Origin of the sequence: uncultured Roseobacter sp., from assembly GCF_947495025.1 — a bacterium.
In the GTDB taxonomy this organism is placed as follows: Bacteria; Pseudomonadota; Alphaproteobacteria; order Rhodobacterales; family Rhodobacteraceae; genus Roseobacter.
In genome coordinates this window covers 394,977-506,512 of record NZ_CANLXG010000002.1, presented here as the reverse complement: position 1 = coordinate 506,512, position 111,536 = coordinate 394,977, and the positions used below count along the sequence as shown (strand labels likewise).

The window sequence follows — 111,536 nt, the reverse complement described above, 5'->3', positions numbered from 1 at the left end:
TCGCCCTTTGCCGAGCAGGTCGCCTTGACCAGGCCTGCGCCGGATGCCCCCTCGACCATGATGTTGTGCATGTCTTCCTGCATCTGCGCCATCTTGGTCTGCATTTCCTGGGCTTTTTTCATCATGCCGGCCATGTCGCCGAGCCCGCCTAGTCCTTTGAACATTGCATCGTCCTTTTTGATGTCGCGTTATCTGCAGTATATGCGGTCGTCGCCGCATCGAACAAGTGAGTCAGTCGTCCTCGAAAGGGTCCCATTCGTCCTCGACCTCCGGCAAGGCCTCACTTACGGCCTCTGCCGCAATCTGCTCCTGCGTCCGGATGCTGGTTATCGAGGCACCCGGAAACTGTGCGAGTACGGCCTGCATCAGCGGGTGTTCGCGCGCCTGCGCGCGCAGTGCCAGGTCGCCCGCATCACGGATTTCCGCGATTGTTTCTGCATTGGCGTCCCCGACAATCGTGACCGCCCAGCGGTTTCCGGTCCAGTGCTGCAGGCGCTGGCCCAGGCGCTGTGCCAGATCGCGGGGCGCACTGTCGGTCGGCGTGAATTCAATCCGTCCCGGCTGGTATGCGCCAAGACGCAGGCAGTTTTCGACCTCAACAAGCAGTTTTACATCGCGGTTGGCGCGAATGAGTTCGACAACATGGCTGAATGTGGGAAAGCGTGCCAGCGCGGCATCTGCGTCCGGAGCGCGGGCCGTTACCGTACCATTGCTGCTGCCGGTGCTGTGCCGCGCTCCGGCGACAGCCGGAGCGCCCCCGCCCGCGGCCCGCGCGCCTGTGCTCTGCACGGGGCTCCCGCCGGGGCCACCCGACGACGCCGGCGGGGGTGTCGCTCCCTGCAGCCTGCGTACCAGCTCTTCGGGTGAGGGCAGGTCGGCCACATGTGTCAGCCGGATGATCGCCATCTCTGCCGCCATCATTGCGTTTGGCGCGCTCCCCACCTCGTCGAGGGCTTTGAGCAGCATCTGCCAGAGGCGCGTCAGCACCCGCATCGGCAGGGCCCCGGCCATGGTCAGTCCGCGCGATCTTTCATCCGGTGAAACCGTCGGGTCCTCGGCCGCCTCCGGAGTGATTTTCACGACGGAAACCCAGTGCGTGATCTCTGCCAGATCGCGCAGCACTGCCATCGGATCAGCGCCTTCGGCATATTGCGCCGAGAGTTCGGTCAGGGCGCCGGCGGCATCGCCTCTGAGAATGAGGTCAAAGAGGTCCAGGACCCGGCCGCGGTCGGCAAGCCCCAGCATGGAACGCACCTGGTCTGCCGAGGTCTCACCCGCCCCGTGGCTGATCGCCTGGTCCAGCAGGGATGTTGCATCCCTGGCCGATCCTTCCGCCGCCCGCGCGATCAGCGCCAGCGCATCATCGGTGATTTCCGCCTGTTCTGAGCCTGCGATTTTCCGCATCAGGGCGATCATGACCTCGGGTTCTATCCGGCGCAGGTCAAAGCGCTGGCAGCGCGACAGCACGGTTACGGGCACTTTGCGGATTTCTGTGGTCGCAAAGATGAATTTGACGTGTGCCGGCGGCTCTTCCAGTGTCTTGAGCAACGCGTTGAAAGCACCGGTCGACAGCATGTGAACTTCGTCGATGATGTACACTTTGTAGCGGGCAGACGCCGCCCGGTAATGCACCGAGTCGATGATTTCGCGGATATTCGCAACGCCGGTATTAGAGGCAGCATCCATCTCCATGACGTCGACATGGCGGCCTTCCATAATCGCCACGCAGTGCTCACAGGTTCCGCAGGGTTCGGTCGTCGGCCCGCCGGTGCCATCTGTTCCGATGCAGTTCATCCCTTTGGCGATAATCCGGGCGGTGGTCGTTTTGCCCGTTCCCCGGATTCCTGTCATGACAAAGGCCTGCGCGATCCGGTCTGCCTCAAAGGCATTTCGCAGGGTCCGGACCATCGCGTCCTGACCCACCAGATCCGCAAAGGTCTCGGGCCGGTACTTGCGCGCGAGGACCTGGTATTCGGGTTTGGTTTCGTCGGACATTCGGGCCCCTGTCGGCAAGATTCGCAGAACCCGGACAGCGTAAGTGCTGAGGGGCCGGACGTAAACACGGCTGGCACCACCGGAAATGGCGGAACCGACGAAACTGTTGTGTCCGGAGCCCGCTGGCGTACACAATGGCCGCACGTGTGGGAGGTGTGAGTATGCGTTTAAAAGGAATCCGATCCAGCAGAAACGTCAGAGTGCGCAGCGGCGCGCGGGGATCTGGCCGGCGTGGCAGGGCCGGCGGCCTGGGTGTATTCGGCATTCTTGCTGTGCTGGCGCTGGGATATTTTACGGGCATTGATGTGTCGCCCCTGCTGACGGGGGAGCCGATGCCTGCAGAACAGAGCCGCGACGTTTCCCAGGAGGATGAGGCAACTGTCATTTTTGCATCAAAGGTGCTTACAACGACCGAAGACGTCTGGACCCGTATTTTTGCCGAACAGGCGGGCCGGCAGTACATGCCGCCACAGCTGGTCATTTTTTCCGGGGTCACACAAAGCGGGTGTGGCGGCGCTTCGGGTGCGACCGGCCCGTTTTACTGCCCTGCCGACCGGATGGCCTATCTTGATACACAGTTTTTCCGGCAGCTGGAGCAGCAGCTCGGAGCAGGCGGAGATTTCGCAGCCGCTTATGTGATAGCGCACGAAGTTGCCCATCACGTCCAGAACGAGCTGGGTATCCTCGGCCAGGTCAGTCAGATGCGTGCGTCTGCTTCAACCGAACAGGCAAATGCGCTGACTGTCCGTCTGGAACTTCAGGCCGATTGTCTGTCCGGCGTCTGGGCACGTTCGGTTCAGGGACTGATGGAACGCGGTGACCTCGCCGAAGCTCTGAACGCAGCCCGAATGATCGGTGACGACCACCTGCAACGTCAGGCGGGGCGCGTACCACAACCGCATACCTTCACGCACGGCACATCGGATCAGCGCGCGCGCTGGTTTGAACGGGGCTTTGACAGTGGGCTGATGGCAGAGTGCGATACATTCTCAGCACGCAGTCTGTAAGACATACCGGCAGTGCATCGTTGCTGCGTGAGGTGGTGAGAGGCTGGACAACGACCCAAGCGGGGCTCGTTACGGCTGCTTCCTTCCGGACCTGACCGGGTTGGCGAGGCGCTTACCCGCGCCAACCTCTCGCGGCTGATATAGGCAAAGACCCCGCAGTCTGCAAGGCCGTGCGTCACAGATGCAGCCGCACGCGTGCGAAGCCGTCAGCACTGGTTCCGCAGCTCTCCGGGGCATAGGCAGAAATCTCATCCAGATGCTGCAGAGCATCTGGTGCAGTCAGAAGGATCGCGGCGCAACCTCCGGGCGTCCGGAATTTCCACGGAACAGTATCGCGCACTTCGTGACAGTCCGGTGATCTGAGGTATTCCACGAGGCCTTCATCCATGGGTGCATGTCCGCGGAAAGCGATATCCTCGTCCGCAAAAGGTTTGAGCGCACCACCACCACCGGTCCTGTGATCCGTCGTTGCGACCAGAAATTCCTGGTCCGGGTCCAGCGGGCGCCCCTGCCAGGTCACGTTCAGGATCCTGCCAGCCTCGCCGGGCCTGCGCTGACCGGATGGGTCATAAGCGGGTGGCCGCGACGGATCTATCTCGTATTCCAGCCCATAAATGGAATCAAAGCGAAACCCCGGAATATTGACGTCCACCAGTGGCTGGTCAGGCCGGTCCGGTTCCAGCGTGCTGAAAATCAGTGCGGAACGTTCCAGCCAGTCGATCAGACGCGCCCCGTTGGTCCGGACGGCCCATATCTGGTTGGCGTAAGGGGTGAGTCCGGCGATGTGCCGCCGCATAATCGGACCGCTGGACAGACTGATAAAATTTCCTGGTCCGTCAAATCCCCCGGTCGCGGCTGTGGAGCCAACAGAAAGCAACGGGAGCTCGGCAAGTTCGGTTCCCTGCACAGCGGTTGCAATCACATGTCGCTTGGTGGCCGCAATGAGCGCGGGCACCGGACTCGGGCAGGCCAGGGCGAAGTAGCTGTGCATCGGTCCGGCGAGTTCCCCCACGTGCTCATTCAGGTGCAGGCGGGTCGCATTATGCGCCGGGGTTACCAGAGCCGCGATTTCCGGATCAGGGGCGTCCACCGGCTCCGGATGCAGCAGGGCGCTGTCTGAAGACGCAACCGACCACCGGCCCGCTTCGGGGTCACGTTCCAGCGTCAGGCGGATGCGTCCGAGACAGGACGCTGACGCGCCCGGCATGATAACCGGCGTGTCACCTATCCTGCCGTTTTCGGCATCGACGCCGGCAACACCTGCATGATCCCTGCCGGGAAACGTCAGGTGTGTGTGCCCGCCGATCACAGCATCAACACCGGGCATCTGCGCGACCTGTGCCAGCTCGTTCTGTGGGGATCTGCCTTCATCGTAGAGCGGAATACCCATATGGGCGAGTACGATTACAACATCTGCCCCGGCACGGCGCAGTGCGGCGACTTCCAGGGCCAGGGCCGGCAAAGGGGGTGTAATCTCGGCGTGATCTGACAGGTGATGACGGTTCCAGTTCATCGTTTGCGCCGGTACAGCGGACGTAACACCGATATTTACGACGCGGACATTACCGTCAGAGCATCGCAGCTCACGTTCCAGCACAGCAGATCTTCGGAGCATCGGAAGCGCCGCACAGATCGTATTTGCCCCCAGAACGGGCATGCTGAACCCCTCCAGACCCCGTCGCAGCGCTGGTAATCCGTGATCAAAGTCGTGATTGCCCAGACCTGCGGCATCATAGGCCAGAGCATTCATGCATGCGGCCATCGGGTTATCTGTCGACTCGGGATGCCGGGCGAAATAGCCGGCGAGCGGCGTTCCCTGAAGCGTGTCGCCATTGTCAAACAAAAGGCATGTGCTGTTTTCTGCATCCGCGCCTGCCCGTTCCCGCCGGATGACACGGGCCAGCCTGGCAAGGCTGTGGCCGCTGCCCGGAGTGTCACGCGCATAATCGAAATCGGTCAGTTGCATGTGCAGATCGCTGGTCGCGAGCACTGTTATCCGGGCTGTGTACGGAGCGGCCGGAGAAGATTGGCGATTGGGTATTGCAGATGCCTCCGGGTGCATTTCAGAAAAACAACCATTGCGTGAGCACTTGCAAACCAGATCATGCGTGGGTTGGAATGTCCAGCTTCCGGAATCATTTTCCTTTTGAATTTTGTCCGCAAAACCGTGCATGTAGCGGCTCTGAACTGAACCGGGGTCTGAATATGCGTATAGCTGAAACTGTAACTTTTGGCGGATCGGGCCTCGACCGTGCGGGCGAAATCCGGGATGACCGGGAAGCACTGGACACTCTGGCGTCAGATCCGGCGGCCCGCGCAATCGTCTTCTGGCGGGGCAAACCTCTGCTCAACATGGAAAAGCCTGCGTTTCTGTTGCGGTTGCCGATGGATCACATGGTGCTCGAACTTGCCGGGGATGCGCCTGTTTTCCTCGGGCGCGAGGACGGAGCAGCGCGGTTCGCTTTTGACATATCCGCCTGGGAGCCGGACGGGCTTGAGCCGGATCAGCTGGGTGGTTTTCTCGATCCGACCGAACAACGGCACCCGGACCTGCCGGCAGAGGCGGCCTTCGCCGAACTGCGCCGTGTTATGACATGGCTCACGCCGCGCGACGCCGAACTGGCGGCCACGGGCAAGGCGATACTGGGCTGGCACGAAACCCACCGGTTCTGCGCCAGATGCGGTGATCGTTCAGAAGTGGCGCAGGGAGGATGGCAACGGCGGTGCACTGGTTGCCGTGCGGCGCATTTCCCACGCACAGACCCCGTCGTCATCATGCTGATCACCCGCGGAAACTCTGTCCTCATGGGGCGGTCACCGGGCTGGCCGGAAGGAATGTATTCGTTGCTTGCGGGCTTTGTGGAACCGGGAGAAACGCTCGAGGCTGCCGTGCGCCGCGAAGTCTTTGAGGAAACAGGTGTACATGTCGGGCAGGTCGGTTACCTGGCCAGCCAGCCCTGGCCGTTTCCGGCCTCTCTGATGTTCGGATGTGCCGGAGAAGCAACAAGCGAGCAGATTACCGTCGACCCGATGGAAATTGAAGATGCCATTTGGGTCAGCCGCGAGGAGATGACACAGGCTTTTGCAGGCGAGCATCCGTTCATGCTGCCCGCCCGAAAGGGGGCGATTGCGCACTTTCTGCTGGAGAACTGGCTTGCGGACAGGCTGGATTGACGGGAAACTGGAACCCGGAACCAGTCCGGAGCGAGATCGATGAAGTTTTCGACGCAGGAAGATATTGCGATGCCGGCCGATGCCGTGTTTGACGCGCTCTGCGATTTCGAAAGTTTTGAGAGGGCGGCCGAAAAGCGGGGCGCAGTTGTCCGGCGGACCGACGCACTTTCCGGTCCCGAAACGGGCATGACATGGCAGGCAGAATTCACGCTGCGCGGTAAGCCGCGCGAAGTGAGTCTGCAACTGACCGAACTGCGGCGACCCGAAGACATAGTGCTGGATATCTCATCGCCCGGGCTCGATGGGGAGGTTACCTTTGAGCTGTCGGGTCTGACACCCGGGAAAACGCGTCTGACGGCGGGTATCGAACTGCGTCCGCGCACGCTGGCCGCACGTCTGCTCGTGCAGTCACTGAAGCTGACCAGGACCTCTCTTATGGAAAAATATCAGGCACGGGTGGCCGAACATGTGCGTGGCATGGAAAGCCGGTTTGCCACCGGGCAGACGGGCTGATCCCGGCGCCGAATGTCAGGTCCGCACATTCTCGGCCGGGTAGACACCCAGTATCTCCACCATATTGGTGAAGTAATCGAGTTCTTCCATGGCGCGGCGGACGGCCGGATCATCCGGATGCCCGTCGATGTCGGCATAGAACTGGGTCGCAGTAAACGATCCGCCGACCATGTAGCTTTCCAGTTTGGTCATGTTGATCCCGTTTGTCGCAAAACCACCCATCGCCTTGTAGAGTGCTGCCGGTATGTTGCGCACCTGAAAGACAAAGCTGGTGATCATCCCGTGCGACCCGCGCCTGGAATAGTCCGCGTCTGGCGACATGAGCAGGAACCGTGTGGTATTGTTACCCTCGTCTTCGATATGCCGTGCCAGTACGTCGAGGCCATAGATCTCGCCAGCCAGTTCGCTGGCAAGCGCGGCAACCGTCGGATCACCCGCTTCTGCAACCTCTCTGGCTGAGCCGGCGGTGTCCGCGCCGGTGATACGGCTGATACTGTTTTCGGTCAGAAAGTTGCGGCACTGACCAAGCAGCACAGTGTGGCTCTTTGCGCTGCGGACATCTTCCAGCCTGGTGCCGGGCAGTGCCAGCAGGTTGATCCGCACGCGCACAAAGGCCTCCTCGATGATATGCAGACCAGAGCTGGGCAGCAGTGAATGGATATCTGCGACGCGCCCGTAGGTTGAGTTTTCCACCGGCAGCATGGCGAGTTCGGCCTCGCCCCGGCGCACGGCCTCGATAGCATCTTCAAATGTGCGGCAGGGCACGGGGGTCATGTCCGGCCGGGCCGCGCGGCAGGCCTCGTGACTGTAGGCCCCCGGCTCCCCCTGAAAGGCTATCCGGGCTGTGGCATCGGCGGTCATCGGGTCGTCCTTGAACAAAATCTTCTGAAAGTGGTCGTTTGGTCGCGGTAACTACACCTTGCCACGGGGAAGGGGAAGCAATAGATACCGCGTCAAACATAAGCAATGGATCTGAATGCAATGCTCGACACAATGACCTTTACCAAAGCGGCCGGCGGCATCTGCGGTGCGCTTCTTGTGTTCCTTCTGGGCAAATGGGCCGCTGAGGAACTGTATCACGTCGATGCCCACGGCGAAGCGGCCTATGTCATCGAAGTGGAAAGCGGTGAAGACGTTGCCGAGGTCGAAGAAGTGGACTTCGCGACCGTTCTGGCATCCGCCAGCGTCGAGGATGGCGCAAAGGTCTTCCGCAAATGCTCTGCCTGCCACAAGCTGGAAGACGGCGCGAACGGAACGGGTCCGCACCTTTATGGCGTTGTTGGTCGTGACAAGGGCGCAGTTGACGGGTTCGCTTACTCTGACACGCTGGCATCCATGGACGGCGACTGGTCGGCTGAAAATCTGAGTGGCTTCCTGGAGCGTCCCTCGTCCTACGCACCTGGCACATCCATGAGCTTTGCCGGCCTGAAGAAGGTCGAAGACCGGGCCGATGTGATCGCGTATCTGGACAGCCTGGACGACTGATTTTAACGCTCTGTTAACCAAAGTGGCCGCTTGCTGTACTGCAGGCGGCCTTTTTTGTTGGCGCCAGGGGCTTCTGGCCGGCGGATCACATTTTCGCAACTTGTATCTTGGCCTGCAGTCCCTTTAGCTTACATCTGAGCAGATGAGCCGGAGAACCCGGCCAGAAACAGGAGGAATTTCCGTATGAATGCCGCCCGGAGCCGAGCCAGATCCGTATGTTCGCCCGCCGACACACTGACGACCGGCCTCGGCATCCTGACCCTCGTATGCGCACTTCTGTACGCCGGCATTGCAAAAGCTCAGGACAATATGATCGTCAGTCACGGCTACTCTTTTTATGGCGATCTGACTTATCCGGCTGACTACACCCATTTCAGTTATGTCAATCCCGATGCGCCCAAGGGCGGAGAAATCGCGCTCAGCGTGGTCGGAACATTCGACTCCATGCACCCCTATACCCGCAAGGGCCGCGCAGGCGCGCTGTCATCAATAATGTATGAGAGCCTGCTGGGTGACGGAACGGGCAACGCCTCGGCACCAGCGGATGTCTACGGCGAATCCTACTGCCTGCTCTGCGAAAGGGTGGAGTATCCGGAAAGCAAGGACTGGGTTATTTTCCATATGCGCAAAGAGGCCCGTTTCTCGGATGGCTCTCCGGTAACCGCACATGACATTGCTTTCAGCCACAACCTGTTGCTCGATGAAGGCCTCAAATCCTATGCGGATGCTGTGCGTCAGCGTATCCCAAAGGTCGAGGTTATCGACGACCACACGATCAAGTTTTTCTTCACCGAAGGCATTTCCCGGCGCAGTCTGATTGATCAGGTCGGCTTTGTGCCGGCGTGGTCAAAGAAGTGGTACGAGGAGACCGGATATGGTCTGGACGAAAGCCGTCTTGACGTCTCGCCAGGTTCCGGCCCCTACATGATCGACAGCGTCGATGTAAACCGGCGTATCGTCTACAAACGCAACCCCGACTACTGGGGGCGTGACCTCGCATTCAACGTTGGCCGCAACAACTTCGACATCATCCGCATCGAATATTTCGGAGACGATACCGCCGCTTTTGAAGCCTTCAAGGCCGGCGAATACACCTTCCGCTCGGAAGGCGACTCCAAAAAATGGGCCACCGGGTACGACTTTCCCAAACAGCGGGAAGGCCTCGTTGTGACCAGCGAGTTGCCCAACGGGTCGCCGCCAACACCTTCGGGCATCGTTTTCAATCTTGGTCGCGACAACCTCAAGGACCGCCGGGTGCGCCAGGCCATCGCGCTGGCCTTCAATTTCGAATGGACAAACGAGAGCCTGCAGTATGGCCTGTTCCGGCAGCGTGCCTCGTTCACGCAGGACACCCCGCTGATGGCAACCGGACTGCCTGAAGGGCCGGAACTGGCGTTTCTGGAGTCGCTCGGCGATCCGGTGCCGGCGCAGATGCTGACCGAACCGGTCATCGAGCCGCATACGTCCAGGGCCGAACGCCTGCTTGACCGGCGCAATGCGCGTCAGGCCATGCGTATGCTCGATGACGCGGGCTGGGGCGTCGGTGATGATGGCATCCGCCGCAACGCAGATGGCAACAAGCTGACGCTGAACTTTCTTTTTAACAGTGCCACGTCGCCAACGCTGAGCGCGGTGATGGAGAATTTTGTCGCCAACGTAAAAACGCTCGGCATCGACATCACCTTCGAGAAGGTCGATGCAGCGCAGTATACCACGCGGGAGCGCGACAGGGACTATGATCTGGTATTTGATTCCTATGGTGCGTTTCTCGGGACCGGAACCGGCCTGATGCAGCGCTATGGGTCCGAGGCCGCACAGTTCAGCCTGTTTAACCCGGCGGGTCTGGCCAGCCCGCTCGTTGACGAGATCATTAACCGGTCTCTGAATGCGACCACGCGCGAGGAAGAACAGGCCAGCCTGATGGCGCTGGACCGGGCGCTGCGGTACGAATTCATCATGATTCCAGTGTGGTATAATCCCAGCCACTGGGTTGCCTATTACGACCAGTATGAACATCCCGAGGAGATCCCCGCCTATTCGCTCGGTACGCTGGATTTCTGGTGGTACAACCAGGAAAAAGCAGACGCCCTGCGCGCTGCCGGGGCGCTGAGGTAAGCCCATGGGCGCCTATATTGTCAGAAGACTTCTGCTGATCATCCCGACGCTGCTGGGGATCATGCTGATCAACTTCGCGCTGGTGCAGTTTGTCCCCGGCGGGCCAGTTGAACAGGCTATCGCCCGTATCCAGGGCGGCGGTGATGTGTTCGAAGGGTTCTCGGGTACCAACAACGACGCAGGTGCTGCTGATCTGAGCAGTAACGACTCGCAGTATATCGGTGCCCGTGGCCTCCCGCCGGAATTCATCGCCGAACTCGAGGCCGAGTTCGGTTTCGACAAGCCACCTGTCGAGCGGTTTCTGAACATGATCTGGAACTACATGCGCTTTGATTTCGGTGAGAGCTACTTCAGGTCCATATCCGTCATAGACCTGATCAAGGAAAAGCTGCCTGTTTCCATTACCCTAGGTCTGTGGTCGACGCTGATTGCCTATCTGGTGTCCATTCCGCTGGGTATCCGAAAGGCTGTCCGCGACGGGTCGCGGTTCGACACATGGACGTCCGGTGCCATTATTGCGGCCTATGCGATCCCAGGCTTTCTGTTTGCGATTCTTCTGCTGGTTCTCTTTGCGGGTGGTTCCTACTGGCAGATATTCCCGCTTCGGGGGTTGACCAGCGACAATTTTGACGAGTTGTCCACACTGGGCAAGGTTGCGGACTATTTCTGGCACATCACACTGCCGGTTCTTGCCTCGACCATTTCCGCCTTTGCGACACTGACCCTGCTGACCAAAAACAGTTTTCTCGACGAGATAAAAAAGCACTATGTAATGACGGCCAGGGCCAAGGGCCTGTCGGAATCGCGTGTGCTCTATGGCCACGTGTTCCGCAATGCGATGCTGATTGTCATTGCAGGTTTCCCGGCCGTATTCATCGGAGTTTTCTTTGGAGGATCTCTGATAATCGAGACGATTTTCAGCCTCGACGGCCTGGGGCGGCTTGGTTTTGAAGCCGCCGTAGCGCGCGATTACCCGATTGTTTTCGGCACCCTTTTCATTTTTGGCCTTATCGGCCTGATCGTCGGGATCCTGTCCGATCTGATGTACGTGCTGGTGGATCCGCGCATCGACTTCGAGCGGAGAGAAGGCTGATGGCTCTGTCTCCGCTGAACCAGCGTCGCTGGCGCAACTTCAGGCGAAACAGGCGCGCATACTGGTCCCTGTGGATATTCAGTATCCTGTTTGGCCTGTCGCTCTTTGCTGAGTTTATTGCCTATGACAAGCCGATCCTCGTGCAGTACCGCGGGGACTACTACACGCCGATATGGAACTTCTATCCCGAGACTGCCTTTGGTGGCGATTTCCAGACGGAGGCTGTCTACCGGGATCCGGAAGTAAAATGCCTGATCGCGACAGGCGGTCTGGATCTTTGTTTTGATGATCCCGAAGGATATCTTGAAGATGCAGAAGACGGTGTGATCGAAGGCGAGTCGATTGAAAAAGGCTGGGCGATATGGCCGTTGATCCCCTATTCCTATGACACGGCGGTTGACCGTCCGGGTGCGGCGCCGCTGCCGCCGAATGGCGAGAACCTTCTGGGGACCGATGGCACCAAACGTGATGTGCTGGCACGGGTAATCCATGGGTTCCGTCTGTCTATCTTTTTCACCCTCGTGGTGACGGGGCTGTCCAGTCTGATCGGAATCATAGCAGGCGCGGTCCAGGGCTTTTTCGGTGGCAAAACTGACCTGATCTTTCAGCGGATCATCGAAATCTGGTCCTCGACGCCTTCGCTTTATGTGATCATTATTATGTTCGCTATTCTGGGGCGAAGTTTCTGGCTGCTGGTCTTCCTGCTGGTGCTGTTCAGCTGGACATCTCTGGTTGGCGTGGTGCGTGCCGAGTTCCTGCGCGCGCGCAATCTTGAGTATGTGCGCGCTGCCCGTGCACTGGGCGTGTCCAACGTGACCATCATGTTCCGCCATATGCTGCCGAATGCGATGGTGGCAATGCTGACGATGCTGCCCTTTATCATTACTGGTACGATCTCGACGCTGGCCATTCTTGATTTCCTCGGTTTCGGGCTGCCGTCCTCGGCGCCCTCGCTGGGCGAGCTGACCCTGCAGGCCAAGCAGAACCTGCAGGCACCCTGGCTTGCGTTCACCGCCTTTTTCACCTTTGCGATCATGCTGTCGCTGCTGGTGTTCATCTTCGAAGGTATCCGTGATGCCTTTGATCCGCGAAAGACCTTTTCATGAGCGCGCTGCTTGAAGTCAGAAACCTGCGCGTCGGGTTCCGCCAGGATGGACGTGTCACTGAGGCCGTCAAAGGCGTGAGCTTTGCAGTCGAACGCGGGGAAACTGTTGCGCTGGTGGGCGAGTCCGGGTCCGGCAAATCGGTATCGGCGCTTTCCACAGTTTCGCTGCTGGGCGAGAGTGCGGAGGTCTCCGGTTCTGTCACATACGACGGACAGCAGATGATCGGTGCTGATGAGGCATTGCTGCGCAAGGTGCGGGGCAATGATATCAGCTTTATTTTCCAGGAGCCGATGACCTCGCTCAACCCGCTGCACACAATCGAAAAGCAGCTGGGCGAGAGCATTGCACTGCATCAGGGGCTGGCCGGTGCCGAGGCAAGGGCGCGCATTCTGGAGCTGCTGGAGCAGGTCGGTATCCAGGACGCGGAAACGCGCCTGTCAAGCTATCCGCACCAGCTGTCCGGAGGCCAGCGCCAGCGCGTCATGATTGCCATGGCGCTGGCAAATGGCCCGGATGTTCTGATTGCGGACGAACCGACAACGGCTCTGGATGTAACCATTCAGGCGCAGATTCTGGATCTGCTGAAAGACCTCAAGGACCGCCTTGGAATGGGTTTGCTGTTTATCACCCATGACCTTGGTATTGTGCGCCGGATCGCAGACAGGGTCTGCGTTATGCAGCATGGCGAAATCGTCGAAGCGGGCCCCACGGCAGAGATTTTCGCAGCGCCCGCACATCCCTATACCATCAAGCTCCTGAGTGCAGAACCTTCGGGAAAACCGGAACCTGTGCCCGAGAATGCCGAGGTAATTGCACAGACCGAAAACCTGAAAATATGGTTCCCGATCCAGCAGGGTCTGCTGCGCCGCACTGTCGGCCATGTCAAAGCGGTAAACGACGCGAACCTGACCGTGCGGGCGGGTGAGACCATCGGGATCGTCGGGGAAAGCGGGTCGGGCAAGACCACGGCGGCCCTGGCCATTATGCGGCTTATTTCATCTGAAGGTGGCATCACCTTTATGGGGCGTGATGTGCGAAAATGGTCAACGCGCGAGTTGCGCAGTCTGCGAAAAGATATGCAGATTGTATTCCAGGATCCGTTCGGTTCGCTCAGCCCGCGTATGACATGCGCGCAGATTATTTCAGAGGGCCTGTCGATCCACAAAGTAGATCCTGACCGTGCTCCGCGCGAGCTGGTGCATGAGGTCATGAACGAGGTGGGCCTCGATCCTGCGACCATGGACCGGTATCCGCATGAGTTTTCCGGTGGTCAGCGCCAGCGCATCGCGATTGCCCGCGCGATGGTATTGCGCCCGCGCCTGCTGGTGCTGGATGAGCCGACGTCAGCACTGGATATGACCGTTCAGGTCCAGATTGTTGACCTGTTGCGTGGGTTGCAGAAAAAATACGGGCTCGCCTACATCTTTATCAGTCACGACCTCAAGGTCGTGCGCGCCATGTCCCATCAGGTCATGGTGATGAAGCGTGGCGATGTCATAGAAGCCGGGCCGGTCGACCGGATATTCGACGCGCCCGAAGACACCTATACGCGGACCCTTCTGCAGGCCGCAACCTGACGTTCAGATCGCCGATGCATGGGCCTGCTCGGACATATCATACGCGTCGAAATAACGCGCGATGATCCGCGTCAGCGGACGCGCATCCTCCGCAATCCTCAGACCCGCGTCCGTCAGGCGAACCGTATCTCCAAATTGTCCGGCCGCTCCCGACAACAGATCGTCCGCCAGCGAGACAGCATCCGGGAACTGCGTATGCAGGTCTTCTCTGAGCACCTCGAAATCACACATGATGGCCTCGATGATGCGGGATCTCAGGTGGTCTTCAGCGGTGAACTGATGGCCCCTCACGGTGCTGAAACGGCCTTCCCTGATCTCTCTGGTATGCGCCGAGGTTCCGGGGTCGTTCTGCGTGTATCCCTGCGGAAAACGTGAAATAGACGACGCGCCAAGCCCGACGAGTGTTTCGGATGCCTCATCGGTATAGCCCTGGAAATTGCGCCGTAACCGGCCGGACTTTGCGGCGATCGCCAGCCCGTCGCCCGGAAGCGCGAAATGATCTATTCCGATCTGTTCGTAGCCGTCCCACTCGAAAAGCTGGCGGGCGGTTTCAAACAGAGCGAGACGTTCTTCGGGTTGCGGAAGGGCGTCCGAGGGGATCAATGACTGGCGGCGTGCCATCCATGGCACATGCGCGTACCCATAGAGAGCAACACGGTCAGGGCTGAGCGTCAGCAGTTTCTGCACGGTGGCTGCAATGCGTCCGCAGTCCTGGTGCGGCAGCCCGAAAAGAATATCGGCATTGAGTGACCGGATGCCCGCAGCGCGGAGCATGTCTGCGGCATCCCGTGTGGCCTCAAACCCCTGAATGCGTCCGATCGTGTTCTGAACCTCGTCATCAAAGTCCTGCACGCCGACTGAAGCCCGGTTCATTCCGGCTGCGGCAAGAGCGTCCACACGCGGCTGATCAATCTCATTCGGATCAACTTCTACTGAGAACTCGGCGCCCTGTGCCAGCGGCAGAACGTCCGCGATTCGACCTGCCAGCTCTGAAATCATGCCTGGTTGCAGCAGTGTCGGTGTACCACCGCCCCAGTGCATGCGACCGAGTGTAACACCCTCCGGCAGGCGACGAGCCAGCAGCTCCAGTTCTGCCTTCAGCGTCTCAAGATACGCAGCGACCGGACTGTCGGTTTTCGTGCCCTGGGTCCGACAGGCGCAAAACCAGCATAACCTTCGGCAAAACGGGATATGCAGATAGAGAGAAATGGATGAGCCTGGCCGGATCGCAGAGATCCAGTCGCCCATCTGCGACGGTCCCACGGCATCCGAAAACCGGGGTGCGGTGGGGTAGCTGGTATAGCGGGGAACTTTCGTATCGAAGAGTCCGAGCTTTGCTAATCTGGAGATCGTGTGCATACTGCACCCATAGGGTGTATTGTGTCAGTTCGCCTTGACACAGATCAAAAACAGGAAGCTTTGAATGACGCGGACGCTTGCGCCAGACCTCAAGGATTGCAATGACTGTCCCATCCGGCACAGGGCCGTTTGCGCGCGGTGTGAAACCGACGAGTTGCGTAAGCTGGAAGAGATCAAGAACTACCGCAGTTTTTCAGCTGGTCAGACCATTATGTGGGCCGGAGACCGCATGGATTTTGTGGCTTCGGTCGTGTCAGGCGTCGCCACGCTGACCCAGACAATGGAGGACGGAAGGCGGCAGATGGTTGGTCTTTTGCTGCCGTCTGATTTTGTCGGCAGACCACAGCGTGAAACGGCAAGCTATACCGTCACGGCGGCGAGCGATGTGGTGATGTGCTGCTTCCGGCGCAAACCGTTCGAGCAGCTGATAGCCTCGACACCTCACATCGCGCATCGCCTGCTTGAAATGACGCTGGACGAACTGGATGCGGCCCGCGAGTGGATGCTGGTGCTGGGGCGTAAGACCGCCCGCGAAAAAATTGCCAGCCTTCTGGCGATTATCGCGCGGCGGATTGCCGAACTGGACGAAGCGGCAGATACCGGTGCGATCTCTTTTGATCTGATGCTGACGCGCGAGGCGATGTCAGATTATCTGGGCCTTACCCTTGAGACGGTGAGCCGGCAGATGTCCGCTCTGAAGAAGGACGGCATTATTGTTCTCGATGGCAAACGGCACATCATTGTGCCTGACATGAGCCGCCTGCTGGAAGAAGCCGGCGACGACAGCGATGGCGGCCTGCCCGTCTGATACGGGCAGAGGATCTTTGTTCAGTGCATCATCAGGACCGGGACTTTCGCATTTTCCAGCATGTTGCGGGTGGCGCCGCCGAGAATGGCCTCACGGAACCTGGAATGCCCGTATCCCCCCATCACGAGCAGTCCGGCGCCGGTTTCCTGAACATGTCTGGCCAGTCTTTCACTGACACTGCCGCCACTGCCTGACATTACCTGGATGTCACAGTGAACGCCATGTCGTGACAGAAAAGTTGCAAGCGCGCCGCCGGGATCAGACCGGTCGCTGCCGTGTGGCGGCGGGTCAATGATGGCGATATGCACACTGGCCGCAGTCTGAAGCACCGGCAACGCGGCACGGACTGCGCGCAGGGCCTCCGGGCTTTCGTTCCAGCCTATGACCACGCTCTCCGGCGCCGGATCGGGGGTCATGCCTGCGGGGACAACAAGGGTCGGACAACGTGCTTCTATCAGCAACGCCTCCAGCACCGCACTGTCTTCGGGCTGCACACTGTCACCATAAGGCAGAGGCAGTACGGCCATATCCGCGAAACGGCCCGCAGATACAACCGCCCGGCCTGCATCATTGCCCATCGAAACGGCATCAGATGCATCCCAGCGCGCGTCCGAGCGCTCCAGTTCCGCCACTGCTGCGACACGGATTGCCTCGGCCTTTTCATGCGCATTTTCTATGGCAGCCTGCATGACCGTCGCATTGGCGCCGAGCTCGTAATACGAGGCATGAGACCTGTCCAGTCCAAGACAGATGACTTCGAGATGCGCGTCGTAACCCTGTGCCAGCGTGATTGCCGGCCCGAGAGCTGACGCGTCCATATCGGGCGCCGTAAGAACCGTCAGAAGTGTTTTGAAAGCCATTGCCGCATCCTTTCTGTTTTCCCGGAGCATTGCGTGATGCGAAACGCCCGGGTGCGCCAAGCGTAGCACCGGAATTCACACCACTTCTTGATGCAGATCAAAGCGCTGATGCGCGCCTGCGGGCAGTAAGGTGACACGATAAGTTACAGCGGACTCGCCCCGGCGGCATGTCTGCTGCGCCAGACGGAAGGGAACCGGATAAATGGAAACCGGAACAAACGATTACGTAAAGCTGATCGTGCTGGGACTCGTGACGCTGTTCGCAATGATTGCGGCCAGCTATGCGCGGGACCTGGCATACCAGCTGCACATGGTAATATTCATGATTGTGGGGGCGGGACTGTTCCTTGTGACCCTGCGTGGTATTGACGAGCCAAAAGCTGCAGTTCCTCAGAACGAATACTTTGATTCAGTGGTGCGGGCCGGGGTCATCGCAACCGCCTTCTGGGGCGTTGTTGGCTTTCTGGTTGGCGTTGTCATCGCGTTTCAGCTCGCATTTCCGGCCCTGAACTTTGAGTGGGCCCAGGGATATGCCAACTTCGGACGGCTGCGCCCGCTGCATACGTCGGCGGTGATTTTTGCTTTTGGTGGTAACGCGCTTATCGCGACCTCATTTTTTGTTGTGCAGCGTACGTCGGCTGCGCGCCTGTGGGGCGGAAATCTCGGGTGGTTCGTCTTCTGGGGTTATCAGCTTTTTATCGTCCTGGCTGCCACCGGCTATCTGCTGGGCGGCACGCAATCCAAGGAATACGCCGAGCCTGAGTGGTACGTGGATATCTGGCTGACCATCGTCTGGGTCGCTTATCTGGCCTGTTTCCTCGGCACCATCGTCAGGCGCCGCGAGCCACACATCTATGTGGCCAACTGGTTCTACCTTGCCTTTATTGTCACCGTTGCGATGCTGCACATCATGAACAACCTGTCGATCCCGGTTTCTGTCTGGGGATCAAAGTCGGTGCAGGTCTTCTCGGGTGTTCAGGATGCCATGGTGCAGTGGTGGTACGGCCACAACGCGGTGGGTTTCTTCCTGACGGCCGGCTTTCTGGGTATGATGTACTACTTTGTGCCCAAGCAGGCTGAACGCCCTGTCTTTTCCTATAAGCTCTCGATCATCCACTTCTGGGCACTGATCTTCCTGTACATCTGGGCGGGGCCACACCACCTGCACTATACCGCCCTGCCTGACTGGGCCTCGACGCTTGGTATGGTCTTCTCGATCATCCTGTGGATGCCCAGCTGGGGTGGCATGATCAATGGTCTGATGACGCTTCAGGGTGCCTGGGACAAGCTGCGCACCGATCCGGTGCTGCGGATGATGGTCACCAGCCTTGCATTCTACGGCATGTCCACCTTTGAGGGGCCGATGATGTCGATACGTGCGGTGAACTCGCTGTCGCACTATACCGACTGGACAATCGGACACGTGCACTCCGGCGCTCTGGGCTGGAACGGACTGGTCACCTTTGGCGCGCTTTACTATCTGGTACCGGTCCTGTGGAAGCGCGAACGTCTTTACAGCCTCGGGCTGGTCAGCTGGCACTTCTGGCTCGCGACGATCGGTATCGTGCTCTATGCGGCATCCATGTGGGTGACCGGCATCATGGAGGGCCTGATGTGGCGCGAGGTGGATGCCAACGGGTTCCTCGTAAACAGCTTTGCCGACACCGTAAGTGCCAAGTTCCCGATGTATGTGGTGCGTGGTCTGGGCGGGGTTCTGTTCCTCTCGGGTGCTATCATCATGTGCTATAACCTCTGGATGACTGTAAGGGCGGCGCCTGCCAAAGACGCCCTGCCCACAGCCGTCCCCGCTGAATAAGGAGGGAGCTGACATGTCGATCCTTACCAAACACAAGTTCATCGAAACCAACGCCACACTGCTACTGGTGCTCAGCTTTCTGGTGGTATCTGTCGGGGGACTGGTTCAGATCGTGCCGCTCTTTTACCTGGAGAACACCATCGAGAAGGTCGAGGGCATGCGCCCCTATTCTCCGCTGGAGCTGACAGGGCGTGACATCTACATCCGCGAAGGGTGCTATGTCTGCCACAGTCAGATGATCCGCCCGATGCGGGACGAGGTCGAACGCTATGGTCACTACTCTCTGGCGGCAGAGTCCATGTATGACCACCCGTTCCAGTGGGGGTCCAAACGCACGGGTCCTGATCTGGCGCGTGTTGGCGGTCGTTATTCCGACGACTGGCACCTTGTGCACCTGCGCAACCCGCAGTCCGTCGTGCCGGAATCGATCATGCCGAAATACGCGTTTCTCGAGGAAACACTGATCGAGCCTGAACACATCGAGGAGTTGCTGGCCACCCATGCACTTGTGGGCGTGCCATATACCGACGAGATGATCGAAACCGCCGCGGCAGACTTCCGCGCTCAGGCCGACCCGGACAGCGATTACGACGATATGCTCGAACGCTACCCGGGCGCTCAGGTGCGGAACTTTGACGGGCAGCCCGGTATTTCAGAGGCGGATGCGATGATCGCCTATCTGCAGATGCTGGGCACACTGGTCGACTTCTCGACATTCACCCCTGACGCCAGCCGCTGAGGAGACTCACTATGGAAACCTATTCACTCCTGCGCGAATTCGCGGACAGCTGGATGCTTCTGCTCCTCTTCACTGTGTTTGTGGGCATGGCCTTCTGGGTGTTCCGCCCGGGCAGCCGCCCGCTGCACCGTGACACCGCAAACATGATTTTCCGAAACGACGAACGACCCGCTCCGGCTGAGGAGGCAGACAAATGACCAAAGTACCCCCGAAACAAGAGGGCGATCCCGATACCACCGGCCACAGCTGGGACGGCATTGAGGAGTTTGACAACCCGATGCCGCGCTGGTGGCTGTGGACCTTCTATGTCACCATCATCTGGGGCATCGGCTATACCATTGCCTATCCTGCCTGGCCGCTGGTGTCCTCGGCGACGGCAGGCATGCTGGGCTACACCACCCGCGGCGAGGTCGCCGCGGAGATTGCCGCAGTTGAAGAAGCCAACGGCCCGATCAATGCGCGTCTTGCAGCCGCTGAACTGACGGAAGTTGCCGCCGACACTGACCTGAACAGCTACGCGGTATCGGCCGGTGCAGCCGTCTACCGGACGTGGTGCACACAGTGCCACGGATCTGGTGCCGCCGGTGCCGTGGGCTATCCGAACCTGCTGGACAATGACTGGCTGTGGGGCGGGGACATTGAAAACATTCACGCAACAATTGCTCATGGTATCCGCAACGAAGAAGACGATGATGCGCGGTATTCCGAAATGCCGGCATTTGGGGACATCCTCGAGCCGGAAGAGATCGCGCAGGTCGTCAACCATGTTATGGTGCTTTCAGGGGGCACGCCGGATGATCCGGCAGCGGCGGCAGCGGGCGCAGAGGTATATGCCGATAACTGTGCTTCATGTCATGGTGACGAGGGACTGGGGAACCGCGACCTCGGAGCACCTAACCTTGCTGACGCGATCTGGCTTTATGGCGGCGACTACGACACGCTGACAGAGACTGTGACCTGGAGTCGCTATGGCGTTATGCCACCCTGGACGCAGCGCCTTTCTGAGGCAGAGATACGGGCAGTCGCACTTTATGTGCATCAGCTCGGCGGCGGTGAGTAAGCCAACCCGACGGGCCCAGATCTGACAAGGACAGCCTAAGTGACCGATCAAGTCCCTCCTCCCGGCCTTTACGCGGCGCGCGAACCGATCTTTCCGCGCCGCGTTTCCGGCAGTTTCCGTAATCTCAAGTGGGTGATCATGGCGGTCACCCTTGGCATCTATTACCTGGTGCCCTGGATCAGATGGGACCGGGGGCCTGAACTGCCGGATCAGGCTGTGCTGCTGGATCTCGCCAACAGGCGGTTTTACTTTTTCTGGATCGAGATCTGGAGCCACGAGTTCTATTTCGTCGCAGGTCTCCTCATCATGGCCGGTCTCGGCCTATTTCTGTTCACTTCCGCGCTGGGCCGTGTCTGGTGCGGTTACGCCTGCCCTCAGACCGTCTGGACTGACCTCTTTATCCTTGTGGAGCGCTGGGTCGAGGGGGACAGGAATGCCCGCCTGCGCCTGCACCGGCAGGAAAAAATGGATTTCCGCAAGCTGCGGCTGCGGCTGACCAAATGGACACTCTGGCTTGTCATCGCGATGGCTACCGGCGGTGCATGGGTCTTTTACTTTGCGGATGCGCCAACGCTTTTTGTTGACCTGTTTACCGGGCAGGCTGCAGCGGTCGCCTATATCACCGTTGCCATTCTGACGGCGACGACGTTCGGCTTTGGAGGCTTTGCGCGGGAACAGATCTGCATTTATGCGTGTCCGTGGCCGCGTATTCAGGGTGCCATGATGGACGAGGATACCCTGACCGTCGCGTATCGCGAATGGCGGGGTGAGCCGCGCAAACACAGTGAGGCCGCGAAAACAGAGCCGATGGGTGATTGTATCGACTGCATGGCCTGCGTGAACGTCTGCCCGATGGGCATCGACATCCGCGACGGGCAGCAGATGGAGTGCATCACCTGTGCGCTGTGCATTGACGCCTGCGACGATGTGATGGAGCGGATAGGCAAGCCCCGGGGGCTGATCGACTATCTGGCGCTGTCCGACGAGACAGCAGAGCGGGGCGGGGCTGCACCACGCCCGATCTGGAAGCACGTGTTTCGTCCGCGTACGATTCTTTATACGGCGCTCTGGAGTGCCGTTGGTATCGCGCTGGTCATAGCCCTTTTTGTGCGGGCCGATATTGAAATGACGGTTGCCGCTGTGCGGAACCCGACATTCGTCACGCTCTCTGACGGCTCCATCCGCAACACCTACGAAATCCGCCTGCGCAACAAGAACAATGATGACCGGTTGTTCCGCCTGAGCGTAATTGGTGATCCGGCCGTACGGATCGACCTCGAAGGCACACCCTACGGCTCGATCGAGGTTCCTGCGGACACCTCTTTGCTGCAGCGGGTCTATGTGATTGCGCCGCCGGGTTCCGCTCCTGCGCAGGCAGAACGGTCGGATCTGCGGTTCTGGGTCGAAGACCTGACCAACGGGGACCGGGCCTACAAAGACAACAGCTTCATCGGAACAGGAGAACAGCAATGACCAGAGAACTAAAAGGTCGTCACGTTGCGATGATATTCGGCGTGGCGTTTTCGGTTATCATTGCGGTGAACCTGACACTCGCCTTCAGTGCAGTAAAAACCTTTCCGGGACTTGAGGTGAAGAATTCCTATGTGGCCAGCCAGCAGTTCGATGAGAACCGCACAGCACAGCAGGCACTGGGCTGGACGGTCCGTGCAAGCGCCCTTGGGGACAAGGTGACCCTTTCCATAACTGACAACACCGGCAAGCCCGTTGAAGTCAGTTCGCTGGATGCGACGCTGGGACGTGCCACCCATGTGCGTGACGATCAGCGCCCGGATTTCGTATTCGATGGCGACGCCTACGTTGCTGCTGCTGCGCTCGCGCCTGGCAACTGGAATATCCGGATGGTCGCCCGGAATGCAGACGGCACCGAATTTCGCCAGCGTGTCATTCTGCAGGTGGAGGACGACCGTTCATGACACTGGCAGAGCAGTCCTCCGCGATGGGGTGCCCGGGGTGTGTTGCCGCCCCGGCTCCGTCACAGGACACGCGTCTTTGTGATGCGACGCTTGCGCTGTCTCTGCCGACAATTCACTGCCAGGCCTGTATTGCGACGGTTGAACAGGCGCTGGAAAAGTATCCGGGCGTTCTACACGCGCGGGTCAATCTGACGCGAAAGCAGGCTATGATTGACGCCGCCGGCGATGTCACCGCGGCAGAGCTTGCCGCTGTTGTGCGTGCGGCGGGGTTCGATGCCTGGGAACTTGATCCTGATGCTCTGCAGGAAACGCGCACGGGCAACCTCGGGCGCGATCTGCTGATGCGGATGGCTGTTGCCGGGTTTGCTGCGATGAATGTCATGCTGCTGTCGGTTGCGGTCTGGTCGGGAGCCACGGATGCCACCCGGGGTCTGTTTCACTGGATTTCTGCCGCTATCACCCTGCCGGCACTCGCCTTTTCGGCGCAGCCATTCTTTCGCAATGCATGGAGCGCGCTGCGGGCCCGACGGCTCAATATGGATGTTCCTATCAGTCTGGCGATAGCCCTGGCCGTGGCAACCTCTCTCTGGGAGACCTCGTTGTCCGGCAAGCACGCCTATTTCGATGCAGCTCTTACTCTGACGTTCTTTCTGCTGGCCGGGCGGTGGCTTGAGGCGCGGGCGCGGTCTGCGGCACGCTCGGCTGCCGAAGAACTGACAGCCCTTGAAGTTCCACGTGCGTGGAAAGTGATCGCAGACGAGCCGACCGAGGTGCCGGTTTCAGAATTGCGCGCCGGTGATGCCGTGCTGGTCAGACCCGGTTCCCGCGCGCCCGTAGACGGCGTTGTTATCAGGGGCACTTCCGAGGTCGACAGGTCCGCTCTCACCGGTGAAACCCTGCCTGAGATGCGCCGGACAGGAGACGCGGTCAGCGCGGGAGAGGTGAATCTCACAGGTCCGCTGGTACTGAAGGCAACGGCCGTAGGAACCGACACGTCGCTGCACCGGCTTGCTGCGCTTGTGGCTGTCGCGGAGAGTGGCCGGTCGCGGTATACTTCGCTGGCGGACAAGGCTGCCACGCTGTACGCGCCGGGCGTGCACATTCTGGCCGCACTGTCATTTTTCGGATGGTTGTTGTGGGCCGGCGACATGCGTGTCGCCGCGAATATTGCCGCGGCTGTACTGATCATTACCTGCCCCTGTGCCCTGGGTCTGGCAGTGCCGGCTGTAACCACCGCCGCCTCGGGGCGGTTGTTCGGACGTGGTCTGCTGATCAAGAACGCCACGGCGCTGGAACGTCTGGCGCAGGTGGATACCGTGGTCTTCGATAAAACCGGGACACTTACTGAAGGAAACCCACAACTGACCAACTGGCACGACTTGACCGCAGATCAGCAGGCAATGGCGGCTATGCTTGCGCAAGGCTCGGCGCACCCATTGTCGCAGGCTGTCGCATCCGCCGCGCGGGAGGCTGGCCTCGAAGTGCCGCTTGCCGATGTCCGTGAAGTGCCAGGTTACGGCACTGAACTGGTACAGGGTGGCGAGGTTATGCGCCTCGGGCGGCCCGACTGGCTCGGTGCGGATGCACGGGGGGATCAGCTTGCCGCTGCGTTTCAGGCCGGAAGTCAAAAACCCGTTGTCCTCACGTTCTCGGACTCCCTGCGGCCGGGCGCCGAAGCTCTGGTGCAACAGCTCGTGACGATGGGAAAAGAAGTGATCCTTTTGTCCGGAGACCGGGCCGCTGCCGTTCGCAGCATCGCCGGCAGACTTGGAATTAGCCGGTGGGAAGCCGCTGTTCTGCCGGATCAGAAAGCTGACTTTGTGCAGAAACTGCAGGAAGACGGGCGCAATGTGCTGATGGTCGGCGATGGCCTGAACGATACTGCGGCTCTGGCGTCCGCGCATGTGTCAATCAGCCCGGCACAGGCTCTGGATGCGGCGCGGGCCGCGTCTGATATTGTTCTGCTGGGCAGGGATCTGACGCCGGTTGGCGAGGCGCTGGCTACAGCAATGTGCGCAACAAAACGTATCCGGGAGAACTTCCGGATTGCGACGGTCTATAATATCGTGGCTGTGCCGCTGGCCGTGGCCGGGCTGGCGACTCCTCTGATCGCGGCGCTGGCTATGTCGCTGTCGTCGCTCACGGTTTCGGCAAACGCGCTCAGGATTTCAGGAAAGAGCAGATGAACGTCCTTGCCTATCTCATTCCGGTATCACTTCTGCTCGGGGGCCTGGGGCTTGCCGCTTTCGTCTTTACACTGAAGAGCCGCCAGTATGATGACCCCGAGGGTGACAGCCGCCGCATCCTGAACGACGTCTGGGATACGCGGCCGCGCCCGGATGACGTCAGGACGGACCGACCGTCTGACAACTGATATTGCGTGCCGCGAGCCGTCGACAGGCCAGATCCGCGCTCTCTTCGGTCATCCCCAGAAAGTTCGCATCAAAACCCGTGGGACGTTTCACGACCTTGCGCAGCGTGCCGTCAAGAGTGGCCATCTCGGCCAGCGCTGTTGTGACCAGCGCCCGTTCCGCATTGTAGCGGGAGGTATACTGACCAACATTCACGCCCCACTGATGCCCGCCGGACGTGGAAAGGCGGGTGACAACTTCGGGCTCGGCGATAACTGCGACGGTAGCTTCCTGCTGGGTGCCCGTGCCTGCGGCAACCGCCGATCCGGGGCGCAGTACAGGCCGCGCAGAAACAAAGGTGCCCGCAGGCACTGCTTCCTCAGACGGTTTTTCGATCGCGGCGGCTGCCTGAGCTGCTATCAGCGCGGTTGTGGTGTCCGTGTTCAGAAGACCAGCAGTGCTGGCCGCGGCGGCGGCGGGCACAGGCGTGGCAGGAGCTGTATCCTCAGTGAGCGCCGCGACAATGGCTTTGTCCGTACGTGTGACGATCAGAGGTGTTGCAACCGCAGCAGCCGGGCGCAGAGCGGGCCGCAGGCTGGACGCGAGAACAGTGCTCGGACGCTGAGGCTTCGCGCGGTAAACCGGCAGAGAAGGCTTTTTCAGACGGGCACGGCTGGGTGCGCGTTTGAACCCCATATCCAGCAGTTCGGCAACCCGCGCATTGCGTGCGCTCGTCGATGTGCCTCCGAAAACTGTGGCGATGATACGTTCCTGCCCCCGTTCTGCAGAAGCCACCAGATTAAAGCCGGCTGCGCGGGTGTAGCCCGTCTTGATGCCGTCGGCACCGCGGTAGGCAGAAAGAAGGCGACGGTTTGTGTTGGCGACATTGCGCACGCCTGCGTTCGTCGATTTGCGCGAGAAAAGGTTGTAGTACTCAGGGTAGTCGTAGAGCATATGGCGTCCCATGATCGACATATCCCGTGCCGTCGACATATGGCCTTTTTCCGTCAGCCCGTGCGCATTCTTGAAGGTTGTGCGGGTCATGCCGAGAGCCTTGGCAGTACGGTTCATCCGGCGGGCAAATGCGGCTTCGGACCCTTCGAGCGCTTCGCCGATGGCAGTTGCGGCATCATTGGCGGATTTGACCGCAGCGGCCCGGATCAGATAGCGAAAGGCAATGCGCTGGCCTGATTTAAGACCCAGTTTCGAGGGCGGTTCGGACGCTGCGAAGCGCGAGATCCGGACCTTTGTATCAAGCGAGATCTCGCCGCGTTCCACCGCCTCGAAAGCGATATAGAGCGTCATCATTTTTGTCAGAGATGCGGGATGAAGCCGCGTGTCTGCGTTTCTGGAGTGCAGCACCTCGCCGGTGCGCGCGTCCATCACCATTGCGGCGTAGGGCGCCGCGGCGGCGCTGAGCGGGAGGATGACCAGCATCCACAGAGCTGCAAATACAAATAGCCCGTAACGGGCCGGCCACATGCGCCGAACCTTCATGATCACTGCCTTTTCTGCCTCATGCCGTCGATTGTTCGACTGGCTCTTTTTATGTGAGAGAGGCTAACACAGGTTTTGGTCTCAATAAAGTTATTGTTTTAAGGGAATTGCGTTAAGTTTCGGTGAAACAACGAATTGGGTAACCATATTAACCTTATTGCCTCCGAAACGGGCAATAATCACTGCAGGCCGGTTAACAGGTCGCCGAGGCCGCTGAGGTCGGGCAGGCTTCGGAACCGCTGGTGTGCCACTGGCGTTTCTGCGTGTTCGAGCTCCCAGGTGACATGGTAGGGAATGTGAACACCGTATCCGCCCGCGTGTATCATGGGCAGAACATCGGACCGGACAGAGTTTCCGACCATCACACCACAGGTTGCGCTGTGTCCGTGGCGGTCAAAAATATCGTGATACACAGCGGTGGTTTTGTCCGATACGATCTCCACAGCATCAAACAGATCGCCAAGCCCGGACTGAGCCAGTTTTCGTTCCTGGTCAAGAAGATCACCCTTTGTGATCAACACAATGCGGTAGTCACGCGCCGCCTGTTCGACGGCATCTCTGGCGTGCGGCAGCAGGTCGACCGGATGCGCAAGCATTTCGCGGCCAGCCCGCAGGATCTGTTCTATCACCTGCCCGGAAACGCGCCTGTCCGTGACATCAAGCGCGGTCTCGATCATCGACAGGGTAAAGCCCTTCACACCAAAGCCGTAGTGCCCGAGGTTGCGTTTTTCCGCCGCCACGAGCCTGGCCATCAGGGTGTCTTTTTCGGTGTATTCCGACAGCAGGTCGGCAAAGTGCGCCTGGGTCATCTGAAAGTAGCGCTCGTTGTGCCAGAGCGTATCGTCGGCATCAAAGCCTACCGTGGTCACTTTATGCGCCATACCGACCCCTTTCCTAAATGCGAAGACAGGTTATATAGACCCAACTGAGACTCACCGCACGCAAAGCCTGTCAGGAGCAGCAATGCACCGAGAAGCGATTATGATGTCAGACAGTCCGGATGATGAGGGGGATTCCTCTGTCCTGACCGCAACCCGACCTAAAACAAAGCGCCCGCCGCTTTACAAGGTTCTGTTGCTGAATGACGACTTCACGCCGATGGAGTTTGTCGTGCATGTGCTTGAGCGGTTCTTTGGCCTTAATCACGCACAGGCCTTTGAAATCATGCTGACCGTTCACAAAAAAGGTGTGGCCGTAGTCGGCGTTTTCAGCCACGAGATCGCGGAAACCAAGGTAGCCCAGGTGATGGATTTTGCCCGCAGGCACCAGCATCCGCTGCAATGTACCATGGAAAAAGAAGAATAGGCACATGATTGATGCCCGACTGCCGCTCGCGTTTGAGGGGGGTGGCTCTGTTCTGCCGGAAGGCGGACGCGTCGCTGTGTTCAGGCCTCCTGTCGACGCGGCTCTGCCGGATCTGGCAGGGTTCAGCACAGAAATTATCGAAGGATTCCGACCTGCGCATGACGCGTGGACAGCACGTGGCTACGCCTGCGCAGTGATGCCGCATGGCCAGTACGACGGAGCCATCGTGTGCCTGCCGCGCGCCAAAGCTGAGGCCAGAGCCATGATCGCGGATGCCGTTCGGATGACCAGAGGGCCGGTGCTGGTGGACGGCCAGAAAACCGATGGTATCGACAGCATGCTGCGCGCGGTACGAAACCGGACAGCGGTGGACGGCCCGTTTGTACGCGCCCACGGCAAGCTCTTTGTGATCCCGGACGCTGTAGCGGATGACTTTGCCGACTGGCAGGCGGGACCGGCGCTTACAGAAGGAGGTTTCTGGACCGCACCGGGCGTCTTTTCTTCCGATGCTGTTGATCCCGCGTCTGCGTTGCTGGCGCAGGCACTGCCGGCAAAGCTCGGTCGGACTGTTGCGGATCTGGGAGCCGGGTGGGGGTACCTGTCGGCGCATGTGCTGACGCGGGACACCGTAGAGCGGATCCATCTCGTAGAGGCAGGCCATATGGCCCTGGAGTGCGCCCGCCATAATGTGACAGACGACCGCGCAGTATTCCACTGGGCCGACGCGACGACCTGGCAAGCACCCGGCGCCTGTGACACGGTCGTGATGAACCCGCCTTTCCATACAGGGCGCGACGCAGATCCCGCACTGGGACAGGCGTTTGTCGCGGCTGCCGCAAGGCTTCTTGCGCCTCAGGGGCTTTTGTGGATGGTTGCAAACCGGCATCTGCCCTATGAAGCGACCTTGCAGAAGTACTTTGTAAAGGTGACGGAAACCGGGGGAGACAACCGGTTCAAACTGTTTCAGGCCATGCGTCCGGTCAGACGCCGCAAATAACAGCTTCCAGAGGGCGCATTACGCGCCAGAAAGGAAAAGATGTCATTCTCAGTCAAAGGAAAGACCGCAATCGTCACCGGTGCGGCGAACGGCATCGGGCTGGCCATAGCGCGCCAGTTTGCGGACCGGGGCGCCAATGTGATGTGTGCCGACATGGATGAAAAGAGGCTGGCAGATGAATGGGGCGAGCAAAAAGATGATGCGACCCTGCGGTATTTTGCCGGTGACCTGCGCCAGCGGCTGACGATTGCCAACCTCGTTTCGGCGACAATCGATGCATTTGACAGGGTGGATATTCTTGTCAATGCGTCCCGGCAGGTCATGCCAACCAATGCGCTGGATGTCGAGGATAACTCCGTCGAGGTGCTGCTGGAGCAAAATCTGATGACGGCGCTTCAGCTGACCCAGCAGGTGGCCAAGCGAATGATGAAGCAGGGGGCGGATCAGCCCGAAGGGCAACTGGGTTCCATTGTAAATCTCAGCTCTATTGTCTCACGGCATACGCGGCCCGAGCTGATGGGGTATTCCATCGCATCCGCCGCACTGGAGCAGATGACCCGTTCAATGGCGCTCGCTCTGGCACCTGAGCGTATTCGTGTAAATGCGGTGGCATTTGGTTCTGTGATGAGTGCGTCGCTGCAGTCTTCGGTTGTCGAGAACAGCGACTGGCGCGAAGACATACGCACCCACACTCCTATGGGCCGCATCGCTGGTCCGACCGAGCTGGCGGATGCTGTACAGTTTCTGGCCGCCGAAAGCTCCGGATTTATGACGGGCGAGATAATTACTGTTGATGGCGGCCGCAGCCTGCTGGATGTGGTGGCAGCCCCGGCGCACTGATATTTCTTTCTTTTCGTTCCGGACAAATCCGCGTTAGATAACTGTCAGAGAAAACTGACACATCAGGCGGACCATGACCGATACATTTGATACTGAGAAACAGCGGGCCTCTGCCTGGTTCCGGACCCTTCGCGACGACATTGTAAGTGCCTTTGAGGACCTTGAGCGCGACCACAGCGAAGGACCACTGGCTGACGCTGCTCCGGGTATGTTTGAAGTATCAGAAACCACACGCACCAGCGATGACGGGTCAGATGCCGGCGGGGGCCTGATGAGCGTGATGCGCGGCGGCCGTGTTTTTGAGAAAGTCGGCGTCAATATCTCCACTGTATACGGTACGCTCGGAGAGCGCGCCCAGATGGCCATGGCAGCGCGCAAGGGTATTCCGGGCATGAAAGATGATCCGCGCTTCTGGGCCAGTGGTATCAGTCTGGTGGCACATATGCAGAACCCGCATGCGCCTGCGGTTCACATGAATACCCGGATGTTCTGGACACCGCACGCATGGTGGTTCGGTGGCGGCTCGGATCTCAACCCGTGCATCGAATACGAAGAAGACACGCGCCATTTCCACCAGACCCAGGAAAAGCACCTCGCGCCGCATGGCGATGACCTTTATCCCAGACTGAAAGAGTGGGCTGACGAATATTTTTTCGTGCCGCACCGTGGCCGGGCCCGGGGCGTTGGCGGGATTTTCATGGATGATCACTGCACCGGTGACTGGGCGGCGGATTTCGCACTGACACAGGATATCGGGCGGGCGTTCCTGCCAGCCTACCTGCCGCTTGTGCGTAAACGCCGCGTCATGCCCTGGTCTGATGCGGACAAGGATGCCCAGCTGGTGCACAGGGGCCTTTATGCCGAATACAACCTTGTCTATGACCGCGGTACAAAGTTCGGTCTCGAGACGGGCCATGACGCGAATGCTGTGCTGATGAGTCTGCCGCCGCTGGCAAAATGGGTCTGACCTGACACACAGGCCTGACGCGCATCAGTGCCAGTCGAAAAAGCCGTCGCCGGCCTTTGACAGCAGTTCGCGTGCCAGATCCCGGCCCATATCCGCACCATCCGCCACGGGTCCGTTCCGGCTTCCGGCAATGGCATCGCTGCCGTCCGGGCGTAACACTTCTCCGCGCAGATGAAGGTTGCCGCCGGTCAGTTCGGCCAGTCCGGCAATGGGTGTTTCACACGACCCGTCCAGCGTGAGCAGAAAGCTCCGCTCTGCGGCCAGTCGCTGACCTGTCTCTGTATGGTGGATCGCAGCCAGCAAACCGGCGGTATTTTCATCTGCAATGCGCCGTTCGATTCCGATGGCACCCTGAGCCACCGCGGGCAGCATGTCGTCTGTTGCGACAGGGGTTGCCGGTACGTCATCCATATTCAGCCGGTTCAGACCAGCAGCAGCCAGAAAGGTGCATTCTGCCACGCCATCGGCGAGTTTTTTCAGTCGGGTCTGAACATTGCCGCGGAACTCTACGACTTTGAGGTCGGGACGGCGATGAAGCAGCTGTGCCCGGCGGCGCAGACTGGAAGTGCCGACAACCGCGCCGGGCGCAAGCTCGGCGATACCTGACAGTTGCGGCGAAACAAATGCGTCCCGCACGTCTTCACGCGGCAGGTAGGTGTCGAGCGTCAGGCCGTCCGGCTGCACGGTCGGCATGTCTTTCATCGAGTGCACGGCGATGTCGATTTTGCCGGCGAGCAGGTCTTCTTCAATCTCGCGGGTAAACAGACCTTTACCGCCGATTTCTTTCAGCGGGCGGTCCTGGATCGCGTCGCCCGTTACCTTGATGACGACAATTTCAAAGGCGTCTTCGGGCAGGTCAAAGGCGCGCATCAGTCTTTCGCGGGTCTCATAGGCCTGGGCCAGAGCCAGCGGTGAGCCGCGGGTGCCGATTTTGAGCGGGGAGTCGGGGGTGGGAAGGTGCACTGTCATGGGTTTATCTTTTAGATGTGTCAACTTAAACTGACAACTGGAATGATCAAGAATCTCAGGCTAGAAGCAGGACGTGCGCTATGAAAGACGGAAATCAGACGATGAGCCAGACCAAAACCATCCTGCGCGCCCTCGCGGGTGAAACGCTGCCGACACCGCCGATCTGGATGATGCGTCAGGCTGGCCGGTACCTGCCGGAATATCGCGCAACACGTGCGCAGGCCGGTGATTTCCTGTCACTGTGTTATAACTCGGAACTCGCCGCCGAGGTCACACTGCAGCCGATCCGGCGTTATGGGTTCGATGCCGCCATTCTGTTTGCCGACATTCTGCTGCTGCCCCAGGCACTGGGCGCGGATCTGTGGTTTGTTACCGGCGAGGGGCCGCGTCTGTCGACCGTGACCACACAGGCCGACTTTGACAGGCTCGGGCCAGTCAGCGATATTCACGAAACACTTAATCCGATTTATGAGACAGTGCGCATTCTGCGGCGTGAGTTGCCGGCCGAAACAACGCTCATCGGTTTTGCAGGCGCGCCCTGGACCGTGGCGACCTACATGATTGCCGGCCGTGGTACCCCGGATCAGGGCCCTGCCCATGCGCTGAAGGACGAGAACCGCGCCCTATTCGAAGCGCTGCTTGACCGGATCACAGAGGGTACAATTGATTATCTCTCGGCACAGATCGAAGCCGGCGCCGAAGTCGTCAAGATATTTGACAGCTGGGCGGGATCACTCAAAGGCGATGACTTCCGGAAATACGCGCTGGAACCCGCACGACGGATTACCGCGGCGCTCAAAGCCAGCTATCCGCATATCCCGGTGATCGGCTTCCCACGCGAGGCAGGTGATCAGTACATCGGGTTTGCAAAAGCCACAGGTGTGGACTGTGTGGCGCTTGATAACTCGGTTGATGCCGGATGGGCTGCCGGCCATGTCCAGGTTGACGGATGCGTACAGGGTAATCTTGCGTCCAGCCATATGGTGACCGGTGGGCAGGCACTGGTGGATGAGGCGCGTGCAATCGTACGGGCATTCTCCGGTGGACCCCACATCTTTAATCTGGGGCACGGGATCACACCGGATGCAGACCCCGACAATGTCCAGCGGATGATTGACGCCGTTCGCGGGCTTTAATCTCCGATTGTGGCTTGACGGCGCAGGCCGGCTGGCATAGGTCACGCGCCGATGGCGTTATAGCTCAGTTGGTTAGAGCGAACGACTCATAATCGTTAGGTCGGTGGTTCAAGTCCACCTAACGCCACCACTTCTTCACCCGCATACCCCTGACCGGTAAGGCAGATGCGTCCCGCCGCTGGCGCGACCGGCATTTAGTTACAAACACAGGTGACATCCCCTGACTTCTGCAATAGCAATTTGTGTGGGATAAAAGGGTCTGAGACCGTCGCAAGTACGGGCCGATCCGGTTTCAGGGAGGAAACACATGAAAATCTCACGGAAATCATTTCTGAATATGGCCGCTGCCGCGACGGTCGCGCTTGGTTTTGGTGCCGGCCCGTCAGCCGCTCAGGAAGTCACCCTGTCGCTGCACCAGTTCCTGCCGCCGCAGGCGAACGTGCCAAAACTGGTTCTGGATGTCTGGGCGGACAATGTTGAAGAGGCCAGCGAAGGCCGTATCAAGATTGACCGCTATCCCTCGATGCAGCTGGGTGGCAAACCGCCAGAGCTGATGGACCAGGCCATTGACGGCGTTGCCGATATCGTCTGGACGGTGGTGGGCTATACGCCTGGTCGCTACCCAAGCACCGAGGTTTTCGAGCTGCCTTTCATGATGACAAACGCCCGGGCCGCGTCACGCGCCTATTGGGAAATGTTTGAAAAACATATGAAAGATACCGAATTCAGGGATGTGCATATCCTTGGCACATGGGTGCACGGGCCCGGCCTTATCCATGCCAACAAAGAGATCCGCTCGCCCGAAGATATGGAAGGCATGAAAATCCGCGGTGGCTCGCGTCTCGCGAATGCGCTGCTGGAAAAAGTCGGCGCGACGCCGGTTGGGATGCCGGTTCCGGCAGTACCCGAAGGTCTGTCCAAGGGCGTGATCGACGGAACAACAATTCCCTGGGAAGTGACCGCAGCGCTGAAAATCCCGGAGCTGGTTGAGAACCATACGGAATTCACCGGCAACGCGCTGTACGTCCTGACTTTCGTGCTGGCGATGAACAAAGACCGCTACGACAGCCTGCCGGATGATCTGAAAAAAGTCATTGATGACAATTCCGGTCTCGAGTTCTCGGTTTTTGCGGGCGGCACACAGGCCGACAGCGACGGCCCGGCACGCGCGGCAGCTGAAGCACGCGGTAACAACATCGTTACGCTGAATGCCGAAGAAACCGAAGCCTGGAAAACTGTGGCGCAGCCGATCTATGACGAATGGGTTGCGGACATGAATGAAAAGGGCATCGACGGTCAGGCGCTGATCGACGAAGCACGCATGCTGATCGACAAATATACTGAGTGATCAGATATGACTTTGCCCGCGGTGCCACCAGGTACCGCGGGTTTTTCGTACCCAGTCAGGATCTTTTTGAATGCACCAGGCCATAAAGCTTCTTGCACGCTCGACGGCCGTGATCGGTGGGCTGGTCCTGACGGGTCTTGTGATCATGACGACGCTGTCCATCGTAGGCCGTTCGGTCAACAAATGGCTGCATGCGGACTGGGTCGAAAACACGATGGGCGGGGTCGCACAGGCACTGCTGGATCTGGGCATCGGTGAGGTCAACGGCAGTTACGAAATGCTCGAGGCCGGGGTTGCCTTTGCAATCTTCTCTTTTTTCCCGGTTTGCCAGCTCTACAGCGGTCACGCGACAGTAGACATCTTTACCTCCCGGTTGCCGGGGCCGGTTGGCCGGCTCATTGCCGCTTTCTGGGAGGTTGTTCTGGCGGCAGCGCTGATCCTCATCTGTGTGCAGCTTTTTGGCGGCGTGCAGCGCTATCTGCGCAACGGCGAGACAACGCTCTTTCTGCAGTTTCCGGTCTGGTGGGCCTACTCGGCCAGTTTCGCAGCTTCGGTGGTGACCTGCATTGTGGCGGTTTATTGCGCGGCAATGCGCGTCGGGGAAAGCATCACCGGCCGCGCCTTACTTCCGGTCCGCTGAGCGCTATGAGTACACTTCTCGACTTGCTGCCTTTCGCCGGTATGAGCAGGCTGGAACTGGGTTTCTGGTCTTTTGCGGTGCTGCTGGGCATGATTTTCATGCGCGCCCCGATCGGGCTGGCGATGCTGCTCTGTGGGTTTGGCGGCTGGTACTATGCCATGAACGGCAACCCGACACCGCTGCTGGCCAAGCTCAAGTCCGAGACATACACCACATTTTCCAGCTATTCGCTGACCATCATTCCGATGTTCCTTCTGATGGGGCAGTTCGCAACGCTGTCCGGGATGTCGTCTGCCCTGTTCCGCGCCGCAGAGAACTTTCTGGGCCACCGCCGCGGTGGGGTCGCCATGGCGTCGGTCGGGGCCTGTGCAGGCTTTGGTGCAATCTGCGGGTCATCGCTGGCGACGGCGGCGACCATGTCCCGCGTCGCGCTGCCGGAACTTAAACGGTACGGGTATTCCGGCGGGTTTTCGACGGCGACACTTGCCGCGGGTGGTACGCTCGGGATCCTGATCCCACCTTCGGTCATTCTGGTGATCTATGCGATCATCACCGAGCAGAACATAGCAAAACTGTTCCTTGCGGCCTTTGTGCCGGGCATCCTTGCAGCCCTTGGCTATATGCTCACGATCTCGGTTTACGTGCGCCTCTACCCGGATTCTGCCGGCACCAGAGAGCCGGTGCCGATGAGTGAACGCTGGAAGGCGCTCGGGGCTACATGGCCGGTTCTGGTGATCTTTGCTGTCGTTGTCGGGGGTATTTATCTGGGCGTCTTCACACCGACCGAGGGTTCAGCCATCGGCGCGATGGGCACCGGCCTTGTTGCGTTGCTGTCAGGCAGCCTGAACTGGAGCGTGTTCCGCGACAGTCTTCTCGGGACGGCCAGGACGACCGCAATGATCTTTTTCATTGTGCTGGGGGCCAGCTTTTACAACGGGTTTCTGGCGCTGTCCGGTGTGCCGCAGTTTATGGCTGACTGGGTGCTGACCCAGGGTTTCTCTCCCTGGCTGGTGCTGTCGATCATCCTGCTATTCTATCTTGTTTTTGGCTGCCTGATGGACAGCCTTTCGATGATCCTGCTGACCATCCCGATATTCTTTCCCGTGATTTCCGCGATGGATTTTGGCATGTCGCCCGAACATGTGGCGATCTGGTTCGGTATACTGGTTCTGATTGTCGTCGAGGTGGGGCTGATCACACCACCGGTAGGCATGAACCTTTTCATCATCAACGCGATGGACCGGGAGACACCCATGACCGAGACATACAAGGCCGTAATGTTCTTTGTGGGGTCTGACATCGTGCGGGTCGTGATCCTCGTGATGTTCCCGGCGATTACCCTGTTCCTGCTGCCTGGCTGAAAGGCTTCAGCTGTATTTCTGTTACGGCCCGAAACATGCACTAAACTGCGCTCTGCCTCCTAAACGCTTGCAGCACAGCGGCGCAGGTGCACGATAGAGCATCAGGGATCACTGAGTCTTGGGAGGGAACTGTGACCAGCATTGCCGGAAATGCCGCCAGCTATTTTGTCGACCGTCACCGCAGTGAGGGGCGCGGTGACAAGGTGGCCTACCGCCAGGCCGGTACCGGGCGGACACTGACCTACGGGGGGCTGGAGACGGGTGCGGGGCAGGTCGCGGGCGCACTACAGCGTGCTGGCATCCGGCGCGAGGAACGTGCCGCGATGATTGTTCTGGATACACTTGAGTTTCCACAGCTCTTCTTTGGTGCGCTGAAATGCGGGGTCGTACCCGTCCCGGTGAATACACTGCTCGCGGCCCCGGTGTATCAGTCAATCCTCGCCGACAGCAGAGCCACCATTCTGTTCGTTTCTGCCGCTTTGTGGGACACCGTTGCGCCTGCGCTCGACGCGAATCCATGGCTGCGGGAAATCGTTGTGCTCGGCGACAGCGCACCGGCAAACACCATAACATACAGCGACTTTGTCGATGGTGCGCCGATCTGCGAAACTCTGGCGGCCTCTCCGGACGAAGTGGCCTTCTGGCTGTATTCGTCCGGGTCTACCGGCGCGCCCAAGGGCGTGCAGCATGTGCATGCCTCGATGCAGGCAACCGCAGAGACCTACGGCGCGCATGTGCTGGGCCTGAAAGAGACCGACACTGTATTGTCTGCAGCAAAGCTTTTCTTTGCCTACGGGCTCGGGAATGCCATGACTTTTCCCCTTGCGGTGGGTGCGACAAGCGTGCTTTTTTCCGGTCGTCCTGCGCCAGCGGACATGCTCGCCGCCATGGCCGCGGAGAAGCCCACGGTCTTCTGCGGCGTGCCAACCTTATACGCGGCGATGGTCGCTGGCATGGACAGCGCGGGTGCGCCGGACGCGCCGCTTCGCAGAGCAATCTCAGCGGGCGAGGCGTTACCCGAAGACGTCGGTGTGCGGTGGGAGGCGCACACCGGCGTTGCTGTTCTCGACGGGGTCGGGTCGACAGAGATGCTGCATATTTTCCTGAGCAACCGCAGTGATGATGTCTGCTACGGCACATCAGGCACAGCCGTGCCGGGTTACGATCTGCGTCTCGTGGATGAAGCCGGTGCTGACGTGCCTCATGGCGAAGTCGGCGAACTGCTCGTCAGAGGCGCCTCAGCCGCTGCTGGGTACTGGAACCAGCGCAGTAAGTCCCGCGACACTTTTCTCGGAGAATGGACCCGGACGGGCGACAAATACATCCAACGCACGGATGGCCGCCATGTCTACTGCGGGCGCACGGACGATATGTTCAAGGTGTCCGGCATCTGGGTTTCGCCGTTTGAAGTGGAGCAGGCGCTGGCCAGCCACCCCTCCGTGCTCGAAGCCGCCGTTGTGCCAATGCGTGATGCGGACGGGCTGGAAAAGCCGCGTGCCTATGTTGTGCTGCAGGGTGCGCCGGAAACAGACCTCGAGGCGGTCCTAAAGGAGCATGTGAAGAACCGGATCGGCAAGTGGAAGTACCCCAGGCGCGTGGACGTAGTGGACGATCTGCCAAAAACAGCCACGGGAAAAATTCAGCGTTTCCGTCTGCGTGAATAGGCCGTGTAATGCCCGACTGGTCAGACGCCCCGGGCTGCCGGGTCAGGATAAATGACAAATCGCTTGAGTATGCCTGCTTTGGCCCGCCTCCCGCGCAGGCCCCCACGCTGGTTCTGTTGCATGAGGGGCTGGGATCTGTCGGGCTGTGGCGCGATTTTCCGCAGGCCGTCAGCAACGCAACCGGAATGGGCGTCCTGGTCTGGTCCAGAGCTGGCTACGGGCGCTCTGATACAATCACGCTGCCACGCAACAGGGACTACATGACCGAAGAGGCGACGGCAGGGCTCGGTCCGTTGCTGGACGCTTTTGATATCCGTCAGGCGGTGCTGCTCGGGCATTCTGACGGAGCCAGCATCAGCGTGATCTATGCAGGTTCTGTCAGTGATATGCGGGTGCGCGGGCTTGTTCTTCTGGCGCCCCACTTCTTTGTCGAACGGGTGGGGCTTGATGCGATCCGCACTGCAGGCGAGGCGTTTACCACGGGTGATCTGCGTCAGCGGCTTGCGCGGCATCACGACGACCCCGAGGCGGCCTTTATGGGCTGGCATGACGTCTGGACGAGCTCTGAGTATCGCAACTGGGACATCTGTGATTGCATTGATCACCTGCGCGTACCGGTTCTGGCCGTGCAGTGCAGGGATGATCCGTATGGCACGCTGGCCCAGATACACGAGGTCGAAACGCGCATGTATGCACCGGTTGAAACACTGATCCTCGAAGGGTGCGGGCATTCCCCATATCTGGAGGCGCAGGCAGCGTGCCTTGAAGCTGTCCGGGATTTCTGCGGACGGCTGAACCGTCTGGAGGCAGTGCGTGTCGCAACGGGATGACGCCACCGGTGAAATACCTTTGCCGCCGCACGTTTACATTCCGGGCAAAACCTCCAGACATCCTGACGACTGGTTTGACAGCATCAAGGCATCGGTTGACCCGGGAATTCCGGCGGAGAAACTGCATATGACGCAGGCGTTCATTGCCGGTCGCGTGTATTTCGAAGCGGGCTATTTCTGGGAATGCCACGAAGTTCTCGAAGCCGTCTGGATGCAGGCACCGGACCCCGGCCCGGAGCGCGATTTCATTCAGGCAATGATCCAGCTGGCCAATGCGCGGCTGAAGCTGCTGATGGGGCGGCCACGCGCCACTCTGCGCCTGTGCGAAATGGTCGAGGCACGGATGAGCGGATATGCGGTGGATCAGGTGATTCTGGGTATCAGAACAAAGGTGCTGATTGCCGGAGCAGATCAGACAAAGATGGAAGCAATGCGGCATTATAATTCATATATTTGACGAGATTTCGCAGCCATGTTGATGATTATGGACGGCAAATAGAATTATAGTTCATTATCCTGCCATGATGTCTGCAGATCGGGGAGAGCAGAGTGAACGGCAGAATAGACTTTCAGGTGGACCCCGAAAACATGCGCCACTGGCGTGTCGATATTGACGGACCTGTTGCAACTCTGTGGATGGACGTGGATGAGCAGGGAGGTCTTTTCGAGGGTTACGAGCTGAAGCTCAACTCCTATGATCTGGGCGTGGACATCGAGCTTGCCGATGTCATCCAGCGTATGCGCTTTGAGCATCCTGAAGTGCGGGTTGTCGTGATGCGGTCTGCCAGGGAAAAAGTATTCTGTGCAGGTGCCAACATCCGGATGCTGGGTGGCGCCAGCCATGCACACAAGGTGAATTTCTGTAAGTTCACAAATGAAACGCGCAACACGCTCGAAGCCGCGCTACGGGACAGCAACCAGAACTATATCTGCGCTGTCCGCGGGTCGTGTGCCGGTGGGGGGTATGAGCTTGCGCTGGCGTGCAATCACATCATGCTGACCGATGACAGTACCTCGGCAGTGGCATTGCCCGAGGTGCCGTTGCTGGCGGTGCTGCCCGGTACAGGCGGTCTGACCCGCGTCACTGACAAGCGTAAGGTCCGGCGCGACCGCGCGGATGTTTTCTGCTCGCTCGAAGAGGGTATCCGCGGTCGCAGAGCTGCTGAATGGGGACTGGTTGATGAGGTCTTCCCGAATGCCTCCTTTGACGAGCGGGTATCCGAACGGGCGCTGGCTATGGCGTCAGAAGCCGGCGGTGCAGATGAGAAGGGCATCAGTCTTACGCCGCTTCAGCGGACGTTTGCTGAGGGCGGGATCAGCTATTCGACCGTGTCGGTCGCCATGGATCGTCCGGGTCGGCGCGCAGTTGTTACCATCAGCGGTCCGGATCAGGAGGAGCCCGCCACGATGGCGGATTTTACAGCGCTTGGTGCTTCGGCCTGGATGCTGCGCTGTGCGCGGGAACTTGATGACGCGATCCTGCATCTGCGTGCGAACGAGGATGAACTGGGTCTGATCGAGTTCCAGACTGTCGGATCGCCGGAGCGCGTTATTGCACATGAGGCGTTGCTGCTGGAAAACCCGGATCACTGGCTGGCGCGCGAGGTGCTTGGCCTGTGGAAGCGGGTCCTGAAACGCGTTGACATGACGTCGCGCAGCCTGGCTGCGATTGTCGAGCATGGTTCCTGTTTCGCCGGCGTACTGGCCGAGCTGCTCTGGGCCACCGACCGGAGCTACATGATGCTTGATGAATTCGAGGATGATGACCGCGCGTCGGCTGGTGTGGTGCTGTCGCCTGCCAACTTTGGTCAGTATCCGATGGGCAATGATCTGACGCGGCTGCAGACACGCTTTCTGGGCACCCCGGAACAGACAGATGTGTTGCGTCAGAGGGTGGGCGAAAAGCTTGCTGCGGATGATGCCGAGGCACTCGGCCTCGTGACGTTTGCCTATGACGACATCGACTGGGAAGACGAAGTGCGCCTGTTCCGCGAAGAGCGCATCAGTTTCTCACCCGACGCCATGACGGGTATGGAGGCCAACCTGCGGTTTGCCGGGCCTGAGACGATGGAAACGCGTATATTCGGGCGCCTGACAGCCTGGCAGAACTGGATCTTCCAGCGGCCGAATGCTGTCGGCCCCGAGGGTGCTCTGCAACGGTACGGAACAGGCCTGCGCGGGCAGTACAATATGCAGCGTGTCTGACATTCTTTTGCAACGGACAGTGCTGAAAAGGACAACGGGAGAGGTAAATGACAGATCTGATAAATGTGAGCTATGACAGCCGGATACCCAATAATGTCGGGCTGAGTTCTGACCGCAAAGTACTGAAAGCGCTGGAAAAGTGGCATCCGGGCTATATCAGCTGGTGGAACGACCTGATCCCCCAGAATTTCCAGGAGAGCATGGTTTACCTGCGTACGGCCGTATCGGTTGACCCGAAAGGCTGGGCAAAGTTCGACTATGTCAAAATGCCAGACTATCGCTGGGGCATTCTGCTGGCGCCCGCGGTGGAGGATCGCAAAATCCCGATGGGCGAGCACTGTGGCGAGCCGGCATGGCAGGAAGTGCCGGGCGAGTACCGGAACATGCTCAAGCGCCTGATCGTCATCCAGGGCGACACCGAACCGGGCTCGGTTGAGCAACAGCGGTTTCTTGGCCTCACGGCACCATCTCTCTACGACATGCGTAACCTTTTCCAGGTTAACGTGGAGGAGGGCCGACACCTCTGGGCGATGGTTTATCTGCTTCAGAAATACTTTGGCCGCGACGGCCGCGAAGAGGCGGACGACATGCTCGTCCGGTCATCCGGCTCGGATGAGGCACCGCGGATGCTGGGCGCGTTCAACGAGGAAACGCCTGACTGGCTGTCGTTTTTCATGTTCACTTACTTCACCGACCGTGACGGCAAAATGCAGCTGGAAAGTCTGGCGCAGTCCGGATTTGACCCACTCAGCCGGACATGCCGGTTCATGCTGACCGAAGAGGCACACCATATGTTCGTGGGTGAAACCGGCGTCGGGCGCACCATTCAGGCGACGCTCGAGGCAATGAACGCCAATGGTATTGCTGACCCTTACGACATCGACCGGATCCGCGATCTGGGCGTCATTGACCTGCCTACAATTCAGAAGAAACTGAACCTGCACTACACGCTCAGTCTGGACCTCTTCGGGCAGGAGGTTTCGACCAACGCAGCCAACGCATTCAATGCAGGCATCAAGGGCCGGTATATGGAAATGCGGATCGACGATGATCATCAGCTGCAGAACGACACCTATCCGGTGACTTCAGTTGTCGATGGCCAGATCGTGACCGAGGATGTTCCGGCACTGACGGCCATTAACATGCGCCTGCGCGACGACTACGTGCGAGATGCAGCAGGCGGGGTCGGGCGCTGGAACAAAGCCATTGCGCGCGCAGGTGTCGAGTTTGAACTGAAGCTGCCGCACGAAGGCTTTCACCGGCAGATCGGAGTGTTCTCGTCGGTTGCTGTTGATCCCGATGGCAATATCATCTCTGGCGATGAGTGGCAGAAACGCAGGCACGAATGGCTGCCCACAAAAGATGACGGTGACTTTATCCAGTCCCTGATGGTCCCGTGTTTTGAACCCGGGAAGTATGCCTCGTGGATCGCAGCCCCGAAGGTTGGCATCGACAACAAGCCCGGAGATTTTGAGTACGTGAAGCTGCACATGGCTTGATCTGAATCAACGCATCACCGGCGCGGGCCAGGAATACTGGCCGGCGTCACGAAAGTGACCCCATACAACAGGAGGAAACGGACCTATGCAGACCCGGAAAGCGACGAAACCTGACGTACCGGCAAACAATTGCCTCGGCTGTGCAACGTGCAAAGGCATGTGTCGCGACATCTTTGATCTCTTTTCGCTGCCGGAAGTCATCCTGCACAGGTCCGCCGCCGTTCCATGAACCAACCCGTCAAACAACATCTGATTGACCCCGAAATCTGCATTCGCTGCTATACGTGCGAAATGACCTGCCCGATCGGTGCGATCGAGCATGACGACAACAATGTGGTTGTTGACCCGGACAAGTGTAACTTCTGTATGGACTGCATTCCCGTATGCCCGACGGGATCAATCGACGAGTGGCGTGTAGTCAGCACGCCCTACAGTCTGGAGCAGCAGTACGCATTCGAAGAACTGCCCGAGCAGGACGATATCGCAGCTGAGGATGACACACCGGATGCAGACGCCGAAGCCCATGATCGGGTGATTGCTGAACTTCTGGCGGACGCTCACAGCGGTGCCGGGGGCAGGGCAACGGCACCACGCTCGGCGTCAAAGCCCACCATCAATATGTACAATCCTTCTGCGCCCGCCTGTATGACAGTGCAGGGCAACTACCGCCTGACCGATCCGGAGGGTGACAATGACGTCCGTCACATCATTCTGGACCATGGCAGCCTGCCCTTTCCGGTGCTTGAAGGACAGAGCATCGGGATTATCGCTCCTGGCACCGACGCCGATGGCAAACCTCATCTGCCCCGCCTTTATTCCGTGTCGAGCCCACGGGACGGCGAGCGACCGGGTTTTGGAAACATTTCACTGACGGTTAAACGCGAGGCCGCAGGGGTCTGTTCGAATTATGTCTGCGATCTGAACAAAGGGGATGAGATCGAGGTGACCGGACCATTCGGGTCAACCTTTCTGATGCCGGGCGATCCGGAGATGCATCTGCTGATGATCTGTACGGGCACCGGTTCGGCACCTTTTCGCGGTTTCACCATGCGGCGTCAGCGCGAGACACCAGACACCAGGGCCGGTCTGTCGCTCTTTTTCGGGGCCCGCAGCGCGCGGGACCTGCCTTATTTCGGGCCTTTGCAGAAGGTGCCGGATACATTCATGCACAAGTCTTTTGCCTTCAGCCGCCCGGAGACCGGCGATGGGCATTATGTGCAGGACCTTCTGCGACAGGAACAGGAGCGGGTTGTCCGACTGCTCGCCTCGGATAAAACCTGCATCTACATCTGCGGCCGCAGAGACATGGAACAGGGCGTTGATGCGGCTCTGAGTGATCTTGCTGCCACAGCCGGTCTCGACTGGTCGGAACTGCGGGACGAAATGCGCAATGATGGCAGGTATCATGTCGAAACCTACTGATCCCACACCACGCGGGACGCTTGTCCGCGTGCCGGGCGCGCCTGAGCCGCACGCGCAGGATAACGCGGCACGGCTGATGGCGCGTGTCGCCGCGCGTGTCCGCGACCTGCGCAAGGCACAGCGGATGCCGCGCCGCGTTTTGTCCGAAATGTCCGGAGTGTCTCCACGCTATCTTGCGCAGCTCGAAGCCGGTGAGGGTAATATCTCCATCGCATTGTTACAGCGTGTCGCGGATGCGCTTGGCGCGACGGCCGAAAGCCTTCTGGCGGCCGAAGAAACGACCAGCGCAGATGTGCAGGATGTGGTTTCACTTTATCGACAGGCGCCCGCTGCTGTGCGCGAAGAAGTGCGCCGGCTTCTGTCGACCGGTAATCCGGGCGCGCTGCGCCGCGGTCGCATTTGTCTTGTGGGGCTGCGTGGTGCAGGCAAGTCCACCCTTGGCAGACTTGCCGCCGAGACCCTGTCGCTCCCGTTTGTGGAGCTGACATCAGAAATTGAGACGTTCACCGGGATGCCAATGTCAGAGATACTGGCACTTTACGGGCAGGAAGGATACCGCAGGCTTGAAACCGAGGCTGTGGTGCGGGTTCTGGAAAAGCACGACCGGATGATCCTCGCCGTTGCCGGTGGGGTCGTTGCAGGAGAGCAGGCATATACGCTCCTGCTGGAAAGATTTCACACGGTCTGGCTGCGCACCTCTCCTGCCGAGCACATGCAGCGTGTCCGCGCTCAGGGCGATCTGAGACCGATGGAGGGCAACCCCGGGGCAATGGCGCAGTTGCGGGCTCTGCTGGATGCGCGAACGCCACACTATGAGCGAGCCGAGGCACAGGTGAACACATCAAACCGGACTGTGCCGGCATCCCTGAATGACCTGCTGGCGGTCTTTGCGTCCAATAATTTTCTGAATTCCCCTAAGTCGTGACTGCGGAGGGACTGTGTGAGGCACGGGCCGCCGACCTTATGCGCGATGCCCTTCGGGCGGTGGCCGAAGAGCTGCTTCTGGCGCACACCAACCCGTGGGAACTGGACGAGGCCATGGTCAGTTTTGGCTTTGGGCCGGGGGTCTGCGAAGCACAGGATGACGAAGGGCTGATCGCCTGCCAGATGCGCCGCGACAGCTTTCCGCCCCTGAAGGACCAGCGGCCGGTTTCACTGCTTGACCGCATGGTGTCCGAAGGACGGCAGGGGCGGGCCGCGTCGGTTGGCTGGTACAGGTATCCGGGGGGCGGTGGCCTTGTGATCGACCCGCTGGTGGAGGACCTGCTGTGCGAAGAGGCACGGTTTGCCGGGATTGAACGCGTCGACCTGAACCCGCAGGACATCATTGGCTGCCTGATACGCGGACTGGTCAATGTGCTGGCCTGCCGGGCGCCTGTGGATGATCCGGAAACCGCGCGCCGGCTCAACAGCGCATCTTTGTCAGCCATCGGATACCCGGGTGCAACAGGGGGCCTGTTCGCGACTGCCGATCAGACAGGGGTAGCCTCTGTCTGCGATGCGCTGAAACGGGCAGACGATCAGAACAACACGATATGGCAGCCGGCGCCTGCGCTGGTGACCATGGCAGCGCGCGGCGTCCGGTTTATGCCAGGCTGATCAGAATCATTGTCCCGAGACCCCAGAGGGTCATCTGATAGTGTGTGTTCTGCGCGCCTTCGTGACAGAACCAGTAATAAAAGTGATTGCCTGCCACGAGGAATCCGCCCCAGACGGCGGTAAAGGCTGTGGCACCCAGCAGGGCAAGGCTCTTTCCGGTATCAGGCTCTGCAGTGCCGGCAAGGCTCATCAACAGCCCCACAACGCCAATCCACAGCAGCCCACAGGCGACCGCTTCGGCAACGACGACGGCACGAAAGGCCAGCCTCTGCAGCCTGCGGTCTGTTATGGCCCGATGGGCCACGATCGCGAACTGTTCAGGGTATTCATGCTGCATACGCGTCATGCTCAGAACTTCGGCGGTGTAGGTCTCATTCAGAGCCGGGTGCAGCAGGTTATCGCGCAGCCCGAGAGTCAGCCATGACGCGACAAGCCCGGTCGCAACCAACTGGGCCAGTATCAGTGTCGTTTCCATATCGGCTCCTTTTCCGCGGTGTTGCCGTTGCGCACAAAAAAGGGCCGCGCAGTGCGCGGCCCTGTCTCTGCATGTATCAGATCATGTCCAGGCAATCTGCTCCGGACGGATCTCAAAGGAAATATGGTGCTCGCCACCGACCAGACCCTCGCGGGTGTGGTTGTAGAGAGAACGCCAGTATGGCTGGAGTGTCACGCCTTCGTCCTGAACAATGGCCTGACCCTTCATCATCAGTGCGCGGCGCGCCTCAACATCCGGGGTGGCCAGTGCTTCTGACAGAATGCCGTCGAACTCTTCGTTTGCCCAGCCGAACTCGTTCCAGGCTTCACCCGAACGGTAGGCAAGGGCCCAGACCTGCACGCCCAGAGGGCGGTGGTTCCAGTTGGTCGAGGAGAACGGATACTTGGACCAGTCGTTCCAGAAAGTCGAACCGGGCAGAATTGTCCTTTTGACTTTGATGCCGGCGTCGCGCAGCTGAGCTGCAACAGCATCGGTTGTATCCTTGCGCCACGCGTCGTCGATAGAGATGAGCTCGTGCTCAAAGTCGCCCATGCCAGCCTCTTCCATCAGGGCTTTGGCTGCGGCAGGGTCAACCTTGCGCTCGGGCAATGCCGCATACTCGGGGTGCATCGGGCCGACATGGTGGTTTTCTGCCACCTCGCCGCGACCGGCATAGCCAAGTTCCAGCAGAACCGCATTGTCGACAGCCATAGAAATCGCCTGACGCACACGCTTGTCCGCGTAGGGCTGCATGCCATCGACTTCGGCCAGCTGGTTCGGCCGGATCACGATAGTCGCCGCCGTGACAACAGAGTTGTTCTGCCAGCCGTCCAGCGTGTCGAAGATGTCGATGAAGTCACCTTCGATGGAGTATGTCATGTCGATCTCTTCGGCCTCGGCCGCAGCAACAAAGGCCGACGGGTCGGTGCCATAGTCGATGTATTCGACACGGTCCATATAGGCGCCGTTGCCTTCATTCCACCACGTGTGGTTCTCGTTACGAACCAGCACACCCTTGACGCCGACTTCCATGGATTCAGGCAGATAAGGGCCGGTGCCGACCGGATTGCTCAGCGCCGTTTCCGGCGTGTAGGAGGCCGGCACGATGGCCGCCGGATAATCCGCCATGCCAGGGATGAGCGAGATGTCGGGGGCCGGCAGGTTCAGGCGAACGGTGTGGCTGTCGACAACTTCAATCGCGCCGTCGATTGCTTTTTCAGTATCAGCGTCGATCAGCGTCGCAAAACGGCCAGCCATCGAGTTACCCTCAACAGCCTTGTCGCACCAGCCGGCGATGTTGCGGGCGACGTCCTCGGCAGTGAAATCGCTGCCGTCGTTCCACTTCACGCCCTTACGAACGTTCAGGGTGTAGACCGTCGCGTCGTCACTGATTTCCCAGCTTTCCAGCAGTTTGCCGGTAAAGGTGCCGTCGTTTTCATAGTGAACGAGGTATTCCAGCCATCCGCGGCTGAAGTTTGCAATCTGGCTCCAGTCATAGGTGCGCGGATCCTTGAGCGCGCGGACTTCCTGCTGGATGCGGACTGTGCCGCCCATCTTGTGACCTGCCGCCTGTGCGGGGGCAGCCATGCCGATCATCGAATAGGCGGTCGCCGCGGTTGCGCCGAAGGCACTGGCCAGGGCCAGAAATTCGCGGCGGTTCACAGCGTCGTCGCCAACCTTCGATGCAGAGTCCACGATGGACTGCGGCAACGGCTTACCGGTGCGGGTGAAAAATGTCATGTTCTTCCTCTCTGTTGTGCGCAGCGGCTGGCTGCGCGGGTGCCGGATATTTTCCCGGTCTGGTGATGCAGTTTTTCTGCTGTTGAGCGGCCCCTTCCGGGGAACGCGGTGAGTTTCAAACACTCAGGTGTCTGGCGTCAACCCCATCTTCTGCAGCGGTTTTGTGCCGGCCCGGTCGGGCGGAGCCGAATGTCCCCCACCGTCTCGGCCGTTTTTTGCATCTCTGGTTGGCCAGGTGCTTTTCACCGGGCTCGAATAACCGGCTGACCGGGCGATTTTGTTGGCCCAATGACGCAATTCAGGCCGTCAGTGTCGCTGGCAGACCTTGATCAGTGCAGGCTCATCTGCATGGGCAAGGATGACCTTTCAGTGCTCAGAACCGGGCAGGACCGCAGAGTCTGAGACGGTAAAAAATCCGGGTGGTGTAAAAAATTCTGAAATCCACCGGGAAACTATTGCACAGATTTGACCAAAACCGAATCTGGTGCTTGTGCCGGACAGAGAACAGGCGGATCAATGGCTGGGACACTGAACACGTTTTCGCGGCATTGCGACAGGCCAGAAAAATGAGAGAGAAGCTGTGAAATCTTTGCAACCCGCCAGTATTGCGCCACCCGTGGCCCGTTATTCGCATGGCGTCGAAATACCGCCAGGGTGCCGGTGGGTCCGCACCGCTGGCCAGCTGGGGATTGCTGGTGATGGCAGTGTCCCGGCTGATGCGCTGGGTCAGGCCGGGATCTGTTTCGCAAACATTTCGGCGATACTGGCGGAAGCAGGGATGACGGCTCATAACGTCTGCCATGTCACTGCCTATGTCACCGACCGGGATCATATGGCAGGTTACATGCAGGCACGCGACAGTTTCCTGTCCGGTGCTCCTGTGCTTCCCACGTCAACTCTGCTCATCGTTTCCGGCTTTACCCGGCCGGAATTTCTGGTCGAGGTCGAGGTCTGGGCCGCGGGTTAGCACCAGTGCAGGTGGTCAGCTCCGGGGATAATCGCCCCGCACAAGGCGGCGCACACTCCAGCCCCGGGTGCCCGCGAAAAAGACTAAGGAAATAATGATTGCTTCCCAGCCACCGGGGCCATGTGGCAATCCGCGCCACAAAAGCGCACCCGCAGTCAACGCCAGCCCGGCGACGGCGAAACAGGCACGGAATATGAGATCACCGCGTGAAGGGCCAAAACGGTTGGTGCTCTGGGATGGTCTGTTGTCGTGCGACGCCATCGTATCTTTGCCGGTTCAGTCGTTCTGATCCCGGTCCTTGTTCTTGTTCTTTTTTGCGGCCTGCATCCGGCGAAACAGGAAAAACAGTGCAACAAAAACGACGATCCAGAACAGCAGGTCAATCATTGCATCTGACATATTGGTCTTTCCTTTGTGCGTCCGGGCCTGGCCTGTCCCGATATCTAGCCGGCGGGCGCCGTTTCACAAGTTTTTACTGCGCTCTGATCCCGGAAGTCTCTTTGCAATATGGCGCCCCGGTCCTTAAAAGTTGTAAGTGCAACAAACCGGGATCGTCCCATGCCCTCTGACAGTACCTTCGACCTTCAGGCTTTCCTGCCATATCTGCTGACCCAGGCGGCAGAACGCAGCAGTCTGGAGTTCCATCAGGTTTACAAGGACCGCTATGGTCTGTTGCGGACGGAATGGCGGGTGCTGTTTCACCTTGGTCTTTACGGGTCAATGACGGCCGGTGCTATCGGAACAGCCGCGCAAACGCATAAAACCAAGATCAGCCGGGCCGTGCACCGGCTTGCCGAAAAACGGTACATCACCCGAAACAGGGACGAAAAAGACCGGCGGGTCGAACATCTTGATCTCACGCCGCGCGGCCGGTCCGTGTTCAATGAACTGCGTGGTATCGCGGCCGATTACGATGATGCACTGAACGCGCAGTTGTCGCCGCAGGAACTGGAGGTTCTGCGCACCGCGCTCAGAAAGCTGGGCGGCAGCGACGGCGGTCCCTTTACCTGAACGGCAATTCAGGTCACCCATGACGCATGACTGACCAGATCAAAGGACTTCTGATTACGCTCGCCGGTGTTCTTCTGGTCGTACCGGACGCACTGTTTGTGCGTCTCATCACAGCCGAACCGCTCACGATTGCGTTCTGGCGGTTGTTTCTGGCCGGTGGCGTAAGTGGTCTGGGCATTTTGCTGTGGCGCGGCACGACACCTTTCAGAGCTGTGCTGAATACAGGTGCCTGCGGTGTCATCTACATGGTCGGGATCGGCGGCAGTGGTGTGCTTTTCGTGCTGGCAGTCAGCCTGACGTCGGTGGCCAATGTTGTCTTTATCATTGCGGCCCTCCCGGTGTTCGCGGCCCTCTTCAGCCGGGTTTTTCTGGCCGAGCCGATCCGTCCTGCGATGGTAATGACCATCCTTTCGGTCGCGGCTGGCCTTGGGATTATTGCTGCCGGATCCGGAGAGAACGAAAACGCTGCCCTTTCGGGTGATCTGCTTGCGCTGTGCGTTGCGGCCCTCTTTGCTGCGGGTCTGACGGCGGCGCGGCGCGTGCGTCACGTCTCAATGGTGCCTGGCGCCGCCATGGGCTATGTCGTTGCCGCGATGCTGATCCTGCCGTTTACGGCCCCGTTATCAGTGCCTGCAGGTCAGGTGCCGCTGGTGCTGGCCCACGGGATTTTCATTCTGGGCAGTTCGGTTCTGCTGGCGATCGGTCCGCGTTTCATTTCATCGCCCGAGGTCGGCCTTCTGGTTCTTCTGGAGAGCGTTCTGGCACCCCTGCTGGTCTGGGCTGTGGTCAATGAGCACCCGGGTCAGTGGACACTGGTCGGTGGCGCGGTCGTTGTGGGCGCGCTGTCTGTTTCTAATTTCCGGATGCTGATGCGCCGGCAGATCAGAAGTCGACAGTAACGCCCGGCAGATTCAGAGCCTTGACAAGATCACGCAGTTCCTGCCGCGCGGCCACGTTCGAAATGTTCAGCTGTTTGACGCCGATATCCTTGAGGTCCAGCAGTGTCAGCCCGCGTGGGAAAAGCTCGCGGAACACGACCCGCTCAGAAAAACCGGGGGCAATACGAAAACCGATCCGCTTGCTCAGATTATTGATCGCACGTTCCATTTTTTCTTTGTTGACCATGCGCTGTGCGCCCATCCGGTTCCGGACTACGATCCAGTCAATCGGGGTCAGACCGGCCTGTGCCCGCAGTTGTCGTGCGTTCCAGACCATTTCGGAATAGACCGACGGGCCAAGGATTTCCTCACCCGTCGCATCCGTCCGCGCAAGCAGATCAAAGTCGACGAAACTGTCATTCAGCGGCGTGATCAGTGTATCCGCCAGGCTGTGCGCTACCTGGCTGAGGCGTGTGTGCGAGCCGGGACAGTCAATCAGGATAAAATCGTTGTTGGGTTCAAGATCGGCCACCGCGGCGGAAAGCCGGTGGTCATAGATGTTTTCCCCCGGTTTCAGAGCTGACGTAGAGATTTCCGGAAGGTCATGCACGTGCGCACTGGCCAGAGACAGCCCCGCCTTTTTCAGAAATGCGGCGCGGTTTTCTGAATAACGCCCGAAAGTGCGCTGCCGCAGGTCCAGATCAAGTGCGCTGACTTTGTGCCCCATCCTCGCGAGGGCTGTTGCCACATGCATGGAAACGGTTGATTTTCCCGCGCCACCCTTTTCGTTTCCGACGACGATGATATGCGCCATATGCCCGATCCTTTGTCCCGTCGCTTTGTGCGGCCGTTGTGAGCGCGGACTATAAGTTGGACGCCTGGGTTTGGGAAGCGGTCGTGGCGCTGAATTCGTCTCTGATATGCGGGAAAACAGCCGCCGCGGCTTCCCCGTCACAGGTTCGCTGGTGGCACGTGCCGCGCCAGGCGGTTTTTGCCGTGACGTGACACAGCGTGCAGCAATGCGTACTCTGTCGGGGGACCGCGGCAGGTACTGGCTTTGTGCAGGTGCAGATGCTGACCGGCGCGATTTTGCGGTAGGCTGAAGACATGCTGAAGTTCGGTAAAGAAACAACAAAGCTGCTCGAAACTGCCTATCAGGGAGGCGATGCGAGCCGTCGCAGACGTAAAGCCTTTGACGCTCTTCACCTTTGCGAGGGTGATACGGTGGTTGATATCGGTTGTGGCAACGGACTGCTGACCGAACAGATCGCGCGTGCCGTCGGGAAAACGGGACACGTGATCGGGGTTGATCCCAGCGCAGATATGCGCGCGCTGGCCCAGGCACGCTCTGCTGAATACCCGTCGGTGAAGATTTGCGACGGGCGCGCCGATGCGCTGCCGCTCAAGGATGGCGCGGCCGGCAAGGCCGTCGCTGTTCAGGTGCTTGAATATCTGTCGGACATTCCATCAGCAGTGCGCGAAGTGCACAGGGTTCTTTGCCCCGGTGGCAGGTTTGTTGCGGTCGATACCGGGTGCGCCACCCTGGACTGGTTCTCGGAAAACGAAGAGCGTATGCAACGTGTCCAGGCGGCCTGGGATCATCACTATGCCGAGGCGCGCGTTGCCGCCCGGTGGCCCGAACTCATGCGGTACGGAGGTTTTGCCGCAGCAGAAATTGAGCCTTTCACTTTCTGCGACGTGACGATGCGGCCGGATGGCATCGCATTTATGCTGATGCACCTGATGTCACGCTATGCTTCTGAAAACGGTCATATGCCCGCGCATGAGACACAGGCGTGGTTCGATGAACAGGTGGATCTCGCTCGCCGGGGGCGGTTCTTCTTTTCACTGACGTACTTCAGAATGAGCGCCGTCAGGATTTAGGCAGTTACAAAGGCAATTGTCCGTCATGCGTTGTCTTGGCAGGGCCACATGTGATGCTTGCGGCCCGGCTCCGCGCATTGCCGGTTCGTTGTGCGGTTTTATTGCCCCGGTGGCGGCAGATAGAGCCGGTGTGAAAACCGGGCTCTGAGTGATGCGGTTATCGGAAGGCTGCTGGACGGCCCCTGCTGCGAGAGCGGTGGCCCGGGCCCCGTGCAAGTGTTTCTGGCTGCGTTGCACAGAGGGGATGATTGCACCGTGACCGGCGTTTGCCAGACATCTGTTGCAGGCCGCAGATATCTTCGTCCGCGGGTGTTTCCACGCGCTCCAGAAACGGGGGGCATTTGCGGCTGACGGGTCGCCGGAAAGCGGTCAGCGCAAACAAAAAGGGCCGTCCCGGAAGACGGCCCCTTGATCTGTAAAGCGGTAAAGGGTTCAGAAACCCAGACCTGCGTATTTGTTCTTGAACTTGGAAACGCGACCGCCGGTGTCCATCAGACGCGACGAACCACCTGTCCACGCGGGGTGCACAGACGGGTCAATGTCCAGCGAAAGCTGGTCGCCTTCGGCGCCCCATGTGGATTTCATCTGTACCACGGTGCCATCGGTCATTTTGACGTCGATGATGTGATAATCTGGGTGTGTATCTGCTTTCATCGGTCAGATCCTTATGCGCTGGCGCCCGGGCGGGGCTTGTAGTTGCTGTTCTCGGCGATACGCGCGGACTTACCGCGGCGGCTGCGCAGATAGTACAGTTTCGCGCGGCGAACACGGCCACGGCGGACAACTGTAATGCTGTCGATGTTTGTCGAGTGCAGGGGGAACACGCGTTCCACGCCTTCACCGAAGGAAATCTTGCGCACGGTGAACGAGCCGGCGATGCCGTGGCCGTTGTTGCGCGCGATGCAGACGCCTTCGTAGTTCTGCACACGGGTACGTGTGCCTTCGGTAACTTTAAAACCGACGCGGACGGTGTCACCGGCGCGGAAATCGGGAATGTCTTTTCCCAGAGCGGCGATCTGTTCCGCTTCAAGCTGTGCAATCAGATCCATCTGATCGTCTCCTATACTGCTCGTGGTTGGTCCACGAAGTTTTGCGCGTTTCAGAGCTTCCGGTCTGTAATCGGGTCGGCATGCTGCGCCCGCCGGGAGAATTCAAACATCATTCCTTGGTTCACGTTTCCCATAAGAAAACGGACCGGAGCCGCACAGGCGATTCCGGTCTCGCGCGTTCTAGGAGGAAATCAGTTCAGGATCAAGCCCGCAGCAGGCGATAAGCGCAGGTAATCCGTCACAGGTCAGCCCGCGCCGGCAAAGCGGTTGGGCAGTGCGTTGCGCAGAACAGAGGTGGAGATGGAGCTTTCGCAATAAAGCTGCGCCATGAGGTCAGCGCCCGGGTCCTGTTGGGGTGCGGGTTTTTTCGCCACACGGGGTGCTGGTTTGGCGGGTTTGCTCCGTACGATCCGTTCGCGCCTGTGGCCCGGGTCGAAGCGGGAGTACTTTTCAGTGGGTCCGGTGGTTTGCATTTCCTGTCCGGCGATTGCATTGAGCAGCTTCAGCATCGATCCTCTCCCGTCGTCTTTCGCGACTTACTATTGAGGTTGAATCTGTCAGGTTTTTGTCAAATTGTCTGTATTTCGTGGCTGAATATGGGCGTCGTGACCGTATGTGTTGCCAATGAGAGTCATTTTCCGGGATTGTTGCGCTTTTTGGCCCAGAGATCAGGGCGTCTGACCTTTGTAAGCGACTCGGACTGGTTGCGCCGCCACTTTTCAATCTCGGCATGGTTGCCGGAGAGAAGGACGGGCGGGATATCGCGCCCTTCCCAGCTGGCCGGTTTCGTGTATTGCGGGTGTTCCAGCAGACCGTTCGAGTGGCTTTCATCCACGGTGCTTTCTGCATTTCCAAGCACCCCGGGCAGCAGCCTTACGGTGGCGTCCAGCATCGCCTGAGCCGCCAGTTCGCCGCCGGTCATTACGAAATCGCCCAACGACACCTCAGTGACGTCAAAGTGCTCGAGCACACGTTCATCAACGCCTTCAAAACGCCCGCACAGAACCGTCACCCCGTCGCAGCGCGCAAGATCCCCCGCCATTGACTGGTCAAAGCGTCTGCCGCGCGGAGACATATAAAGAACCGGCCACCTGCCGCGGGCATTTGACTGCGCTGCCTGCAGTGCGGGGCCGACCACGTCGGCCCGCAGAACCATCCCGGCACCGCCACCTGCGGGGGTGTCATCGACATTGCGATGTCTGCCGATGCCAAAGTCCCGCAGGTCATGGGTGTGCAGCTGCCATTTGCCTTCCTGCAGCGCCCGACCGGTCAGCGACTGTCCCAGCACGCCTGGAAATGCGTCAGGGAACAGCGTAACGACCCGAGCCTGCCATACACCGGCAAGCTCCTCGCCGCCGTCCATCAGCGACCGTGGTGTCAGCGTTGGCCGGATGGTTTTACGTCCGTGGCTGCGCGGCGTGTCAGGCATCAGAAAAGCCCGTCGGGCGGATCGGCGACAATGCGGCCTGCGCCGAGATCGACGGTGGGCACTGCGGCAATCGTAAAGGGCAGCAGAACAGTCTCAGACGATCCGGGCCGCTGGATTTCCAGCAGATCGCCGGCACCGTGGTCCTGCACCAGTTTTACTGTTCCAAGCAATACGCCACCTGTGTCAAAAACTTCGATACCGATAAGGTCGGCGTGGTAATATTCGTCATCCGGCAATGATGGCAGCTGGTCACGCTGCGCATAGAGACGTTCGCCCTTCAGCGCGTCAGCCTCTTCTTTGGAAGAGACTTCAGCGATGCGTGCAGCAAAGCCGTTTTTGATGGGCCGCACCAGCGCCAGATGAAAACTGCGCGCGCCATCTTCTGAGGTCAGCGGGCGGTATGTCTCGATATCTTCGGGTACGGCGCAGAAGCTTTTGACGCGCAGCTCGCCGCGCACGCCATAAGCGCCGCCGATGGCGCCGACACAGATTTTGTCGTCACTCATTCGTCCACTCCAATGCAGATGCCTTCTGACACAGCACCGCCCCGGTCCAGACAGGTATCCGACTGCCGGGCACGTTCATACATAATACCTGCGAAAAACGTCAGAAGCACCAGGATCAGGGTGCGGACCGGTCGGAACATGTCAGGCCTGCGGGGCTGGTGGGGGTAGGCCCGCCCGCAGCGCGCGGGCGGTGCCATTGTTTTCGGTGCGCCCTCCCGGAAAGGAGGGCCGCAACACCTGCTTATTCCGCAGTTTCTTCTGCAGGAGCTTCTTCTTCGGCGGGCGCAGCGGCTTCCGCAGCTTTCGCGGCTTTCTCTTCCGCACGCTCCTGAGCTTTCTTACCCGGTGTGCCCTTGTTGGGGTTGTTGCGCACGGACTTTTCTTTCAGGCCGGCTGCTTCCAGCATACGGGCCACACGGTCTGTGGGCTGTGCACCCTCTGCCAGCCAGTGCTGAACGCGCTCGACGTCCATTTTCACGCGCTCTTCGCTGTCTTTGGGCAGCAGCGGGTTATAGGTGCCCAGCTTTTCGATAAAGCGACCGTCGCGCGGCATGCGGCTGTCTGCTGCAACGATACGGTAGAAAGGGCGCTTTTTGGAGCCGCCGCGGGCGAGACGAATTTTCATAGCCATGGTCTGTTTTCCTCTTGGTGTTTTTTAGATGAGGCCGGAGCCTCTCAGGATTGGGGTTGTCGCACCGAAGGTGCGCTTGAAGTTGTCGCACCGAAGGTGCGCTTGAAGTTGTCGCACCGAAGGTGCGCTTGAAGTTGTCGCACCAAAGGTGCGCTTGAAGTTGTCGCACCAAAGGTGCGCTAGTTCTGGTGTTTACGATGGTGCTGAATCACTTCAGCGATGATGAAGTTCAGAAACTTCCTGGCGAATTCAGGATCCAGATCGGCCTGGTTCGCCAAATCTTCGAGCCGCTCGATCTGGGCCGCTTCGCGCGACGGATCTGACGGGGGAAGGTCGTGTTCGGCTTTGAGTTTCCCCACAGCCTGAGTGTGTTTGAACCGCTCGCCCAGCGTATAGACGAGGATCGCGTCCAGCCGGTCGATGCTGCTGCGGTGCTCTTTCAGCACTTCTGCGGCGCGGGTTACTGCGTCGGTCATTTCCGGCCTCCTGTAACGCACCGGCAGGAACGAGGCCCTGCATCGGTATCACGTGGGTATTGTGCCGGCTCATGGCGCACGGGGGTATAAGGATCAGTCAAGAGCCCATCCTTTCGGTCTGAACAGCGGATCAGCGTAGTGGCCAATCTCCATTTCGATACCGTGCGCCAGCTGCGAGTTGCGCAGCGCCTCAGGGGCCGGATGCCGGTAGACAGCGTCGTTCCCGTCGATGGTAGCAGCCGCAGGATCTTTCTTTGCTCCCAGACGCTCGGCCAGGCGGATACTGTCGAGGTTTTTAGGGTCGATGTAGCTGACCGCCGTTATCCAGCCGCAGATGTCGTAAAGGTATCCGCGTACTGCGTGGGTCGCCTCGAGCGCATACCCCTTGCCCGCCATCTCGGGCCAGATAACCCAGGCGATTTCGGCCTCGGGCCATTGCGCAGGCTTCCAGCCGCCCGCCATACCATAGGTTCTGTCGGTCTGTTTGTCGTGGATCATCCACATGCCATAGCCGCGGATCTGCCAGTGGCCGATTTCAGCGGCATAGAGCATCCACGCCTCATAGGCGTTCAGGGGCCCGCCCATGAAACGCGCACGGTAGCTGGTGAAAGTCGCCTTGAAATCGGGATAATCCTGGGGTTCCGGGCCGCGAAGGATCAGGCGTCTGGTTTCCAGTACGGGGATGAGTGCACCGGTCATGCCATGTGCCCTCCGCGGTGATAACGCCAGACGCGGGCGTCTCCCTGCATTCCCTCTGGCACAGCGCCGAGGCGCCGGGCAGTTGCCTGAGAACGGATGTTTGCGGGATCAATATAGCTGACCAGCGTGTTCCAGCCGAGTGTCTCGAAAGCGTGCGTGCGGGCGGCGTCCGCTGCCTCTGTCGCCAGCCCGTTGCCTTCTGCTTCGGCTGTCAGGACAAAGCCAAGTTCCGGTTCCATGTCACCAGGCTCGAACCCAAGCAGGACAAAACCGGCGATGGCGCCCTGATGGCCGATTGTCCAGATACCGTGGCCATGCAGCAGCCAGGTTGATGTCATCTGCGCGAAATCTGCCCAGGCGTCCTCACGCGACAACGGTCCCCCGAGGTGTTTACCGCGTTCGCTGCAGGCGATTTCTGCGTAGACCTCGAAATCTGTCACGCGGGGCGCGCGCAGGATCAGCCGCGTGGTGCGCAGGGTCGGCAGTTTTTCCTGCAGGCCGAGGGCAAAGAGCGCCGCCGCACCCGGGCGTGGTGTTTCGCAGGCAAATGTCATTTCAGCACCTCCGGGCGGGGGTGGCGGTAGACCAGAACGTCCTTTTCCGGGTTCGGGATGGTGGCACCGGTATCAAGCGCTGCACCCAGCCGTTCGGCGAGGCGCACCGAGGCATTGTTGCCCCTGTCGATGTAGCTGACGATCGTGTCCCAGCCCAGCACGGTCCACGCGTGATCAAGGCAGGCGCGGGCGGCCTCGCGCGCGATGCCCTGGCCTTCGCTGGTGGCATCGAAGAGGACCCAGCCTACTTCTTTTTCCGGCCAGCCGTGCGGATACCAGTGACCGACGATCCCGAGCGGTGCGTCAGAGCCCCGGCGTGTCACGGTGAACATGCCAAAGCCACGCATGACCCAGTGGCCGATTTCGGTGCCGAAGAAGTTCCAGGCCTGGCGCGGCGTCATCGGCCCGCCCACAAAGCGGGCGCGGTCCGTCTGATAAAACGCCATGAAAGCATCGGCGTCCGCAGGGGCGGGCGCGCGCAGCACAAGGCGTTCGGTTTCCAGCACCGGGGTATCAAACCAGGGCGTGTTCATGTGGTCACCGGCGACGGATGTGTCCAGATTTCGGCGTCAGGCTCATGAGGCGGAGCGGTGCCATCCGTTGTTGCGCCAAGCCGTTCTGCCACGCGCTGTGACCGGCGGTTGTCGCGGTGGATGTAGCTGACCAGTTTTTGCAGGCCCAGAGTATCGTGTGCCCAGGCCCGCACGGCTTTTGCCGCTTCGGTGGCGTAGCCTTTGCCTTCGGCACCGTCAAACAGGTGCCAGGCCAGCTCTTCCTGTGGCCATTGCGCGTGCCGGAGCAATCCCGCTCGCCCTACTGCGGTGGCGTTTTTATCTTTCAGGGTCAGCGTGAAAAAGCCGAAACCGTGCCATTGCCAGTGGCCGATGCCCGTCATGAAGGCAAACCATGCCTCGGCCACAGTGGCCTGCTCGCCCTGCGCCTTCATGCGCGGGCTGGCGGTCAGAAATGCCGTGAACGGGGCAAGATCCGACTTTTCCGGTCCGCGCAGGACCAGCCGCTCTGTCTCCAGACGCGGGGCATATGTCAGCGCTGTGCTCACTTCTTTTTGCCAAATCCTGAAAGACCGGGGGGCAGAGGCATGCCGCCACCACCCATACCACCCAGGCCGCCGGGCAGCCTGCCGCCCATCTGCTTTGCGGCGGCTTCCAGCGCTTTGGGGTCCATGCCGGCGGCCATGTCCTCGGGCGAGGGGCCGCCTTTGCCGAACATGCCCTTCATGGCCTGCTTCAGCATGCCGCCTTTGCCCATTTTGCCCATCTTCTTCATCATGTCGCCCATCTGGCGCTGCATCTTGAGCAGCTTGTTCAGCTCGGAGACTTCCATACCCGCACCCTTGGCGATGCGTTTTTTGCGGCTGGCCTGAAGGATCTGCGGGTTCGCGCGTTCTTTCTTGGTCATGGACTGAATGAGCGCGATCTGACGTTTGATGATGCTGTCGTCGATACCGGCGTCCTCGACCTGTTTGGCCATTTTTCCCATGCCGGGCATCATGCCCATCATGCCCTGCATGCCGCCCATCTTCTGCATCTGCTCCAGCTGCATGCGCAGGTCATTCATGGTGAAGTGGCCCTTCATCATGCGTTTGACCATTTTCTCGGACTGTTCCAGTTCGAGCGTTTCCTGGGCCTTTTCCACCAGAGCGACGATATCGCCCATGCCGAGAATACGACCGGCGATCCGGTCCGGCTCAAAGGTCTCAATGGCGTCCATTTTCTCGCCCAGACCCACAAAGCGGATGGGCTTGCCCGTGACAGCACGCATCGAGAGCGCGGCACCGCCGCGTCCGTCGCCATCCATCCGGGTCAGGACGACGCCGGAGACGCCGATCTTGTCGTCGAATTCGGTGGCCACATTCACCGCGTCCTGGCCGGTCAGGCCATCCACCACCAGCAGGGTTTCGCGTGGGTTGGCCACATCGCGCACGGCAGCGGCCTGGGCGATCAGTTCCTGGTCGATGTGCAGACGGCCCGCCGTATCGAGCATATAGACGTCATAACCACCAAGGCCCGCCTGGGTCTTCGCGCGTTTCGCGATGGCGACCGGGTCCTCGCCCTTGACGATGGGCAGGGTGTCGACACCAATCTGCGTGCCCAGGATCGCCAACTGTTCCATCGCGGCAGGTCGGTTCACGTCAAGCGACGCCATCAGCACGCGCTTGCCTTCTTTTTCCTTCAGCCGCCTGGCGAGTTTTGCGGTCGTTGTGGTTTTGCCGGAACCCTGCAGGCCGACCATCAGAATAGGTGCGGGCGGGTTGTCGATTTTCAGCGCGCCGGGGTCTTCTGAGCCTTTGAGCACGTCCACCAGGGTGTCGTGCACAATTTTGACGACCTGCTGGCCCGGGGTGATCGATTTGGTGACGGCCTGACCGGTGGCCTTTTCCTGGACGGCTTTGACGAAATCGCGGGCAACGGGCAGCGATACGTCCGCCTCGAGCAGGGCCACGCGGACCTCACGCAGGGCGGTGCTGACATCCTCGTCGGACAAAGCACCCTGTTTGGTGAGACGGTCAAAGACGCCACCGAGGCGTTCGGACAGATTTTCAAACATGGGCCGCGGCCCCTTTCGTTGTCGGTTGCGGGATGTTCCTGATGTAGGAACGCCGCGGTAAATGCACAAATGCCCCCGCCCACGGTTCAGTCGTGGGGCCAAAGCCAACGGACTTTGCCCCCACGGGCGAAACTCGCTGGTGGGGGGCGATCCCGGATGATCCGGGACCGGAAGTCTGACGCTTCCGGAATTGTTGCGGTCGTTTAAGCCTGCTGGCGCGCGGAGTCAAGCCAGGCGTTAATACGGTCAACGGCTTTTTCGGCCTGTGGGCCGCTGCGGTAACTTCGGGTCAGCCCCACTCGGTTGTCTGGGTGATCCTTGCCAAGCACGAGCGCGATGCGATGACCGTCGGGATCGTCGTGACCGCCCTTGTATGTCTGTACCATCGCCCGGGTTATCTGCCCGATGGGATGGCTTTGCGCGTGATATCCGGACCGGCGTTTTCGCCGCAGCGTGCAGGCGCCTTCGCGCCGGTCAAAGATCACCTGCACCCGTTCGGTCGCAAGCCACAGCGCCGGACAAAGCAAACCAAGCGTGACCAGGGCGGCAAAAACCGCAGATCCACGGTCGCCGCCCGCCCAGGCGTCCATCGAAACCCAACCGATAAACAGCACAAAGGCCACAAGACACAGCGTCAGACGCCAGGGCCGGTATTCCAACACAAGCAGATGCGGGGTATCCGTCACGATTTTCATGTTGCCCGTATGGCCGGAAATTATGGCGATTTCCGGGAACGCGCACGAAAAGGGCGCACGACCCGCGTGCGCCCGGCGTTTAAGCGGCAGTTGGTTCAGGCAGCAAGGCTCTGGATTTTTTCTTCTGCTGCGGCGATGGCGGCACCGGCGTCGGCCATCTGGCGATCAGCGGCAATGATTTCGACGTCGGTGATGCCGATAAAGCCCATGATGTGACGTATGTAGCCGGAAGCAAAGTCGATATCAGAACCGACCGGCGTGCCGCCTGTGGCCAGAGCGATCACCGCGCGTTTGCCTTCGAGCAGACCGACGGGACCGTTTTCGGTATACTTAAAAGTGACACCGGCCCGGGCGATCTGGTCAATCCACGCCTTGAGCGCGGCGGGCACACCAAAGTTGTAAACCGGCACACCGATGACGAGGACATCGGCGGCGTTGATTTCGGCCACGAGCCTGTCAGACAGAGCCAGGGCCTGTTTCTGGTCATCAGTACGCTGATCAGCCGGGGTAAAGTTGGCATTCACCCAGGTCTCGTCGATCTGGGGAATTGCCTCGCTGAGGTCACGTCGTGTGACTGTACCGCCCAGACGACCGGAGATTTTCGACGTCAGCTGACGTGTGGTCGAACCGTTCAGGCGGGCAGAGGCATCGATCTGAAGAATTTTCTGTGTCATGTCGGGTGTCCTTGCTGGAGATATGTTGTCTTTCTGCCCTCCAATATGGTCAAAACAAATTTGCACGCAATGCATCAATTCAAACACAAGATGTGCATTTTTGAACATTTCGGGTAAATCTGACGCGATCCTCCGTTCACAATCACAGGGGCGCGGCCCTGATTCCAAAAGATTCTTGCAATTCCGCACATCTTTCCCGAATTCTGGCCCGGACACAGATACAGACGGGCGGGGATACGCGGGTGGACAACTGGGACGAGATCAGAACCGCTTTTCAGGTGGCGCGCATGGGGACTGTCAGCGGTGCTGCAGATGTGCTGGGTGTACACCATGCCACGGTCATCCGGCACATTGATGCGCTCGAAGGCCGGCTGGGTGTAAAACTCTTCCAGCGCCATGCCCGCGGGTATACTGCGACAGAGGCGGGTCAGGACCTTTTGCGCGTCGCTCAGGCGACCGACGATCAGTTCAGTCAGCTTGCCGGCCGTATAAAGGGCCGGGGCAACGATGTGTCCGGTGAACTGGTGGTGACCTCGCTCATCAGCATCGCGCCGCGCATGGCGCCCTTGCTGGCCGAATTCCAGCGGGGGCATCCGGACGTCGTTGTGCGATACCTTACCGGCGCGCGGCTTTTCCGGCTTGAATATGGCGAGGCACATGTCGCGATCCGCGCAGGTACAGTGCCAGATCAGCCGGACAATGTGGTCCAGCCTTTCCACGAACAGAAAATGGGGCTCTATGCCAGTCGCGGATATATCGAAACCCATGGCAGGCCTGACGGCGTCGACAGTTTCGGACGCCATCGTTTCGTGGCGCAGGACGCAGACGACAGCAGAGCGCCTTTTGAACGCTGGCTGCGTCAGAATGCACCGGCCTCTGCGCTGACGTTCCGCAGCACAGACACACGCGCGATGGAAGCTGCGATCAAGGCAGGTGCGGGTATCGGGTTTATGCCGGTATACGATGCAGAGCAGGACGAGAACCTCGTCGAAGTACACCCGCGTGAAGACGGCTGGGCAGGGCCGCTCTGGCTTGTCACGCATGTCGATCTGCACCGGACGACCAAGGTTCAGGCCTTTCTGACGTTTCTCAAAGAACAGTCACGGGACTGGAAAGTATGACACCTTGACGCCCGCGCTGCGCGGCCATGCCGCCATGCTGGCTTTCTCTGCTCTGGTGGCGGGATCGTTTTCGCTCGGCGCGCAGGCGGCAAATGATATCGAGCCCGCTGCGCTGAACGCGGTGCGCTTTGTCATCGCAGCCATGGTGATCGGCGCGGCGCTACTGGCCACGCGGGGTATGCCCGAGGGCGGGTTTCGGGCGCCCTGGCGGTATGTGGTGCTGGGCGCGTTGCTGGCAGTTTACTTTGTGCTGATGTTCGAGGGGCTGAAGACCGCGCCGCCGGTAAGCGCGGCGGCTGTCTTTACGCTGACGCCGGTCGTGGCCGGCTTCTTTGGCTGGCTGCTGCTGCGGCAGGTCACCACCGCGCGCATGGCGCTGGCGCTGAGCATCGGCGCGGTTGGCGCGCTCTGGGTCATTTTCCGTGCGGATTTCGCGGCTTTCCGGGCGTTTGAGGTGGGGCGGGGCGAGCTGACATATTTCGCAGGCTGCGTGAGTCATGCCTTCTACACACCAATGGTGCGGCGGCTGAACCGCGGTGAGTCCCCGGTGGTCTCGACATTCGGCACCTTACTGGCAGGCGCGCTGCTGTTGCTGGTCTGGGGATGGTCTGATCTGCGTGCGACGCCTTGGGCGGATCTGCCGGGTATCGTCTGGGTGACCATTCTCTATACGGCTGTCTTCGCCTCGGCGGCGACCTTTGTTCTGTTGCAGTATGCCAGCCTGCGCCTGCCAAGCGCCAAGGTAATGGCCTATACCTATCTTACACCGTCCTGGGTGATCATCTGGGAAGTGGCGCAGGGCAAGAGCCCGCCGCCGCCGCTGGTGGCCGCCGGTGTGGCACTGACTGTGCTGGCGCTGCTGCTGTTGCTGCGCGACGAGCACGGCCAGGCCTAGCCGGACTTAAGCTCGGTTTTCAGAAAGCGCTCAAAGGCATCGAGGTTCACGGGCTCAAACTGCCCGAACCCCTGCATCCAGACTGAAGCCGCGCGCATTGCGTCCGGGTCCAGTTTGCACCATTTCACCCGGCCGCGTTTTTCCTGGGTGATGAGGCCGGCATTGGTCAGGACCACAAGATGCTTTGAGATGGCCGCCAGCGACATCTCAAACGGCTCTGCCACATCCGTGACCGCCATGTCATCCTCGAGCAGCATTGTCAGAATTTCCCGCCGTGTCGGGTCCGCCAGCGCTGCAAATACCTGATCAATCGTGCCTGCCATGCCCCGTCATACCCGTCGGGCGCCTGACAGAAAAGAGCCGTTACCCTCGGGGATGAAAGGTGGATTGCGACGGAAACCTGTGACGGGAAGCCGCCAGATCAGCCGCGTCGAGCCCGATATCACGGGCCAGATGGTCGCTGAGTGGGGGTAGCGCGTCATAGCGTCCGCGTGCCGGGATGACCCGCCTGATCGCGGTAATAATGCGCGACACCAGCGCAACCCGACTGGCTCCGGCGCGCAGGGATGGGTCGCGCCGGGGCGCGTTTGTGTGCAATAAAGTCATGATTGGCCTGCTTTCTACGGTGTAAATATTCTATAAAGGGCCGGATGCGTCGCCACAAACGCCGATCCTTGACAAGATATGTGCAGAAAAGTCACGTATAGGCATGTCCAGGACGCTCCCTCCCCTGAATGCCTTGCGCGCTTTCGATGCTGCCGGGCGGCATCAGAGCTTCAGCCGTGCGGCTGATGAAATGAATGTCAGCCACTCTGCCGTGAGCCGTCATGTGCGCGGACTGGAAGCGCGGCTGGGTGTTCAGCTTTTTCGCGACTTACCACGCGGCGTGGAGCTGACGGCGGCCGGGCAGGATTATCTTGAACGCATCCTGCCCGCTCTGGATGCTATTTCGGAGGCGACAGAGGACCTGTCTGCCGTGCCGCGGGGCCGTGTGACCGTGAACAGCGAACCGCTCTTTGCCGAGCGCTTCATTCTGCCCCGCCTCGCGGGATTTCAGACAACCTTTCCCGACATAGAAGTGCGGCTGGAATCCTCGCCCATGCTGGCGGATGTCGATCGGTATGAGGCTGACCTGGCCATCAGATTTGCCCACACCGGGCGCCTCGACGTGCCGGCGGATCTTCTCAGCTCGGCACCGATCTATCCGCATGCCTCGCCTGCGTTTCTGGAACGGCACAGGATTGATCGCCCTGAGGACATGCTGGGCCTGCCGATGCTCCGTGACCGGTCCAACAACATCTGGAACGACTGGTTTGCCGCTGCCGGGATCAACGCGCCGCAGCTGCCACAAGGTGGCTGGCGGCTCAGGTCGCCCCTTGCCTATGAAGCGGGGCTGAACGGTCTGGGCCTCTATATGGGTTCGACCGAATGTGTGTCGCATGACCAGGCCCTGGGTCGTTTCGTGCGCTGCTTTGAGACAGGCATTCGCGACGGCGCGTTCTATATCGTTTATGGAGCACAGGCCAGACGCCGGACGGCCGTCAAACAGTTCGGTGCCTGGCTTCTGGACGAGACACAGGCGTTCCGTGACGGCTCTGAAGGTGATCAAGATCAACCGATTGGTTGAATAACGGGTTTCGTGCGGAATCTCTGAAACGACCCCTGCGACAGGGTGACCCGCCGTTCCGGAAGCGGTGGAAAATGATTAAATTACAACGCGATAAGTGCAAACTGCCCCTGGGTTGATGCCTGTTGACTCTGCAGATGCCGCGCAATAGCAAAGCGGCAGTTCCACAAAGGGGCATTTTGCGTGTCAGAACCCGGGCCAGATCAGCAACTCAAAGAGCTGGAAGCACGGATTAAGGCAGCGAAGAAGGCGCAGGAGCCGGGTGCCCGTGTGGACGAACATTATTCTCAGGCGCAGCTCGCCTGGCGGATGGTGATAGAGCTTGTTGCCGGTCTCGGGATCGGCTTTGGCATCGGATACGGGCTGGACAGCCTGTTCGGGACGCTCCCGATTTTCCTGGTGCTGTTTACAATGCTGGGTCTCGCGGCGGGCATCAAAACGATGCTCCGGTCGGCGCAGGAGATCCAGGAGAAGAAACTGGCCGAAGAGGCCGAGACGAAAGACGAGGGAGCCTGAGATGGCGGAAAAGGCAGAGACAGGCGGTCTGGTATTCCACCCCATGGACCAGTTCATCGTGAAGCCGCTCTTCGGCAGCGACGTCACATGGTATACGCCGACAAATACGGCGCTCTGGATGGGTTTTTCAGTCATCGCGATCATCGTTCTGCTTGTACTGGGGAGCTCGAAGCGGGCAGTTGTTCCATCGCGCTCTCAGTCGGTTGCGGAACTGGCCTATGGCTTTATCTACAAGATGGTCGAGGACATCTGCGGCAAAGAGGGGCTGAAGTTCTTCCCCTATATTATGACGCTGTTCATGTTCATTGTCTGCGCGAACTTCCTTGGCCTCATCCCCACATCCTTCACGCCGACGTCGCATTTTGCGGTGACTGTCGTGCTGGCGCTGGCGGTGTTTATCACCGTAACCATCGTGGGTTTCGTGAAAAACGGCGCGGGTTTCCTGAGCCTGTTCTGGGTCGCATCGGCACCGCTGCCCCTGCGCCCTGTGCTGGCAATAATCGAACTGATCTCGTACTTTGTGCGCCCGGTCAGCCATTCCATCCGTCTTGCCGGTAACGTCATGGCAGGCCACGCGGTGATCAAGGTGTTCGCGGGCTTCGCGGCACTTACAGCTGTCAGCCCCGTCGCCATTCTCGGCATCACAGCAATGTACGGTCTGGAGGTCCTCGTGTCCTTCATTCAGGCCTACGTTTTCACCATTCTGACGTGTGTCTATCTCAAAGACGCTCTTCATCCGCATCACTGATTTCGGACGGCACGTCCGTTCACATCTTCAACTTCCAATCGTAAGGAGAATTCACATGGAAGGCGAACTCGCACACATCGGCGCAGGTCTGGCAGCAATCGGTTCCGGGGCAGCAGCCATCGGTGTTGGTAACGTGGCAGGCAACTACCTGGCAGGCGCACTGCGCAACCCATCCGCTGCTGCAAGCCAGACAGCAACACTCTTCATCGGCATCGCGTTCGCCGAGGCTCTGGGCATCTTCGCCTTCCTCGTCGCCCTGCTGCTGATGTTTGCCGTCTGAGAACTTAAGAGACGACATTCCTTACGGTCGGGCGGCGCGCTTCAGGTGCGCTGCCCGATGTAACGGCCGTTTCTTCAGGAGACCAACATGGCAACCGAAACAACAGGCGCTGAGGCCGCTGCCGCACCCGGCATGCCGCAACTCGATTTCTCCACCTGGGGGAACCAGATCTTCTGGCTGGTGCTGACCCTTGTGGTGATCTATTTCGTGTTGTCCCGCGTGGCCCTTCCCCGCATTGCGGCCGTTCTGGCCGAGCGTCAGGGCACGATTACAAACGACATTGCCGCTGCCGAAGACCTGAAGGCGAAAGCCCAGGAAGCAGAAGCGGCCTATGACAAGGCGCTGGTGGATGCGCGTGCCGAAGCGCACCGCATTGTTGCCGAAGCCAAAGCAGAAATTCAGTCTGATCTCGACGCGGCGATCGCCAAAGCGGATGAGCAGATTGCAGCCCGCAGCGCCGAATCCGAAAAGGCGATCGCTGAAATCCGTGCAGGCGCATTGGATGCAGTGAAAGAAGTAGCGGCAGATACCGCCGGCGAGCTGGTTACAGCGCTGGGCGGCAAGGCCGACGGCAAGGCCATCAGCGCTGCTGTCGGCGCAAGGCTGAAAGGATAAGAGCATGCGGATTATCACCAGCCTGACAACACTGGGGTTCGCCCTTGCGGTCGCAACACCGGCGCTCGCTGCCGGCGACAAACCGTTCTTCTCCCTCAAGAACACCGACTTTGTTGTACTTCTGGGTCTGATCGTTTTTGTCGGCATTCTGGTTTACTTCAAAGTACCCGGCATGATCGGCAAAATGCTGGACAGCCGTGCAGACGGTATCCGGTCCGAGCTGGACGAGGCGCGTGCCCTGCGTGAAGAAGCGCAGAGCCTGCTGGCCAGCTACGAGCGCAAGCAGCGCGAAGTGCAGGAACAGGCAGACCGTATCGTCGAAGCTGCCAAGGAAGATGCGCGGGTCGCAGCAGAACAGGCCCGGGCCGATCTGGCGGTGTCCCTGGAGCGTCGCATGGCTGCAGCAGAAGAGCAGATCGCCACGGCGCAGTCTTCGGCCATCAAGGATGTGCGCGATCAGTCGGTCACTGTTGCTGTGGCCGTGGCCCGCGAGGTGATTGCCAAACAGATGACGGCGAGTGAAGCGAACAGCCTGATCGACGGCGCGATTTCCGAGGTGGAGGCGCGGCTGCACTGATCTGCAGCACAGTGTCAGAGTTTCAGGGGACCCCGGCCATTGTGCCGGGGTTTTCCTTTGCCGGACTCAGGTGCGGCTTACTGTTTCGGCGCTCTTTTTTCCGGTCTCATGATCAAGCCGCTGGCGGGCGACTTCTTCCAGCGCATCCGAACGGTGCTGATCCCGCAGTGCCTTTTCAACAAATGAAAGATGCGTCTCAACTGCTGTCCGGGCGCGCGACGGGTCGCGTTCCTGAAGCGCATCATTAATCGCGGCGTGTTGTTCGAGGAGAAGCTCCCGCGTTGTCTGTTGACGGAACATGACCTGACGATTGTAGAAAACACCTTCGCGCAGCAGCTCATACATGGACCGCATCATGTGCAGCATCACAACGTTGTGGCTCGCCTCAATGATCGCCATGTGAAATTTCGCGTCAAGTCGGGCCTCTTCTTCTGCGTCCCGACCGGTGTGTGCGGCACGCATTTTCTCAAAAACAGTCTGCACGACCTGCAGATCAGTCTGTGATCCGACCCGCGCGGCACGCTCGGCTGCCAGACCTTCCATGTCGCGCCGGAACGAGAGGTAGTCAAAAACAGCGGCTTCGTGGCGCGAAAAAAGCTGCACCAGCGCAGGCGAAAACGCCGACCCCAGCACGTCAGCAACATAAATACCCGCCCCGGCGCGGGTGCTCAGCAAACCCTGTTCCTGAAGAACACTGACCGCGTCGCGCAGGCTCGGGCGCGACACCCCAAGCCGCTCGGCCAGTTCCCGTTCTGCTGGCAGCCGTTCGCCAGGGCGCAGGATACCCCGCAGGATCAGCAGTTCTATTTGTCGCACTACGGCAGTCGACAGCTTTTCGGATTGTACGGGACGAAAAGGCATAACTTCTCCTGATTGGTCATTTTATATGACCAAAATCAGAGCCCGGCAATTGGTTTCAGGGATCACCCCAGCAGCGCGGCTTCGGCCACCTCAAAGGCAAGCAACAGAGCGGACACCGCGACCGCTGCGCCCGCCAGCCGGACCTGGAATGGCTGAATACGCAGTGCCAGCAGTGCTGCCGCCGCGGCGATCAGTGTCTGGGTTGCGCCAAAGCCTGCAATATAGCCTGCGAGTCCGACAGGTGGGACGGAACCTGCACCAGCGATAAGGGTCGCGCTGAACACCGCGCCCTGCAGAAGACCGAAACCAGCGAAAACAGCAGCGATCGTCGCCCGCGACGGCCGGCGCGCTGACGCGATGAGACAGCCCGTGCCCAGCACCGCGATGCCGGTCAGCACTGCCTGCAGGGGAAATGCGTCACGCAGAATCGAGATGCTGAAGCAGGCGAAAATCAAGGCGATGAGCCAGGCGGCTATTCCGGTGATCATGCGCCCGGCCAGAGCCGCAGCGGCACCGATCACAAGAACAAACCCAAGGTGCAGAGGATCCGGTACAGGATGGCTGATCCCCAGCAGAACACCCCGGTTGAATTCTGCCGCCGAAATCATCGTTGCGGTAGTTCCGGCGAGTGCAGGCGTGGCAGCAGAAAGGAAAAGAACAGGTAGCAGGGCGCGCATGAAACAGTCCGGTGGCAGGCAGAAATGATATGGGACGCAGGATCGCCGGGTTTGTCAATCGGCAGAGGTGTCAGAGCGCCCATTTCGTCAATATCTTGTGGATAAGTGCCTGTGGTGCGCATCCTGTGGTGTCTTTCGGTTGACAGTGACGGTTGCCAGACCACAGTCTTGAGGCTCCACAGGAATCACACCGGGACGCTGGTTTGCGCTTTTCCAAACTCAGACTGACAGGCTTCAAAAGCTTTGTTGATCCGACCGACCTGATCATCGCCGATGGTCTGACCGGGGTTGTCGGCCCGAACGGCTGTGGCAAATCCAACCTGCTGGAAGCATTGCGCTGGGTGATGGGCGAGAACCGTCCCACTGCGATGCGGGGCGGTGGCATGGAAGACGTGATCTTTGCCGGTGCAGCGACCCGTCCCGCCAGGAATTTCGCCGAGGTCGGGCTGCACATTGATAACTCTGAGCGGCTGGCGCCTGCGGGCTTCAACGATTCAGATACGCTGGAGATTGTGCGCCGTATCACGCGGGATGTTGGCAGCGCCTATAAGGTCGGACCGAAAGATGTGCGCGCCCGTGACGTGCAGATGCTTTTCGCGGATGCCTCAACCGGCGCGCACAGCCCTGCGCTGGTGCGGCAGGGACAGATTGCTGAGCTGATCAATGCGCGCCCCAAAAACCGCCGCCGTATCCTGGAGGAAGCGGCCGGGATCAGTGGGCTGTATCAGCGTCGCCACGAGGCCGAGCTGAAGCTCAAAGGGGCAGAGACGAACCTTGCGCGCGTGGACGATGTGATCGAGCAGCTGGCCGCGCAGCTCGGGCAGCTGGCGCGTCAGGCACGGCAGGCGGCCCGTTACCGGGAAATCGGTAATGAACTGCGCCGGGCTGAGGGCATGCTGCTGTACCGGCGCTGGCGCGAGGCGGATGACGCCCGTTCCGCAGCTGAGGACGCCCTGCGTGCGCAGGTGACAGCGGCCGCCCGGGCAGAGGCATCGGTTCGCGAGGCCGCAAAGGCGCGCGAAACCGCAGAGGCGGCATTGCCACCGTTGCGCGAAGAAGAAGCCATCGCTGCCGCCGTTCTGCAGAGGCTGGCCGTGCAGCGTGATACCCTGAGCGACCAGGAAGCCCGCGCAGAAGCGCAGATCGAGACACTGACCGGACGTATTGCCCAGCTGGCGCGTGACATTGAACGCGAGGGTGGCCTCAATCGCGATGCGGGCGAGACCATAGAGCGGCTGGAATGGGAAGCCACCGAGCTTGCAAAGGCCGCTGAGGGTCATGAAGAGCGCCTGTCAGAGGCATCCGAAGTCGCACGGGAAGCGGCAGCGGTGCTGCAGACACGCGAAGGCGAGATGTCCCAGCAAACCGAAGATATGGCCCGTCTGGCCGCGCGCCATCAGTCCGCGCAGCGTCTCCTGGAGGACAGCCGCAAAACCGAAAGCCGCGCGGGCTCTGAAGCGGCACGTGCCCGTGAGGCCGTCGCAAACAGCGAAGCGGCGCTGGAAAAAGCCGGGGCGGATTTTGCAGCAGCGCAGACGGCTGAGGCGCAGGCTGTCAAAACTGCCGCGGACGCGGATAAGGCATTGCAGGAGGCCGAAGAGGCCAGGGCCGAGACTCAGGCCCGGGAAGCGGATGCCCGTGCGCATCGTTCTGAGGCCGAGGGTGAGGCCAACGCATTGCGGGCTGAGGCGGGCGCTCTGGCCAAGCTGGTGGCGCGGGATACCGCCGAGGGTGGTCAGATCCTTGACCAGCTGCAGGTCAGAAGCGGATACGAAAAGGCTCTCGGCGCTGCGCTGGCAGATGATCTGCGGGCGCCGGAGGTGTCGGCCGATGGCCCGTCCGGCTGGGCGGTTCTGCCTGCCTATGAACGTCATCAGCCGCTGCCGCCAGGCGTTCAGCCGTTGTCTCTTTTTGTTACCGTGCCCGGGGTGCTGGCGCGGCGGATGAGCCAGATCGGGCTGGTAGATGCCGATGACGGATCACGTCTGCAGAAAGACCTGGCGCCGGGCCAGAGACTGGTCTCCGCCGATGGCGATCTCTGGCGCTGGGACGGATACCGTGCCTGGGCCGAGGATGCGCCGTCGGCCGCAGCGCTGCGTCTGCAGCAGCTGAACCGACTGGAAGAGCTCAAGCAGGGTCTTGAGGTTGCCACGCAGAAGGCCGAAGGCGCACTGGCGGCGCATGAACTGCTGACGCGGCAACTGGGCGAGTTGTCCCGGGCCGATCAGATGGCGCGCGAGGCCCGCCGGTCGGCCGACCGTCTGGTGGCCGAGGCCGGGCGGGCGCTGAGCAAGGCCGAGGCAGATCGCAATCTGGCGCAGGGCCGGCTGGAATCGCTGGGTCTCGCGGTGACGCGCCACGAGGAAGAAGCGATGGCCGCCCGCACGCGTCTACGCGAGGCCGAGCGCGCGCTCGAAGAGCTGGGGGATCTCACAGAAGCACGCGAACAGGTCGAAGCTGTGCGTGTTGCTGTCGAAGCTGCGCGGATCACGATGATGTCGCGCCGCTCTGCACATGACGAATTGCGCCGTGAAGGCGAGGCACGGACCCGCCGCGCACAGGAAGTTACAAAAGAGATCAGCGGCTGGCGTCACCGCCTGGAAACGGCCGAAAAGCGCAGTGCCGAGCTGGTTGAGCGCAAGGGGCAGGCCGAAGCAGAGCTGAAGGAAGCCAGTGCGGCACCTGCAGAGCTTGCGGCAAAGCGCGACGAGCTGTCAGAGGCGATCAACACAGCGGAAGCGCGCAGGGCAGAAAGCAGCGATCGGCTTTCTGCAGCCGAAGGTGCGCTGCGAGAGGCAACAATGGCTGAGCGCGATGCGGAGCGACTGGCCTCAGAAGCGCGCGAGGCGCGTGCCCGCGCAGAGGCCCGCAGTGATGCCGCCCGCGAAACGGTTGCTGCAGCTGCCGAGAGAATTGCCGACGAAGCCCAGGTGACGCCCAGCCAGTTGCTGACTCAGCTGGAGACGACCCCTGATGAGATGCCCGATGCCCATGCGCTTGAAGCGGATGTGAACCGTCTCAAGCGTCAGCGCGACGCGCTGGGGGCCGTCAATCTGCGCGCCGAGGAGGACGCAAAAGAGGTTCAGGTCGAGCACGACACGCTGACCAGTGAGAAGGCTGACCTCGAAGAGGCGATCCGCACCCTGCGCGGCGGAATTGCGAGCCTCAACAAAGAGGGGCGCGAGCGCCTGCTGACCGCCTTTGAACAGGTGAACACCAATTTCTCGATGCTGTTCACGCATCTGTTCGGCGGCGGCGAGGCAAACCTGGTGATGGTGGAGAGCGAAGATCCGCTGGAGGCGGGTCTGGAGATCATGTGCCAGCCACCGGGCAAGAAGCTCTCAACGCTCAGTCTGTTGTCGGGCGGAGAGCAGACCCTGACCGCCATGGCGCTGATCTTTGCGGTGTTCCTGGCGAACCCCGCGCCGATCTGTGTGCTCGACGAGGTGGACGCACCGCTGGACGATGCGAACGTGACGCGGTTCTGTGATCTGCTCGACGAAATGTGCCGGCAGACAGACACCCGTTTCCTGATCATCACACACCACGCGGTGACAATGGCGCGTATGGACCGGCTCTTTGGTGTGACAATGGCCGAACAGGGCGTGAGCCAGCTGGTATCGGTGGACCTGAAAAAGGCCGAAACGCTGGTCGCCTGATCTGCGCCCGGGCGATGGCCCGTTACCGTTCACTGAAATGTGTCTGCCGAACGGGTCGGTCTGTGCCAGTCTGGGCACATGAAATACGCTGTCTGCCTGCCTTTGTTTATTGTTCTGGCTTTGCCGGTCGCTGCGCAGGACTGGGCACTGCGCAGTTCGGACCGGGCCCTGGATGCAACAGAAACGCGCGCGCTGACCGAAGGGCAAACTCTGACGTTTTTTGATGACGGGCAGTCAAAATACTCCGCTGGGGGGGCGTATTCATATACCTATGCCAGTGGTCAGACGGCCTATGGAGCGTATCGCATACAGCCCGACGGAACTGTCTGTATTACGTTTCGTAACGGTTTTGGGCGATGTGACAGATATGTTGAGAGCGCAGGCCGCATTGTTCTTCTGACGGAAAAGGGCGAGCGCTATCCTGTCCGGCCGCCTGCAGAAAAATGACCCCGCCGGAGGACCGGCAGGATCAGAGGTGTAAACAAACCTGAATGCGTGTTTCGCCGGGAAAATTATAAAACACCGGGTAAAAAAAGGTTAACAACGCGTGCTTCAGAGCCGCGAGAGCAGCGCCTGTGTGGGCCAGGCATCGGCAGGAAGACCGAGCCTGCCCTGTTCGGCGCGGACGGCTGCGCGCGTGCCCGCGCCCAGAATACCATCGATTTTCCCCACATCATGTCCCCGGTCGCGCAGCCTGCGCTGCAGTTCTTTCATCGCATCGCCGGACAGGCCTTTTTCGGGGCTGCGGGGGTCGAAAGCGGGTGCACCTTCAATCCGCGTTGCAAAGTAGGCGGCGGTCAGCACATAGGTAAAGCTCTGGTTCCAGTCGAAGTAGACACTGAAATTCGGATAGGCGAGGAAGGCGGGCCCTTTGCGCCCCTGCGGCAGGATCAGCGACGCCTGCAATCCGGTTGCCATTTCCCCGCTGCGCGCCGAGACGCCCATTTTCTGCCAGTCTGCCGCAGACCGCGTGGTGGTAATGCCGCTCAGAGACCAGTCCATGGTGTCAGGGACCGTGACTTCCTGCAGCCAGGGTTCATCAGCCCGCCAGCCAAATCCGTTCAGCATCGCAGCGCCTGACATCAGCGCATCCGGTGCCGAGGTTTTCAGCGACACGCGCCCGTCGCCGTCGGCATCTGTGCCGTGCTCAAGAATATCGCGGGGCAGCATCTGAACCATACCGATTTCGCCGGCCCAGGCGCCCGTTGTTGTCGCCGGATCAAATGCACCCTGTTCGAACAGCTCTAGCGCGGCGAAAACCTGCGGGCGGAAAAGCTCCGGACGCCGGCAGTCATGCGCGAGTGTGACAAGCGCATTGGCCGTATTGAAATCCCCCTGGAAGCCGCCATAGTCCGTTTCAAACGCCCAGAACGCCAGCAGCACGCCCCGGTTGATGCCATAGCGTTGCTCAATCCGGTCAAACACCGCATCGAACTCGCGCCCCTTGGCCTCGCCCTTTTTCCTGCGCGCTTCCGAGATCAGATTGCGCGCAAAATCGGTGAAAGGTTTCTGAAAAACGCCCTGCGCCCGATCCGCGCGCAGCACGCTCTGGCTCTGGCGAATCCCGGCAAAGAAACGCCGGGTACTGTCTTTGCTGTGACCCCGCGCTTCAGCTTCCGATCGCAGTCCGTCCACGAAACCAGAGAAACTGCCGCCGCAGGCCAGCGCAGCAGTGCCCGTGGTCAGCAGGGCCACCAGGGCAGCAGTTGTCAGGCGCATCATGTTTTTTCTCCCGCGTCAGTTCAGTAGGGCAAGGCCAAGGCAGAGGATCAGAAACAGGCCCCAGGCTTTCCACAGCATGCCGATTGCCGCATCGATGTCCACCGACCGTAGCGTGCGGCGTCCGGCTTCGTTCACGTAAGGAAAGTCGCGCATCTGACCATCGTAGGCCCGTGGTCCGGACAATGCGACACCCAGGGCACGCGACATTGCGGCTTCGGGCCAGCCTGCGTTCGGTGACCGGTGCAGTGCAGCATCTGCCCGCACGCCGCGCAGGTCTGTGACACCGGCGCAGAGCGCGATCAGCCACGCGGTCAGGCGGGCAGGCACCAGGTTGAGAAGATCGTCCAGGCGGGCGGATGCCCAGCCGAATTCAGCGTACCGGGGTGTGCGGTAGCCAATCATACTGTCCGCCGTATTGACCAGTTTATAGATGATCAGACCAGGCAGACCGGCGATCAGGAACCAGAAGGCCGGGGCAATCACGCCGTCAGACAGGTTTTCTGCAGCACTTTCAATCGCGGATCTGGCAACGGCGGTGTCGTCCATGCCTGCGGTATCGCGGCTGACGATCATCGAAACGGCATGGCGACCTTCGGCAAGTGACCGGCCAAGACCGCTGGAAACAGCGCTGACATGGTCAACGAGCGACCGCTGTGCGAGCAGGACAGCGGCAACGATGATCTCTGCAACAGGGCCGGCGAGGGACAGTAACGTACCGGTCACGGCACCAACTGTGATCAGCACAGTTGCCGCAAGCACGCCCATGGCCTTTTCAGACCGGTCTGCGTTGAGGCGCCGGTCCAGCAGGCCCACCAGACGGCCCATAAGAACCGCCGGATGCGGTATATGCTGCCAGACGCTTTCCGGCTCGCCAAATAGCGCATCAAGCAGGAGTGCAAAAACAAGGGCGGCAGCGAGGCTCATGCGCGCAGCGCTGCCTCGACGCGCGGCCAGTGGATTTCAGCCGGCAGGCCCAGCCGTATCCAGCTGTCGGAATAGGGAAAGATGCGGGACCAGATGTGGTGCCGTGCGAGTCGTTCCTGCATCGCGGCAGCGTTGGCGACGCTGTAGAGGCGAAAGAGCGTGGTGCCGCCAAGGCATTCAGCACCTGTTGCGGACATCAGTGAGTCGAGCCGGCTGCTGTCCTCTTTCAGGCGCTGGCGTGTCGCAGTGGCCCAGCCTGCGTCGCGCAGGGCTGTGGCGCCGGTCTGCAGAGCGGGCCCCGAGACGGCCCAGGGGCCAATTCTGTCGCGCAGTACAGATATCGTCCCGGGGTGCGCGATGGCAAAGCCAAGGCGCATACCCGCGAGTCCCCAGAACTTCCCGAAACTCTTCAGGATAACGTACCCCGGCTCTGCGCTGAGTGCGATGTGTGATGCATCCGGAAGCACATCACAGAAGCTCTCGTCGATGATTGTCAGCGAAGCGGCGGCGGCCGGGAAGTCTTCTGTCCGCCAGAGCCGTCCATCAGGGTTGTTGGGGTGCACAAGCACCTGTGTCTGTGCTGATGTGTCATCCGTGCTCAGGCTGCGGTCCGCGGCGCCAAACGCAGCAGCGTGTTCGTTGTAGGTCGGTGCCGGAATGGTCACAGTGCCGGGCTCGCTCAGGGCCGGCAGTGCTGCAATCAGCGCGGAGGCTCCGGGGGCTGCAAGCACATCTGCCCCCTCGGGCACATTCCAGAATGTCCGGGCGGCCCCGACAAGAGCGTCCTGAGCCGCCTGATCCGGCAATGCGGTCCAGACATCAGCGGATACATGCGATACCGGATACGGCTGCGGATTAATGCCGGTGGAGAGGTCGATCCACCCGATTCGGCTGCCTCCGAAACGCGCGGTGGCTGCATCCAGCCCTCCGCCGTGGTCACGATTTTCTGTTGTCACTCTGAGACAAACCCCATTGCACCGGCGCTTATCCGCGCGCCCACACGAGACAGAAAGCGGAATCCAGCCGTTTATTCAAGACATGGTGATCGCACACCCGGATGCAGGCGGAAGTTAACCGTTTGTTAATCTTTCAGGCAGACCAGTGAGGTACCAGCTGGCAATTCAGCCACCCCGGAAGGGTCATCAGATGAAAGTCCTTATCGTTGAGAAAGACAAAGGCCTTGCAGGGATCTGGTCGTCCTATCTGCAGCGTTGTGGCATGTCGGTCCATCACACGTCGGGCCAGGCAGAAGCGACGGAGTATCTGTCGGACAACGACGTCGAGGTGATCATCCTGAACCTCGTGCTGGGTGATGATTCCGCGCTGGCTGTGGCCGATTATGCAAGCTATCGCCAACCGTGGGCACGTGTGATTTTCGTGACCAACACCAGCTTTTTCTCAGACGGGTCAATCTTCTCGCTTGCGCCGAACGTCTGCGCGTTTGTTCCAACGCGCACGCCGCCTTCGGATCTTGCCGCAATGGTTGAGCATCACGCCCCGCGCGCAGAGCCTCAGGGTCCCGCGCGACGCTGATCCGGCTATCCCCGGCCGTGTGGCGCCTCCAGACCAGACACCGGATTGATCGGAATGATCCGGTGTGGATTGATGGTTTCGTGACTGTAATGGTAATGGCGCACAATATGCGCCAGGTTCACCGTCCCGGCGATGCCCGGCATCTGGTAAAGCTCGCGCAGATAGCCGCTGACTGCCGGGTAATCGATGATGCGCCGGCGATTGCATTTGAAATGCAGGTGATAGACCGGATCAAACCGGACCAGCGTAGTGAAAAGCCGCCAGTCAGCCTCGGTCACGCGGTCTCCCATCAGATACCTGTTGTCTGTCAGCCGTTCCTCCAGCCAGTCCAGCGTATCAAAAAGGGGCACAACAGCGGCATCATAGGCTTCCTGTGTTGTGGCAAATCCACATTTGTAAACGCCGTTGTTCAGCGTGTCGTAGATGCGGTCATTTACCGGCGCAATTGCAGCACGCATCTCTTCGGGCCAGTAGTCGTCAGTGTTCCCGGTGATCCCGTCAAAGGCGGCATTGAACATGCGTATGATTTCCGAACTTTCATTCGATACGATTGTATTCCGCTGTTTGTCCCAGAGAACGGGTACCGTGACCCTGCCTGAAAACTGTGGTTCGGCCCGGGTGTAGATATCACGCATGAATTCAGACCCGAAAAGCGTATCACCGGTTGCGCCATGGTCGTCGCGGGCAAAAGTCCAGCCATCGGTCAGCATGTCCGGATGTACGGCGGAAACAGATATGTGATCCTCGAGTTTTTTGAGTACCCGAAAGATCAGAGCGCGGTGCGCCCAGGGGCACGCAAAGCTGACATAAAGATGGTACCGCCCCGATTCGGCAGCGAATCCGTCGCCGCCCGAGGGACCAGCCGATCCGTCAGCCGTGATCCAGTTCCGGAATTTTGCCTCGGACCGCTCGAATTTTCCGCGTGTCGATTTCGTGTCGTACCACTGATCGTGCCACACGCCGTCTACCAGCAGACCCATACCAGACTCCCCTGTTTCATGTATCAAACCTAGGGTTCTGCAGCGCAGCGGCAACCGGTACGGGGCGCGCACAGAACTCTGCAGAAGCGCACAAACCTGTGGTTGTATTACAAAAACTTAACTTGATTTTTAGACAGAACCGGTCAGTTTTCCCTGTGGGGCGAAGCGGAGTGATCAGTATGGAATCGGTACTTTCCAAGGAAATTCAGGCGGGCCTCGACAAGGCGCGCGCAGACGCAGCCCGGAAGTCATCGCGGCTCAGAGTTGATATCGGTGACAAACAGGTCCCTGTCCTGCGCATGTGGAAAACCGGCTTTGCCACCGAACTGGGTGGTTCGTCTCTGCGCGGGTTCGTGGACCTCTATGATGGCAGCATCCACATGTTTCAGTGTCTCATCGTTGCGGCAGAGGAAGCGCCTGGCGAAATGCTCTATGAATACAAGCGCGCAACCGCAGTGGCGGACAAAGCGGCGCTGGATTTTGAGCTTCCGGAAGGCGCACCCGTCGCCCTGATCACCGACGCAAACCGCTGATCACTGCAGGTCGCTGAATGCCTTCGTCAGTCTCTGGCAGGCCTCTTCGACCCGCGAGCGGGGTGTCGCAAGGTTAAAGCGCAGGAAAGTTTCGCCACCGGCTCCAAAGGCCGGGCCGGCGCTTGGCGCGATACGCGCGTCTTCGCGGACACGGCGCGATACTTCCTCATAGCTCATGCCGGTGCCGGAAAAATCCACCCAGCCGAGGTAAGTTGATTGCAGCGGCAGTGACCGCACGCCGGGGATCGCATTGAGAGCGGCATCAAACACCGCCGTGTTGCCCTGGAGATAGGCAACCTGGGCGTCGGCCCATTCCGCGCCTTCAGGGCTGTACGCGGCAGTGATCATCTGGATCCCAAGCGCCGAGGGTTTGTAATCCAGCGAATTCAGACGCCGCACCATGCGCCCGCGCAGAGCATCGTCGGGGATGATCATGTTCCCCGTCCGCTGGCCGGCGATATTAAAGGTTTTCGACGCCGCACAGGCCACAATCAGGCGATCGGTATGCTCGGGTGCGGCAATATGCATTGGCACAAATTCATGCCCCGGGTACACCAGATCGTGGTGGATCTCGTCAGACACCAGGATTAGGTCGTTGCGGGCGGCAAATTCGGCAACAGCGCGCAGCTCGTCGCGCGACCAGACGCGACCCGAAGGGTTCTGCGGTGAACACCACAGCAGGATTTTTTCTTTGCCGGTCATCCGCGCCTGCGCGTCATCGAGATCGAGCACATAAGTGTCACCGTCACGGGCAAGGGGACATTCTGTAACGACGCGCCCGGCTTTTTCGGTTTTGACGCGGAACTCGTGGTAAACCGGGCTGAAGGTAACGATGTGATCACCCGGATTGCTCCAGACGTCGATCACAAGCGCGATGGCGTTGCCCAATCCCTGGGATGTCAGAATCCAGTTGTTTTCGACGTCCCAGCCGTGCCGGTTTTTCATCCACCAGCGGATGGCGTTCAGATATTCATCATGGGTCGCCATATAGCCGAAAACGCCGTGTTCCACGTCCCGCTGCAGCGCACCAAGCACACAGGGGGCCGTTGGCCAGTCGCTGTCAGCCGTCCACATTGCCAGTCCGTCTTCGGCAGAAACACCATACAGTTTTTCCATATAATCCCACTTCGTCGAATGCGTCCCGCGACGTTCGACGACTGCGTGAAAACGTGGATCAGTGCTGTATGTGCTGGTCATGCGCGGCTCCTGTTCAGGCACGTCCGTGATAGCGCGAAACTGTCGCGGTGCAAGCCCATCTTGTTGCAGGAGACGGCGTGTTGTCATACATCAGCGGCATGAAACGGAATATTCTGCTGCACCCTGATCCGCGCCTGAAAAAGACGGCTGCACCGGTCGACGATCTGTCGGACGAACTGCGCGTGCTGGCGGACGACATGCTCGAAACGATGTACGACGCGCCCGGTATCGGCCTTGCCGCGCCCCAGGTCGGTATTCTGCAGCGACTTGTTGTCCTTGACTGCGTGAAAGGCGAGCAGGAAAAGCCGCGCCCGCTGATCATGTTCAACCCGGAGATCATCGCATCATCAGATGACACCAGCGTTTACGAAGAAGGGTGTCTGTCGATCCCTGATCAGTTTGCCGATGTAACCCGCCCCGCCGAAGTTGATGTGCGCTGGATCGACCGTGACGGCAATGAGCAGACCGAAACGTTCACGGGGCTCTGGGCGACCTGTGCCCAGCACGAGATCGATCACCTCGATGGCAAGCTGTTTATCGATTATCTCAAACCTCTGAAACGGCAGATGATTACCCGCAAGATGGTCAAACTGAAGCGGGAACTGGCACGTTCATGAGCGTCCTGCCGATCCTGTGCTGGCCTGATCCGCGCCTGTCTGTGGTGTGTGATGCGGTTTCATCTGTAACGGCGGAAATGCAGGATCTGGCCGATGACATGCTGGAAACGATGTATGCAGCACCCGGGCGGGGTCTTGCGGCGCCGCAGGTCGGGCATCTGCTGAGACTTTTCGTTATGGACGTTACGTGGAAAGAAGGCGCGCCCGCGCCTCAGTTTTTTTTCAACCCTGTCATTGCTGATGCCAGCGATACCATGGCAACGCACTCTGAGGGTTGTCTTTCGATCCCCGGAGTTACGGCAGAGGTGGCCCGTCCGGATCGGGTCAGACTGACATGGACAGACAGGGCGGGCGTTACGGATACCGCCTGGTTTGAGGGGTTTGCAGCTGCCTGCGTTCAGCACGAACTGGACCACCTGAACGGCCGGGTGACACTTGATCACCTTGAGCCGTCTGTCCGCGTCCGAACTGTTGAAGCGTATGAAGCATATAAGGAGGCGCTGACGTGACGATCCGGCCCTTTCTGAAATGGCCAGACAAACGCCTGCGCACGGCTGCCGGGCCCGTCGGTGAGATCACGGACGAAATCCGCGCCCTGTGGGACGATATGATCGAGACAATGGACGCCATGCCCGGGGTTGGCCTCGCAGCGCCCCAGATCGGCGTGATGCTGCAGGTCGCTGTGGTGGATGCTTCCGATGCGCGCAACCGGCGGATACGGCTGGCCAACCCGTCGATTGTGGATGCCTCTGCCATCATGAACGAGCATCAGGAGGCGAGCCCCAACCTGCCTGGCGTCTATGCTACCATCAAAAGGCCGCGCGGGGTGTCTGTGCGGTTTCTCGATGAAACGGGCACATGGACACGTCGCGATTTTGCGGGGCTTGAGGCCACCAGTGTGCAGCACCAGATCGATCACCTGCAGGGGCGGATGTATTTCGACCGGCTGAGCCGTGTAAAGCGCGATATGCTGCTGCGTCGCGCCCGTAAACCGGGAGGTTGATGGAGCAGTGATGCGCGTCGTTTTCATGGGCACCCCTGATTTTTCGGTGCCGGTGCTTGAGGCACTGGTTGATGCCGGTCACGATATTGCCTGCGTCTATTGCCAGCCACCACGGCCTGCGGGGCGTGGCAAAAAGGAACGCCCCAGCCCGGTTGAGGCGCGCGCCCGGACGCTGGGCCTTGAGGTGCGGCACCCCGTATCGCTGAGAACGCAGGATGCCCAGGCGGAATTTGCCGCGCTTGAAGCAGATGTGGCTGTGGTCGTGGCCTATGGTCTGATCCTGGCGCAGACCATTCTGGATGCACCGGCCCGTGGGTGCCTGAATATCCATGCGAGCCTTCTGCCGCGCTGGCGGGGGGCTGCGCCCATCCACCGCGCAATCATGGCAGGTGACGCCGAGACGGGTGTCTGCATCATGCAGATGGAAGCAGGGCTCGACACCGGACCTGTTCTGTTGCGGGAAGCAACGCCCATCGGGGCAGAGGAAACAACAGCAGACCTGCACGACCGGCTGAGCACACTGGGCGCGGCGCTGATTGTCCGCGCACTGGCGGCACCTGATGCGCTGGTGCCGGAACCGCAGCCGGAAGAAGGTGTGACCTATGCCGCCAAGATCGACAAATCAGAGGCGCGCATTGACTGGACCGTTCCGGCCACAGAGGCAGACCGCCTGATCCGTGGCCTCTCGCCCTTTCCCGGCGCATGGACGGAACATGAAGGAACGCGTATCAAGGTGCTGGCGTCCCGGCTCGCTGATGGAGACGGAGCCCCGGGTACCGTGCTGTCTGATCCGCTGCGGGTGGCCTGCGGGCAGGGGGCCGTCGAACTGACCCGCCTGCAACGCGCAGGAAAGGGCGCGCAACCGGCAGACGAGTTTCTCCGCGGCTGGCCGCTGGCCAACGGCACCAGGTTCTGAAAGAGGGCAAACGATGTTTCCAACACTCATCGGCACCGTCGTGATCGCGGGCATCGTGGGTTACCTGTCTGAACGATCAGGTTTCACGCACAACGGCATTCTGCAGAGTATTGTTATCTGCGTGGGCGGTGCGTTTGTCTTTTATTTCGTGACGCTGATGTTCGGACTGGGTTTCAGAAGCCCGGGCATGAACGCTGTTGCGGCCTCGGTCGGCGCTCTGGTGATCGTGCCGTTTCACTGGCGCCGGTAAGCTATTCTGCAGGGCTTGTGGCGAGGCGTTCCGCATCGGTACGCGTCGCCCGGATGCACAGACGTAAAAGCGGTGGCACGGTCAGCAGGGTCAGAAACGCTGACATAGACAGTCCGCCGACCACCACAGCGCCGAGGCCCTGGTACAGCTCCGAGCCTTCACCCTCGAACAGCACGAGGGGCAACATGCCGAACACCGACGTCATGGTAGACATGAATATGGGCCGGATGCGGTTGCTGGTCGCCGCCTCGATGGCGTCAATGGGCGACATTCCCTCTTCGCGCAGGTGATACAGCGCCTGGTGCACGATCAGGATGGCATTATTGACCACGATACCGACCAGAATGATGAAGCCCAGCAAGGTCAGCATATCGAGCGGTTGCGTCTGGTACTGATTGAGCAGCGCCAGCCCGCCGACGCCCCCCGCTGCCGCGACAGGCACCGAAATCAGGATGACCAGCGGCAGGACAAAACTCTCAAACAGAATTGCCATCACAAGAAAGACGATGATCATTGCCACAGCCAGGTTGATCTGGATCGCGTCCCAGGTCTGGCTCAGCTGATCGGCCGTACCGGAGACGCTCAGACGCACGCCATCAGGCAACCCGCGTTCCTGCAATGCCGAAATCACTTCTGTTTCCAGCAGTTCCACGGCAGCTTCAAGCGGCAGGGTATCGGATGGGCGTATTTCCAGTGTCACAGTCCGCAAACGGTCACGGTGCCGGATTTCCGTAGGACCGGCTGTCACCACGACATCGGCGAGTGCGGATACGGGCACGATACCGCCCGAAGGTGTGACAACCGGGAAGTTCCCGATGTCCTGCGTGCGCTGGGCGGTCTGCAGACCCGGATCGCCCTTGAGCATCAGGTTGAGCCGTTCGGCACCGACGGTGATTTCCGCCACGCGCAGGCCGTCGTTGAAGGCATCGACCGTAATCGCAAGGTCAGAGGCCGTCAGGCCGGCATCCGCCAGCCTGAGCCTGTCGGGGACCAGCCTTACTTCGGGCGCGCCAAGCTCAAGGCCCGGAATAGGCCGGAACTGGTGTCCTTCTGACCGGGGCAGAAGCTGTGCGATGGTTCCTGCTGCCTGTCCGGCTACGCCGAGGATCTCGTTGAGATCCTGCCCGGAGATGTTGAGCTCAATTGTGCGGCCGCCGCCAACACCGCGCCCGAAGAGAGAGGGCTGGGTCATGAACCCGAACGTGCCGGGTTCTGCAAAGATCGGGCCGGAAAGAACGGGGATCAGCTCGCCCGCGCGGGCGCCATCGACAGCTGCCGCGCCAACGAAACTGGTGCCACTGAGGGCGACAAAGAAGAAGTTCTCAATTGTCGGTGTCCCGTCTTCGAGCTCTGTGGCAGGGGCGGCTTCCCAGAGCGGACGCGCCACAGTTTCGATACGCTGGGCAATCGTCTCGGTCGTTTCCAGGTTGTACCCGGGCGGCGGAATGATCACCCCGAAAACAAGATTTCGGTTGCCTTCGGGCAGGTATTCGAGCCGCGGCAAAAAGACAATTGTGGCCAGGGCCGCGCCACCCGCGATCAGCGAAACAACGACAAGCCCCAGGGCACGGAACCGGACCGTCATGCGGACATAGGCCATCACCAGCCGGTGGAACGCGCCAGCAATATGGTCGATCCCCCAGAGCCGGAGGGTTTTCTGCTCACCCTGGCTCATCAGGCGGCTGGACAGCGCGGGGATGACCGTGACCGCCACAACCAGTGACAGGAGAACCGACACCGAAATCGCAACGGCGATATCCCGGAAGAGCTGGCCTGCCTCAAGCTGCATGATCAGGATGGGCACAAAGACCAGCACAGTTGTGAGTGCTGAAACCAGGATCGCCCCCCACACCTGACGGGCACCATGATAGGCCGCCTCGCGCCTGGATTTGCCCTGCTCGCGCAGGCGGTAGATGTTCTCCAGCACAACAATGGCGGCGTCGACGATCATCCCCACAGCAAAGGCAATGCCTGCCAGCGAGATCACATTGAGCGTCCGCCCCGTTGCGGCCATGGCCACAAAGGTGGCGACGATGCTGACCGGAATGGCCATCGACACCACCAGCGTTGCACGCAGGCTGCGCAGGAACAGCAACAGAATGATGGCCGCCAGCACGCCGCCCACCCAGATGTTCTGCGTCACCAGGCTGATCGCGCCGTTGATATAGACCGTCTCGTCATAGACCTGGCGCATCTTGAGACCAGCGTCAGTAACCGGCCCGTCGTTCAGTTCCGCAAGGACCGTGCGCACAGAATCCATCGTTTCGATGACATTGGCGCCTGGTTCCCGCACGATGTTGAACGCCAGTCCCGGTGCACCGCGAAAGCGCAGGCGTGCGTTTGGGTCCTGATAGGCAAAGCCGACATCAGCGACATCACCAACGCGCACACGCCCCGAGCCGCCGGAGCCCATTTCAGACCGCAGCACGACCTCTTCGATGGCTGCTGCGGTGTTCAGGTTACCCTCGGCGCGCACGATGTAACGACGCTTGCCTTCTTCGACGTCTCCCGCTGAGAGAGAAATATTTTCGCTGCGCAGGATGCGCACGACTTCGGGCACGGTCAGATCAAAACGGGACAGACGCCGCGGGTCGACCACGACCTGCAGTTCGCGGGTCACACCGCCAAAGACGTTCACCGCAGAAACGCCCTCTATCCGCTCGATCCGGTCCTGAATAATATCCTCAACGAAATCGCCATAGGTAGGCATTTCGCGGGTATTACCGTCCTGTGCTGTCAGGAGCACCCAGGCAATGGGACTGTCGTCTGCGCCTGATGTATCCAGCGATGGCTCTCCGGCCTCATCGGGGTAATCACCGACACGGTCGAGACGGTTGGACACCAGCAACAGCGACTGGCTCATATCGGTGCCGATGCCGAATTCCAGCGTGATTTCTGCCTCGCCTGTCCGTGCCCTGGAGGTCATGACGTCGAGGCCTTCGAGTCCGCGCAGGGCCTCTTCCTGCGGATTCACGATCTCGCGTTCGACTTCAGAGGGTGCGGCCCCCGGCCAGTTTGTCGTGATGACCACTACCGGCTTGCGGACGTCCGGTGCCAGCTGGATCGGAATGCGCGTAACGGCGATCAGACCGAACAGGACGGCCATGATCACCGCAGCAATAACGGCAACCGGGCGGTCGATGGCAAAGCGGATGATATCCATTGCCCCTTACCCCTGATCAGCGGCGCCCATGGGCGCGATATCCTGCCCGGGCCGCAGGCGTTCGTTTCCGCGCGTAACGACAACGTCTCCTTCGCTCAGGCCGCCGAGCACCTCAAAACGGTCTCCCAGAGCAACGCCAATCTCGACCTGCCGCGGTTGCGCCTTGCCGTCTGCGGCGACAAAAACCGTCCATCCGCCGCGTGCCTGGACCAGTGCGTCCTTCGGCACAGAGAGCACATCGCGCGGTTTGCTGACCGGAACGGATACAGTGATCGACTGGCCGATCGCGGTTCCGTCCATCTCCAGCAGCTGTGGAGAGCTGAACCGCACGGGCCGTGTCCGGGTCGCCTGGTCCTCGACCGGTAACAGGACACGCACTTCCATTTCCAGCTCAGCGCCGGTTTCCGTCTGACCTGTGACGGCCAGACCGGGCGAGAGCGTACCGATGTACCGGGCAGGAACCGAGGCCTCGACCTCGAAAGAACTGGTGTCCAGCAGTGTGACCACTGTTGCGCCCGAACTGATGAACTCGCCGGGGTTGGTGTTGACTTCCAGCACGATGCCGGCAAAGGGCGCTGTAATTTTCGCGCGTTCAAGCTGGTACTGCGCTTCTGCCCTGGCGGCTTCGGCGGTGTTTACCCGCGCTTCGGCCTCGGCCAGCAGGCCGCGCGCCTCGAAAAAGTCGCTCTGCGCCTCATCAAACCGGCTGGTTGAAAAGGATGTGGTGTTGCGCAGCCCCTCGATCCTGGCCAGCGCCTTGGTCGCCCGGTCCACGCGGGCCCTTGCCGTCTCGATGCCTGCCGCGGTTTCTGCCAGACGTGCTTCGGCCTGGCGGGCCAGAATTTCAGAAAGCTCCGTGTCCAGCTCGACGATCACGCCGTCTTTCGGAACGCTCATGCCTTCGAGTACGTTCACCTTTTCAACCGTACCGGATACCCGGCTGGCAACAGAGCCTTCACGCGACGTGACCACCTCGGCGAAAAGCGGCACAGTTTCTGCGATCTGGCGGTAGCTGACGGTCTCGACGCCCACCGCTGCCGGACGGCCCTGCGCCACAGCGGAAGCCCCTGCAACAACTGTTATAAGTAAGAACAGCGAAAACCACCCGCGGCCCATGTGTGCAAAAGGGTTCATGAATCAGCTCTGTCAAAAGTTTTTCCGGTCTGCACCTGAGATAGAGCTTTTGACCTGAAATGAAACAGGAAACCGGTACTGCGAGAGCGATGTGCATTCCCGAACAGTTCTTAAGGCGCTAAAACGGGCAGCGTCGCGGACCCGGTGACGGTCGCTGCCGTGTCGCCTGGTTCAGCTCTCAGGCGGTGCGCCGCCTTCTTCAGTTTTTTGGTGGATATAGTCCTGCAGCCTGCACAGGGCATCCCTGTCAACGTCGGGTCCGGGCGCATCATTCAGAATGCTTTGCCATTTGTCGGTTGCGCGTGCAGTGGCATCCAGCGCGCCATTTTCTTCCCACGTGCCGAAATTTGACCAGTCACCGATAAGTGGTTCGTAGAACGCGGTCTGATAGCGCTCCATCGTGTGCGCGGCCCCAAAGAAATGTCCGCCGGGAGCGACTTCGGCCAGGGCATCAAGCGCGATATCACTGTCCTGGCAGGGCGTTTCGGAACAAAGCTCGGCCACCATCTGAAGCACTTCGACATCCGTGATGAGCTTTTCGTAAGAGACCGTCAGCCCGCCCTCAAGCCAGCCCGCCGCGTGGATCACGACGGTAGATCCCGCCATCAGGCAGCCCCATAGACCAAACTGCGTTTCATTGGCGGCCTGCGCGTCTCCGAGGTTGGCGGCCGATCCGGTTGCGCAGCGCCACGGCAGACCGGTCAGCCGTGCCATCTGGCCCGCTGCGACACTGGCCTGGAAATGTTCGGGGGTTCCAAAGGCCGGAGCGCCGGATTTCATATCGACGTTTGAGGTGAAAGTGCCGTAGCAGACGGGCGCACCGGGTCGCGCCAGCTGTGTCAGGGCAATAGCGGCCAGTGCCTCGGCGTGACTCAGCGTGATCGCACCGGCGACCGTGATCGGGGCCATGGCCCCCATCAGCGTGAATGGTGTTACGATACTGACCTGGCCGGCCCGGGCAAAATCGATCAGGCCACGGGCCATCGGCACGTCGATCTGACGGGGTGAATTGGTATTGATGATCGTGTAGCAATGGCTTTCCGCGCGGAATTCGTCTTCTGACAGACCGCGGAAGTCCCTGATCATTTCAAAGTTCTGCTCTGATTGTGGTGTGCCGCGTGCATAGATGAACGGTGCCTTGTCCGAGTGCTGCAGCATGGTCTGCATGGTCATATAGTGACGCAGATGCATGGGCACATCCTGCGGCTCCACGAGAGGCGGCAGCATATGCAGAACGTCAAAGTGCTGGGTCAGGCGAATGAGTTCCCGGAAGTCCTCCCCGGTGCCGGGGCGCCGTCCGCGGATCCGGTCAGTGGCGTGTGGTGCGCCCGCGCCGGGCTGAAAAACCAGTGCCCCCTGCTCCAGCACGAGGTCCCTTTGGCGCGCGCCGCCCCGTATTGTCACAGATTTGGGGGCTGAGGCCAGCGCTGCAGAGATGATGTCCGCGCCGACAAAGACCATCTGACTGGCTTCATCGACCTTTGCGCCGGCTTTGGCAAAAAGGCGGCGTGCTTCCGGCAGCAGAATCCGGATGCCCAGTCTTTCAAGAACGTCCAGTGCCGCGGTGTGCACAGCGGCAACACGGTCATCTGACCAGACGCTGGCAGGCGGAAAGGGATTGCGCAGCCTGCGATAATCGGTGACCCGCGCTGCCTTTGCCCGCCGGCCGGTGCCTTTGCGGGTGCGCCTCCGCCCCTCGTTTTCGGGCCCGCTCACCCGCGCATCGCCTGACCCGAAGGATCATAGGGCGAGGGCGGGACGATCCGTGCTTTGCACGCAACCCCGACAACATGCACTGTGAGCTCCGTGCCAGGTTGTGCGCGGTCACTGTCTAACAGTGCCATAGCCAGTGATTTCTCGACGGTATGTCCGTATGCCCCCGAGGTGACAAACCCTACCTTTTCTTCGCCTGCCCATACCGGTTCAAACCCGCTGGCGTCTGACTCTGTGGTGTCGATTTCCAGGGTCACCAGCCGCTTCTGCGGCCCGTTCCCGTCGCGTTCGGCCATTGCTGCGGACTTGCCGACAAAGTCTTTGTCCCAGTTAATCCAGCGGTCCATGCCCGTCATGGCAGGCGTGTAGCCCTGGGTGAATTCCGCGTTCCAGATGCCAAAGCTCTTTTCGATACGCAGACTGAGCATGGCGTTAAATCCGATCTCGCGGATGCCCTCATCTGTGCCCGCCTCCAGCAGAACCTTACGAAGTGTCGCGTGGTCGCCCGCGCGGCAGTGTATTTCGTAACCCAGCTCGCCTGTAACGGACAGGCGACCCACCCGGCAGCGCAACAGACCAATGTCGAAGTCGCCACAGCCCATAAAGGGCAACGCGCCAACGGGACCATCGGTCAGTTTTTCAATCACGCGCCGCGACGCCGGGCCTGACAGGGAAAAGCCCATAGTGTCGTCGCCCAGATCGCGCAGGGACACGCCGTCTTCCATATGATCATCAAACCAGCGCATGTGCCAGGCGCGCAGATAGTAGCTTCCCATGATCCACCATGTGCCGTCGCCCCAGTTAAAAACGGTCAGATCGCCTTTGAGGCGCCCGTCTTCTGCCAGCATGGGCGCCAGCCGTGCACGACCGGGTGCGGGCAGTTTCGACGCCATGATCCGGTCGAGCCACTTTTCTGCGTTCGGGCCGGTCACCTCGAACCGTGAAAAGCCCGAGATATCCAGAAGACCAACGCTGTTCCGCACTGCCTGACATTCGTCCGCGACAATCGGAAAGGCGTTGGACCTTTTCAGAGAGGGCGTTTCCTCGAACCCGGTCGGCGCGAAGTAAAGCGGCACTTCGAGATCCCAGCTCTGGCCCCATCTGCAGCCTGCTGCGGTCATATCTGCATGCGCACCGGCGGTCTTCAGCGGTCGTCCCGCGGGCAGTTGCTCGTTCGGATAGGTCATCACAAAGCGGCGCGAATAGAACTGGCCGGTGGTCTCTTTGATGTACTGCTTGTTTTCAGCCCAGATACCGTAGCGGGCGACATCCATGCCATAGACATCCGCTTCGGGCGCTCCGTGGATCATCCATTCAGCCAGGCTTTTGCCCACACCACCACCCTGCAGGAACCCGGCCATAACAGCACAGGCGGACCAGTACCCGCGCTTGCCCGGTACGGGACCCACGAGGGGGTTGCCATCGGGGGAGAAGGTAAAGGCGCCGTTGACCCAGGTTTTGACGCCCACGTCCTGCAGGCAGGGGTAGCGTTCAAAGCCCATGGTCAGTTCATTTTCAATCCTGTCAGGGTCTTCCTGCTGCAGTTCAAATCCGTATTCCCAGGGCGCGCCGTCCATCATCCAGTGCTGGTGGTCGATCTCGTAAATGCCCAGCAAGACGCCTTTCTGGTCCTGTCGAAGATAGGTGAAACCTTCGAGGTCCACCGTCATCGGCACCTCGAAATCGATCTCTTCGAGCTGTGGGATGGTATCCGAAATCAGGTAGTGGTGGTTCAGCGGCGATACAGGCAGCTCCACACCTGCCATGCGACCCACCTGTTTCGCCCACAGACCTGCCGCGTTGACGACGTGTTCGCAGGTGACCGTTCCCTTTTCGGTCACGACTTCCCAGCCCTGCAGTGTCTGGTTCAGTTCCAGCACCCGGTTGTGCTCTATCACCTGTGCACCACGTTTTTTGGCGGCTCCGGCATAGGCATGCACCGTGCCGGTTGTGTCGATGTATCCTTCGCGGTCGGCCCACATTCCGCCCAGCAAACCCTCACCCGACATAATCGGGTTCAAAGATACTGCTTCCTCAACCGAGACCAGCCGGCAGTCCTCAATCCCGATAGACTGAAAAGTACGATAGGCCGACTGCAGCCATTCCCAGCGATCCGGGGTGCCTGCCATGGTCAGACCGCCCGTCATATGAAGTCCGATGTTCTGGCCGCTTTCTTCTTCGATCTCGCTGAGAAGATCGATGGTATAGGCCTGAAGGGCAGCGATGTTCGGGTCAGCATTCAGCGCGTGTATGCCGCCTGCTGCGTGCCAGCTCGATCCGGCTGTCAGCACCGACCGCTCGATGAGGCAGACATCAGTCCAGCCGAATTTGGCGAGGTGATAGAGCACCGAAGCGCCAACAACGCCTCCGCCGATAACAACAACTCTGTAGTGCGATTTCATGCCGGGCCCCCGTGCTGGCGTCACAGATTTACTGGACAGCAGTGTACAGTATAATCGGGGACGCTAGGTGCAAAGGCCCGGCTGCGTCAAGCGTTCTCAGCGTGAAGGCGTCACCGCTGCATCAGGCTCTGTGCGAGGCGCATCAGGCGGATGGCTTCGGCGCGGTATCCGAAGGTATCCTCTCCGCGCGTCGCCACGGCGGCATCAATTGCATTCTGCATGGTCCAGGAGCCGGTATAGGGCGAGTTTCGCAAAAGCTGCCCAAAGCCCGCAATCGCGGCGGCGAACCCGTTATCACCCGGGGTGTCGACGCCCGGGGCGATGGGTTGTTCTATCAGCCTGCTGACGCTTTCGCCCGGTGCCTTGTAACGCAACCGCAGGAAGCCAAGCTCATCGCTCTGCGCTGTTTCCTCTGGCAGGGCATAGCGCAAAGGGTCGCTCAGACGCGCGGGCGATCCCACGGGCGTGACCTCGTACAGTGCCGTCACGCTGTGCCCTGCACCAATTTCGCCGGCGTCCACTGCATCATTGTTGAAATCCTCGCGGCGCAGCGCGCGTGTCTCATAGCCAATCAGACGGTATTCGGCGATCTGGGCGGGGTTAAACTCGACCTGGATCTTAACGTCATCGGCAATCGGAAAAAGCGCACCGGTAAGCTGGTCAGAAAGTACTTTCTGCGCTTCGGCCAGCGTGTCGATATAAGCTGCTGTACCGTTGCCGTTCTGGGCCAGCGCCTGCATCGTCGCGTCATCCAGATTGCCGCGTCCGAACCCCAGGACAGAAAGATAGGTTCCGCTGTCGCGCCGGTCTGCGATGAAGTCTTTCAGGGCGTCCGGGTCCGACAGGCCAACATTGAAATCGCCATCGGTGGCCAGGATCACGCGGCTCACCTCGCCATCGTCCGTCATGCTTTCCGCTGTGCGGTACGCCTGGACCAGTCCGGCCTCTCCGCCCGTGGCACCGCCAGCCTGAAGACTGTCCAGTGCGGCAAGAATGATGTCTCGCTCAGAGGCTGATGTGGGCGCCAGGACCTCTCCGGCGCTGCCGGCATAAGCCACAATGGACACTTCGTCGGTCGGGCGGAGCTGACCCAGCATAAGCCGGAACGACTGCACAAGAAGGGGCAGTTTGTCTGACTGGTTCATCGACCCTGAAGTATCAATCAGAAAGACAAGGTTCAGCGGTGGACGATCCTCGACAGAAGGCAACGTGCCCTGCAGGCCGATGTGTACCAACCGGGTGTCCGGGTTCCACGGCGTCTGGCTGACGGAAACTGTTGGCCGGAACGGGGCGTCGCCGTCGGGCGCTGCATAGTCGTAGGTGAAATAATTCACCATCTCTTCGATCCGCACCACTTTTGGGTCAGGTAACCTGCCGTTCGTCAGGCTGTCACGTACGAGGCTGTAGGAAAAGGTGTCCACATCGACTGAAAAGGTGGAAACTGGCGTTTCGGACGTGATTTGCAGCGGGTTTGCCTCTGCACTGGCAAATTCTTCCGATGTCGCCTCGGGCACCGGCGCCGGCAGGGTTCTGACGACAGACAGGCCTGGTTCTGCAATACGGGTCCGGCCGCCCGCGGCAGGCAGGTCAGCGGTTTTTGCGATGGACCGTTGGAGCACCATGGGCTCGGCGGCAAAGGTCTCTGCGTCTTCGGCGAGGGTAAGCGGTGCTTGCAGGACCTCGTCAGACACGATTGCAGAGCCCGGCGCCGGTCCGGGCGGCGACAGCAGATCCCGGTCGCCGGGCAATATCAACAGCAGGCCTGCGGCCACCAGGGCCGTGGTGGCGGTCAGTCCGCCGCGTGTGGTCATTGTGTTCAGCATCATCTTTACTCCGTTCAGCAGACCCCATCGGGTCCCAACAGAGGTTTGACGCGTGTCATCCTGCGATCCTTGGAGCGCCGCGAAATTTTTTGATGCGAGCGCCAGATCGGCGGCTCTGCGGCGCGCATCTGGGGCAGGTGTTGCGGCATCCATGGCCTGTCTGAGATCGTCGAGTTCGTCAGTCATTGGTCCGCCTCTTCTGCGGCGCGCATGGCGCGGAGGTGTTTACGGGCTTCGGAGACACGCCAGCTGACAGTGCCCTCGCTGACACCCAGGACGGCAGCTGCGTCTGCGTGCTTCATGTCGTCCAGCACCAGGGCAAGAGTATCCCGCAGGTCGTCGGGCAGCGCGCGCATCGCCTGGGTCAACCAGTCGATACGGTCGCCGGTTTCTGCATCCCGGGCGCGGCGTTCTACCTCCCAGTCCCCCCAGCCGCTGGAAGCGCGGTCCCTGGAGGCGTGCCGTCTGCGCCGGTCATGAGCGGCGTTCACGGTGACCCGGTAGACCCAGGTGCTGAAACGGGATCTGCCCGAGAATGCTTTCAGTCGGGCAGGCAGTGCCGCGCAGATATCCTGGGTCAGATCTTCGGCTTCAGCCCGTGTGCCGGTCAGCCGGAAAGCCAGCCGGAAAATCCTGTCGTAGTGACGGTCCAGCAGTGCACTGAAGGCATCTGCGTCGCCGGCAGCGGCGGCACTGGCTAGGGTTTCATCACTGGTCTTCATGCGCATCACGTTGGTTAGACGCATGTGAAGCGTCAATCCCTGGCGAGAATGCGAAATATTTTGCAGCCCCCGTCAGATAATGCGTCTGAAATCCGGACCAGGACCGCGTGGCTGCCCTGACTCAGAGCCGCATTCAGTAAGCGCCCCTGCTGCTCAGCAGGCTGAGTGGTGTGCGCAGCAGGATCCGGAAATCAAGCCAGAGAGACCAGTTTTCGATGTAGTAAAGATCGTGCTCAAATCTTGCCTCAAGTTTTTCAGCAGCGTCAATCTCTCCGCGCCAGCCATTGATCTGCGCCCAGCCGGTAATGCCCGGGGGCAGGCGATGCCGGGCTGAATATCCGTCGACAATCTGCGAGAACTTTTCCTGCCGGCTCGACAGGGCATCGACGGCGTGAGGGCGTGGCCCAACAAGCGAGAGGTCGCCCCGCAAAACGTTGAAAAGCTGCGGCAACTCATCAATGGAGGTGCGACGGATGAACCGGCCGACCCGCGTGACGCGCGGATCATTGCGGGTGACCACCTGTCTTGCGGCGACATCTGATTTGTCGGCATGCATTGAACGGAATTTGAGTACCTCGATAACACTGTTGTTGAAGCCGTGCCGCGGCTGGCGGAAAAATACCGGCCCTGGACTCTCGAGGCGGACTGCAAATGCCGTCAGGAGCATTACCGGCCAAAGCATAAGCAATGCGCAAAGGGCAAAGAACACATCGAACACACGCTTTGTAAGGCGGCAGCGCGGGGCAAAACTCCGGCTGATCCGGCCCAGAAAAGGTGCCCGCCCCGTTTGTCCGAATGCATAGTCCTTGCTGTAGGTGGACAGACCGACTTCGACAGGCAGCACCCGGAACGCATCCAGCAGCCACCTGATCCGCGCTTCGGCCGCAAAAGGCAGAGCGATAATGACCAGATCGACATTCGACGCGCGCACAAATTCCAGCAGATCGCTGTATCCGCCGATCTTTGGAACGCCCAGCACCTGTGTCGGTGACCTGATGTCATCACGGTCGTCGAAAATACCAAAAAGCCTGATGTCATTTGCGGCGCGGTCATTCAGGCCGCGAATAAGGCGTTCTGCTTCTTCACCGCCACCGGCGATAATTGCCCGTCGCGCGATCAGCCCCATGTCGATTATCCAGCGCATGGCGATCTGTGCGCCAACCCGTGTTGGGAGTATTGCCGCAGCCAGGCTGATCGCTGCTGCCCTCAGACCCGCTGCCGTGTCCGGAACAGGCCCAAGCACGAGCAGACCGGTTGCCGGTGCGATCAGGCAAAGAATGGTGCGGGCTGAAAAGGCGATACGGTCTGACATGACCCCGCTTCGATATACATTGGCCACAACCATGGTCACGAGAAAAACAACCGTCGCCGCCGCTGCAATCCCCGCAGCTGCAAAAGGCTGAAATACGTCTGTCGGAACAACGGCATAAAGCACGAACCAGAACGCGAGCGTAAAAACAGGAAACTCGATGCAAAGTGCGACACAGATCAGCCAGAACGGCTCCAGCGCGCCGCGTCGCAGGCCAAGAGCCACGGTTCTGGCTGCTTCGTTCAGTTGTCTGGAGTGTTCGACCATGTCCGCCGTTGCGCTGGTATATGCTGAGTGCCACCGTCTGCAGAACGGTGCCCGGTCTTTCCTAGCGAAAACCGGTTAATACTTGCTGATCATGCTTGGCAAAACTTCAGACCGGGGGGCGCCGTGCGCTTGTCAGTCTATAAAGAAGGCGTCCGTATCCGTCCGGCATATGCCATTGGCTGCTGCGTTTACACTCCGCCGGACAGGAACATAATCTGAAGCAAGGCCAACATGGAGGAATAACGCCCCATTCTGAACACGCCTCAACTGCAGGCTTCACCTTCACATGGATAACAGCAGAGCGGATTGTCCGGATCATCCGCCTGCGTGTTTTCTGACAGGTCGTTAGCGAGCTCCTGCTTTTGTTAAGTTAACTGATCTATTTCGACATTTTCCAGCCTGTCGTGCTGCAGAGGACGCAGACCCGGTCCGGCCCCCGGCCTTGCCTCTCAGAGGGAAAGCCAGTGGCGCACAGTGGCGGCTTCGGCTGGAATCACGGCACTGACAAAGAAGCCCCCCTGCACCGCGTGTGTCCAGTGACACAAAGATGAACTGCAGCGTTTCACGACGGAGATAACCGCATATTTCCCGGTCCATCGCGCAGACGGCCCGGGAATGACATGACGCCCGACAACGGGGACACCGCAGGCTGTGACACCCGCAGTGCCGGCTTTCTTTGCTATCTCAGGCGGCCACTTCATCCGCGCTTCGGCCGGAAAGCCAGCGCTGCGCTGCCATGGCGACACGACGCCCCAGGTATTCGGCGGTTCGCAGGTCTGAACCCGACGGCGCAACTTCGGGAGGAACGTCGGCGTCCGCCTGTGACATGGCGCCCAGAAACCCGCCGAGGCGGTTCAGATCTTCGGGCGACCCGGTGCTGGTGTTGTTTCCCGGGGGCAGTCCCAGCCCTGACCAGATCATGCCGTGCTGCATGGCAAAATGGTTGAGCTGCTGGAGTGTCGCCAGCTTGTCCCCACTCATACCGGCCGAATTGGTAAAGCCCGCAGCGAGCTTGTCTGCCCACCGGCCTTCGAGCCACCGCCCCGATGTCTCATCCAGAAAGGCTTTGAATTGTGCGGATGCACTGCCGAAGTAGGTTGGTGACCCAAAGATGATTGCATCTGCCGCGTCCATAACATCCCAGTTCAGCTCGCGCTCTTCGACCGGGATCAGAGTAACTTCCGCGCCCGGAACTCCGCTCGCACCACGACGAACGGCCTCGGCCTGCACTGCGGTGTGGCCATATCCACTGTGATAAACGATTGCTATCTTCGCCATTGTTTTCTCCATTTTCAACGGACCGGGCCTGGCTGGCCGGGTCGCAGTTAGACGGGCCCCAATGGTCAGGGGCTGGGCTTCGCTCACCACTGACAACTGATGCCCTGCCCGGATCTAATGACAAAACCCTTCAGTTGATAATATTGAGTTGTAATGTTTATGATCAAAGAAACAGATCGTATGAGGTGCTGTATGACACTGGATCAACTTGTTGCCCTGGACGCCATTGTGGCCGCCGGTACCTTCCGTGGTGCAGCTGACCGCCTGCACAAAGCGCAGTCTGCAATCAGCCATCAGATCAAAAAGCTTGAGGGAGAACTGGGCTTTGATCTTTTCCTGCGTGATGCCTACAGACCCAGGTTGTCGCCGGAAGGCGAAGTTTTTTTCCGCGAAGCGACGCGGGTCCTCGAACAGGTGCATGGGTTGAAGGCTGTCGCCTCGGGTCTCCGGAGCGAACAGGAGGCGATGATTTCTGTGGCGATGACTGCCACGATGTCGCTCGACCCGATCCTCGGTATCATGGGTGATGTCGGTCGCGCCTTTCCGGGAACACATATCACGCTGGTAAGCGAGATGATGGGCGGCCCGCTGGCCCGCCTGATGGAAGGCGATGCTGATCTGATCATTGCGGGGCTCGATGGGGTCCCGATTGACGAAGTCGAAACGCTCCCGGTCAGTTCGATCACGATCCGGCCCGTCGCAAGCCCCGGGTTCCCGGCCGCCGGGCGACCGGGGGTCCGGTCGCGTCGCGAGATGCAGAGCTATACCCAGGTCATCGTATCGGGCACAGGAGGTAAGGACTATGATCAGAGCCGCGACCTGCTCTCTGGTGGCCAGCGTTGGACTGTATCGGATTTCGAGGCCAAGAAATCGGTCATTTTGGCCGGCCTCGGGTGGGGCGGGATTCCGGAACACCTGATGATCGAAGAACTGGCGACCGGTGCGTTGATTCCTCTTGCCGTCGAGGGCTACCCACCGCGGCATACAGAGATATTCGCGATAAGACGCCGCGATCGACCGATGGGAACCGTTATGTCGAGCATCTGGAGAAGGTTGGCGGAAGAACCGGTTCAGACCGCGCAGTAATTTACCCGGCACGATGCGCTAACCGAAACCGAAGCGACGAACTGACCCGCGGTGCGAAGGTCAGCGACAGATGCTGAAGCCGGCTTCAGCGACACTGTTCGCTGACAGCCTGAAACCCGGAGCCCGTAGCACGATCAGTGAGGTCTGAAACAGCCCCGCTCTCTGCAGCTTCTGTTTTTCCGGATCGTCTTCGGGAATGCCTTCACACCGTCATCTGCATTCTGCTGCATCGGACCTGCGTATCGCTCCGGGGTATCTGGCTGCGCCAGAAAGACGTTCGCCACCAGATCCAGGAAAATCAGACGACCACATGATCTGTTTACAGCATCATAATAATGAAAACACAATATTATCTATCGACGATTTCCGTTGTTACGATCGGGCGTGACATAAAAAACGGAGCGTCCGATGAAGGTATTCACTCGACCCTGGATCTGCGATTTTGCCGATCAGAGCAAAAGCTGCGCGCCAGGCGCAGGCAGCCTGGCGCAAGCCGGATGTGTTTCGGAGGGTTCCGCACCATGACCCGCTCAGACGAAACCAGAGTTCGGGCGGTCATGCAGCTTTATTTTGACGGCCTCTATCACTCCAGCAGTGACATTCTGCGCAGCGTCTTTCACCCGGACCTTGCCTATGTGAACGGCACCGCCGGGACATACGAACATATGGGGCTCGAGGATTACATGGCGCGTATCGACGCGCGCACGCCTCCTGCCTCGCGCGGCGACCCCAGAGAAGAAGTGATTGAACGCATCGAATTCAAAGGGGACCGCATCGGCGTTGTCGAAGCGCGGATGACAATGATGGGGCGCAATTACCAGGATCTGCTGACGATCATCAACACCGATGACGGATGGCGCGTGCTGACCAAGGTTTTCTCGTTCGTTGAAAGAAAGGACTGAACACATGCCTTATGTAAACATCAAAGTAACGCAGGAAGGTGGCCCCCGCGGCACCGGTCCGTCGACCGAAGAAAAACAGCAGCTGATCGAAGGGGTGACAGAACTGCTGTGCAGAGTTCTGGGCAAGAAACCCGCGACAACATTTGTGGTCATCGACGAAATACCTATGGAAAACTGGGGTATGGACAGCCGGCAGGTCAGCACCATTCGCGCAGAACAGAGTTGATCACCCGGTGTCATGCCTACAGAAGGTATCGGCGCACCGTCGGGCGCGTTGGCAGGAAAGGGCGCTGTGACGCCCGGACCTCAACGGCTCGTCCCGACACTGTGCAATAGTCGCGATAAGGCTGGAATGGAGCCGTGTGCGGGCGGGCATCTCCGTCCGGGCGCGACCGGCCCTGTTCTCCTGCCATCCTTGTCGCCTGAGTTCCGGCACGACATGCCGGTCGGCGGGGCCTGAAAATGCAGACTGGCAACAAAAGAGCGACGTTAATGGCAGGCTATGCCTGGATGTCGCTCGCTGTTCTGATCTGGGCGGGTTGGCTGGTGCTGACCTCTTCAGGGCACACGACGGCTCTTTCAGTGGTCGATCTGGCCACGCTGCGTGCCCTCATCCCTGCTGCGGTACTGTCGCCGTTGCTGTGGCGCCACCGCCGGACTGTTGCTCAACTGGGTGTGATGCGATGCCTGATGCTGTCTGCCTACGGTGCACCGTTTACTCTGCTCGTCGGCTACGGTCTGGGCCTTGCGCCAGTCGCCCATGCAGGCGCCCTGGTTCCGGGACTTATGCCGGTCTTCGCCTTCGGGCTGGCCTGCATGTTTCTGGGTCAGCGGCTGAGCCGCAGATACGTCGTGTCGGTCTTTTTTATTCTCTCCGGTGCGGCAGCAATCGTGCTGCGCGGCGCCGGTCATGCCGCCACGCAGGACCCATCTGCAGGGCACCTTCTGTTCCTGCTGGGTGCACTCTGCTGGGCCTGCTTTACCGTTACGATTCGCGCATTCGGGATCCCGGCTTTTCTGGCCACGGCTGTCGTCGGCACAGTATCGGCTGCCTTGCTGTTTCCTGTCTGGATGTTGTCTGATCTGTCAAACTTTTCAGAGGCGCACTGGACCGACATTGCTTTTCAGGCAGTCTTTCAGGGTATCATTTCGGGGCTTGTGTCCCTGGTCGCGTTCAGCCGCGCACTTCGGCTGATCGGTGGGCAGGCATCTGCTCTCTCGGCCCTTACACCAGGCGTGGCAACGTTACTGGCTGTTCCGGTCCTGGGCCAGACGCCGCACTCAATCGACGTTCTGGCAATCGTGTTTGTGGTGACAGGCCTGATCATCTGGAACCGGGCGGCATCGCAGCCCGATTACAGCCGGGAGCGTATATAGAAAAGGTGCTGAGGCATATGCGGCGTCCCCGACCGATTGGGCATTTCCGGAAGCTTAAAGGGTAAATGAGTTTCAGGCCGGTGCCCGATCCGGGTCAGTGTCTGCATAACCTGCGACAGTAAACTACCTGAATTCAGTCTGAAAACCGCGGGACTGTCGCTTGATGGTGCTGCTGCGGAGATTTGAACTCCGGACCTCTCCCTTACCAAGGGAGTGCTCTACCCCTGAGCTACAGCAGCCTGTCATTTGCGGGCGCCGGGATCTGTGCCAGGCTATAACCCTCTGTGTTTCCCTTTGCTCTGCTAACTCAGTGTTCGGGCACTCTTATCTGCGATGGATCCGTCCAGTGCAGGAAGCGTGCTCTGCATATGAGTTGCAGCAGCGCCGGTGTGGCGCGTGATTAGACCCAATCGATCATTGGTGCAAGCCTAATCTGGACGCTCCGCGACCCCTGCTGTAGACAGGCGCCATGGCAGAGAAAACCCCGTCAAAAGCCGCCGCCAAACCAGCGGACGCGCGCGAAGACCGTCTCAAAGCGGCGCTCAGAGCGAATCTGGCCCGGCGCAAAGCGCAGAGCCGCGCGCGGTCAGGCAAACCGGGGCAACAGGCAGGCACTCCGGGAACCACCGGGCAGGAAAAGGACGCATAGGCGCATGGATTCGATACTGGTCAGGGGTAATGGTCCCCTTCACGGGCAAATTCCGATTGCAGGTGCCAAAAACGCCTGTCTGACGCTGATGCCGGCGACATTGCTGTCGGATGAGCCGCTGACGCTGATCAATGCGCCCCGCCTGAGTGATATCCGTACCATGACACAGCTTCTGCAGTCACTCGGCGCCGAGGTGACTTCGTTGCAGGACGGGCAGGTACTGGCGCTGTCCAGCCATGACATTCATAACAAAACCGCAGACTACGATATCGTCCGCAAGATGCGCGCTTCGATTCTGGTACTCGGCCCGTTGCTCGCGCGGTATGGCGAGGCGGTTGTATCATTGCCCGGTGGGTGTGCCATCGGAGCGCGACCCGTAGACCTGCACCTGCGGGCGCTCGAGGCGATGGGCGCGACGCTTGAACTGCGCGACGGATACGTGCACGCAAGTGCACCCGGTGGTCTCAGGGGCGGTACAGTAGATTTTGATTTTGCTTCGGTAGGGGCCACTGAAAACGCGCTGATGGCAGCAACTCTTGCCAGGGGCACAACGGTGATCCGCAATTCCGCGCGCGAACCCGAGATTGTTGATCTTGCGCGGTGCCTGCGTGCAATGGGCGCACAGATTGATGGCGAAGGCAGCTCTGAGATTACGGTACAGGGCGTCGACCGGCTGGGTGGAGCGACCCACACCGTGGTGACGGACCGGATTGAGCTCGGCACCTATATGCTGGCCCCTGCGATCTGCGGCGGAGAGGTTGAGCTGCTGGGGGGGCGGATCGAACTGCTCGAGGCTTTCTGTGAAAAACTGGATGCAGCGGGTGTTTCGGTTTCTGAAACCGAGAGGGGTCTCTCGGTAACCCGTGGCAACGGCGACATCCGCGCCGTGAACGTTACAACGGAACCGTTTCCGGGCTTTCCCACTGATCTGCAGGCGCAGATGATGGCGTTGTTGTGCACTGCCAGCGGCACGTCGGTGCTCGAGGAAAAAATCTTTGAAAACCGCTTTATGCACGCGCCGGAACTGATGCGTATGGGCGCCCGGATCGACGTTCAGGGCGGCACTGCGACAGTGACAGGTGTGCCGAAACTCAAAGGTGCTCCGGTAATGGCAACTGACCTGCGCGCCTCTGTCTCACTGATCCTTGCGGGGCTTGCCGCCGAGGGAGAAACCAAAGTCGCGCGGGTTTATCATCTTGACCGTGGGTACGAGCATGTTGTCGGTAAACTCTCCGGCGTTGGCGCAGATATTGAGCGGATCAAAGAAACATGACAGATGCACGCTTCGAAGATGGCCGCGAAGCTCCGCTCAACCTCGGAGCACTTGACGTGGATGATCTGCAGGTGATCTCGTCGCTGTGCCAGGATGCGGTTTTTCCGGCCTCTGAAATGAAATGGGACCGTCGACAGAACCGTTTTGGCCTTCTGCTCAACCGTTTCCGCTGGGAGGAAGGGCCTGCCCGCAGCCTTGCACCTGAACGGGTCCAGTCTGTGCTTGCGATTGACACCGTGCAGGGTGTGGCGACCAGCGGCGTTGACCGGCGGGATGCCGATACGATCCTGTCAGTGCTGTCCGTTTCCTTTGAGGCAACTGATGCACCGTCCGGCCATGTCCTGCTGACACTGGCAGGGGATGGCGCAATCAGACTGACTGTCGAAGCGCTTGAAGTCTCTCTCAGAGACGTGACACGGCCCTATCAGGCTCCTTCGCGGAAAACGCCGGACCATCCGGATTAATCTGCCCCTGCTGGCTCAGAATATCCCTGCCGGTGAAAAGAAACCCTCCTGGCTTTCGCAAAAGGTACGACATGCCCGTCTTTCTCAACGCTGATGATACCGGTTTCGAAGAAGCCTTTGCCAGACTGCTGTCTGCCAAGCGCGAGGACAGCCCGGACGTGGACGACACAGTTGCGGCAATTATCGCTGATGTGCGCCGCCGGGGGGACGAAGCTCTCCTCGAACTGACCGCGAAGTTCGACCGGCTGACACTCACAGCTGAAACACTTCGCATCGGCGCGGACGAGATTTCCGCTGCTGCTGCAGATGTGCCAAAGGGCGAACGTGACGCGCTTGCGCAGGCGGCCGCCCGTATCCGCGCTTACCACGAACGCCAGTTGCCGGAAGACGCCGAATGGCAGGATGAGGCTGGCGCGACACTGGGCTGGCGCTGGACGCCGGTGAGCGCTGCCGGCCTCTATGTGCCGGGCGGACTGGCCTCTTATCCCTCTTCGGTGCTGATGAACGCCATCCCGGCCAAGGTCGCAGGCGTGCCGCGTCTTGCAATGGTCGTGCCGACCCCTGACGGCGTGCTGAATCCACTGGTGCTGGCGGCCGCAGAGCTGGCTGGCGTAGACGAGGTCTACCGTGTGGGCGGTGCGCAGGCTGTAGCTGCACTCGCCTACGGGACGGACACCATTGCCGCCGTGGACAAGATTACCGGGCCGGGCAATGCCTTTGTGGCGGCGGCCAAACGACGTGTCTTTGGCAAAGTGGGCATCGACATGATCGCGGGGCCATCGGAAATTCTGGTAATTGCCGATGCAGACAATGATCCCGACTGGATTGCTCTCGACCTGCTCAGCCAGGCCGAACATGACGAAAGTGCACAGTCGATCCTGATCACTACTGACGCTGCCTTCGGCACAGCTGTGGCCGCTGCGGTGGAAAGCCGCCTCGAAACGCTTGAGCGTACCGCGATCGCCGGCGCATCCTGGCGCGATTTCGGGGCGATCATCACCGTTCCTGACCTCGCCACGGCTGCCATGCTGTCCGACCGGATCGCGCCTGAACATCTGGAGCTCTGCGTGGCCGACCCCGATGCACTCAGCGCACGGATTACACATGCCGGCGCAATCTTTCTGGGCCAGTGGACGCCGGAGGCCATCGGCGACTATGTGGGTGGGCCAAATCACGTGTTGCCCACAGCGCGCTCTGCGCGGTTCTCCTCGGGCCTTTCAGTGCTCGATTTCATGAAGCGCACAACGCTTGCCCGCATGACACCGCAGGCGCTGCGCGCCATTGGTCCGTCAGCGGAAACACTCGCGCGATCAGAATCGCTGGAGGCGCATGGCCTTTCAGTCTCGGCGCGTCTCCGGCGCCTTAATGACTGACAGATGCGCCTGATGGTTGCCCCCGGGCAGGGTGCGCGCTAAGCAACACCGTCACGTATCCGTATCAGAAGTTCCGCCATGTCCCGTATTTCACAGATCGAACTAGACGATTCAGGCCTGCCGCCGCCAACGCCAGAGATCGAGCAGGAGCGTAAAGTCGCGGTTTTTGATCTGCTTGAGGACAACACCTTTGTGCTGCCACAACGTGATGGCCGTGCTGTGCCCGATGGCCCATACCGCGTGGGCCTTGCGATCCGCGAGAAACGCCTTGTGTTCGATGTGAACACCGAAGCCAATGAAAAAGCTGCGGAATTTCACCTGTCGCTCGGGCCGTTCCGCCAGGTGGTCAAGGATTACTTCCAGATCTGCGAGAGCTACTTCGAGGCCGTCAAGAAACTGCCTCCCAGCCAGATCGAGACGATCGACATGGCGCGCCGGGGTATCCACAACGAGGGCAGCCGTGTTCTGCAGGAACGCCTGGAGGGCAAGGCCGAAGTGGATACCGATACAGCCCGCCGCCTGTTTACGCTGATCTGCGTGCTGCATTTCGGGGGCTGAATGACGGAGGAGATGCCACAATCGGTACTGTTCTGTTGCGATCACAACGCTGTGCGCTCGCCCATGGCCGAAGGCATCATGAAAAAGCTCTATGGCACCGGCACCTATGTGCAGTCCGCCGGTGTCACGAATGACATGGAAATCGACGGGTTTTCCATCGCGGTCTGCCAGGAGATGGACGTGGAACTGTCACGCCACCGCTCGCGAAGCTTTGACGAGATGGAAAACTGGGGCGACGATCTGGGTTCCTTTGATCTGGTGATCGCGCTCAGCCCGGCCAGCCAGCGGCGCGCGCTGGAACTCACGCGCTACTACAGCCTCGAAGTGGAATACTGGCCAATCCTAGACCCCACGGGCCTCGGTGAGACGCGCGATGCGAAGCTGGTCAGCTACCGCCAGGCCCGCGACCAGATCCGCGACCGCCTGATCGGCCGCTTTGGCCCACCCACGGAAATGATATGAGGTGCGTATGGCGGATGTGATCCGGCGTTATTTTGAGGCGTTCAACGCGGGCGACACAGAGGGCATGCTGTCGTGCCTGACAGATGACGTGGCGCATCATGTGAACGAAGGTGGGGTGCGCCATGGCAAAGAGGCCTTTGCAGAATTCTGCGCCCATATGACCCGCTGCTACCGCGAAAACCTGACGGACATGGTCATCTTTTCCAACCCCGAAGGCACGCGGGGGGCGGCAGAGTTCACGGTCAACGGCACCTATATCGGCGATGACGAAGGTTTGCCCGAAGCCACTGGACAGACCTATGTATTGCCCGCAGGTTCGTTTTTCGATCTGCGCGATGGGCTGATTTCCCGGGTGACCACCCGCTATAATCTGTCCGAATGGATCCGGCAGGTGTCCTGACCCGTGGCGCTGGACTACCGGCTTCTGGCGGGCGGCGATCTGGCCTCGGCGATTGATGATGTGGCGGCTCTGCGGATCGCGGTGTTTGCGGAGTGGCCCTACCTTTACGACGGCGATATGAACTACGAGCGGAACTATCTCGCGCCTTATCTGTCCAGTGATGCCGCAACCGTCGTGGGTGCCTTTGATGGGGACAGACTGGTGGGCGCATCCACCGCGCTGCCGCTGACGAAGCACTCAGATGACTTCAGTGCAGCTTTTGCAGGCACGGATTTTGATCTTTCAGACCTCTATTACTGCGCTGAAAGCGTCCTTTTGCCGGAATACCGCCGCCAGGGCGCCGGTCACCGGTTCTTTGATGCGCGCGAGCGCCGGGCACGGTCGCTGGGGTTTTCCCGGAGTTGCTTCTGCGCCGTGACGCGGCCTGAGACACATCCGGCACGTCCGGCGCATTACCGTCCGCTTGATGATTTCTGGCGCGCGCGGGGGTACTCCCCTGTGCCCGGGGCTGTCGCGTATTTTTCATGGAAAGACGCCGGTGAACCGGAGGAAACGGAAAAGCCGCTTCAGTTCTGGATAAGATCGCTCTGAGGCCGGATCAGGTGCTGCTGCAGATCAGTTCGGCCTGATCGGCGAAACGGCTCCAGTGTTCCCAGAACCGTTCATTTGCAGGTGAATCAGACACTTTCATCTCATGCACCCGTTCCGGATCCCCAAAGAAAGCCGCGCCGCGCCGCTTCTCTGATGGGGTGAGCGTCCGGTTCGCAACGGCCTGGACGCAGCCGCACCTTGCCGGGCTCGCTCCCCGTCTGTTCTTTTTCAGGCAGGCGTTCGCGATCTCGCCGGACGCGAACTGCGGGGACCCGCCACTGGCGGGCAGGAACACCGCACGTTGCTGGCCCGCAGGTGCGCTGGTTGTGCCGGGCGCGCTGCAGGCAGCAAGCAGAAGGGTCAGGCAGAACGCAGCGGCGGTTCGGGTCAAAGCAAAGCTCCGGGTCAGATGTCTGGTCAGCAGCTTTTCTTATGACCCATGATGCGGATTTCCGCAATCACGCCGCAGATCGCGCGCCTCAGAAACGCCAGCGCGCCCCGACAAAGATCACGTCCTGATCAAGCAGGTCGGCTCCGGTGCCATCAAGGCTGAAAGTGCGGTAACTGGCGTAGAACTCGGTGTTGATACTGTCGACCTTCTGGACAACGGCCAGACCGATGGATTCTGAATCCGATCCGGTTACAGCAAAATCCTCGCCCGAGTAGTAATCAACCGAGATCCGTGTCTCGCCGGCCTGGATCCAGTCGCGTTTGACCCCCGCTTTGACATAGATATAGCTGTCGTCCCCTTCCTGCTGGCGGCCGCTTGCCACAGCAAGATTGAGACCGGTTGCCTTGTGCAGGACCGCAAATGAGCCCAGCAACAGTTCCTCGTCAGAATCGCGGATCGAATACCCCAGACGTCCGGCCACCTGATAGGCACCGTAGTCTTTGTCGTACTTCAGCCCGATATCGTAGAATTCATCGTCGTTGCCGCTCGCCAGCACTTCTTCGCCGGCTGAAACGATCAGCCAGAAACCATTGTACTGCGGGGTCTCGTAATGAATGCGGAACCGGCGCCCGCCGTCAAAAGCGTTGAACCCATCGCCGATGGTCGTGCCCGATCCGCCGCCCGAGGCCAGCTGGAATTCCTGGTTGCCGGCCTGGTCCTGCAGACTGGAATAGGCAATGACCGACGTGCCGGAGAAATCCGCCTCGGCAAGGCCATCGGTTGCGATGCTGCCCTGACCGAAGGACAGGGTGCCCCAGGACGGTGACCGGTAGATCACCTCAAATTTGCGCAGCTCGGTACGCCGGTAATCCACGTCAAAACCGTCGTCACTGCCGCTTATGGAACTGGAACCGGTAAAGCCGAGGGCGGTTTCGAAATGGAACCGGAATTCACCGCCGTTGCCGGTGGCCTGTTTGTAAATCAGCCCGATGCGGCTGTTGGAATTGTCGTTATCGGTAAAGCTGGTGTTGGATCCTGCGCCGTTGTCGACATTGATGATGCCAAGGTTCAGGTGACCATAGAAATCGAGTTCCTGGGCAGAGGAAAGCGACGGCAACGCGAGGCTCAGGAGGCCGGCAGGCAGGGCAGCAGAGCGGAGGAGAGCGGAACGTGTCATGAGAGGCCTTTCAGGGGAGGGCGTGTGAATACACCTTACGCGTGTGCATCCGGATCGCAAACTCACAAAGCGGGGAAGCCGGTGCGCGAATGCACAGGGCCATAGTCAATAATTAGAGACTGAATGGTTCCAAAGTGACGGATGGCCGGCAATCAGCCACCGAGCTCGACTTCGTGTTCGGCATCGGGCAGTCCGCCCTGGTTTTGCCGGGTATAGCGCAGACTGACTTTTTCAAACTCCAGTTCGACGCGCTCAAAAACGGTCTCATCTTCTCCGCCGGGCTGCTCGTTGCCAAATCCGCAGGCGGTTACGGTCACGTTCTCCATTGTGATTACAAGGTAATCGAGAGAGGTTTCCCCGGAGGTGCGTGCGACTGCCAGTGTTACCTCCGGAAATGCCTTGCCGCGCCACACCGCGTCTGCAAGGTACGGAGAGGACGCATCAACCGCCTTGTGCACGACCAGCGGGTCGATATCAGCCCGTGCTCTGGCACGTCCGCGACCGATCTGTTGGCCGGCCATCTGGCGTACGTCGAACTGCATTCCCCAGACGTCAATCTCATCCTCATGCCCCGCGCGCTGGCTCTCGCCGGGGATGTCCTCAATCTTAAGGTATCCGGTAAGTGGCATCGTTATCTCCCAAACATGGTTACTACTATGGCGGGAGGGTAGCGGGTTTGACAGGGGCGGACTGTGATCTGGATCACAGAACCCCCGGCAACTGCAGCCCTCGCGACAATGGCCTGTCTGATTGTTGCGATAAACGTGGCGAAAGAACCGGGGGATCGAAGTAAAGCGCACGAATTGTGGGGCGTGGTTCGGGTATTCAGACGTCTGAGGGTGTCAGGGCGTTGTCCTGGATTGCCTTTGCGGCCTGGCCGGGCTTCATCTGATTGCTGATGAATCCACCAACAATGCTGCTTGGGACAGCGCCAACCGGACCGCTCATCAGCGCTTCCAATCCAGTGCAGCCAAGGATTATCGCTACCAGCACCATCGCTTCAGATGCGTTTTCGGGTTCTGCGTATCGCCCTGCCATCCTGGGAACGAAGGTTCTGTCAGCGCGAAACCATCGAATGATGGCACAGTCTTTCTCTGGTGTAACAGGCTCGGCCTTTTCTGGCAGATAACTCAGCGATTTGTCGAGCTTGCAGGGAAGATGGTCAATAAAACCAGATCAACCGTCACGACCCACCGCCCCAGACGACCAGCATGTCCAGCCACTGGCGGTACCAGACTACACCCCAGGCGAGGCCGAGGTTCCACAGGATCATCAGAATGCCCGCTATGGCGCCAAACACCAGGGCGAGGCAGCCTGTCCAGAGGGCTGCGAGGGTCAGCGGGGCGCTCAGGCGGGCGCTGATGTTTCCGTTGCGGGCTGCATCGATCCGGGTGCAGAGCGCTTCGCGCCAGCTGGCCGGCGCAAGGGACTGCAGGCTCAGTGCTGCGATGCTCACATGCACAACACTCGGCAGCAGGGTCGAGAACATCATCAGGTAAAGCCACCAGTAACGACTTGTATTCCAGGTCGAATCGAGCAGCCGTTCAAGATTCACGAAAGGAGTGCCCGACAGCCATTCCAGCGCCGCTGTGGCGCAGACCAGCGTGCTGCCCAGAGCCAGAAACAGAAAGACTGCAACCGCGATGTCTGCGAACGCCCAGAGCAGGGTCTGTCCATGGCGTCCCCGTTCGGTAAAGGCCAGCGTGACGGTAAAGCTGATGACATCAAAGATGACATTGACGACGGGCGCGACAATCAGGATCAGAATGCTGATCCGGATGGCACCGCTCCAGTCACCGGTTTCGCCAAGGGGAACCAGAAGAAGAGCGGCCGCCATCGTGATGACAGGAATCCCAAAAGCCAGCGCCCCTGCGATATCCGGACTGTTCCTGCTGCGGAAGACGTCGACGGCAATAAGATGTATCAGGGCCGCGACAAGTGCGATCAGCGCGGCGCCAAAGAACGCCGCAGCACCCGGGAGCAGGCCGTGCAGCGCAAAGGCCAGCGGTCCGGTCAGCGCCAGGACTGTGGCAACTGCCATTGCGGGTACCCCTGCAAGAAAGCCGGAGAATGCCCAGAGAGCTGCAAAACCTACAGCCAGAATGGCGGACGTGGTGAACCATGGAAAGTCCATCAGGATCAGGACAGAACCACCGATGGCGAATGCGATAAGGTCGAGATAGCCCGCCATGCCTGCCAGCGCTCCGCGCAGATGCCGTTCGCCGAGCGCAATATAGTGCGGGCCACCTGCGATCAGAAGGATCACCGCCAGTGCGAGAGGTCCTGTCCACCATGGATCTGCCGCAGCAATGATTATGGTCTGCCCCAGAACCGCATCGAGGCCTGTCGTGCCCCAGAAAATCAGAAGGCTGAACAGCGGATAGATCACCGCCAGAAGCAGCGCGCGATCGAGGAGTCTGAAGGTCAGAGCCTGCCGCATCAGAACGGACACTGGCGCCGTGGTATCAGACGGCTCATCAGCGCCGACCCAGCGGCGTGCGCGCCTCAGGACGCCGCGCAGCAGCAGATCATATGTGGGGCGGTAGCCAGCACTGCGCAGGCTTTCTCTGAGCGCAGCCGACTGTCCCCGCCCGCCAATCCGCAGAACAGCAACGACCACGGCGAGGGCGTATGTCGTCGCAACCAGCAGAGGTATCAGGCCCGCGGCTCCGGGCCCTGCAAGCACAGCAGGAACTGCCAGCACGACAGCAACCAGCGCAAGCGCTGTCAGCAGCAGTTCAATCCTCATTCTGCCGTCCGTGCCGGGTGACTGTTTTCACCCACAGAACCATTGCACCAACTCACCTTGACCGCCCCCGCATTCCACTCCATATCCCCACCATGACACCGCTTTCGCATATCCGCAATTTCTCGATTGTCGCGCACATCGATCACGGGAAATCAACGCTCGCTGACCGCCTCATTCAGTCTACCAACACGGTGGCTGACCGGGACATGAAAGAGCAGATGCTCGACAGTATGGACATCGAACGCGAACGCGGCATCACGATCAAGGCCCAGACCGTTCGGATCAACTATACCGCTGAAAACGGTGAAGACTATGTTCTCAACCTGATCGACACGCCGGGTCACGTTGACTTTGCCTATGAGGTCTCCCGCTCCATGCGCGCGGTCGAAGGCTCGCTTCTGGTGGTCGACAGCACGCAGGGCGTCGAGGCGCAGACCCTGGCCAATGTCTATCACGCCATCGAGGCCGACCACGAAATCGTGCCGGTGCTGAACAAGATCGACCTGCCCGCCTCTGACTGTGACCGCGTTGCCGAACAGATCGAGGACGTCATTGGCATCGATGCCACCGACGCTATCCGGGTCTCTGCAAAAACCGGCCAGGGCATCACTGAAACGCTCGAAGCCATCGTGCAGAAACTGCCCGCGCCCACCGGCAACCCTGACGCGCCGCTCAAGGCCATGCTGGTGGACAGCTGGTACGACAGCTACCTGGGCGTCATCGTTCTGGTGCGCATCATGGACGGCCAGCTGAAAAAGGGCGAGCGCATCCGCATGCTCTCCAACAACTCCACCCACCACGTGGACCGTATCGGTGTCTTCCGCCCCGCCATGACCGAAATCGACGCGCTTGGCCCCGGAGAGATCGGCTTTCTGACCGCTTCGATCAAACAGGTGCGCGACACCCGCGTCGGCGACACCATCACCCACGAGAAAAAGGGCACCGAGAATGCGCTGCCGGGCTTCAAACCCTCCCAGCCGGTGGTCTTCTGCGGCCTCTTCCCGGTCGATTCCGCCGAATTCGAGGACCTGCGCGACGCCATTGAGAAACTGGCCCTCAACGACGCCTCCTTCTCTTATGAAATGGAAACCTCTGCCGCCCTGGGCTTTGGCTTCCGCTGCGGCTTTCTGGGCCTGCTGCACCTTGAGGTGATCCGCGACCGGATCGAACGTGAATACAACATCGAACTGATCACCACCGCGCCCTCCGTCATCTACCACATCCACATGAAGGATGGCACGATGATGGAACTGCACAACCCCGCCGACATGCCTGACCTCACCCTCGTCGACCACCTGGAGGAGCCGCGCATCAAGGCAACCATTCTCGTGCCCGACGACTACCTGGGCGATGTGCTCAAACTCTGCCAGGACCGCCGCGGCATCCAGCTCGACCTCACCTATGCGGGCTCGCGCGCCATGGTCGTCTATGACCTGCCGCTCAACGAGGTGGTGTTTGACTTCTACGACCGGCTGAAATCGGTGACCAAGGGCTACGCCTCCTTTGACTATCAGA

Annotated in this window: 117 protein-coding genes, 2 tRNA genes and 1 other RNA gene (2 of these 120 cut by a window edge); 68 read left to right on the top strand and 52 right to left on the bottom strand. The window is 60.1% G+C overall.

Going from position 1 to position 111,536, the window contains the following annotated elements:
- Both Q0792_RS10590 and Q0792_RS10585 read right to left on the bottom strand, forming a co-directional pair.
- On the bottom strand, positions 1-164 hold the beginning of the coding sequence (locus Q0792_RS10590) for a YbaB/EbfC family nucleoid-associated protein (protein WP_298839929.1). 181 nt of this gene lie to the left of the window's left edge; 164 of the gene's 345 nt are visible here — the first part of the coding sequence; it begins with the start codon at positions 162-164; its stop codon lies beyond the left edge, outside the window.
- A gap of 67 nt (positions 165-231) precedes the next feature.
- Positions 232-1,995: a DNA polymerase III subunit gamma/tau gene (locus Q0792_RS10585; protein ID WP_298839928.1), complete on the bottom strand. Its 1,764-nt coding sequence runs from the start codon at positions 1,993-1,995 to the stop codon at positions 232-234.
- A gap of 161 nt (positions 1,996-2,156) precedes the next feature.
- Here Q0792_RS10585 and Q0792_RS10580 point away from each other — a divergent pair, with 161 nt between their 5' ends.
- Positions 2,157-3,002, top strand: coding sequence for a neutral zinc metallopeptidase (locus Q0792_RS10580; RefSeq protein ID WP_298839927.1), 846 nt, complete (start codon positions 2,157-2,159; stop codon positions 3,000-3,002).
- A gap of 33 nt (positions 3,003-3,035) precedes the next feature.
- Here Q0792_RS10580 and ffs read toward each other — a convergent pair.
- Positions 3,036-3,134, bottom strand: an RNA gene (ffs, locus tag Q0792_RS10575) — signal recognition particle sRNA small type.
- 43 nt (positions 3,135-3,177) lie between these two features.
- Entirely contained in the window at positions 3,178-5,064 is a 1,887-nt protein-coding gene (locus Q0792_RS10570) for a 5'-nucleotidase C-terminal domain-containing protein (protein ID WP_298839926.1), read from the bottom strand.
- Between the two features lie 143 nt (positions 5,065-5,207).
- Here Q0792_RS10570 and nudC point away from each other — a divergent pair, with 143 nt between their 5' ends.
- Together nudC and Q0792_RS10560 are read left to right on the top strand one after the other, a co-directional pair.
- Entirely contained in the window at positions 5,208-6,176 is a 969-nt protein-coding gene (gene nudC / locus Q0792_RS10565; RefSeq protein WP_298839925.1) for an NAD(+) diphosphatase, read from the top strand.
- 39 nt (positions 6,177-6,215) lie between these two features.
- Positions 6,216-6,689, top strand: coding sequence for an SRPBCC family protein (locus tag Q0792_RS10560; protein ID WP_298839924.1), 474 nt, complete (start codon positions 6,216-6,218; stop codon positions 6,687-6,689).
- Positions 6,690-6,704: 15 nt separating this feature from the next.
- On the opposite strand, the gene Q0792_RS10555 is transcribed toward Q0792_RS10560, so the two are convergent.
- Positions 6,705-7,550 carry a prephenate dehydratase gene (locus Q0792_RS10555; protein ID WP_298839923.1) on the bottom strand — a complete coding sequence of 282 codons (846 nt, stop codon included), beginning with the start codon at positions 7,548-7,550 and terminating at the stop codon, positions 6,705-6,707.
- Between the two features lie 120 nt (positions 7,551-7,670).
- Between Q0792_RS10555 and Q0792_RS10550 the strand changes: the two genes are divergently transcribed.
- The 5 genes from Q0792_RS10550 to Q0792_RS10530 all read left to right on the top strand — a co-directional run bounded on the left by Q0792_RS10550 (position 7,671) and on the right by Q0792_RS10530 (position 14,065).
- A complete protein-coding gene (locus tag Q0792_RS10550; protein WP_298841841.1) occupies positions 7,671-8,174 on the top strand; it encodes a cytochrome c family protein in 504 nt (167 codons plus the stop codon).
- A gap of 309 nt (positions 8,175-8,483) precedes the next feature.
- On the top strand, positions 8,484-10,289 hold the full coding sequence (locus Q0792_RS10545) for an extracellular solute-binding protein (protein WP_298841838.1): 1,806 nt from the start codon (positions 8,484-8,486) through the stop codon (positions 10,287-10,289).
- A 4-nt stretch (positions 10,290-10,293) separates the two neighbouring features.
- Complete coding sequence (locus Q0792_RS10540) at positions 10,294-11,382, top strand: microcin C ABC transporter permease YejB (protein WP_298839922.1); 1,089 nt, start codon at positions 10,294-10,296, stop codon at positions 11,380-11,382.
- A complete protein-coding gene (locus tag Q0792_RS10535) occupies positions 11,382-12,488 on the top strand; it encodes an ABC transporter permease (RefSeq protein ID WP_298839921.1) in 1,107 nt (368 codons plus the stop codon). The genes Q0792_RS10540 and Q0792_RS10535 overlap by 1 nt, the downstream gene beginning before the upstream one ends.
- On the top strand, positions 12,485-14,065 hold the full coding sequence (locus tag Q0792_RS10530; RefSeq protein ID WP_298839920.1) for an ABC transporter ATP-binding protein: 1,581 nt from the start codon (positions 12,485-12,487) through the stop codon (positions 14,063-14,065). Before Q0792_RS10535 ends, Q0792_RS10530 begins: the two co-directional genes overlap by 4 nt.
- 3 nt (positions 14,066-14,068) lie before the next feature.
- Here the strand turns inward: Q0792_RS10530 and hemN are convergent, their stop codons facing one another.
- On the bottom strand, positions 14,069-15,424 hold the full coding sequence (gene hemN, locus Q0792_RS10525; protein WP_298839919.1) for an oxygen-independent coproporphyrinogen III oxidase: 1,356 nt from the start codon (positions 15,422-15,424) through the stop codon (positions 14,069-14,071).
- A 64-nt stretch (positions 15,425-15,488) separates the two neighbouring features.
- Between hemN and fnrL the strand changes: the two genes are divergently transcribed.
- Positions 15,489-16,232: a transcriptional regulator FnrL gene (fnrL, locus tag Q0792_RS10520; protein WP_298839918.1), complete on the top strand. Its 744-nt coding sequence runs from the start codon at positions 15,489-15,491 to the stop codon at positions 16,230-16,232.
- 20 nt (positions 16,233-16,252) lie between these two features.
- On the opposite strand, the gene Q0792_RS10515 is transcribed toward fnrL, so the two are convergent.
- Positions 16,253-17,092: a universal stress protein gene (locus Q0792_RS10515; protein ID WP_298839917.1), complete on the bottom strand. Its 840-nt coding sequence runs from the start codon at positions 17,090-17,092 to the stop codon at positions 16,253-16,255.
- A gap of 202 nt (positions 17,093-17,294) precedes the next feature.
- Between Q0792_RS10515 and ccoN the strand changes: the two genes are divergently transcribed.
- From ccoN to ccoS, 8 genes are read left to right on the top strand one after another with little or no spacing between them, the layout of a single operon-like run.
- A complete protein-coding gene (gene ccoN, locus Q0792_RS10510) occupies positions 17,295-18,908 on the top strand; it encodes a cytochrome-c oxidase, cbb3-type subunit I (protein WP_298839916.1) in 1,614 nt (537 codons plus the stop codon).
- A 13-nt stretch (positions 18,909-18,921) separates the two neighbouring features.
- Complete coding sequence (gene ccoO / locus Q0792_RS10505; RefSeq protein WP_298839915.1) at positions 18,922-19,647, top strand: cytochrome-c oxidase, cbb3-type subunit II; 726 nt, start codon at positions 18,922-18,924, stop codon at positions 19,645-19,647.
- A gap of 11 nt (positions 19,648-19,658) precedes the next feature.
- Positions 19,659-19,844, top strand: coding sequence for a cbb3-type cytochrome c oxidase subunit 3 (locus Q0792_RS10500; protein WP_298839914.1), 186 nt, complete (start codon positions 19,659-19,661; stop codon positions 19,842-19,844).
- Entirely contained in the window at positions 19,841-20,707 is an 867-nt protein-coding gene (ccoP, locus tag Q0792_RS10495) for a cytochrome-c oxidase, cbb3-type subunit III (RefSeq protein WP_298839913.1), read from the top strand. Before Q0792_RS10500 ends, ccoP begins: the two co-directional genes overlap by 4 nt.
- A gap of 39 nt (positions 20,708-20,746) precedes the next feature.
- The gene (gene ccoG / locus Q0792_RS10490; protein ID WP_298839912.1) at positions 20,747-22,180 is read left to right on the top strand and encodes a cytochrome c oxidase accessory protein CcoG; all 1,434 of its coding nucleotides are present in this window, start codon (positions 20,747-20,749) and stop codon (positions 22,178-22,180) included.
- Complete coding sequence (locus tag Q0792_RS10485; protein ID WP_298839911.1) at positions 22,177-22,641, top strand: FixH family protein; 465 nt, start codon at positions 22,177-22,179, stop codon at positions 22,639-22,641. Before ccoG ends, Q0792_RS10485 begins: the two co-directional genes overlap by 4 nt.
- Positions 22,638-24,827 carry a heavy metal translocating P-type ATPase gene (locus Q0792_RS10480; RefSeq protein WP_298839910.1) on the top strand — a complete coding sequence of 730 codons (2,190 nt, stop codon included), beginning with the start codon at positions 22,638-22,640 and terminating at the stop codon, positions 24,825-24,827. Before Q0792_RS10485 ends, Q0792_RS10480 begins: the two co-directional genes overlap by 4 nt.
- Entirely contained in the window at positions 24,824-25,015 is a 192-nt protein-coding gene (gene ccoS / locus Q0792_RS10475; protein ID WP_298839909.1) for a cbb3-type cytochrome oxidase assembly protein CcoS, read from the top strand. The genes Q0792_RS10480 and ccoS overlap by 4 nt, the downstream gene beginning before the upstream one ends.
- Here the strand turns inward: ccoS and Q0792_RS10470 are convergent.
- Together Q0792_RS10470 and Q0792_RS10465 are read right to left on the bottom strand one after the other, a co-directional pair.
- On the bottom strand, positions 24,987-26,489 hold the full coding sequence (locus Q0792_RS10470; RefSeq protein ID WP_298839908.1) for a D-alanyl-D-alanine carboxypeptidase family protein: 1,503 nt from the start codon (positions 26,487-26,489) through the stop codon (positions 24,987-24,989). The genes ccoS and Q0792_RS10470 overlap by 29 nt on opposite strands.
- A gap of 179 nt (positions 26,490-26,668) precedes the next feature.
- The gene (locus Q0792_RS10465) at positions 26,669-27,370 is read right to left on the bottom strand and encodes an HAD family hydrolase (protein WP_298839907.1); all 702 of its coding nucleotides are present in this window, start codon (positions 27,368-27,370) and stop codon (positions 26,669-26,671) included.
- Between the two features lie 82 nt (positions 27,371-27,452).
- Here Q0792_RS10465 and clpS point away from each other — a divergent pair, with 82 nt between their 5' ends.
- The 4 genes from clpS to hemF all read left to right on the top strand — a co-directional run bounded on the left by clpS (position 27,453) and on the right by hemF (position 30,598).
- Positions 27,453-27,794 carry an ATP-dependent Clp protease adapter ClpS gene (clpS, locus tag Q0792_RS10460; protein ID WP_298839906.1) on the top strand — a complete coding sequence of 114 codons (342 nt, stop codon included), beginning with the start codon at positions 27,453-27,455 and terminating at the stop codon, positions 27,792-27,794.
- A 4-nt stretch (positions 27,795-27,798) separates the two neighbouring features.
- A complete protein-coding gene (locus tag Q0792_RS10455) occupies positions 27,799-28,791 on the top strand; it encodes a methyltransferase (protein ID WP_298839905.1) in 993 nt (330 codons plus the stop codon).
- A 39-nt stretch (positions 28,792-28,830) separates the two neighbouring features.
- Entirely contained in the window at positions 28,831-29,631 is an 801-nt protein-coding gene (locus Q0792_RS10450) for an SDR family oxidoreductase (protein WP_298839904.1), read from the top strand.
- A gap of 73 nt (positions 29,632-29,704) precedes the next feature.
- Entirely contained in the window at positions 29,705-30,598 is an 894-nt protein-coding gene (hemF, locus tag Q0792_RS10445) for an oxygen-dependent coproporphyrinogen oxidase (RefSeq protein ID WP_298839903.1), read from the top strand.
- Positions 30,599-30,622: 24 nt separating this feature from the next.
- Here hemF and hemC read toward each other — a convergent pair whose 3' ends face one another.
- Positions 30,623-31,567, bottom strand: coding sequence for a hydroxymethylbilane synthase (gene hemC, locus Q0792_RS10440; protein WP_298839901.1), 945 nt, complete (start codon positions 31,565-31,567; stop codon positions 30,623-30,625).
- A 101-nt stretch (positions 31,568-31,668) separates the two neighbouring features.
- Between hemC and hemE the strand changes: the two genes are divergently transcribed.
- The 13 genes from hemE (at position 31,669) to Q0792_RS10375 (ending at position 45,271) form a co-directional block, all read left to right on the top strand.
- On the top strand, positions 31,669-32,703 hold the full coding sequence (hemE, locus tag Q0792_RS10435) for a uroporphyrinogen decarboxylase (RefSeq protein WP_298841836.1): 1,035 nt from the start codon (positions 31,669-31,671) through the stop codon (positions 32,701-32,703).
- A gap of 53 nt (positions 32,704-32,756) precedes the next feature.
- A tRNA-Met gene (locus Q0792_RS10430) sits at positions 32,757-32,833 on the top strand.
- A gap of 207 nt (positions 32,834-33,040) precedes the next feature.
- A complete protein-coding gene (locus Q0792_RS10425) occupies positions 33,041-34,051 on the top strand; it encodes a TRAP transporter substrate-binding protein (protein WP_298841834.1) in 1,011 nt (336 codons plus the stop codon).
- A gap of 70 nt (positions 34,052-34,121) precedes the next feature.
- Positions 34,122-34,691: a TRAP transporter small permease gene (locus Q0792_RS10420; protein WP_298839899.1), complete on the top strand. Its 570-nt coding sequence runs from the start codon at positions 34,122-34,124 to the stop codon at positions 34,689-34,691.
- Between the two features lie 41 nt (positions 34,692-34,732).
- Complete coding sequence (locus Q0792_RS10415; RefSeq protein ID WP_298841832.1) at positions 34,733-36,052, top strand: TRAP transporter large permease; 1,320 nt, start codon at positions 34,733-34,735, stop codon at positions 36,050-36,052.
- Positions 36,053-36,183: 131 nt separating this feature from the next.
- Positions 36,184-37,716 (top strand): benzoate-CoA ligase family protein, encoded by a 1,533-nt coding sequence (locus Q0792_RS10410; protein WP_298839897.1) that lies wholly within the window; start codon positions 36,184-36,186, stop codon positions 37,714-37,716.
- Positions 37,717-37,724: 8 nt separating this feature from the next.
- Positions 37,725-38,546: an alpha/beta hydrolase gene (locus Q0792_RS10405; RefSeq protein WP_298839896.1), complete on the top strand. Its 822-nt coding sequence runs from the start codon at positions 37,725-37,727 to the stop codon at positions 38,544-38,546.
- On the top strand, positions 38,530-39,003 hold the full coding sequence (locus tag Q0792_RS10400) for a DUF309 domain-containing protein (RefSeq protein WP_298839894.1): 474 nt from the start codon (positions 38,530-38,532) through the stop codon (positions 39,001-39,003). The genes Q0792_RS10405 and Q0792_RS10400 overlap by 17 nt, the downstream gene beginning before the upstream one ends.
- 92 nt (positions 39,004-39,095) lie before the next feature.
- Complete coding sequence (gene boxC / locus Q0792_RS10395; RefSeq protein ID WP_298839892.1) at positions 39,096-40,751, top strand: 2,3-epoxybenzoyl-CoA dihydrolase; 1,656 nt, start codon at positions 39,096-39,098, stop codon at positions 40,749-40,751.
- Positions 40,752-40,798: 47 nt separating this feature from the next.
- Positions 40,799-42,250, top strand: a complete 1,452-nt coding sequence (boxB, locus tag Q0792_RS10390) for a benzoyl-CoA 2,3-epoxidase subunit BoxB (protein WP_298839891.1) — start codon at positions 40,799-40,801, stop codon at positions 42,248-42,250.
- Positions 42,251-42,475: 225 nt separating this feature from the next.
- Positions 42,476-43,672 carry a benzoyl-CoA 2,3-epoxidase subunit BoxA gene (boxA, locus tag Q0792_RS10385; RefSeq protein ID WP_298839889.1) on the top strand — a complete coding sequence of 399 codons (1,197 nt, stop codon included), beginning with the start codon at positions 42,476-42,478 and terminating at the stop codon, positions 43,670-43,672.
- Positions 43,656-44,597 (top strand): helix-turn-helix transcriptional regulator, encoded by a 942-nt coding sequence (locus Q0792_RS10380; RefSeq protein ID WP_298839888.1) that lies wholly within the window; start codon positions 43,656-43,658, stop codon positions 44,595-44,597. The genes boxA and Q0792_RS10380 overlap by 17 nt, the downstream gene beginning before the upstream one ends.
- Before the next feature lie 38 nt (positions 44,598-44,635).
- Complete coding sequence (locus Q0792_RS10375) at positions 44,636-45,271, top strand: 3-hydroxyacyl-CoA dehydrogenase family protein (RefSeq protein ID WP_298839885.1); 636 nt, start codon at positions 44,636-44,638, stop codon at positions 45,269-45,271.
- Here the strand turns inward: Q0792_RS10375 and Q0792_RS10370 are convergent.
- Both Q0792_RS10370 and Q0792_RS10365 read right to left on the bottom strand, forming a co-directional pair.
- The gene (locus Q0792_RS10370; protein WP_298839884.1) at positions 45,258-45,746 is read right to left on the bottom strand and encodes a DUF2165 domain-containing protein; all 489 of its coding nucleotides are present in this window, start codon (positions 45,744-45,746) and stop codon (positions 45,258-45,260) included. The two genes, Q0792_RS10375 and Q0792_RS10370, sit on opposite strands and share 14 nt — an antisense overlap.
- A gap of 81 nt (positions 45,747-45,827) precedes the next feature.
- Positions 45,828-47,486 carry an ABC transporter substrate-binding protein gene (locus tag Q0792_RS10365; RefSeq protein WP_298839882.1) on the bottom strand — a complete coding sequence of 553 codons (1,659 nt, stop codon included), beginning with the start codon at positions 47,484-47,486 and terminating at the stop codon, positions 45,828-45,830.
- A 580-nt stretch (positions 47,487-48,066) separates the two neighbouring features.
- On the opposite strand from Q0792_RS10365, the gene Q0792_RS10360 reads away from it, so the two are divergent.
- On the top strand, positions 48,067-48,453 hold the full coding sequence (locus tag Q0792_RS10360) for a RidA family protein (protein ID WP_298839880.1): 387 nt from the start codon (positions 48,067-48,069) through the stop codon (positions 48,451-48,453).
- Between the two features lie 276 nt (positions 48,454-48,729).
- Here the strand turns inward: Q0792_RS10360 and Q0792_RS10355 are convergent, their stop codons facing one another.
- Complete coding sequence (locus Q0792_RS10355) at positions 48,730-48,852, bottom strand: hypothetical protein (protein WP_298839878.1); 123 nt, start codon at positions 48,850-48,852, stop codon at positions 48,730-48,732.
- Positions 48,853-49,011: 159 nt separating this feature from the next.
- Here Q0792_RS10355 and Q0792_RS10350 point away from each other — a divergent pair, with 159 nt between their 5' ends.
- Both Q0792_RS10350 and Q0792_RS10345 read left to right on the top strand, forming a co-directional pair.
- The gene (locus Q0792_RS10350) at positions 49,012-49,464 is read left to right on the top strand and encodes a MarR family winged helix-turn-helix transcriptional regulator (protein ID WP_298839875.1); all 453 of its coding nucleotides are present in this window, start codon (positions 49,012-49,014) and stop codon (positions 49,462-49,464) included.
- Positions 49,465-49,490: 26 nt separating this feature from the next.
- Positions 49,491-50,363 carry a DMT family transporter gene (locus Q0792_RS10345; RefSeq protein ID WP_298839872.1) on the top strand — a complete coding sequence of 291 codons (873 nt, stop codon included), beginning with the start codon at positions 49,491-49,493 and terminating at the stop codon, positions 50,361-50,363.
- On the opposite strand, the gene Q0792_RS10340 is transcribed toward Q0792_RS10345, so the two are convergent.
- Positions 50,347-51,156, bottom strand: a complete 810-nt coding sequence (locus tag Q0792_RS10340) for a division plane positioning ATPase MipZ (protein WP_298839869.1) — start codon at positions 51,154-51,156, stop codon at positions 50,347-50,349. The genes Q0792_RS10345 and Q0792_RS10340 overlap by 17 nt on opposite strands.
- A gap of 293 nt (positions 51,157-51,449) precedes the next feature.
- Between Q0792_RS10340 and Q0792_RS10335 the strand changes: the two genes are divergently transcribed.
- Positions 51,450-52,226, top strand: a complete 777-nt coding sequence (locus Q0792_RS10335) for a methyltransferase domain-containing protein (RefSeq protein WP_298839867.1) — start codon at positions 51,450-51,452, stop codon at positions 52,224-52,226.
- A gap of 432 nt (positions 52,227-52,658) precedes the next feature.
- Here the strand turns inward: Q0792_RS10335 and rpmE are convergent, their stop codons facing one another.
- From rpmE to Q0792_RS10260, 15 genes are all read right to left on the bottom strand, one after another.
- Positions 52,659-52,880 carry a 50S ribosomal protein L31 gene (gene rpmE / locus Q0792_RS10330; protein WP_295311011.1) on the bottom strand — a complete coding sequence of 74 codons (222 nt, stop codon included), beginning with the start codon at positions 52,878-52,880 and terminating at the stop codon, positions 52,659-52,661.
- 11 nt (positions 52,881-52,891) lie between these two features.
- On the bottom strand, positions 52,892-53,275 hold the full coding sequence (gene rplS, locus Q0792_RS10325; RefSeq protein ID WP_298839864.1) for a 50S ribosomal protein L19: 384 nt from the start codon (positions 53,273-53,275) through the stop codon (positions 52,892-52,894).
- Positions 53,276-53,520: 245 nt separating this feature from the next.
- Positions 53,521-53,784, bottom strand: a complete 264-nt coding sequence (locus tag Q0792_RS10320; RefSeq protein WP_298839861.1) for a hypothetical protein — start codon at positions 53,782-53,784, stop codon at positions 53,521-53,523.
- A 122-nt stretch (positions 53,785-53,906) separates the two neighbouring features.
- The gene (trmD, locus tag Q0792_RS10315; protein ID WP_298839859.1) at positions 53,907-54,704 is read right to left on the bottom strand and encodes a tRNA (guanosine(37)-N1)-methyltransferase TrmD; all 798 of its coding nucleotides are present in this window, start codon (positions 54,702-54,704) and stop codon (positions 53,907-53,909) included.
- Positions 54,704-55,210 carry a ribosome maturation factor RimM gene (gene rimM, locus Q0792_RS10310; protein WP_298839858.1) on the bottom strand — a complete coding sequence of 169 codons (507 nt, stop codon included), beginning with the start codon at positions 55,208-55,210 and terminating at the stop codon, positions 54,704-54,706. The genes trmD and rimM overlap by 1 nt, the downstream gene beginning before the upstream one ends.
- A complete protein-coding gene (locus Q0792_RS10305; protein WP_298839856.1) occupies positions 55,207-55,350 on the bottom strand; it encodes a hypothetical protein in 144 nt (47 codons plus the stop codon). Before Q0792_RS10305 ends, rimM begins: the two co-directional genes overlap by 4 nt.
- Before the next feature lie 101 nt (positions 55,351-55,451).
- The gene (gene rpsP, locus Q0792_RS10300; RefSeq protein WP_298839854.1) at positions 55,452-55,841 is read right to left on the bottom strand and encodes a 30S ribosomal protein S16; all 390 of its coding nucleotides are present in this window, start codon (positions 55,839-55,841) and stop codon (positions 55,452-55,454) included.
- 179 nt (positions 55,842-56,020) lie between these two features.
- Entirely contained in the window at positions 56,021-56,317 is a 297-nt protein-coding gene (locus tag Q0792_RS10295; protein WP_298839852.1) for a chorismate mutase, read from the bottom strand.
- Between the two features lie 93 nt (positions 56,318-56,410).
- Positions 56,411-57,016, bottom strand: coding sequence for a GNAT family N-acetyltransferase (locus Q0792_RS10290; RefSeq protein WP_298839849.1), 606 nt, complete (start codon positions 57,014-57,016; stop codon positions 56,411-56,413).
- Positions 57,013-57,570 (bottom strand): GNAT family N-acetyltransferase, encoded by a 558-nt coding sequence (locus tag Q0792_RS10285; RefSeq protein WP_298839847.1) that lies wholly within the window; start codon positions 57,568-57,570, stop codon positions 57,013-57,015. Before Q0792_RS10285 ends, Q0792_RS10290 begins: the two co-directional genes overlap by 4 nt.
- Positions 57,567-58,103 carry a GNAT family N-acetyltransferase gene (locus tag Q0792_RS10280; RefSeq protein ID WP_298839844.1) on the bottom strand — a complete coding sequence of 179 codons (537 nt, stop codon included), beginning with the start codon at positions 58,101-58,103 and terminating at the stop codon, positions 57,567-57,569. The genes Q0792_RS10285 and Q0792_RS10280 overlap by 4 nt, the downstream gene beginning before the upstream one ends.
- On the bottom strand, positions 58,100-58,630 hold the full coding sequence (locus Q0792_RS10275) for a GNAT family N-acetyltransferase (RefSeq protein ID WP_298839841.1): 531 nt from the start codon (positions 58,628-58,630) through the stop codon (positions 58,100-58,102). The genes Q0792_RS10280 and Q0792_RS10275 overlap by 4 nt, the downstream gene beginning before the upstream one ends.
- Positions 58,627-60,138, bottom strand: a complete 1,512-nt coding sequence (gene ffh / locus Q0792_RS10270; RefSeq protein ID WP_298839838.1) for a signal recognition particle protein — start codon at positions 60,136-60,138, stop codon at positions 58,627-58,629. Before ffh ends, Q0792_RS10275 begins: the two co-directional genes overlap by 4 nt.
- A gap of 203 nt (positions 60,139-60,341) precedes the next feature.
- Complete coding sequence (locus tag Q0792_RS10265) at positions 60,342-60,833, bottom strand: hypothetical protein (protein ID WP_298839835.1); 492 nt, start codon at positions 60,831-60,833, stop codon at positions 60,342-60,344.
- Between the two features lie 95 nt (positions 60,834-60,928).
- Positions 60,929-61,507 (bottom strand): NAD(P)H-dependent oxidoreductase, encoded by a 579-nt coding sequence (locus Q0792_RS10260; RefSeq protein WP_298839832.1) that lies wholly within the window; start codon positions 61,505-61,507, stop codon positions 60,929-60,931.
- A 242-nt stretch (positions 61,508-61,749) separates the two neighbouring features.
- Between Q0792_RS10260 and Q0792_RS10255 the strand changes: the two genes are divergently transcribed.
- Together Q0792_RS10255 and Q0792_RS10250 are read left to right on the top strand one after the other, a co-directional pair.
- Positions 61,750-62,628 (top strand): LysR family transcriptional regulator, encoded by an 879-nt coding sequence (locus tag Q0792_RS10255; protein WP_298839829.1) that lies wholly within the window; start codon positions 61,750-61,752, stop codon positions 62,626-62,628.
- Between the two features lie 4 nt (positions 62,629-62,632).
- On the top strand, positions 62,633-63,523 hold the full coding sequence (locus tag Q0792_RS10250) for a DMT family transporter (protein WP_298839827.1): 891 nt from the start codon (positions 62,633-62,635) through the stop codon (positions 63,521-63,523).
- On the opposite strand, the gene Q0792_RS10245 is transcribed toward Q0792_RS10250, so the two are convergent.
- Both Q0792_RS10245 and Q0792_RS10240 read right to left on the bottom strand, forming a co-directional pair.
- Positions 63,520-63,846 carry a helix-turn-helix transcriptional regulator gene (locus Q0792_RS10245; protein ID WP_298839824.1) on the bottom strand — a complete coding sequence of 109 codons (327 nt, stop codon included), beginning with the start codon at positions 63,844-63,846 and terminating at the stop codon, positions 63,520-63,522. The two genes, Q0792_RS10250 and Q0792_RS10245, sit on opposite strands and share 4 nt — an antisense overlap.
- 40 nt (positions 63,847-63,886) lie before the next feature.
- Entirely contained in the window at positions 63,887-64,129 is a 243-nt protein-coding gene (locus tag Q0792_RS10240) for a hypothetical protein (RefSeq protein WP_298839821.1), read from the bottom strand.
- Positions 64,130-64,232: 103 nt separating this feature from the next.
- On the opposite strand from Q0792_RS10240, the gene Q0792_RS10235 reads away from it, so the two are divergent.
- From Q0792_RS10235 to Q0792_RS10210, 6 genes are all read left to right on the top strand, one after another.
- On the top strand, positions 64,233-65,150 hold the full coding sequence (locus Q0792_RS10235) for a LysR substrate-binding domain-containing protein (RefSeq protein WP_298839818.1): 918 nt from the start codon (positions 64,233-64,235) through the stop codon (positions 65,148-65,150).
- Between the two features lie 183 nt (positions 65,151-65,333).
- Entirely contained in the window at positions 65,334-65,666 is a 333-nt protein-coding gene (locus tag Q0792_RS10230; RefSeq protein WP_298839814.1) for an AtpZ/AtpI family protein, read from the top strand.
- Between the two features lies 1 nt (position 65,667).
- Positions 65,668-66,414 (top strand): F0F1 ATP synthase subunit A, encoded by a 747-nt coding sequence (locus tag Q0792_RS10225; RefSeq protein ID WP_298839811.1) that lies wholly within the window; start codon positions 65,668-65,670, stop codon positions 66,412-66,414.
- Between the two features lie 55 nt (positions 66,415-66,469).
- A complete protein-coding gene (locus Q0792_RS10220; protein WP_011567586.1) occupies positions 66,470-66,694 on the top strand; it encodes a F0F1 ATP synthase subunit C in 225 nt (74 codons plus the stop codon).
- Between the two features lie 87 nt (positions 66,695-66,781).
- Positions 66,782-67,309, top strand: a complete 528-nt coding sequence (locus Q0792_RS10215) for a F0F1 ATP synthase subunit B' (protein ID WP_298839808.1) — start codon at positions 66,782-66,784, stop codon at positions 67,307-67,309.
- A gap of 4 nt (positions 67,310-67,313) precedes the next feature.
- Complete coding sequence (locus Q0792_RS10210; RefSeq protein WP_298839806.1) at positions 67,314-67,886, top strand: F0F1 ATP synthase subunit B; 573 nt, start codon at positions 67,314-67,316, stop codon at positions 67,884-67,886.
- 66 nt (positions 67,887-67,952) lie between these two features.
- Here the strand turns inward: Q0792_RS10210 and Q0792_RS10205 are convergent, their stop codons facing one another.
- Positions 67,953-68,747, bottom strand: a complete 795-nt coding sequence (locus Q0792_RS10205) for a FadR/GntR family transcriptional regulator (protein WP_298839803.1) — start codon at positions 68,745-68,747, stop codon at positions 67,953-67,955.
- Between the two features lie 62 nt (positions 68,748-68,809).
- Positions 68,810-69,424, bottom strand: coding sequence for a HupE/UreJ family protein (locus tag Q0792_RS10200; protein WP_298839800.1), 615 nt, complete (start codon positions 69,422-69,424; stop codon positions 68,810-68,812).
- A gap of 203 nt (positions 69,425-69,627) precedes the next feature.
- Between Q0792_RS10200 and smc the strand changes: the two genes are divergently transcribed.
- Together smc and Q0792_RS10190 are read left to right on the top strand one after the other, a co-directional pair.
- Positions 69,628-73,083, top strand: coding sequence for a chromosome segregation protein SMC (smc, locus tag Q0792_RS10195; RefSeq protein ID WP_298839798.1), 3,456 nt, complete (start codon positions 69,628-69,630; stop codon positions 73,081-73,083).
- 78 nt (positions 73,084-73,161) lie between these two features.
- Positions 73,162-73,530: a hypothetical protein gene (locus tag Q0792_RS10190; protein ID WP_298839795.1), complete on the top strand. Its 369-nt coding sequence runs from the start codon at positions 73,162-73,164 to the stop codon at positions 73,528-73,530.
- A 105-nt stretch (positions 73,531-73,635) separates the two neighbouring features.
- Here Q0792_RS10190 and Q0792_RS10185 read toward each other — a convergent pair whose 3' ends face one another.
- The 3 genes from Q0792_RS10185 to Q0792_RS10175 are packed head-to-tail and all read right to left on the bottom strand — an operon-like array spanning position 73,636 to position 76,685.
- Positions 73,636-74,802, bottom strand: a complete 1,167-nt coding sequence (locus Q0792_RS10185) for a lytic murein transglycosylase (protein WP_298841830.1) — start codon at positions 74,800-74,802, stop codon at positions 73,636-73,638.
- 18 nt (positions 74,803-74,820) lie between these two features.
- Positions 74,821-75,729 carry an adenosylcobinamide-phosphate synthase CbiB gene (gene cbiB, locus Q0792_RS10180; protein ID WP_298839789.1) on the bottom strand — a complete coding sequence of 303 codons (909 nt, stop codon included), beginning with the start codon at positions 75,727-75,729 and terminating at the stop codon, positions 74,821-74,823.
- On the bottom strand, positions 75,726-76,685 hold the full coding sequence (locus tag Q0792_RS10175; RefSeq protein ID WP_298839784.1) for a threonine-phosphate decarboxylase: 960 nt from the start codon (positions 76,683-76,685) through the stop codon (positions 75,726-75,728). Before Q0792_RS10175 ends, cbiB begins: the two co-directional genes overlap by 4 nt.
- Before the next feature lie 190 nt (positions 76,686-76,875).
- On the opposite strand from Q0792_RS10175, the gene Q0792_RS10170 reads away from it, so the two are divergent.
- Positions 76,876-77,262: a response regulator gene (locus Q0792_RS10170; RefSeq protein WP_298839782.1), complete on the top strand. Its 387-nt coding sequence runs from the start codon at positions 76,876-76,878 to the stop codon at positions 77,260-77,262.
- Positions 77,263-77,267: 5 nt separating this feature from the next.
- Here the strand turns inward: Q0792_RS10170 and Q0792_RS10165 are convergent, their stop codons facing one another.
- Positions 77,268-78,242, bottom strand: coding sequence for a glutathione S-transferase family protein (locus tag Q0792_RS10165; protein WP_298839779.1), 975 nt, complete (start codon positions 78,240-78,242; stop codon positions 77,268-77,270).
- A gap of 179 nt (positions 78,243-78,421) precedes the next feature.
- Here Q0792_RS10165 and Q0792_RS10160 point away from each other — a divergent pair, with 179 nt between their 5' ends.
- A complete protein-coding gene (locus tag Q0792_RS10160) occupies positions 78,422-78,775 on the top strand; it encodes a hypothetical protein (protein ID WP_298839776.1) in 354 nt (117 codons plus the stop codon).
- Here Q0792_RS10160 and Q0792_RS10155 read toward each other — a convergent pair whose 3' ends face one another.
- Positions 78,776-79,972 (bottom strand): MalY/PatB family protein, encoded by a 1,197-nt coding sequence (locus tag Q0792_RS10155; protein ID WP_298839773.1) that lies wholly within the window; start codon positions 79,970-79,972, stop codon positions 78,776-78,778.
- 98 nt (positions 79,973-80,070) lie between these two features.
- On the opposite strand from Q0792_RS10155, the gene def (Q0792_RS10150) reads away from it, so the two are divergent.
- From def (Q0792_RS10150) to Q0792_RS10130, 5 genes are read left to right on the top strand one after another with little or no spacing between them, the layout of a single operon-like run.
- The gene (def, locus tag Q0792_RS10150) at positions 80,071-80,589 is read left to right on the top strand and encodes a peptide deformylase (RefSeq protein WP_298841828.1); all 519 of its coding nucleotides are present in this window, start codon (positions 80,071-80,073) and stop codon (positions 80,587-80,589) included.
- On the top strand, positions 80,586-81,098 hold the full coding sequence (def, locus tag Q0792_RS10145; protein WP_298839770.1) for a peptide deformylase: 513 nt from the start codon (positions 80,586-80,588) through the stop codon (positions 81,096-81,098). The genes def (Q0792_RS10150) and def (Q0792_RS10145) overlap by 4 nt, the downstream gene beginning before the upstream one ends.
- On the top strand, positions 81,095-81,592 hold the full coding sequence (gene def, locus Q0792_RS10140) for a peptide deformylase (RefSeq protein WP_298839767.1): 498 nt from the start codon (positions 81,095-81,097) through the stop codon (positions 81,590-81,592). The genes def (Q0792_RS10145) and def (Q0792_RS10140) overlap by 4 nt, the downstream gene beginning before the upstream one ends.
- Before the next feature lie 10 nt (positions 81,593-81,602).
- Positions 81,603-82,508: a methionyl-tRNA formyltransferase gene (fmt, locus tag Q0792_RS10135; protein ID WP_298839764.1), complete on the top strand. Its 906-nt coding sequence runs from the start codon at positions 81,603-81,605 to the stop codon at positions 82,506-82,508.
- A gap of 13 nt (positions 82,509-82,521) precedes the next feature.
- Entirely contained in the window at positions 82,522-82,758 is a 237-nt protein-coding gene (locus tag Q0792_RS10130; protein WP_298839761.1) for a hypothetical protein, read from the top strand.
- Between the two features lies 1 nt (position 82,759).
- On the opposite strand, the gene Q0792_RS10125 is transcribed toward Q0792_RS10130, so the two are convergent.
- From Q0792_RS10125 to Q0792_RS10090, 8 genes are all read right to left on the bottom strand, one after another.
- Positions 82,760-85,921: an efflux RND transporter permease subunit gene (locus Q0792_RS10125; protein ID WP_298839759.1), complete on the bottom strand. Its 3,162-nt coding sequence runs from the start codon at positions 85,919-85,921 to the stop codon at positions 82,760-82,762.
- A 6-nt stretch (positions 85,922-85,927) separates the two neighbouring features.
- Positions 85,928-87,055, bottom strand: coding sequence for an efflux RND transporter periplasmic adaptor subunit (locus tag Q0792_RS10120; protein WP_298839757.1), 1,128 nt, complete (start codon positions 87,053-87,055; stop codon positions 85,928-85,930).
- Positions 87,056-87,226: 171 nt separating this feature from the next.
- The gene (locus Q0792_RS10115) at positions 87,227-88,771 is read right to left on the bottom strand and encodes a trimethylamine methyltransferase family protein (RefSeq protein ID WP_298839755.1); all 1,545 of its coding nucleotides are present in this window, start codon (positions 88,769-88,771) and stop codon (positions 87,227-87,229) included.
- Complete coding sequence (locus Q0792_RS10110) at positions 88,768-91,170, bottom strand: FAD-dependent oxidoreductase (RefSeq protein WP_298839752.1); 2,403 nt, start codon at positions 91,168-91,170, stop codon at positions 88,768-88,770. The genes Q0792_RS10115 and Q0792_RS10110 overlap by 4 nt, the downstream gene beginning before the upstream one ends.
- Before the next feature lie 110 nt (positions 91,171-91,280).
- Positions 91,281-93,179 (bottom strand): von Willebrand factor type A domain-containing protein, encoded by a 1,899-nt coding sequence (locus tag Q0792_RS10105; RefSeq protein WP_298839749.1) that lies wholly within the window; start codon positions 93,177-93,179, stop codon positions 91,281-91,283.
- The gene (locus Q0792_RS10100) at positions 93,176-93,715 is read right to left on the bottom strand and encodes an RNA polymerase sigma factor (protein WP_298841826.1); all 540 of its coding nucleotides are present in this window, start codon (positions 93,713-93,715) and stop codon (positions 93,176-93,178) included. Before Q0792_RS10100 ends, Q0792_RS10105 begins: the two co-directional genes overlap by 4 nt.
- 133 nt (positions 93,716-93,848) lie before the next feature.
- Entirely contained in the window at positions 93,849-95,291 is a 1,443-nt protein-coding gene (locus Q0792_RS10095; RefSeq protein ID WP_298839746.1) for an exopolysaccharide biosynthesis polyprenyl glycosylphosphotransferase, read from the bottom strand.
- 684 nt (positions 95,292-95,975) lie between these two features.
- On the bottom strand, positions 95,976-96,569 hold the full coding sequence (locus Q0792_RS10090) for a flavodoxin family protein (protein ID WP_298839743.1): 594 nt from the start codon (positions 96,567-96,569) through the stop codon (positions 95,976-95,978).
- Positions 96,570-96,761: 192 nt separating this feature from the next.
- On the opposite strand from Q0792_RS10090, the gene Q0792_RS10085 reads away from it, so the two are divergent.
- The 4 genes from Q0792_RS10085 to Q0792_RS10070 all read left to right on the top strand — a co-directional run bounded on the left by Q0792_RS10085 (position 96,762) and on the right by Q0792_RS10070 (position 99,934).
- Positions 96,762-97,655 (top strand): LysR family transcriptional regulator, encoded by an 894-nt coding sequence (locus Q0792_RS10085; RefSeq protein WP_298839741.1) that lies wholly within the window; start codon positions 96,762-96,764, stop codon positions 97,653-97,655.
- A gap of 521 nt (positions 97,656-98,176) precedes the next feature.
- The gene (locus tag Q0792_RS10080) at positions 98,177-98,557 is read left to right on the top strand and encodes a nuclear transport factor 2 family protein (protein WP_298839739.1); all 381 of its coding nucleotides are present in this window, start codon (positions 98,177-98,179) and stop codon (positions 98,555-98,557) included.
- Between the two features lie 4 nt (positions 98,558-98,561).
- Entirely contained in the window at positions 98,562-98,783 is a 222-nt protein-coding gene (locus Q0792_RS10075) for a 4-oxalocrotonate tautomerase family protein (RefSeq protein ID WP_298839737.1), read from the top strand.
- A gap of 266 nt (positions 98,784-99,049) precedes the next feature.
- Positions 99,050-99,934 carry a DMT family transporter gene (locus Q0792_RS10070; protein ID WP_298839734.1) on the top strand — a complete coding sequence of 295 codons (885 nt, stop codon included), beginning with the start codon at positions 99,050-99,052 and terminating at the stop codon, positions 99,932-99,934.
- A gap of 164 nt (positions 99,935-100,098) precedes the next feature.
- Here the strand turns inward: Q0792_RS10070 and Q0792_RS10065 are convergent.
- Positions 100,099-100,173, bottom strand: a tRNA-Thr gene (locus Q0792_RS10065).
- A gap of 230 nt (positions 100,174-100,403) precedes the next feature.
- Here Q0792_RS10065 and Q0792_RS10060 point away from each other — a divergent pair.
- From Q0792_RS10060 to Q0792_RS10025, 8 genes are all read left to right on the top strand, one after another.
- A complete protein-coding gene (locus tag Q0792_RS10060; protein WP_298839731.1) occupies positions 100,404-100,583 on the top strand; it encodes a hypothetical protein in 180 nt (59 codons plus the stop codon).
- Positions 100,584-100,587: 4 nt separating this feature from the next.
- Positions 100,588-101,856, top strand: a complete 1,269-nt coding sequence (gene murA / locus Q0792_RS10055; protein ID WP_298839729.1) for a UDP-N-acetylglucosamine 1-carboxyvinyltransferase — start codon at positions 100,588-100,590, stop codon at positions 101,854-101,856.
- Positions 101,853-102,320: a DUF2948 family protein gene (locus Q0792_RS10050; protein WP_298839726.1), complete on the top strand. Its 468-nt coding sequence runs from the start codon at positions 101,853-101,855 to the stop codon at positions 102,318-102,320. The genes murA and Q0792_RS10050 overlap by 4 nt, the downstream gene beginning before the upstream one ends.
- A 71-nt stretch (positions 102,321-102,391) precedes the next feature.
- Positions 102,392-103,693 carry a histidinol dehydrogenase gene (hisD, locus tag Q0792_RS10045; protein WP_298839723.1) on the top strand — a complete coding sequence of 434 codons (1,302 nt, stop codon included), beginning with the start codon at positions 102,392-102,394 and terminating at the stop codon, positions 103,691-103,693.
- A 78-nt stretch (positions 103,694-103,771) separates the two neighbouring features.
- Positions 103,772-104,251: a UPF0262 family protein gene (locus tag Q0792_RS10040; RefSeq protein WP_298839720.1), complete on the top strand. Its 480-nt coding sequence runs from the start codon at positions 103,772-103,774 to the stop codon at positions 104,249-104,251.
- Positions 104,252-104,713 (top strand): low molecular weight phosphatase family protein, encoded by a 462-nt coding sequence (locus tag Q0792_RS10035; protein ID WP_298839718.1) that lies wholly within the window; start codon positions 104,252-104,254, stop codon positions 104,711-104,713. It begins immediately after the preceding gene.
- 7 nt (positions 104,714-104,720) lie between these two features.
- A complete protein-coding gene (locus tag Q0792_RS10030; RefSeq protein ID WP_298839716.1) occupies positions 104,721-105,113 on the top strand; it encodes a ketosteroid isomerase-related protein in 393 nt (130 codons plus the stop codon).
- Positions 105,114-105,116: 3 nt separating this feature from the next.
- On the top strand, positions 105,117-105,704 hold the full coding sequence (locus tag Q0792_RS10025; protein ID WP_298839714.1) for a GNAT family N-acetyltransferase: 588 nt from the start codon (positions 105,117-105,119) through the stop codon (positions 105,702-105,704).
- Between the two features lie 7 nt (positions 105,705-105,711).
- On the opposite strand, the gene Q0792_RS10020 is transcribed toward Q0792_RS10025, so the two are convergent.
- From Q0792_RS10020 to Q0792_RS10000, 5 genes are all read right to left on the bottom strand, one after another.
- Positions 105,712-106,095 carry a hypothetical protein gene (locus Q0792_RS10020; RefSeq protein ID WP_298839712.1) on the bottom strand — a complete coding sequence of 128 codons (384 nt, stop codon included), beginning with the start codon at positions 106,093-106,095 and terminating at the stop codon, positions 105,712-105,714.
- An 88-nt stretch (positions 106,096-106,183) separates the two neighbouring features.
- Positions 106,184-107,272: a porin gene (locus Q0792_RS10015; RefSeq protein ID WP_298839710.1), complete on the bottom strand. Its 1,089-nt coding sequence runs from the start codon at positions 107,270-107,272 to the stop codon at positions 106,184-106,186.
- A 152-nt stretch (positions 107,273-107,424) separates the two neighbouring features.
- A complete protein-coding gene (locus tag Q0792_RS10010; RefSeq protein WP_298839707.1) occupies positions 107,425-107,901 on the bottom strand; it encodes a type VI secretion system tube protein Hcp in 477 nt (158 codons plus the stop codon).
- Positions 107,902-108,097: 196 nt separating this feature from the next.
- Entirely contained in the window at positions 108,098-108,220 is a 123-nt protein-coding gene (locus Q0792_RS10005; RefSeq protein ID WP_298839705.1) for a hypothetical protein, read from the bottom strand.
- A 235-nt stretch (positions 108,221-108,455) separates the two neighbouring features.
- Entirely contained in the window at positions 108,456-110,021 is a 1,566-nt protein-coding gene (locus Q0792_RS10000) for a hypothetical protein (RefSeq protein ID WP_298839703.1), read from the bottom strand.
- 92 nt (positions 110,022-110,113) lie between these two features.
- On the opposite strand from Q0792_RS10000, the gene lepA reads away from it, so the two are divergent.
- Positions 110,114-111,536 carry the 5' portion of a translation elongation factor 4 gene (gene lepA / locus Q0792_RS09995; protein ID WP_298839700.1) on the top strand. It continues 377 nt past the right edge of the window, so 1,423 of the gene's 1,800 nt are visible here — the first part of the coding sequence; its start codon is at positions 110,114-110,116; its stop codon lies off the right edge, out of view.

Coding starts and splice junctions, on each gene's coding strand:
- Q0792_RS10105 (WP_298839749.1), bottom strand. CDS start 93,179: ATGACTGACGAACTCGACGATCTCAGACAGGCCATGGATGCCGCAACA.
- ccoN (WP_298839916.1), top strand. CDS start 17,295: ATGGAAACCGGAACAAACGATTACGTAAAGCTGATCGTGCTGGGACTC.
- Q0792_RS10550 (WP_298841841.1), top strand. CDS start 7,671: ATGCTCGACACAATGACCTTTACCAAAGCGGCCGGCGGCATCTGCGGT.
- Q0792_RS10455 (WP_298839905.1), top strand. CDS start 27,799: ATGATTGATGCCCGACTGCCGCTCGCGTTTGAGGGGGGTGGCTCTGTT.
- Q0792_RS10120 (WP_298839757.1), bottom strand. CDS start 87,055: ATGAACCCTTTTGCACACATGGGCCGCGGGTGGTTTTCGCTGTTCTTA.
- Q0792_RS10110 (WP_298839752.1), bottom strand. CDS start 91,170: ATGAAATCGCACTACAGAGTTGTTGTTATCGGCGGAGGCGTTGTTGGC.
- Q0792_RS10355 (WP_298839878.1), bottom strand. CDS start 48,852: ATGTCAGATGCAATGATTGACCTGCTGTTCTGGATCGTCGTTTTTGTT.
- Q0792_RS10420 (WP_298839899.1), top strand. CDS start 34,122: ATGCACCAGGCCATAAAGCTTCTTGCACGCTCGACGGCCGTGATCGGT.
- ccoO (WP_298839915.1), top strand. CDS start 18,922: ATGTCGATCCTTACCAAACACAAGTTCATCGAAACCAACGCCACACTG.
- Q0792_RS10170 (WP_298839782.1), top strand. CDS start 76,876: ATGAAAGTCCTTATCGTTGAGAAAGACAAAGGCCTTGCAGGGATCTGG.
- hisD (WP_298839723.1), top strand. CDS start 102,392: ATGCCCGTCTTTCTCAACGCTGATGATACCGGTTTCGAAGAAGCCTTT.
- Q0792_RS10280 (WP_298839844.1), bottom strand. CDS start 58,103: ATGAACACGCCCTGGTTTGATACCCCGGTGCTGGAAACCGAACGCCTT.
- Q0792_RS10340 (WP_298839869.1), bottom strand. CDS start 51,156: ATGGCGCATATCATCGTCGTCGGAAACGAAAAGGGTGGCGCGGGAAAA.
- Q0792_RS10335 (WP_298839867.1), top strand. CDS start 51,450: ATGCTGAAGTTCGGTAAAGAAACAACAAAGCTGCTCGAAACTGCCTAT.
- Q0792_RS10205 (WP_298839803.1), bottom strand. CDS start 68,747: ATGCCTTTTCGTCCCGTACAATCCGAAAAGCTGTCGACTGCCGTAGTG.
- Q0792_RS10290 (WP_298839849.1), bottom strand. CDS start 57,016: ATGACCGGTGCACTCATCCCCGTACTGGAAACCAGACGCCTGATCCTT.
- Q0792_RS10285 (WP_298839847.1), bottom strand. CDS start 57,570: ATGACATTTGCCTGCGAAACACCACGCCCGGGTGCGGCGGCGCTCTTT.
- fmt (WP_298839764.1), top strand. CDS start 81,603: ATGCGCGTCGTTTTCATGGGCACCCCTGATTTTTCGGTGCCGGTGCTT.
- Q0792_RS10405 (WP_298839896.1), top strand. CDS start 37,725: ATGCCCGACTGGTCAGACGCCCCGGGCTGCCGGGTCAGGATAAATGAC.
- Q0792_RS10030 (WP_298839716.1), top strand. CDS start 104,721: ATGGCGGATGTGATCCGGCGTTATTTTGAGGCGTTCAACGCGGGCGAC.
- rplS (WP_298839864.1), bottom strand. CDS start 53,275: ATGGATCTGATTGCACAGCTTGAAGCGGAACAGATCGCCGCTCTGGGA.
- Q0792_RS10415 (WP_298841832.1), top strand. CDS start 34,733: ATGAGCAGGCTGGAACTGGGTTTCTGGTCTTTTGCGGTGCTGCTGGGC.
- Q0792_RS10210 (WP_298839806.1), top strand. CDS start 67,314: ATGCGGATTATCACCAGCCTGACAACACTGGGGTTCGCCCTTGCGGTC.
- def (WP_298839770.1), top strand. CDS start 80,586: ATGAGCGTCCTGCCGATCCTGTGCTGGCCTGATCCGCGCCTGTCTGTG.
- Q0792_RS10000 (WP_298839703.1), bottom strand. CDS start 110,021: ATGAGGATTGAACTGCTGCTGACAGCGCTTGCGCTGGTTGCTGTCGTG.
- Q0792_RS10305 (WP_298839856.1), bottom strand. CDS start 55,350: ATGTTCCGACCGGTCCGCACCCTGATCCTGGTGCTTCTGACGTTTTTC.
- Q0792_RS10085 (WP_298839741.1), top strand. CDS start 96,762: ATGACACTGGATCAACTTGTTGCCCTGGACGCCATTGTGGCCGCCGGT.
- Q0792_RS10540 (WP_298839922.1), top strand. CDS start 10,294: ATGGGCGCCTATATTGTCAGAAGACTTCTGCTGATCATCCCGACGCTG.
- boxA (WP_298839889.1), top strand. CDS start 42,476: ATGAACCAACCCGTCAAACAACATCTGATTGACCCCGAAATCTGCATT.
- Q0792_RS10015 (WP_298839710.1), bottom strand. CDS start 107,272: ATGACACGTTCCGCTCTCCTCCGCTCTGCTGCCCTGCCTGCCGGCCTC.
- Q0792_RS10060 (WP_298839731.1), top strand. CDS start 100,404: ATGGCAGAGAAAACCCCGTCAAAAGCCGCCGCCAAACCAGCGGACGCG.
- Q0792_RS10545 (WP_298841838.1), top strand. CDS start 8,484: ATGATCGTCAGTCACGGCTACTCTTTTTATGGCGATCTGACTTATCCG.
- nudC (WP_298839925.1), top strand. CDS start 5,208: ATGCGTATAGCTGAAACTGTAACTTTTGGCGGATCGGGCCTCGACCGT.
- Q0792_RS10555 (WP_298839923.1), bottom strand. CDS start 7,550: ATGACCGCCGATGCCACAGCCCGGATAGCCTTTCAGGGGGAGCCGGGG.
- Q0792_RS10425 (WP_298841834.1), top strand. CDS start 33,041: ATGGCCGCTGCCGCGACGGTCGCGCTTGGTTTTGGTGCCGGCCCGTCA.
- Q0792_RS10235 (WP_298839818.1), top strand. CDS start 64,233: ATGTCCAGGACGCTCCCTCCCCTGAATGCCTTGCGCGCTTTCGATGCT.
- ccoS (WP_298839909.1), top strand. CDS start 24,824: ATGAACGTCCTTGCCTATCTCATTCCGGTATCACTTCTGCTCGGGGGC.
- Q0792_RS10095 (WP_298839746.1), bottom strand. CDS start 95,291: ATGGTCGAACACTCCAGACAACTGAACGAAGCAGCCAGAACCGTGGCT.
- Q0792_RS10245 (WP_298839824.1), bottom strand. CDS start 63,846: ATGGCAGGCACGATTGATCAGGTATTTGCAGCGCTGGCGGACCCGACA.
- rimM (WP_298839858.1), bottom strand. CDS start 55,210: ATGAGTGACGACAAAATCTGTGTCGGCGCCATCGGCGGCGCTTATGGC.
- Q0792_RS10535 (WP_298839921.1), top strand. CDS start 11,382: ATGGCTCTGTCTCCGCTGAACCAGCGTCGCTGGCGCAACTTCAGGCGA.
- Q0792_RS10040 (WP_298839720.1), top strand. CDS start 103,772: ATGTCCCGTATTTCACAGATCGAACTAGACGATTCAGGCCTGCCGCCG.
- Q0792_RS10100 (WP_298841826.1), bottom strand. CDS start 93,715: ATGAAGACCAGTGATGAAACCCTAGCCAGTGCCGCCGCTGCCGGCGAC.
- Q0792_RS10380 (WP_298839888.1), top strand. CDS start 43,656: ATGTCGAAACCTACTGATCCCACACCACGCGGGACGCTTGTCCGCGTG.
- Q0792_RS10240 (WP_298839821.1), bottom strand. CDS start 64,129: ATGACTTTATTGCACACAAACGCGCCCCGGCGCGACCCATCCCTGCGC.
- Q0792_RS10450 (WP_298839904.1), top strand. CDS start 28,831: ATGTCATTCTCAGTCAAAGGAAAGACCGCAATCGTCACCGGTGCGGCG.
- Q0792_RS10220 (WP_011567586.1), top strand. CDS start 66,470: ATGGAAGGCGAACTCGCACACATCGGCGCAGGTCTGGCAGCAATCGGT.
- rpmE (WP_295311011.1), bottom strand. CDS start 52,880: ATGAAAGCAGATACACACCCAGATTATCACATCATCGACGTCAAAATG.
- Q0792_RS10530 (WP_298839920.1), top strand. CDS start 12,485: ATGAGCGCGCTGCTTGAAGTCAGAAACCTGCGCGTCGGGTTCCGCCAG.
- Q0792_RS10190 (WP_298839795.1), top strand. CDS start 73,162: ATGAAATACGCTGTCTGCCTGCCTTTGTTTATTGTTCTGGCTTTGCCG.
- Q0792_RS10320 (WP_298839861.1), bottom strand. CDS start 53,784: ATGCTGAAGCTGCTCAATGCAATCGCCGGACAGGAAATGCAAACCACC.
- Q0792_RS10035 (WP_298839718.1), top strand. CDS start 104,252: ATGACGGAGGAGATGCCACAATCGGTACTGTTCTGTTGCGATCACAAC.
- Q0792_RS10090 (WP_298839743.1), bottom strand. CDS start 96,569: ATGGCGAAGATAGCAATCGTTTATCACAGTGGATATGGCCACACCGCA.
- Q0792_RS10570 (WP_298839926.1), bottom strand. CDS start 5,064: ATGCACCCGGAGGCATCTGCAATACCCAATCGCCAATCTTCTCCGGCC.
- Q0792_RS10070 (WP_298839734.1), top strand. CDS start 99,050: ATGGCAGGCTATGCCTGGATGTCGCTCGCTGTTCTGATCTGGGCGGGT.
- Q0792_RS10515 (WP_298839917.1), bottom strand. CDS start 17,092: ATGGCTTTCAAAACACTTCTGACGGTTCTTACGGCGCCCGATATGGAC.
- Q0792_RS10265 (WP_298839835.1), bottom strand. CDS start 60,833: ATGAAAATCGTGACGGATACCCCGCATCTGCTTGTGTTGGAATACCGG.
- Q0792_RS10370 (WP_298839884.1), bottom strand. CDS start 45,746: ATGGAAACGACACTGATACTGGCCCAGTTGGTTGCGACCGGGCTTGTC.
- Q0792_RS10580 (WP_298839927.1), top strand. CDS start 2,157: ATGCGTTTAAAAGGAATCCGATCCAGCAGAAACGTCAGAGTGCGCAGC.
- Q0792_RS10480 (WP_298839910.1), top strand. CDS start 22,638: ATGACACTGGCAGAGCAGTCCTCCGCGATGGGGTGCCCGGGGTGTGTT.
- Q0792_RS10165 (WP_298839779.1), bottom strand. CDS start 78,242: ATGGGTCTGCTGGTAGACGGCGTGTGGCACGATCAGTGGTACGACACG.
- Q0792_RS10500 (WP_298839914.1), top strand. CDS start 19,659: ATGGAAACCTATTCACTCCTGCGCGAATTCGCGGACAGCTGGATGCTT.
- Q0792_RS10485 (WP_298839911.1), top strand. CDS start 22,177: ATGACCAGAGAACTAAAAGGTCGTCACGTTGCGATGATATTCGGCGTG.
- Q0792_RS10075 (WP_298839737.1), top strand. CDS start 98,562: ATGCCTTATGTAAACATCAAAGTAACGCAGGAAGGTGGCCCCCGCGGC.
- boxB (WP_298839891.1), top strand. CDS start 40,799: ATGACAGATCTGATAAATGTGAGCTATGACAGCCGGATACCCAATAAT.
- murA (WP_298839729.1), top strand. CDS start 100,588: ATGGATTCGATACTGGTCAGGGGTAATGGTCCCCTTCACGGGCAAATT.
- Q0792_RS10465 (WP_298839907.1), bottom strand. CDS start 27,370: ATGGCGCATAAAGTGACCACGGTAGGCTTTGATGCCGACGATACGCTC.
- Q0792_RS10585 (WP_298839928.1), bottom strand. CDS start 1,995: ATGTCCGACGAAACCAAACCCGAATACCAGGTCCTCGCGCGCAAGTAC.
- hemN (WP_298839919.1), bottom strand. CDS start 15,424: ATGCACACGATCTCCAGATTAGCAAAGCTCGGACTCTTCGATACGAAA.
- Q0792_RS10470 (WP_298839908.1), bottom strand. CDS start 26,489: ATGAAGGTTCGGCGCATGTGGCCGGCCCGTTACGGGCTATTTGTATTT.
- Q0792_RS10155 (WP_298839773.1), bottom strand. CDS start 79,972: ATGACCAGCACATACAGCACTGATCCACGTTTTCACGCAGTCGTCGAA.
- ccoP (WP_298839913.1), top strand. CDS start 19,841: ATGACCAAAGTACCCCCGAAACAAGAGGGCGATCCCGATACCACCGGC.
- Q0792_RS10350 (WP_298839875.1), top strand. CDS start 49,012: ATGCCCTCTGACAGTACCTTCGACCTTCAGGCTTTCCTGCCATATCTG.
- Q0792_RS10080 (WP_298839739.1), top strand. CDS start 98,177: ATGACCCGCTCAGACGAAACCAGAGTTCGGGCGGTCATGCAGCTTTAT.
- Q0792_RS10295 (WP_298839852.1), bottom strand. CDS start 56,317: ATGACCGACGCAGTAACCCGCGCCGCAGAAGTGCTGAAAGAGCACCGC.
- hemF (WP_298839903.1), top strand. CDS start 29,705: ATGACCGATACATTTGATACTGAGAAACAGCGGGCCTCTGCCTGGTTC.
- ffh (WP_298839838.1), bottom strand. CDS start 60,138: ATGTTTGAAAATCTGTCCGAACGCCTCGGTGGCGTCTTTGACCGTCTC.
- Q0792_RS10560 (WP_298839924.1), top strand. CDS start 6,216: ATGAAGTTTTCGACGCAGGAAGATATTGCGATGCCGGCCGATGCCGTG.
- fnrL (WP_298839918.1), top strand. CDS start 15,489: ATGACGCGGACGCTTGCGCCAGACCTCAAGGATTGCAATGACTGTCCC.
- Q0792_RS10375 (WP_298839885.1), top strand. CDS start 44,636: ATGCGCGATGCCCTTCGGGCGGTGGCCGAAGAGCTGCTTCTGGCGCAC.
- hemC (WP_298839901.1), bottom strand. CDS start 31,567: ATGACAGTGCACCTTCCCACCCCCGACTCCCCGCTCAAAATCGGCACC.
- hemE (WP_298841836.1), top strand. CDS start 31,669: ATGAGCCAGACCAAAACCATCCTGCGCGCCCTCGCGGGTGAAACGCTG.
- Q0792_RS10160 (WP_298839776.1), top strand. CDS start 78,422: ATGGAATCGGTACTTTCCAAGGAAATTCAGGCGGGCCTCGACAAGGCG.
- Q0792_RS10050 (WP_298839726.1), top strand. CDS start 101,853: ATGACAGATGCACGCTTCGAAGATGGCCGCGAAGCTCCGCTCAACCTC.
- Q0792_RS10130 (WP_298839761.1), top strand. CDS start 82,522: ATGTTTCCAACACTCATCGGCACCGTCGTGATCGCGGGCATCGTGGGT.
- Q0792_RS10200 (WP_298839800.1), bottom strand. CDS start 69,424: ATGCGCGCCCTGCTACCTGTTCTTTTCCTTTCTGCTGCCACGCCTGCA.
- cbiB (WP_298839789.1), bottom strand. CDS start 75,729: ATGAGCCTCGCTGCCGCCCTTGTTTTTGCACTCCTGCTTGATGCGCTA.
- Q0792_RS10225 (WP_298839811.1), top strand. CDS start 65,668: ATGGCGGAAAAGGCAGAGACAGGCGGTCTGGTATTCCACCCCATGGAC.
- Q0792_RS10010 (WP_298839707.1), bottom strand. CDS start 107,901: ATGCCACTTACCGGATACCTTAAGATTGAGGACATCCCCGGCGAGAGC.
- clpS (WP_298839906.1), top strand. CDS start 27,453: ATGCACCGAGAAGCGATTATGATGTCAGACAGTCCGGATGATGAGGGG.
- rpsP (WP_298839854.1), bottom strand. CDS start 55,841: ATGGCTATGAAAATTCGTCTCGCCCGCGGCGGCTCCAAAAAGCGCCCT.
- Q0792_RS10215 (WP_298839808.1), top strand. CDS start 66,782: ATGGCAACCGAAACAACAGGCGCTGAGGCCGCTGCCGCACCCGGCATG.
- Q0792_RS10005 (WP_298839705.1), bottom strand. CDS start 108,220: ATGAGCGGTCCGGTTGGCGCTGTCCCAAGCAGCATTGTTGGTGGATTC.
- Q0792_RS10125 (WP_298839759.1), bottom strand. CDS start 85,921: ATGGATATCATCCGCTTTGCCATCGACCGCCCGGTTGCCGTTATTGCT.
- def (WP_298841828.1), top strand. CDS start 80,071: ATGAAACGGAATATTCTGCTGCACCCTGATCCGCGCCTGAAAAAGACG.
- Q0792_RS10365 (WP_298839882.1), bottom strand. CDS start 47,486: ATGACATTTTTCACCCGCACCGGTAAGCCGTTGCCGCAGTCCATCGTG.
- Q0792_RS10260 (WP_298839832.1), bottom strand. CDS start 61,507: ATGACACAGAAAATTCTTCAGATCGATGCCTCTGCCCGCCTGAACGGT.
- Q0792_RS10185 (WP_298841830.1), bottom strand. CDS start 74,802: ATGCGCCTGACAACTGCTGCCCTGGTGGCCCTGCTGACCACGGGCACT.
- Q0792_RS10345 (WP_298839872.1), top strand. CDS start 49,491: ATGACTGACCAGATCAAAGGACTTCTGATTACGCTCGCCGGTGTTCTT.
- trmD (WP_298839859.1), bottom strand. CDS start 54,704: ATGCCTGACACGCCGCGCAGCCACGGACGTAAAACCATCCGGCCAACG.